Origin of the sequence: Bradyrhizobium zhanjiangense, assembly GCF_004114935.1 — a bacterium.
GTDB lineage: Bacteria > Pseudomonadota > Alphaproteobacteria > Rhizobiales > Xanthobacteraceae > Bradyrhizobium > Bradyrhizobium zhanjiangense.
On the sequence record NZ_CP022221.1, the window covers coordinates 792,400 to 907,742 of the forward strand.

96 protein-coding genes and 1 other RNA gene (2 of these 97 only partly in view) are annotated in these 115,343 nt (G+C 64.9%); 39 read left to right on the top strand and 58 right to left on the bottom strand.

The genetic code is table 11. The features are described from left to right. Positions 1 to 15, top strand: the 3' end of a protein-coding gene (locus XH85_RS03765; protein WP_128930801.1) for an FmdB family zinc ribbon protein. 348 nt of this gene lie to the left of the window's left edge; only the last 15 of its 363 coding nucleotides appear in the window; its start codon lies beyond the left edge, outside the window; it ends in the stop codon at positions 13 to 15. Positions 16 to 55: 40 nt separating this feature from the next. After that, positions 56 to 1,096 carry an aliphatic amidase gene (locus XH85_RS03770; RefSeq protein ID WP_128930802.1) on the top strand — a complete coding sequence of 347 codons (1,041 nt, stop codon included), beginning with the start codon at positions 56 to 58 and terminating at the stop codon, positions 1,094 to 1,096. Here XH85_RS03770 and XH85_RS44690 read toward each other — a convergent pair. From XH85_RS44690 to XH85_RS03795, 5 genes are all read right to left on the bottom strand, one after another. Beyond that, the gene (locus XH85_RS44690; protein ID WP_164940169.1) at positions 1,093 to 1,422 is read right to left on the bottom strand and encodes a hypothetical protein; all 330 of its coding nucleotides are present in this window, start codon (positions 1,420 to 1,422) and stop codon (positions 1,093 to 1,095) included. The genes XH85_RS03770 and XH85_RS44690 overlap by 4 nt on opposite strands. Before the next feature lie 285 nt (positions 1,423 to 1,707). Further along, complete coding sequence (locus XH85_RS03780) at positions 1,708 to 2,526, bottom strand: MlaD family protein (protein ID WP_128930803.1); 819 nt, start codon at positions 2,524 to 2,526, stop codon at positions 1,708 to 1,710. Positions 2,527 to 2,677: 151 nt separating this feature from the next. Beyond that, the gene (locus XH85_RS03785; RefSeq protein ID WP_128930804.1) at positions 2,678 to 4,897 is read right to left on the bottom strand and encodes an acetate--CoA ligase family protein; all 2,220 of its coding nucleotides are present in this window, start codon (positions 4,895 to 4,897) and stop codon (positions 2,678 to 2,680) included. A gap of 114 nt (positions 4,898 to 5,011) precedes the next feature. Then, positions 5,012 to 5,581, bottom strand: a complete 570-nt coding sequence (locus tag XH85_RS03790; protein WP_128930805.1) for a class GN sortase — start codon at positions 5,579 to 5,581, stop codon at positions 5,012 to 5,014. Between the two features lie 216 nt (positions 5,582 to 5,797). Continuing rightward, entirely contained in the window at positions 5,798 to 8,059 is a 2,262-nt protein-coding gene (locus XH85_RS03795) for a marine proteobacterial sortase target protein (protein WP_128930806.1), read from the bottom strand. A 170-nt stretch (positions 8,060 to 8,229) separates the two neighbouring features. Here XH85_RS03795 and XH85_RS03800 point away from each other — a divergent pair, with 170 nt between their 5' ends. Beyond that, positions 8,230 to 8,991 carry a helix-turn-helix transcriptional regulator gene (locus XH85_RS03800; protein ID WP_164940170.1) on the top strand — a complete coding sequence of 254 codons (762 nt, stop codon included), beginning with the start codon at positions 8,230 to 8,232 and terminating at the stop codon, positions 8,989 to 8,991. Between the two features lie 82 nt (positions 8,992 to 9,073). On the opposite strand, the gene XH85_RS03805 is transcribed toward XH85_RS03800, so the two are convergent. Together XH85_RS03805 and XH85_RS03810 are read right to left on the bottom strand one after the other, a co-directional pair. Next, positions 9,074 to 10,297, bottom strand: coding sequence for an ABC transporter substrate-binding protein (locus tag XH85_RS03805; RefSeq protein WP_128930808.1), 1,224 nt, complete (start codon positions 10,295 to 10,297; stop codon positions 9,074 to 9,076). A gap of 75 nt (positions 10,298 to 10,372) precedes the next feature. After that, complete coding sequence (locus tag XH85_RS03810; RefSeq protein WP_128930809.1) at positions 10,373 to 11,923, bottom strand: acyl-CoA synthetase; 1,551 nt, start codon at positions 11,921 to 11,923, stop codon at positions 10,373 to 10,375. Positions 11,924 to 12,188: 265 nt separating this feature from the next. Between XH85_RS03810 and XH85_RS03815 the strand changes: the two genes are divergently transcribed. The 7 genes from XH85_RS03815 (at position 12,189) to XH85_RS03845 (ending at position 21,148) form a co-directional block, all read left to right on the top strand. Further along, positions 12,189 to 13,325 carry an acyl-CoA dehydrogenase family protein gene (locus XH85_RS03815; protein WP_128930810.1) on the top strand — a complete coding sequence of 379 codons (1,137 nt, stop codon included), beginning with the start codon at positions 12,189 to 12,191 and terminating at the stop codon, positions 13,323 to 13,325. Positions 13,326 to 13,458: 133 nt separating this feature from the next. Further along, positions 13,459 to 14,625, top strand: coding sequence for an acyl-CoA dehydrogenase family protein (locus XH85_RS03820; protein ID WP_128930811.1), 1,167 nt, complete (start codon positions 13,459 to 13,461; stop codon positions 14,623 to 14,625). Continuing rightward, the gene (locus XH85_RS03825; RefSeq protein ID WP_128930812.1) at positions 14,625 to 15,281 is read left to right on the top strand and encodes a glutathione S-transferase family protein; all 657 of its coding nucleotides are present in this window, start codon (positions 14,625 to 14,627) and stop codon (positions 15,279 to 15,281) included. The genes XH85_RS03820 and XH85_RS03825 overlap by 1 nt, the downstream gene beginning before the upstream one ends. Positions 15,282 to 15,554: 273 nt before the next feature. Continuing rightward, positions 15,555 to 16,355 (top strand): helix-turn-helix domain-containing protein, encoded by an 801-nt coding sequence (locus XH85_RS03830; protein ID WP_128930813.1) that lies wholly within the window; start codon positions 15,555 to 15,557, stop codon positions 16,353 to 16,355. Between the two features lie 223 nt (positions 16,356 to 16,578). Next, positions 16,579 to 17,445: a beta-keto acid cleavage family enzyme gene (locus tag XH85_RS03835; protein ID WP_128930814.1), complete on the top strand. Its 867-nt coding sequence runs from the start codon at positions 16,579 to 16,581 to the stop codon at positions 17,443 to 17,445. Between the two features lie 113 nt (positions 17,446 to 17,558). Continuing rightward, complete coding sequence (locus tag XH85_RS03840; protein WP_128930815.1) at positions 17,559 to 19,175, top strand: acyl-CoA carboxylase subunit beta; 1,617 nt, start codon at positions 17,559 to 17,561, stop codon at positions 19,173 to 19,175. Then, positions 19,172 to 21,148: an acetyl/propionyl/methylcrotonyl-CoA carboxylase subunit alpha gene (locus tag XH85_RS03845; protein WP_128930816.1), complete on the top strand. Its 1,977-nt coding sequence runs from the start codon at positions 19,172 to 19,174 to the stop codon at positions 21,146 to 21,148. Before XH85_RS03840 ends, XH85_RS03845 begins: the two co-directional genes overlap by 4 nt. Positions 21,149 to 21,278: 130 nt before the next feature. Here the strand turns inward: XH85_RS03845 and XH85_RS03850 are convergent, their stop codons facing one another. The 7 genes from XH85_RS03850 to XH85_RS03880 form a co-directional block, all read right to left on the bottom strand. Further along, positions 21,279 to 22,265, bottom strand: a complete 987-nt coding sequence (locus tag XH85_RS03850; RefSeq protein WP_128930817.1) for an ABC transporter ATP-binding protein — start codon at positions 22,263 to 22,265, stop codon at positions 21,279 to 21,281. Further along, on the bottom strand, positions 22,262 to 23,269 hold the full coding sequence (locus XH85_RS03855; RefSeq protein ID WP_128930818.1) for an ABC transporter ATP-binding protein: 1,008 nt from the start codon (positions 23,267 to 23,269) through the stop codon (positions 22,262 to 22,264). The genes XH85_RS03850 and XH85_RS03855 overlap by 4 nt, the downstream gene beginning before the upstream one ends. Next, positions 23,269 to 24,162, bottom strand: a complete 894-nt coding sequence (locus XH85_RS03860) for an ABC transporter permease (RefSeq protein WP_128930819.1) — start codon at positions 24,160 to 24,162, stop codon at positions 23,269 to 23,271. Before XH85_RS03860 ends, XH85_RS03855 begins: the two co-directional genes overlap by 1 nt. Before the next feature lie 9 nt (positions 24,163 to 24,171). Next, entirely contained in the window at positions 24,172 to 25,119 is a 948-nt protein-coding gene (locus tag XH85_RS03865; protein WP_128930820.1) for an ABC transporter permease, read from the bottom strand. Positions 25,120 to 25,154: 35 nt separating this feature from the next. Beyond that, a complete protein-coding gene (locus tag XH85_RS03870; RefSeq protein ID WP_128930821.1) occupies positions 25,155 to 26,753 on the bottom strand; it encodes an ABC transporter substrate-binding protein in 1,599 nt (532 codons plus the stop codon). 387 nt (positions 26,754 to 27,140) lie between these two features. After that, positions 27,141 to 28,691 carry an AMP-binding protein gene (locus XH85_RS03875; RefSeq protein ID WP_128930822.1) on the bottom strand — a complete coding sequence of 517 codons (1,551 nt, stop codon included), beginning with the start codon at positions 28,689 to 28,691 and terminating at the stop codon, positions 27,141 to 27,143. Between the two features lie 19 nt (positions 28,692 to 28,710). Further along, positions 28,711 to 29,865 carry an iron-containing alcohol dehydrogenase gene (locus tag XH85_RS03880; RefSeq protein ID WP_128930823.1) on the bottom strand — a complete coding sequence of 385 codons (1,155 nt, stop codon included), beginning with the start codon at positions 29,863 to 29,865 and terminating at the stop codon, positions 28,711 to 28,713. A gap of 523 nt (positions 29,866 to 30,388) precedes the next feature. Here XH85_RS03880 and XH85_RS03885 point away from each other — a divergent pair. The 3 genes from XH85_RS03885 (at position 30,389) to XH85_RS03895 (ending at position 36,245) form a co-directional block, all read left to right on the top strand. Beyond that, complete coding sequence (locus XH85_RS03885; protein WP_164940171.1) at positions 30,389 to 31,588, top strand: efflux RND transporter periplasmic adaptor subunit; 1,200 nt, start codon at positions 30,389 to 30,391, stop codon at positions 31,586 to 31,588. Then, positions 31,585 to 34,743 carry an efflux RND transporter permease subunit gene (locus XH85_RS03890; RefSeq protein WP_128930825.1) on the top strand — a complete coding sequence of 1,053 codons (3,159 nt, stop codon included), beginning with the start codon at positions 31,585 to 31,587 and terminating at the stop codon, positions 34,741 to 34,743. The genes XH85_RS03885 and XH85_RS03890 overlap by 4 nt, the downstream gene beginning before the upstream one ends. Positions 34,744 to 35,054: 311 nt before the next feature. Beyond that, a complete protein-coding gene (locus XH85_RS03895; RefSeq protein WP_128930826.1) occupies positions 35,055 to 36,245 on the top strand; it encodes an ABC transporter substrate-binding protein in 1,191 nt (396 codons plus the stop codon). 170 nt (positions 36,246 to 36,415) lie between these two features. Here XH85_RS03895 and XH85_RS03900 read toward each other — a convergent pair whose 3' ends face one another. Genes XH85_RS03900 through XH85_RS03915 form a run of 4 tightly spaced genes read right to left on the bottom strand, consistent with a single transcriptional unit; the run spans position 36,416 to position 41,014 of the window. Next, positions 36,416 to 36,802 (bottom strand): MAPEG family protein, encoded by a 387-nt coding sequence (locus XH85_RS03900; protein ID WP_128930827.1) that lies wholly within the window; start codon positions 36,800 to 36,802, stop codon positions 36,416 to 36,418. A gap of 27 nt (positions 36,803 to 36,829) precedes the next feature. After that, on the bottom strand, positions 36,830 to 37,912 hold the full coding sequence (locus tag XH85_RS03905) for a lipocalin-like domain-containing protein (RefSeq protein WP_128930828.1): 1,083 nt from the start codon (positions 37,910 to 37,912) through the stop codon (positions 36,830 to 36,832). After that, on the bottom strand, positions 37,902 to 40,364 hold the full coding sequence (locus tag XH85_RS03910) for an ABC transporter permease (protein ID WP_128930829.1): 2,463 nt from the start codon (positions 40,362 to 40,364) through the stop codon (positions 37,902 to 37,904). Before XH85_RS03910 ends, XH85_RS03905 begins: the two co-directional genes overlap by 11 nt. Beyond that, complete coding sequence (locus tag XH85_RS03915; RefSeq protein WP_128930830.1) at positions 40,361 to 41,014, bottom strand: ABC transporter ATP-binding protein; 654 nt, start codon at positions 41,012 to 41,014, stop codon at positions 40,361 to 40,363. The genes XH85_RS03910 and XH85_RS03915 overlap by 4 nt, the downstream gene beginning before the upstream one ends. Positions 41,015 to 41,160: 146 nt before the next feature. Here XH85_RS03915 and XH85_RS03920 point away from each other — a divergent pair, with 146 nt between their 5' ends. Beyond that, entirely contained in the window at positions 41,161 to 42,483 is a 1,323-nt protein-coding gene (locus XH85_RS03920) for an MFS transporter (RefSeq protein ID WP_128930831.1), read from the top strand. 212 nt (positions 42,484 to 42,695) lie between these two features. Here XH85_RS03920 and XH85_RS03925 read toward each other — a convergent pair whose 3' ends face one another. The 11 genes from XH85_RS03925 to soxX form a co-directional block, all read right to left on the bottom strand. Further along, complete coding sequence (locus XH85_RS03925) at positions 42,696 to 44,414, bottom strand: N-acyl-D-amino-acid deacylase family protein (RefSeq protein ID WP_128930832.1); 1,719 nt, start codon at positions 44,412 to 44,414, stop codon at positions 42,696 to 42,698. A gap of 206 nt (positions 44,415 to 44,620) precedes the next feature. After that, entirely contained in the window at positions 44,621 to 45,829 is a 1,209-nt protein-coding gene (locus XH85_RS03930) for an MFS transporter (RefSeq protein WP_128930833.1), read from the bottom strand. A gap of 336 nt (positions 45,830 to 46,165) precedes the next feature. Further along, the gene (locus XH85_RS03935; RefSeq protein WP_164934867.1) at positions 46,166 to 46,336 is read right to left on the bottom strand and encodes a hypothetical protein; all 171 of its coding nucleotides are present in this window, start codon (positions 46,334 to 46,336) and stop codon (positions 46,166 to 46,168) included. 83 nt (positions 46,337 to 46,419) lie between these two features. Next, a complete protein-coding gene (locus XH85_RS03940) occupies positions 46,420 to 47,457 on the bottom strand; it encodes an MBL fold metallo-hydrolase (RefSeq protein WP_128930835.1) in 1,038 nt (345 codons plus the stop codon). 273 nt (positions 47,458 to 47,730) lie between these two features. Continuing rightward, positions 47,731 to 48,189 (bottom strand): DsrE family protein, encoded by a 459-nt coding sequence (locus XH85_RS03945; protein ID WP_128930836.1) that lies wholly within the window; start codon positions 48,187 to 48,189, stop codon positions 47,731 to 47,733. After that, positions 48,186 to 49,937: a thiosulfohydrolase SoxB gene (gene soxB, locus XH85_RS03950; protein WP_128930837.1), complete on the bottom strand. Its 1,752-nt coding sequence runs from the start codon at positions 49,935 to 49,937 to the stop codon at positions 48,186 to 48,188. Before soxB ends, XH85_RS03945 begins: the two co-directional genes overlap by 4 nt. 140 nt (positions 49,938 to 50,077) lie before the next feature. Next, positions 50,078 to 50,386, bottom strand: coding sequence for a hypothetical protein (locus XH85_RS03955; RefSeq protein WP_128930838.1), 309 nt, complete (start codon positions 50,384 to 50,386; stop codon positions 50,078 to 50,080). Beyond that, positions 50,383 to 51,246: a sulfur oxidation c-type cytochrome SoxA gene (gene soxA, locus XH85_RS03960; protein ID WP_164934866.1), complete on the bottom strand. Its 864-nt coding sequence runs from the start codon at positions 51,244 to 51,246 to the stop codon at positions 50,383 to 50,385. Before soxA ends, XH85_RS03955 begins: the two co-directional genes overlap by 4 nt. Then, positions 51,246 to 51,557 (bottom strand): thiosulfate oxidation carrier complex protein SoxZ, encoded by a 312-nt coding sequence (gene soxZ, locus XH85_RS03965; protein ID WP_128930839.1) that lies wholly within the window; start codon positions 51,555 to 51,557, stop codon positions 51,246 to 51,248. Before soxZ ends, soxA begins: the two co-directional genes overlap by 1 nt. Positions 51,558 to 51,568: 11 nt before the next feature. Continuing rightward, on the bottom strand, positions 51,569 to 52,060 hold the full coding sequence (gene soxY, locus XH85_RS03970) for a thiosulfate oxidation carrier protein SoxY (RefSeq protein ID WP_128930840.1): 492 nt from the start codon (positions 52,058 to 52,060) through the stop codon (positions 51,569 to 51,571). A 22-nt stretch (positions 52,061 to 52,082) separates the two neighbouring features. Beyond that, positions 52,083 to 52,436 (bottom strand): sulfur oxidation c-type cytochrome SoxX, encoded by a 354-nt coding sequence (gene soxX, locus XH85_RS03975; protein ID WP_128930841.1) that lies wholly within the window; start codon positions 52,434 to 52,436, stop codon positions 52,083 to 52,085. A gap of 260 nt (positions 52,437 to 52,696) precedes the next feature. On the opposite strand from soxX, the gene XH85_RS03980 reads away from it, so the two are divergent. Further along, positions 52,697 to 53,371 carry a DUF938 domain-containing protein gene (locus XH85_RS03980; protein WP_128930842.1) on the top strand — a complete coding sequence of 225 codons (675 nt, stop codon included), beginning with the start codon at positions 52,697 to 52,699 and terminating at the stop codon, positions 53,369 to 53,371. A gap of 11 nt (positions 53,372 to 53,382) precedes the next feature. Here XH85_RS03980 and XH85_RS03985 read toward each other — a convergent pair whose 3' ends face one another. Beyond that, positions 53,383 to 55,452 (bottom strand): prolyl oligopeptidase family serine peptidase, encoded by a 2,070-nt coding sequence (locus XH85_RS03985; protein WP_128930843.1) that lies wholly within the window; start codon positions 55,450 to 55,452, stop codon positions 53,383 to 53,385. Positions 55,453 to 55,649: 197 nt separating this feature from the next. On the opposite strand from XH85_RS03985, the gene XH85_RS03990 reads away from it, so the two are divergent. After that, positions 55,650 to 56,897, top strand: a complete 1,248-nt coding sequence (locus XH85_RS03990) for an MFS transporter (RefSeq protein ID WP_128930844.1) — start codon at positions 55,650 to 55,652, stop codon at positions 56,895 to 56,897. Between the two features lie 144 nt (positions 56,898 to 57,041). Beyond that, positions 57,042 to 58,268, top strand: coding sequence for an MFS transporter (locus XH85_RS03995; RefSeq protein ID WP_128930845.1), 1,227 nt, complete (start codon positions 57,042 to 57,044; stop codon positions 58,266 to 58,268). Between the two features lie 274 nt (positions 58,269 to 58,542). Here the strand turns inward: XH85_RS03995 and XH85_RS04000 are convergent, their stop codons facing one another. Beyond that, positions 58,543 to 59,037: a VOC family protein gene (locus XH85_RS04000; RefSeq protein WP_128930846.1), complete on the bottom strand. Its 495-nt coding sequence runs from the start codon at positions 59,035 to 59,037 to the stop codon at positions 58,543 to 58,545. A gap of 90 nt (positions 59,038 to 59,127) precedes the next feature. Beyond that, a complete protein-coding gene (locus tag XH85_RS04005) occupies positions 59,128 to 59,673 on the bottom strand; it encodes a carboxymuconolactone decarboxylase family protein (protein WP_128930847.1) in 546 nt (181 codons plus the stop codon). A gap of 135 nt (positions 59,674 to 59,808) precedes the next feature. Between XH85_RS04005 and XH85_RS04010 the strand changes: the two genes are divergently transcribed. Then, complete coding sequence (locus XH85_RS04010; RefSeq protein ID WP_164934865.1) at positions 59,809 to 61,008, top strand: acyl-CoA dehydrogenase family protein; 1,200 nt, start codon at positions 59,809 to 59,811, stop codon at positions 61,006 to 61,008. Positions 61,009 to 61,184: 176 nt separating this feature from the next. After that, positions 61,185 to 62,324 (top strand): acyl-CoA dehydrogenase family protein, encoded by a 1,140-nt coding sequence (locus XH85_RS04015; protein WP_128930849.1) that lies wholly within the window; start codon positions 61,185 to 61,187, stop codon positions 62,322 to 62,324. 262 nt (positions 62,325 to 62,586) lie between these two features. Here the strand turns inward: XH85_RS04015 and XH85_RS04020 are convergent, their stop codons facing one another. The 10 genes from XH85_RS04020 to XH85_RS04070 form a co-directional block, all read right to left on the bottom strand. After that, the gene (locus XH85_RS04020) at positions 62,587 to 63,624 is read right to left on the bottom strand and encodes an amino acid ABC transporter substrate-binding protein (RefSeq protein WP_128937084.1); all 1,038 of its coding nucleotides are present in this window, start codon (positions 63,622 to 63,624) and stop codon (positions 62,587 to 62,589) included. A 54-nt stretch (positions 63,625 to 63,678) separates the two neighbouring features. Next, positions 63,679 to 64,272 carry a L,D-transpeptidase gene (locus tag XH85_RS04025; RefSeq protein WP_128930850.1) on the bottom strand — a complete coding sequence of 198 codons (594 nt, stop codon included), beginning with the start codon at positions 64,270 to 64,272 and terminating at the stop codon, positions 63,679 to 63,681. 317 nt (positions 64,273 to 64,589) lie between these two features. Further along, positions 64,590 to 65,564: a hypothetical protein gene (locus XH85_RS04030; protein WP_128930851.1), complete on the bottom strand. Its 975-nt coding sequence runs from the start codon at positions 65,562 to 65,564 to the stop codon at positions 64,590 to 64,592. 102 nt (positions 65,565 to 65,666) lie between these two features. After that, positions 65,667 to 66,230, bottom strand: a complete 564-nt coding sequence (locus XH85_RS04035) for a thioredoxin family protein (RefSeq protein WP_128930852.1) — start codon at positions 66,228 to 66,230, stop codon at positions 65,667 to 65,669. 31 nt (positions 66,231 to 66,261) lie between these two features. Continuing rightward, positions 66,262 to 66,960, bottom strand: a complete 699-nt coding sequence (locus tag XH85_RS04040; RefSeq protein WP_128930853.1) for a cytochrome c biogenesis CcdA family protein — start codon at positions 66,958 to 66,960, stop codon at positions 66,262 to 66,264. 489 nt (positions 66,961 to 67,449) lie between these two features. Further along, on the bottom strand, positions 67,450 to 68,061 hold the full coding sequence (locus tag XH85_RS04050) for a sigma-70 family RNA polymerase sigma factor (protein ID WP_128930855.1): 612 nt from the start codon (positions 68,059 to 68,061) through the stop codon (positions 67,450 to 67,452). A 494-nt stretch (positions 68,062 to 68,555) separates the two neighbouring features. Further along, the gene (locus tag XH85_RS04055) at positions 68,556 to 69,290 is read right to left on the bottom strand and encodes a response regulator (protein ID WP_128930856.1); all 735 of its coding nucleotides are present in this window, start codon (positions 69,288 to 69,290) and stop codon (positions 68,556 to 68,558) included. A gap of 10 nt (positions 69,291 to 69,300) precedes the next feature. Then, on the bottom strand, positions 69,301 to 71,046 hold the full coding sequence (locus XH85_RS04060) for an ATP-binding response regulator (protein ID WP_128930857.1): 1,746 nt from the start codon (positions 71,044 to 71,046) through the stop codon (positions 69,301 to 69,303). Next, entirely contained in the window at positions 71,016 to 73,091 is a 2,076-nt protein-coding gene (locus XH85_RS04065; RefSeq protein WP_245473418.1) for a sensor histidine kinase, read from the bottom strand. The genes XH85_RS04060 and XH85_RS04065 overlap by 31 nt, the downstream gene beginning before the upstream one ends. 6 nt (positions 73,092 to 73,097) lie before the next feature. Beyond that, positions 73,098 to 74,093: a TRAP transporter substrate-binding protein gene (locus XH85_RS04070; protein ID WP_128930858.1), complete on the bottom strand. Its 996-nt coding sequence runs from the start codon at positions 74,091 to 74,093 to the stop codon at positions 73,098 to 73,100. A 204-nt stretch (positions 74,094 to 74,297) separates the two neighbouring features. Here XH85_RS04070 and ugpB point away from each other — a divergent pair, with 204 nt between their 5' ends. From ugpB to XH85_RS04120, 10 genes are all read left to right on the top strand, one after another. After that, positions 74,298 to 75,620, top strand: a complete 1,323-nt coding sequence (gene ugpB, locus XH85_RS04075) for a sn-glycerol-3-phosphate ABC transporter substrate-binding protein UgpB (protein WP_420837927.1) — start codon at positions 74,298 to 74,300, stop codon at positions 75,618 to 75,620. 228 nt (positions 75,621 to 75,848) lie between these two features. Further along, positions 75,849 to 76,808: an aminoglycoside phosphotransferase family protein gene (locus XH85_RS04080; RefSeq protein WP_128937086.1), complete on the top strand. Its 960-nt coding sequence runs from the start codon at positions 75,849 to 75,851 to the stop codon at positions 76,806 to 76,808. A 391-nt stretch (positions 76,809 to 77,199) separates the two neighbouring features. Continuing rightward, positions 77,200 to 78,822 carry an ABC transporter substrate-binding protein gene (locus XH85_RS04085; RefSeq protein ID WP_128930860.1) on the top strand — a complete coding sequence of 541 codons (1,623 nt, stop codon included), beginning with the start codon at positions 77,200 to 77,202 and terminating at the stop codon, positions 78,820 to 78,822. 215 nt (positions 78,823 to 79,037) lie between these two features. Then, entirely contained in the window at positions 79,038 to 80,051 is a 1,014-nt protein-coding gene (locus tag XH85_RS04090; RefSeq protein ID WP_128930861.1) for an ABC transporter permease, read from the top strand. A 214-nt stretch (positions 80,052 to 80,265) separates the two neighbouring features. Then, on the top strand, positions 80,266 to 81,165 hold the full coding sequence (locus XH85_RS04095; RefSeq protein WP_128930862.1) for an ABC transporter permease: 900 nt from the start codon (positions 80,266 to 80,268) through the stop codon (positions 81,163 to 81,165). 103 nt (positions 81,166 to 81,268) lie between these two features. Continuing rightward, the gene (locus XH85_RS04100; protein ID WP_128937087.1) at positions 81,269 to 83,107 is read left to right on the top strand and encodes a dipeptide ABC transporter ATP-binding protein; all 1,839 of its coding nucleotides are present in this window, start codon (positions 81,269 to 81,271) and stop codon (positions 83,105 to 83,107) included. A 26-nt stretch (positions 83,108 to 83,133) separates the two neighbouring features. Beyond that, complete coding sequence (locus tag XH85_RS04105) at positions 83,134 to 83,313, top strand: DUF4089 domain-containing protein (protein ID WP_128930863.1); 180 nt, start codon at positions 83,134 to 83,136, stop codon at positions 83,311 to 83,313. Positions 83,314 to 83,320: 7 nt separating this feature from the next. Continuing rightward, entirely contained in the window at positions 83,321 to 84,715 is a 1,395-nt protein-coding gene (locus XH85_RS04110; protein ID WP_164939126.1) for an AtzE family amidohydrolase, read from the top strand. A gap of 12 nt (positions 84,716 to 84,727) precedes the next feature. Beyond that, complete coding sequence (gene hpxZ / locus XH85_RS04115) at positions 84,728 to 85,123, top strand: oxalurate catabolism protein HpxZ (RefSeq protein WP_128930864.1); 396 nt, start codon at positions 84,728 to 84,730, stop codon at positions 85,121 to 85,123. After that, positions 85,120 to 85,842, top strand: a complete 723-nt coding sequence (locus XH85_RS04120) for a GntR family transcriptional regulator (protein ID WP_128930865.1) — start codon at positions 85,120 to 85,122, stop codon at positions 85,840 to 85,842. Before hpxZ ends, XH85_RS04120 begins: the two co-directional genes overlap by 4 nt. Before the next feature lie 28 nt (positions 85,843 to 85,870). Here XH85_RS04120 and XH85_RS04125 read toward each other — a convergent pair whose 3' ends face one another. The 3 genes from XH85_RS04125 to XH85_RS04135 form a co-directional block, all read right to left on the bottom strand. Further along, on the bottom strand, positions 85,871 to 86,824 hold the full coding sequence (locus XH85_RS04125) for an IS110 family RNA-guided transposase (protein ID WP_128930866.1): 954 nt from the start codon (positions 86,822 to 86,824) through the stop codon (positions 85,871 to 85,873). A gap of 297 nt (positions 86,825 to 87,121) precedes the next feature. Beyond that, on the bottom strand, positions 87,122 to 88,927 hold the full coding sequence (atzF, locus tag XH85_RS04130) for an allophanate hydrolase (protein WP_128930867.1): 1,806 nt from the start codon (positions 88,925 to 88,927) through the stop codon (positions 87,122 to 87,124). 180 nt (positions 88,928 to 89,107) lie between these two features. Beyond that, complete coding sequence (locus XH85_RS04135; protein ID WP_128930868.1) at positions 89,108 to 89,602, bottom strand: MarR family winged helix-turn-helix transcriptional regulator; 495 nt, start codon at positions 89,600 to 89,602, stop codon at positions 89,108 to 89,110. A 151-nt stretch (positions 89,603 to 89,753) separates the two neighbouring features. Between XH85_RS04135 and XH85_RS04140 the strand changes: the two genes are divergently transcribed. Further along, positions 89,754 to 91,607 (top strand): feruloyl-CoA synthase, encoded by a 1,854-nt coding sequence (locus tag XH85_RS04140; RefSeq protein ID WP_164939775.1) that lies wholly within the window; start codon positions 89,754 to 89,756, stop codon positions 91,605 to 91,607. A 13-nt stretch (positions 91,608 to 91,620) separates the two neighbouring features. Here the strand turns inward: XH85_RS04140 and XH85_RS04145 are convergent, their stop codons facing one another. The 3 genes from XH85_RS04145 to XH85_RS04155 all read right to left on the bottom strand — a co-directional run bounded on the left by XH85_RS04145 (position 91,621) and on the right by XH85_RS04155 (position 96,888). Next, on the bottom strand, positions 91,621 to 92,256 hold the full coding sequence (locus XH85_RS04145) for a LysE family translocator (protein ID WP_128930870.1): 636 nt from the start codon (positions 92,254 to 92,256) through the stop codon (positions 91,621 to 91,623). Positions 92,257 to 92,531: 275 nt separating this feature from the next. Continuing rightward, complete coding sequence (gene polA, locus XH85_RS04150; RefSeq protein ID WP_128930871.1) at positions 92,532 to 95,627, bottom strand: DNA polymerase I; 3,096 nt, start codon at positions 95,625 to 95,627, stop codon at positions 92,532 to 92,534. A 193-nt stretch (positions 95,628 to 95,820) separates the two neighbouring features. Beyond that, positions 95,821 to 96,888 (bottom strand): acyltransferase family protein, encoded by a 1,068-nt coding sequence (locus XH85_RS04155; RefSeq protein WP_128930872.1) that lies wholly within the window; start codon positions 96,886 to 96,888, stop codon positions 95,821 to 95,823. A 194-nt stretch (positions 96,889 to 97,082) separates the two neighbouring features. Between XH85_RS04155 and XH85_RS04160 the strand changes: the two genes are divergently transcribed. From XH85_RS04160 to XH85_RS04175, 4 genes are all read left to right on the top strand, one after another. Next, positions 97,083 to 98,399: a UDP-glucose dehydrogenase family protein gene (locus tag XH85_RS04160; protein WP_128930873.1), complete on the top strand. Its 1,317-nt coding sequence runs from the start codon at positions 97,083 to 97,085 to the stop codon at positions 98,397 to 98,399. Positions 98,400 to 98,540: 141 nt separating this feature from the next. Continuing rightward, positions 98,541 to 101,015 (top strand): ATP-dependent helicase HrpB, encoded by a 2,475-nt coding sequence (gene hrpB, locus XH85_RS04165; RefSeq protein WP_164939774.1) that lies wholly within the window; start codon positions 98,541 to 98,543, stop codon positions 101,013 to 101,015. 154 nt (positions 101,016 to 101,169) lie between these two features. Next, a complete protein-coding gene (locus XH85_RS04170) occupies positions 101,170 to 101,682 on the top strand; it encodes a TIGR02281 family clan AA aspartic protease (RefSeq protein ID WP_164934860.1) in 513 nt (170 codons plus the stop codon). Between the two features lie 192 nt (positions 101,683 to 101,874). After that, on the top strand, positions 101,875 to 103,374 hold the full coding sequence (locus XH85_RS04175) for a phosphomannomutase/phosphoglucomutase (RefSeq protein WP_091887264.1): 1,500 nt from the start codon (positions 101,875 to 101,877) through the stop codon (positions 103,372 to 103,374). A 153-nt stretch (positions 103,375 to 103,527) separates the two neighbouring features. Here the strand turns inward: XH85_RS04175 and XH85_RS04185 are convergent, their stop codons facing one another. The 9 genes from XH85_RS04185 to XH85_RS04225 all read right to left on the bottom strand — a co-directional run bounded on the left by XH85_RS04185 (position 103,528) and on the right by XH85_RS04225 (position 111,081). Next, on the bottom strand, positions 103,528 to 104,037 hold the full coding sequence (locus tag XH85_RS04185; protein WP_008542650.1) for an Lrp/AsnC family transcriptional regulator: 510 nt from the start codon (positions 104,035 to 104,037) through the stop codon (positions 103,528 to 103,530). Positions 104,038 to 104,104: 67 nt separating this feature from the next. After that, positions 104,105 to 105,058, bottom strand: a complete 954-nt coding sequence (locus XH85_RS04190; RefSeq protein WP_128930875.1) for a PfkB family carbohydrate kinase — start codon at positions 105,056 to 105,058, stop codon at positions 104,105 to 104,107. 13 nt (positions 105,059 to 105,071) lie between these two features. Continuing rightward, on the bottom strand, positions 105,072 to 106,016 hold the full coding sequence (gene nudC, locus XH85_RS04195; RefSeq protein ID WP_128930876.1) for an NAD(+) diphosphatase: 945 nt from the start codon (positions 106,014 to 106,016) through the stop codon (positions 105,072 to 105,074). A 10-nt stretch (positions 106,017 to 106,026) separates the two neighbouring features. Further along, complete coding sequence (locus XH85_RS04200) at positions 106,027 to 106,446, bottom strand: HIT domain-containing protein (RefSeq protein ID WP_164939773.1); 420 nt, start codon at positions 106,444 to 106,446, stop codon at positions 106,027 to 106,029. Between the two features lie 249 nt (positions 106,447 to 106,695). Continuing rightward, positions 106,696 to 107,823, bottom strand: coding sequence for a muconate cycloisomerase family protein (locus tag XH85_RS04205; protein ID WP_128930877.1), 1,128 nt, complete (start codon positions 107,821 to 107,823; stop codon positions 106,696 to 106,698). Then, positions 107,820 to 108,575, bottom strand: a complete 756-nt coding sequence (locus tag XH85_RS04210; protein WP_128930878.1) for an SDR family NAD(P)-dependent oxidoreductase — start codon at positions 108,573 to 108,575, stop codon at positions 107,820 to 107,822. The genes XH85_RS04205 and XH85_RS04210 overlap by 4 nt, the downstream gene beginning before the upstream one ends. Further along, complete coding sequence (locus XH85_RS04215) at positions 108,575 to 109,381, bottom strand: amino acid ABC transporter ATP-binding protein (RefSeq protein WP_128930879.1); 807 nt, start codon at positions 109,379 to 109,381, stop codon at positions 108,575 to 108,577. Before XH85_RS04215 ends, XH85_RS04210 begins: the two co-directional genes overlap by 1 nt. Continuing rightward, positions 109,378 to 110,040: an amino acid ABC transporter permease gene (locus XH85_RS04220; protein ID WP_091887276.1), complete on the bottom strand. Its 663-nt coding sequence runs from the start codon at positions 110,038 to 110,040 to the stop codon at positions 109,378 to 109,380. The genes XH85_RS04215 and XH85_RS04220 overlap by 4 nt, the downstream gene beginning before the upstream one ends. 186 nt (positions 110,041 to 110,226) lie before the next feature. Continuing rightward, positions 110,227 to 111,081, bottom strand: a complete 855-nt coding sequence (locus XH85_RS04225; protein ID WP_128930880.1) for a transporter substrate-binding domain-containing protein — start codon at positions 111,079 to 111,081, stop codon at positions 110,227 to 110,229. Between the two features lie 184 nt (positions 111,082 to 111,265). On the opposite strand from XH85_RS04225, the gene ffs reads away from it, so the two are divergent. From ffs to XH85_RS04250, 5 genes are all read left to right on the top strand, one after another. Next, positions 111,266 to 111,362, top strand: an RNA gene (gene ffs, locus XH85_RS04230) — signal recognition particle sRNA small type. Between the two features lie 93 nt (positions 111,363 to 111,455). Beyond that, positions 111,456 to 113,297 carry a DNA polymerase III subunit gamma/tau gene (locus XH85_RS04235; RefSeq protein ID WP_128930881.1) on the top strand — a complete coding sequence of 614 codons (1,842 nt, stop codon included), beginning with the start codon at positions 111,456 to 111,458 and terminating at the stop codon, positions 113,295 to 113,297. 133 nt (positions 113,298 to 113,430) lie between these two features. Next, positions 113,431 to 113,751: a YbaB/EbfC family nucleoid-associated protein gene (locus XH85_RS04240; protein WP_128930882.1), complete on the top strand. Its 321-nt coding sequence runs from the start codon at positions 113,431 to 113,433 to the stop codon at positions 113,749 to 113,751. Between the two features lies 1 nt (position 113,752). Beyond that, positions 113,753 to 114,355: a recombination mediator RecR gene (gene recR, locus XH85_RS04245; protein WP_091887285.1), complete on the top strand. Its 603-nt coding sequence runs from the start codon at positions 113,753 to 113,755 to the stop codon at positions 114,353 to 114,355. A gap of 27 nt (positions 114,356 to 114,382) precedes the next feature. Continuing rightward, entirely contained in the window at positions 114,383 to 114,817 is a 435-nt protein-coding gene (locus XH85_RS04250; protein ID WP_128930883.1) for a hypothetical protein, read from the top strand. A 163-nt stretch (positions 114,818 to 114,980) separates the two neighbouring features. Here XH85_RS04250 and XH85_RS04255 read toward each other — a convergent pair whose 3' ends face one another. Continuing rightward, on the bottom strand, positions 114,981 to 115,343 hold the end of the coding sequence (locus tag XH85_RS04255; RefSeq protein ID WP_128930884.1) for an AmpG family muropeptide MFS transporter. It continues 996 nt past the right edge of the window; 363 of the gene's 1,359 nt are visible here — the last part of the coding sequence; the start codon falls outside the window, past its right edge; the stop codon is at positions 114,981 to 114,983.

Here is a 115,343-nt window from a genome sequence, read left to right on the forward strand (position 1 = left end):
ATGATCAGCCACTAACTCACGCGCCAATCTCCAACAGAGCAGAGGACCAATTCAAATGCTTCACGGTGACATTTCCAGCAGCAACGACACCGTCGGCGTCGCAGTGGTCAACTACAAGATGCCCCGCCTGCACACCAAGGCGGAGGTGCTCGACAACGCCCGCAAGATCGCCGACATGATCGTCGGCATGAAGCTCGGTCTGCCCGGCATGGATCTGGTGATCTTCCCCGAATACTCCACCCAGGGCATCATGTACGACTCCAAGGAGATGTACGAGACCGCCTCGGTCGTGCCCGGCGAAGAGACCGCGATCTTCGCCGAGGCCTGCCGCAAGGCGAAAGTGTGGGGCGTATTCTCGCTCACAGGCGAACGCCACGAGGAGCATCCGCACAAGGCGCCCTACAACACCTTGATCCTGATGAACGACAAGGGCGAGATCGTGCAGAAATATCGCAAGATCATGCCGTGGGTGCCGATCGAGGGCTGGTATCCCGGCAATTGCACCTATGTCTCCGACGGCCCGAAGGGCCTGAAGGTCAGCCTGATCATCTGCGATGACGGCAACTATCCGGAGATCTGGCGCGACTGCGCCATGAAGGGCGCCGAACTGATCGTGCGTTGCCAGGGCTACATGTATCCGGCCAAGGAGCAGCAGGTCATGATCTCCAAAGCGATGGCCTGGGCCAACAATGTCTATGTCGCGGTCGCCAACGCGGCCGGCTTCGACGGTGTCTATTCCTATTTCGGTCATTCCGCGATCATCGGCTTCGACGGACGTACACTCGGCGAGTGCGGCGAGGAGGAATACGGCATCCAGTATGCCCAGCTCTCGAAACATCTGATCCGCGATGCGCGCCGCAACGGTCAGTCGCAGAATCATCTCTACAAGTTGGTCCACCGCGGCTACACCGGCATGATCAATTCCGGCGAGAGCCCGCGCGGCGTTGCGGCCTGTCCTTATGATTTTTACAAGAACTGGATCGCCGATCCCGAAGGCACGCGCGACATGGTCGAGGCGATGACACGCTCGACGCCGGGGACCGAGGAGTGCCCGATCGACGGCATCCCGAATGAAGCTGCGGCGTCCAACTACTAGCCATTGGCGGCAGAACAGGTTGAGCGGAGCTTGATGCCGGGATGACCAGCCATCGATGTGAATGGCGATCCATAGGCGTCGACGTTCTGACATGTCTGCGCATGCGCGGAATGGGAATAGCGCCCGGCAAAATCGTGGCGCGGTTGCCACATGGACCGTTGAATCTGTCCAAGTTGCGGTCCCGTTGGCGGATTCTCGATGCCCCGTAGCGCCCAGCAATTCTTCAACGGATCGCAGACCACGCCGAACGGTGCCGTCAATGGCGGCGGCGGCGTCTGGGACGCAACCACCACCAATTGGACGGACTCGTCCGGTTCGATCAGCACCGCTTACGATCCGTCGTCATCGTCTGGCACTGTGTTCGGCAGCGGCGGTCCCTCGACGCCGGCAAGGGCGTCGTCCGTTACGCGTGGTAGGCGCTGCCTATAGGGCCACGGTGGGACTGCCATCCTCCCCTGGAGGGGGAGGATCGGTTCGCATGTAGCGGAGCGCAATGCGAACCGAGGTGGGGTGACAGTCTCTCCGTATTTTTCACTGCCCGTGTGGAGAGATCACCCCACCCCGCTCGCGCTGCGCGCGATCGGCCCTCCCCCTCCAGGAGAGGGTAGGCATCACCGCTGCTGCTCTGGCCTGCGCGGCGGTCGCGGCGCCACGGGCGTTCCCGCCATCTTGTTGGCGGTCTCGCTGATATCGAGCAGCGAGCGGCGGATGTCCTCGAGGTACCCCGCCGATTTCTTCTTCATGGTGTCGGCGAGCTCGTGCAGCCCCTGTATCTTCTCGAACAGCTCGTCGGCCTTGCCATTGACGAAGCCGGGCACCACACCCTCGATCTTCGTGACCGCCCTGTCGAAGCCCGCGAAGGCGCTGTCGACCTTGGCCATGACCGAGTCGATTTCGCCGCCCTTGCTCCTGAGATCGGCAGTATGGTTCTCGAATGTGCGCAGGCCCTCCTTGATCGCAGGGGCGTTGCTCACGATCGTACGGTCGACGCTGTGCAGGGTCTCCACGATGGACTCCGCGTCGCTGAGATCGGCGGTCAGTACGGGAATGCCGTCCGAGTCCAGCGGCACCGGCGGCGCGGAGGGGGCGCCCCCGATCAGCGAGATCGCGGCAACGCCAGTCAGACCCTGGAACTCGATGCCAGCGACGGTGTCCTTGCGGATCGGTGCGGTGTTGTCGAGCATCACGAGCGCCACGATCCTGCGGGGACTGTCCAGCTTGATCGACAGGATCTGGCCCGCAGGCACGCCGTCGAAATTGACCGGCCCGCCGCGACGCAGTCCGCTGGCGGAGCCGCCTTCGAACACCACGCGCAACTGGCTGCGGCTTTGGATGGTGCGCCATTTCTGCACGCCCAGCAGGCCGCCGAATGCCACGGCGATCACCGCCAGCGTCGCCGTTCCGATCACAAGATTGCTCGCGCGTGCCATGCAGGGCGATTTTACGGCCAAAGCGGGGAAGTTGGAAGAAGCCGGGATGGGCCTTGGCCGCTATACTAGGACAGGCGGGTTAACGACTTGTCTGCCGTGGCACGAAGTGCGAAGCGGAAGCATAACCCGCCACTTACGCATTTGCCTCATCTCAATGCCCGGCCGCGCGCTTTGCCGCAGCATTATTCAGGACAATGAGGGCGTCGACGGCCACGCCTGTCTTGGTGTTGATCAGAAACGGGTTGATGTCGATCGAGGCGATCCGGTCGCCGGCATCTGCGATCAGGCTGGAGAGGCCGACGAGCGCCTTCACTGCGGAGGTCTCGTGCAGTGCCGGCTTGCCGCGATAGCCACGCACCTTGATCCCGGCCTTGGTGCGGCCGATCAGCAGCCGCGCCTCGGCCTCATCAAGCGGCGCGCCGGCGAGTGCGACGTCCTTCATCAGCTCGATATCGATGCCGCCGGTGCCGAACAGCACGACCGGTCCCATCTCGGCATCGAGCGAGGCGCCGACCACGAGCTCGAGCTCGGCCTTGACCTGTTGCGCGATCAGGATGCCGTCGAGCCTCGGCTTGCCCTTCAGCTTCGCCACCCGCGAGGTGATGTCGGCGAACGCCTTCTTCACCTCGGCGGCATTGTTGAGGTTCAGCACCACGCCGCCGATGTCGGATTTGTGCAAGATCTCGGCGCTGACGACTTTCGCGACAACCGGGAAACCGATCTGCTTGGCGATCTTCGCGGCTTCCGCCGCCGTCTGCGCAATTGCTTCCTTCGAGATCGGGATGCCGTATGCCTTCAGGAGTTTCTTGGAAGCAACCTCGTCGAGCGCCGCGCCGTTCGCCGATTTCAGCGTCTTCTCCAGCACGGCACGCGCGGCCGGCTTCGAGCGTGAGGCGATGTCCGGCACTTCCTTGCGCAGCTTCGCATAGTCGAGCAGCGACTTGATCGCGGTCACCGCGCGGTCCATACCCTGCATGACTGCCAGATGCGGCAGCGACTTGCGCAGGGCCTTGGTGAATTCGGTGAAGCCGATCGACATCGCGCTGATATAGATCACGGGCTTTGCAGCCCTGCTCGCCATCTCGTTGACGATGCGCAAATTGCGCTCGCGCAGCTCGTGCGGCGCCTTCGGCAGCTCGGCGTCGATGATGACGACGTCGATATCGGGATCGTCGATCATCAGCTTGATCGACTTCATATAGACCGAGGGATCCACCACGGCGGCAAAGCCTGCGTCGAGCGGATTGCCGACGATCGATCCGGGGCCGAGCATCTTTGCCAGCTCCGAGCTGACATGCGGGCTCAGCGGTGCGAAGTTCAGGCCCGCGGCATAGAAAGCGTCGATCAGCATGCCGCGCTTGCCGCCGGAGAGCGTAACTGCGGCGAGCCGGTCGCCTCTGGGTGCCACGGCGTGGACGAAGCACTCGGTGGTCTCGATCAGCTCGTCAAGCCCACCGACCCGAATGACGCCTTCGCGCGTTGCAACGGCGTCGAACGTCTCGATCGATCCGGCGAGCGCGCCGGTATGCGCCATCGCCGCAGCGCGGCCGCCCTCGGACGAGCCGAGCTTGAGCGCGATTACGGGCTTGCTCGCGGCGCGCGCCGCCTTGCAGGCATCGCGGAAGGCTTTGGCGTTGCGCACGCCTTCGAGATAGACGACGATCACCTTGATGCTCGGGTCCTCGGCGAAATAGCGCATCAGATCCGGCGTCTCCAGCCCGGCTTCGTTGCCGGTCGTCACCATGTAGCCGACGCCGACGCCCCGATCTTCCAGCGCCTGGCGAATCGCCATCACGATGGCGCCGGATTGTCCGGCAATCGCCACCGCCCCCTGTTCCATGGTGACGACACGGTCGTCGATATTGGTGAAGAGCTTCTCGCCGGCGCTCAGATTGCCGAGACAGTTTGGTCCTGTGACCGCAAGTCCGGTCTCGCGCACGGCGGCCTGCAATTCGGCGGCGAGCTTCTGGCTCTCCTCATCCTGCAACTCGCTGAAGCCCGAGGTGACGATGGTGGCCGAACGTGCGCCGGCCGCAGCGGCATCGCGGATCACCTGCACCGCAGAGCGCGCCGGCACCAGCACCAGGACGTGATCGGGCCTTTCGGGGAGGCTGGCAAAGTCCTTGTGGCAGGGGACGCCCCAGATGGTGTCGCGCCTGGCGTTGACGGGATAGAGTCCGCCCTCGTAGCCGTACTTGATCAGATTGTTCCAGATGCGCTCGGCATAATTGCCGGGCTTGTCGGTCGCGCCCACCAGCACGATGTTGCGCGGGTGCAGCATGGCATGGATGCCCTTGACCACGTCGCTGGCGTCATGTGACGGAGACCATGGGCGCGGAGAGAGGGATGCAGCAGATACGCGAGCTTCCATGGCGTGACCTCACCTGTTGTTCTTCTTGGTGGCGCGTCACTCTGTTCTATGGCGAGTTCTCCGCAGTAGCAACCACATGGTATGCCGCGTGATGGAATGAGCGATGCATCGCCGTCATTCATCAGCTCCAATCAGGACGCCATGCAGGACATAACGCTCGGGACCGGACGTGACAGCGTCGAACGGCCAGCAGGTCGCGAGCACCAGCTCGAAATCCTCTGTCGCGGGATCGATGCCCGATGCGTCGAAACGGACGACGGCCGAAGAATCCGCGCGATAGCGGAAATGCTTGCCGTCGCGGCGGGTGATTTCGATCACGTCTCCGATGGCAATATTCCGCAAGAAGCGGAAATGCGTATCGCGATGGGCGGCATAGACGGCAACGCCGCGTTCACCGGCATCGACCGTCCGCTCGACATGGCCGGGTCCGAAAGCGAGCGCTTGGCCGCTCGTGCCGTCTAGCACGATCGCGCTGGCGCCGATCCGTTTCACCTCGATCCGTGCGACCGGCCAGGTGTCGGCCCAAGACCATGGCTTGACCAGCTCTCCCGTCGCCACGCTTCGGTCGAATGCACGCTCCAGCAGCACCTGGGCGAGCCAGGCCTTGGCGTGGATATAGGCACCGTCGCCAAACAGGATGAGGCCGATCAGCGCCAGGACCAAGGGAGAGATGAAGCGGGGCATTGTGTTTCATTTCCCGTCATTGCGAGCCGCCGGGTCCGCGCGAAGCGTGGCCCGATGACAGGCTCCGCGAAGCAATCCAGACCGTCTTCGGAGCGGCAGTCTGGATTGCTTCGTCGCTTCTTCTCCTCGCAATGACCATCCAAAAAGGCGCGCGCGGCCATTGGTATGGGACGGGCAGCCGCGCGCGCTAACAGAGGAGTTCGGGGGGCTCCTCTCTCAAGCGGCGTCAGTGAGCAAAGGCTGACGCCGGTTGAACACGAACAGGATCAGGGCGAGCACGATCAGGATCAGGCCCGCGATCATCTTCAGCTCGGCCGAGGTTGCGGTCTTGGGCAGACGGATCGCATCAGGTGCAGCAGGTGTCGGCCGCCTCGCCGCCGACTGATTGCGCGCGTCGGCATGGCGCTCATGCAGCTGTGCCGGCAATTGCTGTCGTTCGCCAAACACCTTCTCGAAATCCCAGCCGGCCGGCAGGTTGATCGGCAATTCGCTGAGCTTGAGCGGCTCGCCTTCGGGGCGGCTCGGCGTCTTGTCGACCGCGACCAGGCTGGTCAGCCGCGTGACGATCTGATGGTCGAGCGCCAGCGCCAGGATCGCCTTGTCGGATTCTTCTGGCGTCATCTCGCGCAGGGTGCGCGCAACTTCAGCATCGCCGATCTTGCGCCTGGCCCAGAGTTTTGACAGGCCCTTGCCTTCGGCGGCATTTTGTAGTGGCAGCGTCACCGACCACGGGCGATCGCCGACGCGGCCCTTGATCTCGAGCGAGCCCGCGAGCTTGTCGAGTTTTGCCGCCAGCACCAAGGGCTCGTCGCGGTAGACGTCGGGAATGATCGCCGGGGTGACATCGGCCTTGGCCTCCGAGAATTTTGCGCTGAGACCGGTCACGGCCGGATTTTCCAGCTTGGCGAACAGGCCGCGCATGCGCTCCTCCACCTGCTCGACGGAGCCGATATGGGTGAAGGCGCCGCGGCCGAGCTCGGAAGCGCGGGTCATCAGATAGGTGTTGGGCGCGGACCCGATGCCGACCATGAACACGCGCGAGCGCCCGCGCATCGCCGTGATGGTTTCGAACAATTGCTGCTCATTGCCGATCGCGCCGTCGGTCAGGAAGACGACCTGGCGAACCATGCTGGTGTCGCCGAGCGTGTCGGTCAGCGCCGCGCGCATCGCCGGAACCATCTCGGTGCCGCCGCGCGCCTGCAAGGCGCTGACGAAGGAGGTGGCTTCACCGACATGCGCGGCATCCGCCGGCACGGAAGCCGCAAACAGCACGTCCATGGTGTCGTCGAAGCGGATCACGTTGAATCGGTCGTTCGGCTGAAGACGAGAGAGCGCATAAGTCAGGCTGGCCTTGGCCTGAACGATCGACGTGCCGCCCATCGATCCCGAATTGTCGATCACGAACACGACCTCGCGTGGCAGCGGTTTCTGCATCGCCTGCTCGGCGGTCGCCGGGGTGACGAAGGCGAGCAGGTAATCGGCATCGCCGACATGCTCTCGGAACAGGCCGACCGATGGCGCCTTCGCTGCGGCCGGCTTCCAGGTCAACTCGAAATCGCGATCGGCCGGTACGGCGCCCTCGGTGAGCGTGACGACGCGCGTCGCGTCGTCCGGGCTCTCGACCTTGACGTTGTGGTGGTGGCTCTTGACCTCGCCGAGCGCAAAGCCGGACTTCAGGCGCACCGTGATGCTGGTTGGATTGACCGGCGCATTCTTGGCGGGATCCAGCACGGGAGGCGAGATACGGTCACGGTCCGGAACCGGGTCCGAATGAGTCGCGCCCCAACCCGAGCCGTCGTTGCGGAAGTCGACACTCTGCACGATCGGCGCCGGACTGTAGCGCGGTGCCACCACCAGCGGCAGGCGCAGCGAATATTCGTTGCCGGATTGATGCACCGGCTCCTGGTATTCGATCTGCACCAGCACGGTTTCGCCGGGACCGATGTTGGCAACCGAGTTGGTGAAGATGTTCGGCCGCTCCTGCTCGGTGAGCGCGGCCTTCTGCCCGGCGCGGCGCGCCTGTTCGTAGATCACGCGGGCCTGCTGCCGCACCTTGATGTCGCCGACGATGACGCGGTCGCCGACCACCATCTTCAGCGTATCCACGGCGCCGTCGGTCGCGAGCGGATAGACATAGGTTGCCTCGACCCAGTCCTTGGTCGGGTTGCGGAAGACCTGAGTGACCCGGGCGCGCAGCGTGGGGCCGGACACTGTGACGTCGATGTCGATGCCGAGGCGGATTGCTTCGGTGTAGGCGCCGTCCTGCTTCAGGAGCAGAGTGCCGGACCTGGCATCGCCGGGCTGGAGCAGGCTGGCCTGTTCGGTCGTTGCCGACCAACTCGTCCCGAAGCTCACCAGCAGGGCCAGGAAGGCGACCAGCATCACTGCAATGCTCTGCGCGAGAAGGAACAGTCCGACCTTGATGAGCCGGCTCAACAGGGGGTGCTCGTCGCTGTCGGCGGTGTCGTAGGTGTCCATTTGGCTTGCTCCCGAAGCGTGTTTGCTGGCTCTCAACATCCGCCGGCAGGGCACCTTTTCGCGAGCACCGCCGCGGCCGGCCCGGACTTGCTTCCACCGGGGCGGCCATGTGCGGTTTTGTGCTGGTTTGTCCGCCCTGCTAGGATGGGACTCTCAGGGCAGGGTTGACGATGCAGACGCAGGCCGACAAGCAGCTTTCAGACGAGCAGAGCCGCGAGATCGCGGAGACAATTCGCGAGGAGCTCGCCAGACGCCGGATCTCCCGCCAGGCGCTGGCCGAGCTGGCCAAGCTCAGCCTGTCGACGCTGGAGAAGGTGCTCGGCGGCCGGCGGCCGTTCACGCTGGCGACGACGGTCCGGCTGGAGCAGGCACTGGGCGTCTCCTTGCGCAGAAGTGCCGTCGTGGTGACGCCGCCGGCCACAAACGATGTCGCGCCCGACAGCCTCGGCTCTTATGCGCATCGTGCGGTGACCTGGCTCGAGGACGTCTACGTCACCCTGCGGCCGTCGTTCGGCGACAAGGACGCGATCTTCGCCTACCGCACCGAGATCGTCTGGGAGCCGAAAGTCTCTTCGCTGGTCTTCCGTGAGGGCGATCGCACCGACGCCGCCTATGAACATACCGGCGAGGTCGCCGTTCCCCATCAGTCCGGCTTCATCTACCTCGTCATCATCAAGCACGGCCAGCACCGCGTGATCACGGTGTCGCGGCCGACCGTCGCCGGTGAGATGTACGGCATCATCTCGACGCTCCGCGCCGGCCCTGGCTCGCAGCTCACGCCGATCGCGGCGCCAATCGCCTACGTGCCGCTCAAAAACGTTCCGAAGCCGTCTTTGGGGCGGGTCGGGCCCGATGACGCCAGCCATGCTTTGTATCGAAAGCATCTGCGCCGAACGGTGGAGGAGCCTTTCGCGCTCTTCCTGCCCGGATAGCCGCGCTTTGACCTCGTTCAAGCAAATAAGATAGCGGCCTTTTCAGCCGCTATCTTGCTTGGGCGTGTTCAGCTGATGCGGGCTAGCCGCCCGTTTCCGCGCTGATGATGTCGCCGAACAGTTCCCACTGACCGGCCTTGAAGCGGATCATCTTGAGCTGCTCGATCGGTGCGAAATCGTTGGCGCCGGTGTTGATCTTGATGCCGGGGATCAGCGTATCCGGCGCAAAGTCCTTCAGGCTGGCAGCCTGCTTCATCACGTTCTCGCGCGTCAGCACGTCCCCGCACTGCTTCAGCGCCTGGACCAGGGTCTGTGCGGCGGCGTAGCCGTAGACGAGGTTGGTGTCGGAGATGTTGGCGCCGGGCATGTACTTGTCGATGAAGGCCAAAAACTTCTTCATGCCCTCGTCGTCCTTCCATTGCGGGTCGGACGCGTCCTTCAGATAGGTTGCCGACAGCACGCCTTCCGAAGCATCGAGCCCGGCGGGCTTCATCACCGCGCCGATCGAGATCGACACATCGGTCATCACATGCATCGGTTTCCATTCGAGCTCGGCGATCTTCTTGATCGCCTGCGCCGCGAATTTCGGCGTCGAGATGTTGACGAGGACGTTGGCGCCGGTGCCCTTCAGCTTGACGATGTGGGAATCGATCGACGGCTCGGTGGTCTCGTAGCTCTCCTCCGCGACGATCAGCGAGGACGCCTTGTCGCCAAAAATCTCCTTGATGCCGGCGACGTAGTCTTTGCCGAAATCGTCATTGGCATAGAAGATCGCGACCTTGGCATCGGGCTTCGCCTGCAAGATATACTTGGCGAAGATCCGCGCCTCGACGCGGTAGCTCGGCTGGAAGCCCATGGTCCAGGGAAAACCCTTCGGGTCGTTCCACTTGCTGGCACCGGTGGCGAGGAAGAGCTGCGGCACCTTCTTGGAATTGTGATATTTCTGCACGGCGGTCTGGGTCGGCGTGCCCAGCGCGTTGAAGACCAGGAACACCTCGTCGCTCTCGATCAGCTTGCGCACCTGCTCCACGGTCTTGGGCGGCGAATAGCCGTCATCATAGGAGATCCAGTTGATCTTGCGGCCGTTGATGCCGCCCTGGTCGTTGATCATCTTGAAATAGGCTTCCTCGGTCTTGCCGATGATGCCGTAGGCGGAAGCCGGCCCGGAATAGGCCTCGACATTGCCGATCTTGATCTCGGTGTCGCTGGCGCCCGTGTCGTATTTCTTTTGCGCGTAGGCGCCTTGTACTGAGAGCAATGTCAGCGCCGTTGCCGCGGCGAGCAGGGCGAGTTTCTTGTTCTTCATGGCAATTTCCTTGGGGTTTCTTGTGGGTTGGAGCAGGCACTTCGAAAAGAAAAAGCGCCCGCGAGGGCGCCTCGGTCAGGCATTGGCGACTTTGTTGTCGACTTCGGAAGCCACCGAGAACTCCTTGCGCAAGGTCGGCTTGTGGATCTTGCCGGTGGCGTTGCGCGGTAGCGCATCGACGAAGCGGATCTGGCGCGGGCATTTGAAGCGCGCGAGGTTAGCCGCGCAATGCGCGAACACATCAGCCTCGGTCAGGTTCTGGCCAGGCTTGACCGCGACGATGGCAAGGCCCACCTCGCCCCATTGCGGATCGGGGATGCCGATCACGGCAGCTTCCGCGATGGCGTTGAGCTGATGCAGGACGTTCTCGACCTCGGCTGGATAGACGTTCTCGCCGCCGGAAATGTACATGTCCTTCCAACGGTCGACGATGTAGTAAAAACCTTCTTCGTCGACGCGCGTGGCATCGCCCGTATGCAGCCAGCCGTCGGTGAATGAGGTCTTGTTGGCCTCGGGCCTGTTCCAGTAGCCCGGCGTGATGTTCGGCCCCTTGACCCAGAGCTCGCCGAGCTCGCCGACATCGGCATCGCTGCCGTCGGGCCGCACGATGCGCACCTCCGTATGCAGCACCGGCTTGCCGGCGGAACCAGCCTTGCGCGCAGCGTCCTCGCGGTCGAGCACCAGCACGGCCGGTGAGGTCTCGGTCATGCCATAGCCCTGCTGAAGCTCGACGCCGCGCGCTTCCCACACTTTCAGCAGCGGCACCGGCATCGGTGCGCCTCCGACACCGCCGACGATCAGCCGGCTGAGATCGGTGGTCGCGAAAGCCGGGTGCTGCGCCATGAATTGATAGATCGCGGGCACACCGAAGAACACGTTGATGCCCTGCGCGGGGTCATTGATCAGGCCGAGCGCCGTGCCGGGATCGAAGGCGCGCATGATCATCACGGTGCCACCGGCATGCAGCACCGGATTGGTGTAGCAATTCAGCCCGCCGGTGTGGAACAGCGGCAGCACGGTGAGCAGCACCGAAGACGGCCCGATGCAGGCGGGGCCGCCGAGATTGACGCAATTCCAGAACGTCATGCCATGGGTGATGGTCGCGCCCTTGGGATGTCCCGTCGTGCCCGACGTGTACATGATGGTCGAGACGTCATCGAGCGTGACTTCTTCGGCGCGGTCGAGCGGTTTGGCGGCGGCGATGCCGGCCTCATAGGACCCGCCGGGTCCGAGCAGCAGGCTGGTCGCGACCCCGCAAAGCTTCGCCACGCTCAGCGCCGTCTCGGCCAGGTCGGCGTCGTGGATCATCACCTTCGGCGCGCAATCGCCGGTGATGAACTGGAGTTCGGGAACGGTGAGGCGGGTGTTCAGCGGCACGAAGATGGCACCTAACCGCCCGCAGGCGAACTGCACCTCCAGCGTATCGGTGGTGTTCAGCGCCAGCACCGCGACGCGGTCGCCGCGCGAGACGTTGAGCGTGTGGCGCAGGAATGAGGCGAGGCGCGAGACGCGGGCATCGAGCTGCGAATAGGTGAAGCGGCGCTCGCTTGCGAGGTCGATGACCGCAACCTTGCCAGGCGTGCGCCGGCCATGATGAGCGATCCAGTCGTAGTAACGAACGGCCAAAAATCCCTCCCTCGGCGGTCTTGCGCCGCTGTATTATTTATTGCCATGCACCAGGCCGGCGTGGCCTTGGTGGGCCAGCCGGAGTTTTGTGCACCATCTTTTTGATCCGGAGTTGGCCTGCGAGGAGCGAAAATCGTCTTGCGTTCAGTTGCTGGCCCTGCGGCTTCACGCGAACTGACCCATCCGGCCAGCCACTTGGCGCAAGTGAAACCAACAAAGTTCCGTCCATGGTGGCCGAGACGAATCCGTACCAGGCGAGAGTGCTATGAAGAGCCCGTTCTATACCGCCGAGCACGATGCCTTCCGCGAAATGATGCGCCGCTTTGTCGAGAAGGAGATTACGCCCTTCGCTCATGAGTGGGACGAGGCCGGTGAATTCCCGCGCGCGCTCTATCGCAAGGCGGCCGCTATCGGCCTGTTGGGGCTGGGATTCCCCGAGGAATATGGCGGCATCGCCGCCGACCAGTTCATGAAGATCGTGGCGAGCCAGGAGCTCGCACAGGCCGGCGCCGGCGGTGTCAGCGCCAGCCTGATGAGCCACACCATCGGCTCGCCGCCGATCGCCCGGGCGGCTCGCCCCGAGGTGAGGGCACGCGTGCTGCCGCAGGTGCTATCAGGCGAAAAGATTTCCGCCCTCGCGATCACCGAGCCGGGCGGCGGCTCCGATGTCGCGAACCTGCGCACCCGAGCGCGGCGCGACGCCGATCACTACGTCGTGAGCGGCGAGAAGACCTTCATCACCTCTGGCGTGCGAGCCGATTATCTGACCGTTGCGGTGCGTACCGGCGGCGAGGGCGCCGGTGGTGTCAGCCTGCTCCTGATCGAAGGCAACACGCCCGGCCTGTCGCGCACCAAGCTGAAGAAGATGGGCTGGTGGGCCTCCGATACCGCGACGCTACATTTCGACGCCTGCCGCGTGCCCGCCGAGAATCTGATCGGCGAGGAAGGTCAGGGCTTCAAGATCATCATGCAGAACTTCAACAGCGAGCGCATGGGCATGGCCGCGAGCTGCACCGCCTTCGCCCGCGTCTGTCTCGATGAGGCGATCGCCTACGCCAAGGAGCGCAAGACGTTCGGCAAGCCGCTGGCCCAGCATCAGGTGATCCGCCACAAGATCGTCGACATGGCGCAGAAGGTCGCGGCTTCGCAAGCGATGCTGGAGATGCTGGCCTGGCGGCTGGAGCAGGGCGAAAGCCCGGTCGCTGAAATCTGCATGATGAAGAATCAGGCGACGCAGACCATGGCGTTCTGCGCCTCGGAAGCCGTGCAAATCTTCGGCGGCGCCGGCTTCATGCGTGGCATCAAGGCCGAGCGCATCTACCGCGAGGTCAAGGTCAACGCCATCGGCGGCGGCACCGAGGAGATCATGAAGGATCTGGCTTCGAGGCAGATGGGGTTGTGAAAGTCTCCGCCGTCATGCCCGGGCTTGTCCCGGGCATCCACGATCTTGCTGCCGGGTGACGAAGGCGTGGATGGCTGGGACAAGCCCGGCCATGACGAGCACATCAGAGATACCGAGAGCTGAGCTGACAAAGATGCTTTTCACCGCCGACCACGACGACATCCGCCGGTCCTTACAAAAATTCATCGCCAATGAGATCAATCCTCATGTCGATGAATGGGAGAAGGCCGACATCTTCCCGGCGCACGAGCTGTTCAAGAAGATGGGCAGCCTCGGCTTCCTCGGCCTGAACAAGCCCGTGGAGTTCGGCGGCTCCGGCCTCGATTATTCCTATGCGCTGATGATGGCGGAGGAGCTCGGCGCCATCACCTGCGGCGGCGTTCCGATGGCGATCGGCGTGCAGACCGACATGGCGACGCCGGCGCTGGCGCGGTTCGGCTCGGACGAAGTGCGGCGCGAGTTTCTGGCGCCGTCGATCGCCGGCGACTATGTCGCCTGCATCGGCGTCTCCGAACCCGGCGCGGGCTCTGACGTCGCCTCGATCAAGACCAATGCGCGTTCCGACGGCGACGATTACGTCATCAATGGCGGCAAGATGTGGATCACCAACGGCACCCAGGCCGACTGGATCTGCCTGCTCGCCAACACGGGCGAGGGGCCCGTCCACCGCAACAAGTCGCTGATCTGCGTGCCCATGAAGAGCAAGGGTGTCACCGTCGCGCGCAAACTCGACAAGATGGGCATGCGTTCGTCCGACACGGCACAGATCTTCTTCGACAATGTCCGCGTGCCCAAGCGCAACCGGATCGGCGAGGAGGGCAAAGGCTTTACCTACCAGATGATCCAGTTCCAGGAGGAGCGGCTCTGGGGCGCGGCCGCCTGCCTGAAGGCGCATGAATACATCATCGATCAGACCATCGAATACACCCGCAACCGAAAGGCATTCGGGAAGTCAATCCTCGACAATCAGGTCGTGCACTTCAAGCTCGCGGAGATGCAGACCGAGGTCGAGCTCTTGCGCGCGCTGATCTATCGGGCCGCGGAGCAACTGGTCGCCGGCGAGGACGTGACGCGGCTTGCGACCATGGCCAAGCTGAAGGCCGGGCGACTCGGCCGTGAGCTCACCGACGCCTGCTTGCAATATTGGGGTGGAATGGGCTTTACCAACGAAACGCCGGTCAGCCGCGCCTATCGCGACAGCCGCCTGACCTCGATCGGCGGCGGCGCCGACGAGGTCATGCTGATGGTCCTGTGCAAGATGATGGGCACGCTGCCCGGCAGCGCCAAAGGAAACGCTTGATGATCACGCTCTACCACTGCGACGCCGCGCGCTCATTCCGTCCGCTCTGGATGCTGGAGGAGATGGGGCTGCCGTACGAATTGAAGATGCTGCCATTCCCGCCGCGGGTGTTCGCCAAGGATTATCTCGGGATCAATCCGCTCGGCACCATCCCCTTTTTGATTGATGGCGAGACGCGGATGACGGAGTCCTCCGGCATCTGCCACTATCTCGGCATCAAATATGGTCCGACCCCGCTGATGGTGGGACCTGAGGATCCTGCCTATGGCGCGTTCCTGAACTGGATGTATTTCAGCGATGCCACGTTAACCTTCCCACAGACGCTGGTGCTCAGATACACCCAGCTCGAGCCGGAGGAGCGCCGCAATCCGCAGGTCGCCGGCGACTATGCGAAATGGTTCTTGGGACGCTTGCGCGCCGTCGAGGCAGCCACCGCAAATGCCGAAACCTTGTGCGCCGGCCGCTTCACAGCCGCTGACATTGTCATCGGTTATGCGCTCCGCCTCGCCGACAACATTGGGCTGGCCAAGGATTTTGGGCCAAATGTCGCAGCCTATTGGGCGCGCTTGCAGCAGCGCGACGGCTTCAAGCGCGCCGTTGCTGCGGAGCAAAAGGCCGGGATCGAGCAGAAAGTCGCTCCAAGGGTGCGGGCGTAGTTGTCGTCCCGGCGAAGGCCGGGACCCATACTCCCCGAAACATGTTTTGCGAAGATTGGTCGCTCGGGATTGATATCGCCCACATCGATAGACTTCCCGATATGGGTCCCGGCCTCCGCCGGGACGACGAAGAGTTCCGGGTTTTTCTTTGCCCTTCCGTAGCGCCTGTCTTTTGCGCCTCATGACAGCGCTATCCCACCGTGACAGCGCCCAAATTTCCGCTAAGGTGACCTCCGTCCGCAGTGGCCAGAGAGCCGCGCGAGGAGGATCCCCATGGAAGACAAAGGTCGCGAATCCGACCATTTGATGCTGATCACGCCGGAGCGGGTGTTCTATGCCGGCCTGCTCGGCCGCCCCCGCAAACGGACCCCCGGCTGCTGCCACGTCTATGTGGCGGTGAAGGGCAATCTGCATCTGACGATCGACGATGTCTTCGCCACCGGCGAGCTGTTCGTCACCCTGCCGAACCAGCGGCATTCCATCGCCAGCGACTACCGCACCGCAATCAGCGTGACGCTCGAACCCGAGAGCATGCCGGACGGCGTGCTGGAGGCCTTGGCCCAGCGGCTGACCGGACCGGACAGTGCCGTTTACGCCCGCAAGATCCTCGCCGCCTACGCGCTGCTGCGCCAGCGCCGCTACGGTGACATCACCACCGCCGAGTTCGACGAGATGTGTTTTGGCGAGGCGCTGCCGCGCCGCGTGCTCGACCCGCGGGTGACGCGCGCGGTCGCCCGCATCGAGCGCTTCTCCGGCGAGCCGGTCACGGCCGATACCTGTGCAGCCGAAGCGGGATTGTCCGCCTCGCGCTTCCTGCATTTGTTCAAAGAGGAGACCGGCATCTCCTTCCGCTCCTTCCGTGCCTGGAAGCGCGCGCGGCATTTGCTGCACTTCGCTAACCAGGACCTCAATCTCGCCCATTTGGCGCAGGACATCGGCTATCCCGATTCCACTCACTTCAGCCACTCGATCCGCCGCTTCTACGGCCTGAAGCCGCGGGCGATCTTCGTCGGCTCGCGCGATCTTGCGATCTATCGCAGCACCGAGACAGTACGGCTGGCGGAGGCTTCGTAGGGTGGGTTAGCGCCGCTCTCGTAGGGTGGGCAAAGCGAAGCGTGCCCACCATCGTCACCAAGCACCGAGATGTGGTGGGCACGGCGCAAAGTGCCTTTGCCCATCCTACCGGTTTCTCGCTCTTTTCCAGCTTCTCCGCGCAAGAAGCCGCATGCCGCCCATCACATGATCGCAAGTGTTGAATTCCCAACATGCGAGACATCCAAGTCATGAGCGTCAAGGCATGAGCGACAAGGCCGTCATCACCTGCGCGCTGAACGGCGTGCTCACCGATCCGAAGCAGCACAACGTGCCTGTGACGCCCGAAGAGATGGCGCGCGAGGCCAAGGCTGCGTTCGATGCCGGCGCGTCCATCATGCACATCCATCTGCGCCAGCAGGCGCCGAACAAGGGGCATCTGCCGTCCTGGGAGGTCAGCGTCAGCAAGGAGATCCAGCAGGCGATCCGCGAGGCCTGTCCGGGCGTCATCATCAACCACACCTCGGGCGTGTCAGGGCCGAACTACTCAGGCGCGCTCGACTGCATCCGTGAGACGAAGCCGGAGATCGCGGCCTGCAATGCCGGCTCGCTGAACTATCTGAAGGTCAAGGCTGACAACACCTGGGCCTGGCCGCCGATGATGTTCGACAACGCGGTCGAGAAGGTGAAGGACTATCTCGACGTCATGAACGCGGTCGGCACCATCCCCGAGTTCGAATGCTTCGACGTCGGCATCGTCCGCTGCGTCGGCATGTATCACCAGGTCGGCATGTACAAGGGCCCGCTCGAATATAACCTCGTGATGGGCGTCGCCTCGGGCATGCCTGCTGATCCCGAGCTGCTGCCGATCCTGATCAAGCTGAAGCGGCCCGAAGCGCATTTTCAGGTCACCGCGATCGGCCGCGAAGAGATCTGGCCGCTGCACCAGCGCTGCGCCGAGCTCGGCGGTCATCTGCGCACCGGCCTCGAAGACACCTTCTATCTTGCCGACGGCAAGAAGGTGACGTCGAACGGCCAGCTGATCGAAGCCGTCGCCGCCTGCGCCCGCCGCGCCGGCCGCGAGATCGCAAGCCCCGCCGAGGCGCGGAAGATCTTTGGGACGAATCGCTGAACGTAGCCCCAGCCGTCATTGCGAGCGAAGCGAAGCAATCCAGAGTGCATCCGCGGAAACAGACTGGATTGCTTCGTCGCTTCGCTCCTCGCAATGACGGGTAGGATAGATTTATGTCCATTCTCGAAAACACTATCTCGCCCGGCAGCACCAGCTACCACGCCAACCGCGACGGCATGCTTGCGCTGATCGACCGCATGCGCGCGCTGGAAGAGCGCACGCGGGCAGCGTCCGCCGCAGCAAAGGACCGCTTCCACAAGCGCGGCCAGCTGCTGCCGCGCGAGCGCGTCGCGCTGGTGCTTGATCCAGGCGCGCCCTTCATTGAGCTGTCGACGCTCGCCGGCTACATGTTCGACGTTCCGGATCCGAACAAGAGCGTGCCCGGCGGCGGCGTCATTGCCGGCATCGGCTTTGTCTCGGGCGTGCGCTGCATGGTTAGCGCCAGCGATGCCGGCATCGATGCCGGTGCGCTGCAGCCCTACGGCCTCGACAAGACGCTGCGGGTGCAAGAGCTCGCGCTGGAGAACAAGCTGCCTTACGTCCAGCTCGTCGAAAGCGCCGGCGCCAATCTGTTGCGTTACCGCGTCGAGGATTTTGTCCGCGGCGGCAACATCTTTCGCAATCTCGCGCGGCTCTCGGCCGCGGGATTGCCCGTCGTCACCGTGACGCATGGCTCGTCCACCGCCGGCGGTGCCTACCAGACGGGTCTCTCCGACTACATCGTCATGGTCCGCGGCCGCACGCGCGCTTTCCTTGCCGGGCCGCCGCTATTGAAAGCCGCGACCGGTGAGATCGCGACCGAGGAAGAGCTCGGCGGCGCCGAGATGCATACGCAGGTGTCCGGTCTCGGCGACTATCTCGCCGAGGACGATCGCGACGCACTTCGCATCGCGCGCGATATCATGGCGGCGCTGCAATGGGAGCGGCCGGGCAGGGTAGCTGCGCAGTTCAAGCCGCCGCGCTACGACCAGGACGAGCTGCTCGGCATCATGCCGATGGACCACAAGCGCCCGGTGGACATGAAACAGGTGATTGCGCGCATCGTCGACGATTCCGACTTCACCGAGATGGCGCCGAACTACGGCCCCGCCACCGTCTGCGGCCATGCCCGCATCGAGGGCCAGGCGATCGGCATCATCACCAATAACGGTCCGCTCGATCCCGCCGGTGCCAACAAGGCGACGCATTTCATCCAGGCCTGCTGCCAGACCCGCACGCCGTTGCTCTATCTGAACAACACCACCGGCTACATGGTCGGCAAGGCCTATGAAGAAGCCGGCATGATCAAGCACGGCTCGAAGATGATCCAGGCGGTGACCTCGGCGACGGTGCCGCAGATCACCATCTATTGCGGTGCCTCGTTCGGCGCCGGCAATTACGGCATGTGCGGGCGCGGCTTCCATCCGCGTTTCTGCTTCTCCTGGCCGAACGCCAAGACCGCCGTGATGGGCGGCGAGCAGGCTGCAGAAACCATGGCGATCGTGACCGAGGCCGCCGCCGCGCGCCGCGGCAAACCGGTCGAGAAGGACAAGCTCGAGGCCATGAAGGCGCAGATCATTGGCGTGTTCGACGGCCAGATGGACGTGTTTTCGACCAGCGCGCGCGTGCTCGACGACGGCGTGATCGATCCGCGCGACACCCGCGCTGTGCTATCCGAGGTGCTCGCGATCTGCCGCGAGGGCGATGCACGCACACCCCAGCGCATGCAGTTCTCGGTGGCCCGCCCATGAGGAACGGATCAGTGCAGCACCGGCCGTTCTTCAAGGTCCTGATTGCCAATCGCGGCGAGATCGCGCTCCGCGTGATGCGCAGCGCGCGGCAACTCGGCCTCGGCGTCGTCGCGGTCTATTCGGATGCCGATCGCGATGCGCTCCACGTGCGGCAGGCGGATCAGGCCGTGCGCGTCGGCGAAGCGCTGCCGGCGCACTCCTATCTCAACATCCCCGCGATCATCGCCGCAGCCAGGGCGAGCGGCGCGGACGCCGTGCATCCCGGCTATGGCTTCCTTGCCGAGAATGAGGAGTTCGCGAGAGCTTGCAAGGATGCCGGTCTCGTCTTCATCGGCCCATCGCCGCAGGCGATCGAAGCTATGGGCAACAAGGCCGGCGCCAAGGAGATCATGAAGAAGGCCGGCGTGCCCATCGTGCCCGGCTATCAGGGCACTGACCAGGGCGACGAGGTCATGCTCGCCGAAGCCAAAAAGATCGGCTTCCCCGTGATGATCAAGGCGGTGGCCGGCGGCGGCGGACGAGGCATGCGGCTCGTCGCCGACGCGGCCTCTTTTCCCGATGCCCTGCGCAGCGCGCGGTCGGAGGCGAAGGCCGCGTTCGGCGATCCCACGGTCATCCTCGAACGGGCCATCCTGAACCCGCGCCATATCGAGATCCAGGTGTTCGGCGACAGCCACGGCAACGCGATCCATCTCGGCGAGCGTGATTGCTCGGTGCAGCGGCGGCACCAGAAGCTGATCGAGGAGGCGCCGTCGCCTGCGGTGACGCCGGAGCTGCGCGCGAAAATGGGCGAGGTGGCCGTCGCGGCCGTGAAGGCGCTGCGCTATGAGGGCGCCGGCACGCTGGAATTTTTGCTCGATGCGAGCGGCGAGTTCTACTTCATGGAGATGAACACGCGCCTTCAGGTCGAGCATCCCGTGACCGAGGCGATCACCGGGCTCGATCTCGTCGAGCTGCAGCTGCGCGTTGCGCGCGGCGAGCAATTGCCGGTGAAGCAGCAGGATATCCGCTTCGAAGGCCACGCCATCGAGGTGCGACTGTGCTCGGAAGATGCCGCGCACGATTTCATGCCGCAGTCCGGCCGCATGGCGCGCTGGCAGGTGCCGGAAGGATTGCGCATCGAGCATGCGCTACAGTCGGATACCGAGATCCCGCCGTTCTACGATTCCATGATTGCCAAGGTGATCAGCCATGGCGCCACGCGCGAGGAGGCGAGGGGGCGGTTGATCGTCGGCCTGGAGCAGCTCACGGCTTTTGGCGTGACCACCAACCAGGCGTTCCTGATGTCGTGCCTGCGTCATTCCGGCTTTGCCAGGGGCGAGGCGACGACGGCGTTCATTGGCGCGCATCGCGACGAGCTGATGGCACCGCGCGCCAACAGCGCATTCAGCGTCGCACTCGCGGGCCTTCTGCTTTACGTCACCAGCCCGCAAGCGCCGTCATGGCGAAGTGGACGGAGCCTCGCGGCAACGTTCCCGCTGCCGGCGAAAGTCGAGATCGCAGGCCACGCGCATGAGCTCGAAGTCACCCGCGAGCGCGACGGCAGCTACACAATCGCTACCGACGGCCGGGAAGCCAAGTTCGAAATCGATGAGCTTGATCCCGACGCCATCCGCTTCCGCCATGACGGCGTAATGGACAGCGCAAGATTCCTGCGCGATGGCAACCAACTCTACCTCCAGCATCGCGGTATCCCGCTCGCGGTGAATGATCTCACGCTGGCCGCGCCGAAGGCTGCCGCGACCAACGGCGGTGACGGCAAGGTCCGCGCTGCCCTGAACGGCCGCGTCGTCGCCGTCCTGGTCAAGCCGGGCGATCGCGTCACTGCCGGTCAACCGGTGATGACGTTGGAAGCGATGAAGATGGAGCACGTCCACAAGGCCGGCATTGACGGCGTGGTGGAGACGATCGAAGTTGCCGAGGGCGAGCAGGTGACCACGGGCAGGATCGTGGTGGAGATCGGGGTGGGTTAGGGCGGCGAGCGCAGTATCGTGGCGCGGGCCAAGGCGCATAGCGCCGTGCCCACCGTCGTGCGGCGGTTGCGTCTGGGATGGTGGGCATGCATCGCTTTGCCCGCCCCTACGGATCTTCGCCGGGACGACATTAGAGAGGTCGCCCCGTCCCCTCATTGAGCAAACACGCCACCCGATGTCCGCCAGCCGCCTCCACCAGCGCCGGCCGCTCCGTCTTGCACCGTTCCATCGCAAACCGGCAGCGGGTATGAAACGCGCAGCCCGAGGGCGGATTGACCGGGCTCGGCACGTCGCCATCGACCAGAGGCGCAAGTTTTTTCGCGAGCGGATTGGCGATCGGCACCGACGCAAGCAAAGCCTGCGTGTAGGGATGCCTGGGATTGCGGAACAGCTCGTCCTTGTCGGCGATCTCGACGATGCGGCCGAGATACATCACGGCGACGCGGTGGCTGATATGGGCGACCACGGCGAGGTCGTGCGCGATGAAGAGATAGGAGAAGCCGTGCCGGCGTTGCAGGTCGATCAAGAGATTGATCACTTGCGCCTGGATCGAGACGTCGAGCGCGGAGACCGGCTCGTCGCAGACGATCAACCGCGGCTCCAGTGCCAGCGCTCGCGCGATGCAGATGCGCTGACGCTGGCCGCCGGAGAATTGATGCGGGAAGTTGCGCATCTGATCGGGTCTTAGGCCCACCTGCTCGAACAGTCTCGCGACACGCGCCTCCAGCGCCTTGCCGGTGGCGAGCCCATGCACGGCCAGCGGCTCGCCGACGATGTCGCCCGCGGTCATGCGCGGATTGAGCGAGGCGAACGGATCCTGGAACACGATCTGCATCGAGCGGCGGTGCGGCCGCAGCGCCGTCTTCGAGAGATGGGTGATGTCCTCGCCTTCCAGGCGGATCTGGCCCGAGGTCGGCTCGACGAGCCGCAGCACGCTGCGCGCCACGGTCGACTTGCCGCAGCCGGATTCGCCGACGAGGCCAAGCGTTTCGCCAACACCAAGCGCGAACGAGACACCATCGACCGCGTGCACGGTGCCGACCTGCCGGCGCAGCACGCCCGCACGCACGGGATAGTGCTTGATCAAGTCCGTGACCTCGAGCAGCGCCTCGCTCATGCCACCTCCGCCACTTCCTCCGCGCGCCAGCAGGCCGCGAGATGGCCGCCGCCCCAATCGGCGAGCGGCGGATATTCGTCCTGGCAGCGCTTGATCGCGAGTGGGCACCGCGGCGCGAAGGCGCAGCCTTTCGGCAGCCGCACCAGCGACGGCACCGTGCCCGGAATTTCGTTCAGCCGCGGCGGCGCGGCGACGCCGGACGCCGGCACGGCCGGAATCGAAGCCATCAGCCCCCGCGTATAGGGATGCTTTGGCGATGCAAACAGCGCTTCGACGCTGGCTTCCTCGACCTTGCGGCCCGCATACATCACGATCACGCGCTGCGCGGTCTGCGCGACCACGCCGAGATCATGCGTGATCAGCACGAGCCCAGTGCCGAGCTCCTTCTGAAGGTCGAGGATCAGCGCCAAGATCTGCGCCTGGATCGTGACGTCGAGCGCAGTGGTCGGCTCGTCCGCGATCAGCAGCGCCGGACGGCACGCCAGCGCCATCGCGATCATCGCGCGCTGGCGCATGCCGCCGGAGAGCTGGTGCGGATATTCGCGTGCGCGCCGCGCCGGCTCGGGGATGCGCACCAGCCGCAGCATCTCGACTGCGATATCCCCGGCCTCCTTGGCCGACAAGTTCCGGTGCAGCCGCACCGCCTCGACGATCTGGTCGCCGATCCGCATCACGGGATTGAGCGATGTCATCGGCTCCTGAAAGATCATGGAGATGCGGTTGCCCCTGACAGCACGCATCTTCGCTTCATCCAGCGCCAGCAGATCGGTGCCTTCGAGCGTGACGGAGCCGCCGACAATACGGCCCGGCGGATCAGGCACCAGCCGCATCAGCGACAGCGCCGTGACGCTCTTGCCGCAACCGGATTCGCCGACGATCGCCAGCGTCTCGCCGCGCTTCACGGTGAATGAAACGTCGTCAACCGCCTTGAAGAGTCCCGAATTGGTGAAGAACACCGTCTTCAGGTTCTTCACGTCGAGCACGAGGTCGGATTTGTCAGCCATCAGCCGCGCTGCCGGGGATCGAGGATATCACGCAGGGCGTCGCCGAACAGGTTGGCACCGAACACGGCGAGGCTGATGGCGATGCCCGGGAAGATCACCAGCCACGGCGCGGTGCGGACATATTCGGCGGCGGATTCCGAGAGCATACGCCCCCACGACGGATAAGGTTCGGGAATGCCGAGGCCGAGGAAGGACAGCGAAGCCTCGGTCAGGATGGTCGAGCCGAGCTGGGCGGTCGCCAGCACGATCAGCGGCGCCAGCGTGTTCGGCAGCACGTGGCGCAGCGCGATCCGCATCTCGCTCATACCGATCGATTTTGCCGCCTCCACGAAGGGCTGTTCGCGCAGTGCCAGCGTGTTGGCGCGGATGACGCGCGCGACCGTCGGGATCAGCGGAATGGCGATAGCGATGATCACGTTCGGCAGTGATGGGCCGAGCGCCGCCGTCATCACCAGCGCCAGCACCAAGAGCGGCAGCGCCTGGAGAACGTCGGAGACGCGCTGGAACACGAGATCGACCCAGCCCGAGAGATAACCGGAGGTGAGGCCGACGATCACGCCGATCGAGCCGCCGAGCGCCGTGGAGCCAAGCCCGACCGCGAGCGAGATCCGTGCACCGTGGATGATACGGCTGAACACGTCGCGGCCGAAGGAATCGGTGCCCATCCAGTGCGCCAGGCTCGGGCGCGCCAGCGCGCGGGCGGAGTCGACCGTCAGCGGATCGTAGCGCGCGATGAAGTCGGCGAAGATTGCGGTGAGCACGAACACCGCCATGATGACGAGCCCGGCCGCGCCAAGCACGTGCCGCTGGGCCATGAACAGCACGCGCCGCCAGCCACCGGTCGCATGCGCCCCGGCCCGCCTCAGTTCAACGTCGAAGTCGATCGCAGCCAAGGTGATCTCCTAATCCGTGTACCTGATGCGCGGGTCGAACACCGCGTAGAGCATGTCGACGGTGAAATTCGCGAACACGACCACGACCGCGATGAACATCACGAGGTTCTGCACGATCGGATAGTCGCGCCAGCGGATTGCCTCGACCAGGAAGCGGGCGACGCCGGGGATGTTGAACACGGTCTCGGTCACGATCAGACCGCCGATCAGGAATGCCGCCTCGATGCCGATCACGGTGATCACCGGCAAGATCGCGTTCTTCAGCGCGTGGTGATAGTTCACGGCGGCGTCGGATGCGCCCTTGGCGCGGGCGGTGCGGATATAATCCTGCCGCAGCACCTCCAGCATCGAGGAGCGGGTGATGCGCATGGTCAGCGCGGCGCTGCGGAAGCCGACGGCGGCCGCCGGCACGGCATAGGTGGCAAATGCCTCGAGCCAGGTTTGCGGATTGGGATTGAAGATCGGCATCTGGCCGAACATCGCCACCGACGCGGTGAGGATCAAAAGGCCGAGCCAGAACGAGGGCAGGGACAATCCGCTGAGGCTGACGACACGCAGCGCATAGTCGAGCCGGGTGCCTTGCTTCACGGCGCTGATGACGCCGAGCGGGATGCCGATGGACGCTGAGAACAATAGCGCGAGGCCAGCAAGCCGCGCCGTGATCGGAATCCGCGGCAGGATCTCCTGAAGCGCCGGCTTCTCCGACACGTAGGAATAACCAAAGTCGCCGCGCAGAAGACCGCTGATCCAGTGCCAATATTGCACGATCAGCGGCTCATCGATGCCGAGCTCCTTCTCCAGATTGGCCTTGTCGGCGGGATCGACATAGCCGGCCGCGGCGAACAGGATGTCGACGATGTTGCCGGGGACGACGCGCAGCAGGAAGAAGATGACGATCGAGATCCCGAACAGGGTCACGAGCATCAGGAACAGGCGTCGTACCAGATAGGCAAACATGCACCGCCTCCTGTCGAACGCCTCAGCCGCCCGCGTTACTTGTCGAGCCAGACGTCCTCATAGCGAAAGCCGTTATAAGAGCTGTTCGACATGATCGTGATCCCCTTGACATAGGGCTGCCAGCAGGTGCCGGCCCGCGCGTGGAAGATGATCGGACGGGCAACATCCTCCTGCAGCTTCTTGTCGATGTCCCAGACCAGTTGCTTGCGCTTGCCAACATCGATCTCCTGCGACTGCACGTCGAACAGCTTCTCGATCTCCTTGTTGCAATAATTGGTGTAGTTCCGCTCCGAGCCGCAAGAGTAGTTCTCGTAGAAGGACTGGTCGGGATCGTCGACGGAATTTCCGGTCAGGTTCAGGCCGAGCATGTAATCCTTGCGTGCGACCTTCGGGAACCAGTTTGCAGTCTCCACGACGTCGAGTTCGCCGTCGATATAGATGCTCTTGAGCTGGTCGATCAGGATCACCGCGGGATCGCGATATTCCGCGAGATTGCGTGTCGAGACCTTCACGGCGAGGTGCTTGTCGGGGCCGTAGCCGGCCTTCTGCATCAGCTTTCTGGCCTCCTCCCGGCTCGCGTTCACGTTCGGGCCATAGCCTGGGATGGTCTCCAGCTTGTCCTTGGGCATGCCCCAGATGCCCTGCGGCGGCGGCAGCATGGTGCCGCCGATATCGGCTTGGCCCTCGAACAGGATGTCGACGAAGGCTTTGCGGTCGAGCGCCATCGCCATCGCCCGGCGGATGTCGATGTTGTCGAACGGCGCGGAAGTCGAATTGACGATGATGTTGGTCGAAACGTTGGTCGGCTCGACTGCGCAGATCGCGTTTGGCGCCTGTGACTTGATATCCTTGAGGAGCGGGATCGTGATGTGCGTCGGGAAGGTCATGTCGAACTTGCCGGCGACGAAGGCGAGGATCGCGGTCGAGCGGTTCGTGATGATCGTGTACTCGATGCCGTCGAGATAGGGCAGGCCCTTCTTCCAGTAGTCCGGGTTTCGCGTCAGCTTGATCGATTCATTGGCCTTGAACTCGACGAACTTGAACGGGCCGGTTCCGACCGGATGGGTGCGCATGTCGGCCGGCGAGACGTGACAGGGGTAGATCGGCGTATAACCGGATGCGAGCATTGCCAGCAGCGATGGTTGCGGCCGCTTCAGGTCGAAGGAGACCTCGAAATCGCCGTTCGGCGTGACGTCGTTGACCTCATTGTACCAGGCCTTGCGCGGATTCTGCCGCAGCTTCTGCTGCGATTTGCCCATCAGGAGATCGAAAGTGCATTTGACGTCGGCCGACGTGAACGGCTTGCCGTCATGCCATTTGACGCCCTGGTGCAGTTTGAAGGTCAGCTTCTTGTTGTCGCCGCTCCAGGACCAGCTCTCGGCCAGCTCTGGCCTCAGGGTATCAGGGCTGTTCTGCGCGACGTGCTGGTCATAGATGACCAGATTGTTGAACACCCCCATGAAGGGCACGTTGATCGAATAGGTCGCGCCCTCGAGGATGGACGCATTGGCCGGGCTATCGCGATGATACATCCGCAGGATCCCGCCCTGCTTGGGCTCGCCGGCAAGCGCAATGGTCGAAAACGCCAGCAAAGATAGCGCCGCCGTCGCGGCGAGCGCCCGCACGCTCCGCATCCTCGTCCTCCCTGGACATCGGCCTTTTGGCCTGTTTGAGGGGACGATAGCGATGGGCGTGGAGGGAGGCAACCGGCAAGGCCGCCCACGCTCTCGACAATTCGGATGACGGAAGGCCGCAGGGCTTCATTCTCTCACGATGCGAGAGTGCAGGTGCGAAGGGACGGTTCCTGTATCGATGTTGGGGCGCAAGCCACATCAACAAACTCCGGTGTCGTCCCGGACAAGCGCGCCCCAAGCGCGCGCCGATCCGGGACCCATAGCCAGAGGGAGTGGTTTGGCGAAGACTCGGAGTTGCCTGCTCGCGCGACGATTGTTCCCTTTGGCTATGGGTCCCCGGTTCGCGACCTCGTCGCGCCCGGGACGATGGCTGAGTGTGGCTGCGCCTCACACGATCCGCGATGCCTTGTTCCCCCAGTACCTATCCCGCAGCAGCCGCTTGTACAGCTTCCCCGTCGGCAGCCGCGGCAATTCCTTTTCGAAATCGACCGAGCGCGGCACCTTCTGCCGCGACAGCGATTTTGCGCAGAACGCGATCAGCTCTTCCGCCAGCGCAGGGCCCGGCACCACGCCCGGCATCGGTTGCACCACTGCCTTCACCTCTTCGCCGAGATCGGCATTGGGCACGCCGAACACCGCGGCGTCGGCGACCTTTGGGTGGGTGATCAGCAGATTTTCGCACTCCTGCGGGTAGATGTTCACGCCACCGGAGATGATCATGAAGGTCGCGCGATCGGTGAGGTAGAGGAAGCGGTCCTTGTCGACATAGCCGACGTCGCCGACTGTGCTCATGCTGCCGTCCGCCGAGCGCGCCTCCCGGGTCTTCTCCGGGTCGTTGAAATATTCGAACGGCGAGGCGGTCTTGAACCAGACCTGGCCCGGCGTGCCGGTCGGGCATTCCCTCATGTTCTCGTCGAGGATGTGGAGATCGCCGAGCAGAACCTTGCCGACGGTGCCGCGATGGGCGAGCCACTCCTCGCTGTTGCAGGCGGTGAAGCCGAGGCCCTCGGTGGCGCCGTAATATTCATGGATGATCGGGCCCCACCATTTGATCATGTCGTCCTTGACGAGGGCCGGGCAGGGCGCCGCGGCGTGGATCGCGATCTCCAGCGACGACAGATCGTAGCGGCTGCGCACCTCCTCCGGCAACTTCAGCATGCGCGAGAACATCGTCGGCACCAGCTGGGTGTGGGTGATGCCCCATTGCTCGACGAGCTCAAGGTAACGCTCCGGATCGAAGCTCTCCATGATGATCACGGTGCCGCCCATGCGGATCGTGAGATTGACCGCCGCCTGCGGCGCCGAGTGATAGAGCGGCGCCGGCGACAAATAGACCATGCCCTCGCGGTAGTGCCAAAGTTTCGTCAGGAAATCGAACAGCGGCAGATTGTGCTTTGGCGGCTCCTCCGGCAGCGGCCGCAGGATGCCCTTGGGCCGTCCGGTCGTGCCCGACGAATACAGCATCGCGGTGCCGAGCCACTCGTCTGCGATCGGCGTCGTCGGCAGATCGGCGGTCACCTCCGCAAGACCGACGATGCGGTCGCTCTCGCCCGGGCCATCGGCGACGATGCAGAGCTTGACGTCGGGGCAGGCCTGGATCGCCTCGCGCGCGATGTTGAGCTTCGCCACCGACGTGATCAGGATCTTGGATTGGCTGTTGACGAGGAGATAGGCGAGCTCGCCCGGTGTCAGGAAGGAGTTGATGCAGGTGTAGTAGAGGCCGGAGCGCTCGCCTGCGCCGCAGGCCTCGAGATAGCGCGAATTGTTCTCCATGAAGATCGAATAATGATCGAGCCGCTTCAGGCCGTGCCTGCGAAACAGATGCGCGAGGCGGTTGCTGCGTGCCTCCAGCTCGCGATAGGTAACGGTCTCGCCCGTCGCCGCCATGATGAAGGCAGGCTGGAGCGGACGTAGGCGGGCATGCTGACCTGGGTACATCAGTCCTCCGGCTTTTGGATCATGCGGCAAGAAGCAGGATTTCACGCACTTGCGCCGGGCTGTCGATCCTGCGCGGATTGTGCGGGATCCAATTCGTGCGCATCGCCTGTGCGGCGATGGCGTCGAAATGCTCCGGCGACACACGCACCTCGGCGAGGCTGCGCGGCATGCCGAGCGAGCGAATGAAGGCATCGAGCACGTCGGCGGCATCTCGGCCAGGAAAGCCCATGGCGGCCGCGACGATCATCTGGCGCTCGGCATTGTCGGGCGCATTCCAGCGCATCACCGCCGGCAGCATGACGCAGGAGGTGTAACCGTGCGGCACGTCGAAGGCCGCACCCAGCGCGTAGCCGATGCCGTGGCTCGCACCCATCGGCACGCCCGCTGCGAGTGCGCCCATCGACAGCCAGGTACCGATCTGCGCATCCATCCGCGCGTCGAGATCTGCAGGATCGGCCTTCACCCGCGGCAGCGCGTCGGCGAGCATGGCGAGGCCCTTCATCGATTGCGCGTCGGCATAAGGGTGCGTCTCGCGCGAGCAGATCGCTTCCACGCAATGGTCGACGGCGCGGACGCCGGTGGAGAGAAACAGCCATTCCGGCGTGTGCACGGTGATCGCGGGATCGAGGATGGTCGCGCGCGGCACCATGAGCGGATGCCGCAGCATCTGCTTCACATTCGTGCTGCGGTCGGTCACGCCCGCGATCGCGCTGAACTCGCCGCCGGCGATCGTGGTCGGCACGCTGATCTGGCGCACTGTCGGCGCGGTCATCTCGGGTGCGACGCCCTTGTGCACGCGGATGCGCTCGATGCCGCCGACATCGTCGATACCGTTGGCGAGGCAAAGCTGCACCGCCTTGGCGCCGTCGGTGATGGAGCCGCCACCGACGGTGACGATCAGATCGGCGTTCACCTCGCGCGCCGCATGGGTGGCGGCGATCACCGCCTCGCGCGGCGTATGCGCCGGCATGGCGTCGAACAGGCCGGCGCAGCGCTCGCCGAGCGCCTCCCTGATCTTCGTGATCTCGTCGGTCTGCCGGTTGAGCGTGTCCGAGACCATCAGGAAGGCGCGGCGCGTTCCCAGCCGGTCCATCTGCGCGACGATGGCTTCGGCTGCGGGATGGCCGAACACGACCTCCTCGATCGCGCCATAAACGACACGTCCCTGGTGCACGCTTGTCCTCCCCGGACAATTCGTCTTGTTTTTGTAGGGGTAGTCTAGACGAGCAGTTGCGGCCCGTCATGCGCGAAGACGCTGGGCCTCTTCTTAACCCTCCCCCTCCAGGGCAGGGCTATCGCATATGGCGTGAATAATGCTTCGGCATCGGCAGTGGGCTCCCTCTCCCGCTTGCGGGGGAGGGCGGGCGTGGGGTGCCTCCGCGTCGGGATTGTCGGGAATTGCGGAGGCGATCCCAGTGCGGTGAGAGCCCTCACCCGCCGCGCTCGGGACGATGCTTCGCATCGCCCGGGACGCGTCGGCCTCTCCCGCAAGCGGGAGAGGCGGAGCAAACTCGCGGGTGGTCCCCGCGAAATGCATATCGGCTAATCCCCCTGTCAACCCGCCATCCGGTCAGGGCATGCGGCCGGGCATTGCGCGTGCATTGGTCTTGAAGAGTTCATCATTGCCGCCCATGTTGTGTCCCCCGCGAGTGGGCGCCTATCCCGCATTTTCCGCGGCTTTTATGCGAGGACCTGGGATGACTGGACCGGACGGAAGCGAGCAGATTGTCAAAAAGCACGATTTCGTTCAGCACAGCGCAATTGCCGGGCTTCTCGCCGCGGCATTCGCCCTGTCCGGCTGCGACAAGCCGGCGTCGCAGGCCGCTGCCCCGCCGCCGGTGCCGGTGACGGTCGCCCAACCGGTCAAGCGCACTGTCACTGATTGGGACGAGTTCACCGGTCGCTTCGAGGCGGTCGAGGAGGTGCAGGTGCGCCCCCGCGTCGGCGGCTTCGTCAACTCGGTCGAGTTCCAGGACGGCGCCATCGTGCGTCAGGGCGATCTGCTCTACGTGATCGATTCCCGTCCGTTCGAGGCGGTGGCTGCGCAGGCAGAGGGTCAGCTGTCGGACGCGCGGGCCAAAGTGGAGCTTGCCAAGCGCGAGCTCGACCGCGGTCTCAACCTGGTGCAGACCAGCGCGGTCTCGGAGCAGGTCGTCGATCAGCGCCGCCAGGCCTTGCAGGCCGCACATGCGGCCGAGACGCAGGCCGAGGGCGCGCTGAAGGCCGCCAAGCTCAACATCGAGTTCACGCATGTGACGGCGCCGCTGACCGGTCGCGTCAGCCGCCACCTCGTCAGTCCCGGCAATCTCGTGCAGGGCAGCGACAACGGCGCTTCGACGCTGCTGACCTCGATCGTCACGCTGGATCCGATCTACATCTATTTCGACATGGATGAGGCGACCTTCATCAAATACAGCAAATTATGGTTCGAGGGGCGGCGCCCAAGTTCGCGCGACACCGCGAACCCGGTGCAGGTGACGCTGGCCGGTGAAACCAAGCCGTCGCATGAGGGCACCGTGAACTTCCTCGACAACCGCCTCGATGTCTCGACCGGCACGCTGCGCAGCCGCGCGGTGGTCAAGAACACCGACCTGTCGATCCTGCCCGGCCAGTTCGGGCGTGTCCGCCTGATCGGCAGCGCGCCCTATGAGGCGCTGCTGATTCCGGACGTCGCTATCGCGACCGACCAGTCCCGCAAGATCGTGTTCGTGGTGAAGCCCGATGACACGGTCGAGGCGCGTCCCGTGGTGCTCGGGCCGCTCGATGACGGCCTGCGCGTGATCCGCGAAGGGTTGAAGGCGGAGGACCGCGTCATCGTCAATGGCATCCAGCGCGCCCGCGTCGGCGCCAAGGTCACCCCGCAGACCGCGCAAGCCCCGGCCGGTGGCAAGTCATGAATCTTGGCCGCCTCTCCATCAACCAGCCCATCCTGGCGATGGTGCTGTCGATCGTGCTGCTGATCGTCGGCGCGATCGCCTACACCACGCTGCCGGTCTCCGAATATCCGCAAGTGGTGCCGCCCACCGTGGTCGTCACCACGCAATATCCCGGCGCCTCCGCGCAGACTGTGTCCGACACGGTCGCAGCTCCCATCGAGCAGGAGATCAACGGCGTCGAGGACATGCTGTATCTCTACAGCCAGGCGACCTCGAACGGCCAGCTCACCATCACCGTCACCTTCAAGCTCGGCACCGATCTCGACAAGGCCCAGGTGCTGGTGCAGAACCGCGTCGCCATCGCGCAGCCGCGCCTGCCGGAGGAAGTGCAGCGCAACGGCGTCACCACGCGCAAGAACTCGCCCGACATCCTGATGGTCGTGTTCATGCTGTCGCCGGACGACACGTTCGACCAGCTCTACATCTCGAACTACGCGCTGCTCCAGGTCCGCGACCAGCTGCTGCGTCTCGACGGCGTTGGCGACATCCAGATCTTTGGCGCACGCGACTATTCGATGCGACTGTGGCTCGATCCTGACCGGATCGCCAATCTCGGCCTGACCTCGGCCGAGGTGCTCGCGGCGATCCGCGCCCAGAACCTGCAGATCGCCGGCGGCCAGATCGCCGAGCCGCCGATCGCCGACCGCGCCTTCCAGCCGAATCTGACCTTCACGGGACGCCTGAAGGACCAGAAGCAGTTCGAGGACATCCTGATCAAGGCCGGCTCCGACGGCCGGGTCGTTCGTCTGCGCGACGTTGCCCGCATCGAGCTAGGGGCATTGGCGTATTCCACCAACAGCTTCCTGCTGCGCAAATCGGCGGTGGCCATGCTGGTGACCCAGCGGCCCGGATCAAACGCGCTCGCGACGGCGAAAAACATCTCCGACACGATGACGAAGCTCAAGGCGAGCTTCCCTCGCGGTCTCGACTACAATATCGGCTACAATCCGACCGAATTCATCGCGCAGTCGGTCCACGAGTTGATCAAGACCATCTACGAGGCCATGCTGCTCGTGGTCGTCGTGGTGCTGGTGTTCCTGCAAGGATGGCGGCCCGCGATCATTCCGATCATCGCGATACCGGTGTCGCTGGTCGGCACCTTCGCGGTAATGGCGGCGCTGGGCTTCTCCATCAACAATCTCACGCTGTTCGGCCTCGTGCTCGCCGTCGGCATCGTGGTCGACGACGCCATCGTCGTGGTCGAGAATGTCGAGCGGCATCTCGAGCACGGCATGAGCCGGCGCGATGCGGCGCTGAAGACGATGGAAGAGGTTGGCGGCGCGCTGGTCTCGATCGCGCTGGTGCTGTGCGCGGTGTTTGTTCCGACCGCGTTCCTGGGCGGCATTTCCGGCCAGTTCTTCCAGCAATTCGCCGTCACCATCGCGGTCGCGACTGCGATTTCCTGCTTCTGCTCGCTGACGCTGTCGCCGGCGCTGGCCTCGCAGATCCTGGTGCCGCACGAGGAGAAGAAGCCGCCGGCTGCCTGGAATGTCATTGCGCGGGGCTGGGATGCCTTCACTGGCGTGTTCAACCGCGTGTTTGAGCGGCTGGCGCATGGTTATGCCGGTCTTGCCAATTTCGTGATCCGCCACTCCGTTGCGATGCTCCTGATCTACGTCGTGCTCATCGGCAGCGCCGGCTGGCTGATCGTGACCACGCCGCAGGGCTTCATTCCGGCGCAGGATCGCGGCTACGTCATCGTATCCGTGCAATTGCCGGGTGCGGCGTCACTGGCACGTACCACCGAGGTCGTGCGCGAGATCGAGCGGATCTCGCTGGATACGCCGGGCATCGTCCGCGTTGCGGCCTTCGCCGGCTTCTCCGGCGCCACCCGCACCCAGGCCGGCAATGCGGCGGCGCTGTTTCCAGTGTTCGACGAACCCGAGGCGCGGCTCAAGAAGGGACTGTCCGCCAACGCCATCACGGCCGAGCTGCGCAAGCGCCTGTCCGCGATCCAGGGCGCGTTCATCATCGTGATTCCGCCACCGGCTGTGCCGGGCATCGGCACCGGCGGCGGCTTCACCATCCGCATCCAGGACCGCCAGGGTCGCGGGCCCGAAATGCTCGCCGCCGCGACCGACGAGCTGGTCGCCGCCGCGCGCAAGGCACCAAGTCTCACCTCGGTGTTCTCGCCGTTCACGGCCAATACGCCGCAGCTCTTCGTCGACATCGACCGCACCAAGGCGCAGAAGCTCGGTGTTCCCATCTCCAACATCAACGACACGATCCAGACCTATTTCGGATCGACCTATGTCAACGACTTCAATCTGTTCGGCCGCACCTACCACGTCACCGCGCAGGCCGATTTCCCCTACCGCAAGGAGCCCAGCGATCTCGCACGCCTGCGCACGCGCAACGCCTCCGGCGACATGGTGATGCTCGGCAGTGTTGTCGAGTTTAGGGATGTCTCGGGTCCCGACCGCGTCGCGCGCTATAATCTTTACGCCGCGTCCGAATTGCAGGGCGAGCCGGCGCCGGGCACCAGCTCGACCACCGCACTCAACACCATCAAGAAGCTCGCGGACGACACGCTGCCGAGTGGCTTCAGCTTCGAATGGACCGACCTGTCCTATCAGCAGGTCACCGGCGGCAATGCCGGTCTCTACGTGTTTCCGATCTGCGTGCTGTTCGTTTATCTCGTGCTCGCCGCCCAATATGGCAGCTGGACGCTGCCGTTCGCGGTGATCCTGATCGTGCCGATGTGCCTGCTCGCTGCCACCATCGGCGTGCGCATCATGGGGCAGGACGTCAACATCCTCACCCAGATCGGCTTCGTGGTGCTGGTGGGATTGGCGGCAAAGAACGCGATCCTGATCGTCGAGTTTGCACGCGATATCGAGAACGAAGGCAAGCCGCGGCTCGAGGCTGTCATTGAGGCCTGCCGGCTGCGCTTGCGGCCGATCCTGATGACGTCCTTCGCCTTCATCCTCGGTGTCTTGCCGCTGGTGATCTCGAGCGGCTCCGGCTCGGAGATGCGGCAGGCCGTCGGCGTCGCCGTGTTCTTCGGCATGATCGGCGTCACCCTGTTCGGACTTCTGTTCACGCCGATCTTCTACGTGGTGGTGAGGAACCTGGCGGAGGGGCGGCGGGATAAGAAGGCGGAGGTCGCGGGCTGACCATCGTCGGGAGTCCATCAGCGTAGCCACAATCACGCTGTCGTCCCGGACAAGCGCAAGCGCAGATCCGGGACCCATAGCCACAGGATCGAGTTTGGCGAAGACTCGCGGTGAACAGCTGCGCGCGATAACTGCTCCCTGGGGTTATGGGTCCCGGCCCCCGTGCGCAATTGCGCGCTAGGCCGGGACGACGCCATTCTTGTGGAGCGCGCGCCCATACTAACGGCCTACGCCGAAACGGATGGGCACGCGCGGGGTTCTTCACTACTATCCGCGCGATTTCACAACAGAAGACTGTCGGGAGATAACATATGAAATCAGCATTTTTGGCGGCCGCTGCGTCTGCCGTATTGTTGGCGGTGCCTGCCTCGGCGCAGGGCGTCAAGATCGGCATCCTCAACGACCAGTCCGGCGTCTATGCCGACTACGGCGGCAAATGGTCGGTCGAGGCCGCCAAGATGGCGATCGAGGATTTTGGCGGCGAGGTGCTCGGCCACAAGATTGAGCTCGTCACCGCCGACCACCAGAACAAGCCGGATCTCGCCAGCTCGATCGCGCGGCGCTGGTACGACGTCGAGAACGTCGACATGATCACGGAGCTGACGACCTCCTCGGTCGCGCTCGCGATCCATGAGCTCTCCAAAGAAAAGAAGAAGATCGACATCGTCGTCGGCGCCGCGACCTCGCGCCTGACCGGCGATGCCTGCCAGCCCTATGGCTTCCACTGGGCCTACGACACCCGCGCGCTCGGCGTCGGCACCGGCGGTGCGCTGACCAAGGCCGGCGGCGACACCTGGTTCTTCCTCACCGCGGACTATGCCTTCGGCTACGCGCTGGAAAAGGACACCAGCGAGATCGTCACCGCCAATGGCGGCAAGGTGGTCGGCTCGGTGCGCGTGCCGCTCAACTCGTCGGACTTCTCCTCCTTCCTGCTCCAGGCGCAGAGCTCCAAGGCGAAGATCGTCGGCCTCGCCAATGCCGGCCTCGATACCACCAACTCGATCAAGCAGGCGTCTGAGTTCGGCATCGTCGCCAGTGGCCAGAAGCTCGCGGGCCTGCTGATGACGCTCGCCGAGGTGAACGGCCTCGGGCTTCAGGCCGCGCAAGGCCTGGTGCTGACCGAGGGCTATTACTGGGATCTCAACGATAAGACCCGCAATCTCGGCGAACGCTTCTTCAAGCGCACCGGGCGGATGCCAAGCATGATCCACGCCGGCACCTATTCGGCGACGCTGAGCTATCTCAAGGCGGTCAAGGCTGCCGGTACCAAGGATCCGGACGCGGTCGCCAAGAAGCTGAAGGAGCTGCCGGTCAACGACGACTTCGCGCAAGGCGGCAAGGTGCTCGAGAACGGCCGCATGATCCACGACATGTATCTGTTCGAGGTCAAGAAGCCCTCGGAATCGAAGAAGCCCTGGGACTATTACAAGCTGCTCGCCACCGTCCCCGGCGACAAGGCTTTCTTCACCGCGAAGGAAAGCGGCTGCCCGCTGACGAAGTGAGGCGGAGGTTCAACAAGCACAATGTCGTCCTGGCGAAAGCCAGGACCCATTACCCCGGCTCCTAAATGTTCAAACAAGCTGTGGCCACATCGTGCCCATAACCACGTCCTGTGGTTATGGGTCCTGGCCTTCGCCAGGACGACACCGAGTGTGTGGTGTCGCCCTCGGCTTCACGTCATCCGCAACACCACGGCCCCCAGCGCCGCCGCCCACAGCGCCATGGCGGCGAGGGCTTGGATCGCGAAGCCCGGGCTGCGCTTTGCCGCCGCCTTGGAATAGCCGATGAAGTAGACGATGCGGCCGATGATCCAGACCACGCCGATGCCGGCTGCGATAGCGTCGCTGATATAGGTCGCGAACAGCCACAGCGCCGGCAGGAAGATCGGCATCCATTCCAGCGTGTTCATCTGGATGCGGAAGGCGCGTTCGAAATCCGGATGGCCCGACATCGCCGGCACCTTGACGCCGGTCTTGTCGCGCGACCGCGCGACGTTGATACAGGTGAAGAAATAAAATGCGATCGCCAGAAGCGTGACGAGGGCGGTGAGATGATACATCGTTAGTTCCTTCGCAGAGATCGCGCTTCAATAGCCGGTCAGCTCGAGATAGCCAACGCCGTCATGCGTGCCGGAAAAGCTGATCGGTCCCTCCCAATAGGAGAAGCCGGTCCCCATCCAAGCCCTTGGATTGAGTGGCTTGCACAGGATCGAGAACGATCGCGAGGGGATTGCGATCTGCCATTCCACCGGCAGCTTGCGTCCCGCAACGTCCGCGGTTGCCTTCGGAATCATCTGGATCTCGCCCCCTGCAATCATCTGCGTCTCGCCGGCGGCGCTGATCCAATTGCCGAACGGATAGTTTTGGCCGTCCTTCTGCCGCAACCGGTACAGCATCAGCTTGTCGCCGGATGCGAGATGCAGCGACAGCCAGTCCCAGCCGGTCTGGTCGGCATCGAGCGGCTGGCTGCTCCATTCCCGGTCCATCCAGGCCTGGCCCGACACCTCGACCTGCTTGTTATCGATGGTGAGCGTGCCGCGCGCGCGATAGAACGGCTGGCTGTAATAGTAGGACGCCTGCCCGCGCTCCGACTTGCGGCTGTAGCCGCCGTCGCCCTGCAACGCCACCGGACGGTCGGCCTCCAGCGTCAGTGCGTAGCTGAAGTCGATGCCGGACGCCTTCAGCGTCAGCGGCGCCAGCGTGCGATCGTCGGTGCGCTCAAGACCCTTCATCTCCCAATCGTCGATCCAGGCATCGAAAGGCTTGGCCGTGACGCCGGCCTGCCCAACGCCACCGCGTGAAAACGTCTCGTTGAAGCGATGGGTGTCGGCGCGCGTCACCGCCGCATGTCCCATCCACACCTGCTGATTGCCCCAGCCCTCGGCTTGCGGGCCGGGCTGCGCCGCCTGGCGGAAAAGCGTCCATTGCAGGCCGCAAGCCGCGCCGCTGCTATCGACGAGGTTCGCCGTGAGATACCACCACTCGATGCGAAATTCCGGATGCGGCCCGTGATCGCTCGGAAAGGTGAAGACCTTCCCCGGCGTCACCTTGGCAAAGCCATCAGCGGTTTCGCCGAGCCCGGCATAGCCTTGCGCGCGTGCGCGGCGTGCGAGCGCCAGCGCGGCAACGCCGCCGGCGAAGGCGCGCCGTGAGATCCGATCAGCGCTCATTGGCGAACACCTTGACGAGGTTCGCCGGCTGCATCCGCGCCAGCCGTAGCATCGGCAGCAGTGCGGCAATCAGCGAGGCGAGCAGCGCGACCGCGACCAGCTCGACCAGTTGCAGCGGAAACACATGGAACGGCAGCCGCCAGCCGAACGCCTTTACGTTCACGATCGCGATCAGGCACCAAGCCACCAACAGGCCGAGCGGCACCGCCAGCAGCGACGTGAACAGCGCCACCGACAGTGTCTTGGTCAGCTCGATCGCGGCAAGACGCGGCCGGGTGAGCCCGATCGCCCACAGCGGCGCGAGCTGAGGCAGGCGGGAGTTCGCCAGCGTCAGCAGGCTCGTGAGCAGAGCGATGCCGGCGACGCCGAGGGTGAAGGCATTCAGCGCGGAGGTCACCGCAAAAGTGCGGTTGAAGATGCGGATCGATTCCGCCTTCACCGTGGCCTGGTCGGCGACGCTGCGATCGTCGAGCGCAAACTGCGTCTGCAGGGCCGCGATCAGGCCGGAGATATTCTCCTTCGCGACGATGAGCCCGATCCGCGTCTGCGGCGTCTGCGGAAAATGCCGGATCAGCGCCGCGACGTTGACCGCGAGCTGCCCCTTGGGGTTGCCGTAATCGGCATAGATGCCGACGATGTCGAGCTCCCAGGTGCCGCCCGGTGCCGGTACCTCTAAGACGTCGCCGACGCGGACGTTGAGGCGGCGGCTCAGCTGCTCGCTGATGAAGGCGGCATTGCCCGGCACCAGCCGGGTCCAGGCACGCGGCGCGGCTTCCAAGAGCGGCCAGCGCTCGCGATAGAGCGCGTGATCGGGCAGGCCAAGCAATTCCACCGATTGCCCCTGAACTTGCGCCTCCGCACGTCCGCCCGAGAGGATCGCCTGGACATCGCTACGCTCGCGCAGCCAGTTGCGGATCGCAACACCTTGCGCATTGTCGGACGCGCTGATGTAGACGTCGGCCGCCAGCCGTCCATTGAGCCAGCCGATGAAGGTCCGGCTGAACGTCTCCACCATGGTGGACACCCCGACATTGACGGCGAGCGCGAGCAGCAGCGCCATCAGCGCCAGCGATAATCCGGAGAGTTGCTGCCGGCTGTCGGCCCAGAACCACAGTGCGAGCGGCCTTCGTGCGAGGCGCTGGCCGAGGAGCAGGATGATCTCGAGAAATGCCGGCAGGATCAGCGCCGCGCCGAACATCAGCGCCGCCAGCACGCCAAAGCCGGCGATCAGCGATTGCCCATAGTGAAGCAGCAGCAGCGCGACCGCGAACACCATGCACGCCGCAGCACTTTGCAGGATCAGCCAGCGGCGTTGCCGCTGCTGCCAGGCGCGCGGCTGCGCCGTTGCCAGCACCGGCATCCTGATCGCCTTGATCAGGCTGGTTGCCGCCGCCACCAGCGCGCCGGCAACGCTGATGCCGATACCGGCCAGCCACCATTCGGGACGCAGCGTCAGCTGCCCCGGGATCTGCGCGCCATAGAGCCCGCGCAGCGACGCCGCGACGTCGGGCAACAGCGCTGCCGCGATGAAATAGCCGCAGACGAGCCCGATCAGCCCGGCGACCAGCGCCAATACGACCAACTCGACCACCAGCACCGTGTTGACCAGCCGCGCCGAGGCGCCGCAGGCGCGCAACGTGCGCAGCATCGGCAGCCGCTGCTCGAAGGCGAGGCCGACGGCTGAGTTGACGATGAAGAGCCCGACGAAGAACGACAGCAGACCGAAGGCGGTGAGATTGAGGTGAAAACTGTCGGTGAGGCGCTCCAGCTCCGTCTCCGCATTCGGCTCGACCCGCTGCAATTGATCGCCGACGACGCTTTGCAGTGGCGCGGGCTTGCCCTTCGCCTTGCCGAGCAGGAGCCGCGACACCTGGGCCGGCTTGTTGAGCAGCTGCTGCGCCACGCCGATATCGACCACGAGCACGTCGGGCACGAGCTGCGGCAGCACGCGCAGTGGCGGCAACTTCGCGCCGCTGCTGATCGCCGGCGCCGCGCCTTCCGGCTCCTGCAAATCGGTCAGCGTCTCCCGCGCCACCAGCGTCTGGCCTGGCGGCGCAACAAAGCTGCTCAAATCAGATGCACCAAGGCGCGGTGCATTGCCGACGTCGGCCGGCAGCGTCACCGGCTCGATGCCGAGCAGCCGCATTGTGTGTCCATTGATCTGGACCCTTCCCTCCAGCACCGGGGAGACCGGCCAGCCCGCGCGGCGGAGTCTTATGAACAGCTCCTGGGAAAAGGTCGCGGTACCAGGCGCCACCAGCATCGCTGTGCGCGCGCCGCCGAATGTCGCGGCGGCGCGGTCATAGGCGCTGCGGGCCTGCTGGTTGATCGCCTGCACGCCGCTCCACAGCGCGGTCGCCGCGATCAGCCCGATCAGCAGCGTTGCGAACTGCATCCTGTGGCGTCGCCAGTGGCTCAGCAGTACGGCGAGGACCCACAGTACGCGCCTCATGCGATGCGCCCCCCATGCAAAGTGAGGTGGCGGTCGAGCGTCGCTGCCAGATGCAGGCTGTGCGTCACCATCAGGAAGCCGCAGCCGGTGCGCGCCACGAGATCGCGCGTCAGCGCCAGCACGTCCTCGGCGGTGGTTTCGTCCAGATTGCCGGTCGGCTCGTCCGCCAGCAGCAGCGAGGGCTTTGTCGCCAAGGCCCGGCCGATCGCGACCCGCTGCTGCTGTCCGCCTGATAATTGCTCTGGATAACGCTTGAGCAGGCTGCCAAGTCCGAGCCGTTCGATCAGCTCTTTCGTCCACGCTGCATCATGCCGGCCCGCGATCCGGGCCTGGAAGGCGAGATTGTCCGCGACCGACAGGCTCGGGATCAGGTTGAACTGCTGGAACACCAGGCCTATCCGGTCGCGTCGCAGCTCCGCGCGTCCCGCATCCGACAGCTTGGTGACCTCGATATCCGCCAGCCGGATCGAACCGCCATCGGCAGCATCGAGCCCGGCGATCAGGTGCAGCAGCGTGCTCTTGCCGCTGCCTGATTCTCCCGTCAACGCGACGCGCTCGCCGGCCCGGAGGTCGAGATCGACGCCACGCAGCACGTGGACCGGCTCGCCGGCCGAGAAGAAGGTCTTGGATAGATTTTTGATGCTCAGCACGATGAATGGCGCCGGACGGAATTAACGGAAATGCTGCGTAGCACACTTGCTGCGGAAATGCCGGGTTGCGTTGGTCTCGAACCCGTTGTTAGCTCCCAAGACGGCCAAATCAAAAAACTGCCGAAAAGACATAAACGGGGAGATTCATGAGCGCTCAGGGAACGCCGTCCGCGGCGAGCAAGCCGACCGGGACGCCGAAGGGCGCCTGGACCATCACTTTTCTCCTGTTCCTGTTCATGCTGGTGAACTTCGCCGACAAGATCGTCGTCGGCCTCGCCGGCGTACCGATCATGGCGGACCTCAAGCTCACGCCGGAGCAATTCGGCCTGCTCGGCTCCTCGTTCTTCTTCCTGTTCTCGATCTCGGCCATCGTGGTCGGCTTCATCGTCAACAAGGTGCCGACGCGCTGGGTGCTGTTGGCGCTCGCGGTGGTCTGGGCGTTGGCGCAGTTTCCGATGGTCGGCACCGTCTCCTTCACCACGCTCCTGATCTGCCGCATCGTGCTGGGCGCCGGCGAAGGCCCGGCCTTCTCGGTCGCCGCGCACGCCATCTACAAATGGTTCCCCGACGAGAAGCGCACGCTGCCGACCGCGATCCTGTCGCAAGGCTCGGCCTTCGGCGTGATCATCGCGGTGCCGACGCTGAACTGGATCATCGTCAACCATTCCTGGCACTATGCCTTCGGCGCGCTCGGCGTCATCGGCCTGATCTGGGTCTGTGCCTGGCTCGCGCTCGGCAAGGAAGGCCCGCTGGAGGACACGCAGACCCTCGCCGCCACCGAAACGAAGATTCCCTACATTCAGCTTCTCACCTCGCGCACCTTCCTCGGCTGCGTCGCCGCCACCTTCGGCGCCTATTGGGCGCTGTCGCTCGGGCTGACCTGGTTCACACCGTTCATCATCAAGGGCCTCGGCTTCTCGCAGAGCCAGGCTGGCTGGATCTCGACCCTGCCCTGGATCTTCGGCGCCACCATCGTGATCCTGACCGGCTGGATCTCGCAGCTGATGATGGCCCGCGGCTCGACCACGCGCGTCGCCCGCGGCGTGCTCGGCTCCGTGCCGCTGGTCGTCGGCGGCCTGATCCTGGCATCGATGCCGCATGTCCAGGGCGCCGGCCTTCAGCTCGCGCTGCTCGTGATGGGAACGGGCCTGTGCGGCGCGATCTATGTCGTCTGCCCGCCCATGCTCGGCGAGTTCACGCCGACCTCGCAGCGCGGCGCCATCCTCGCGATCTACGGCGCGCTCTATACGCTCTCGGGCATCATCGCACCCGCCGTGATGGGCACCGTGATCCAGCATGCCGGCAGCATGCTCGACGGCTACATGACCGGCTTCACCATCAACGCCGCGATCATGGTCGGCTCCGGCCTGCTCGGTCTGCTCCTGTTGTGGCCGAACACCGAACGCGCCAGGCTGACCGGTGGAGCCCCGCAGGCGGGCGCGCTGAAGAGCGCGGTGTCGCCGACGTAAGGGGTACGCTGCCTGTCAACCAAGGCTGTCGTCCTGGACAAGCGAGCGTAGCGAGCGCTGATCCAGGACCCATTACCCCAGGAAGCAGTTTTGCGAAGAATTGTGGTCACCAGCTTCGTGCCACAACTTCTTCTTGGGGTAATGGGTCCTGGCTTTCGCCAGGACGACACGGAGATTGAGGCGCGGTCTTCGCGTCTCAGATGCAGTCTCCGCTAACTCACCACCCCCTGCGCGCCCCGAATCAGCTTCCCCGGCCGGCGCCCGGTCGCCTCGCCCTGCCGCCGCGTCACCACGCCGGACACGATCGTCGCCTCATAGCCGTCGACATCCTGCAACAAGCGTCGGCCGCCGACCGGCAGGTCGTAATGCACCTTCGGCGGATGCAGATGCAGGCGGTCGTAGTCGATCACATTGACGTCGGCCTTGTAGCCGGGCGCAATCAATCCGCGATCGGTGAGGCCGACCGAGAGCGCGGTCTTGCGCGACTGCGCCGCGACCACGAACGGGATCGACAGTTTCTCGCCGCGCTTGCGGTCCCGCGTCCAGTGCGTCAGCAGATAGGTCGGGAAGCTGGCATCGCAGATGATGCCGCAATGCGCGCCGCCGTCGGACAGGCCGGGCACCGATTGCGGATCGATCAGCATCTCGCGCGTCGCATCCAAGTTGCCGTCGGAATAGTTGAGGAAGGGCACGTAGAGCATGCCGCGGCCCTCGTCCGACAGCATCGCATCGTAAGCGAGCTCCTCCGGCTGCCGGCCCTGCCTGCGCGCCTGCGGCCCAAGCGCGTTCTCCGGCGGCTGCTCGTAGTCGGGGGGATCGCCGAGCAAGAACATCTTGTCGTAGTTGGGCCGGAAGAACAGCGGATCGTCGGTCGCGGTCGCCGTCTCGCTCAGGATCGCCTTGCGCACATCGGACTGATGCAGCCGCGCGAGGCGCTCCTGCAGCGGCAGATGCGCGATCGCCTTGTAGCTCGGATGGGTCTGGAACGGGTTGCGCGACAGCTCGAGCCCGAGCAACAGGCCCACCGGGCGCGCCGCGATCTGCGCGGTGATGGAGAGGCCGCGCTGTGCGGCCGCATTGATCTCGTCCAGCGTCTGGCGCCAGCGCTGCGGCGCCTTGTCGTTCTGGGTGATCGAGAACGAGATCGGGCATTTGGTGGCATCCGCCACCCGCAGCATCATCGGCAGGTCCTCGTGGATGGTGGAGAGATCGAGCACGAATTGCAGCACGCTGCGGCCCTGCCGATGCATCGCGCCGGCGATCGCGGTGAGCTCGTCCTCGCCCGCCTTCAGGGTCGGCGTGAAATCGCCGGTCGAGGTGCGATGATTGAGCGTGCGCGAGGTCGAGAAGCCGAGCGCGCCGGAGCGCACGGCCTCGCCCGCGAGCCTCGCCATCGCCGCGTTGTCCTCGGCGGTCGAGGGATCGCGGCGCGCGCCGCGCTCGCCCATGACATAGACGCGCAGCGCCGCATGCGGCAGTTGCGCGCCGACGTCGATGTCGAAATCGCGCTTGGAGAGCCAGTCCATGTAGTCCGGAAAGCTCTCCCAGGCCCAGGGAATCCCGGCGCTCAGCACGGGCTCGGGAATGTCTTCGACACCTTCCATCAGCTGGATCAGGCGGGTGTGGTCGGCAGGCCTGCACGGCGCAAAACCGACGCCGCAATTGCCCATGATCGCGGTGGTGACGCCGTTCTGCGAGGATGGCGTGATGTCCTGGCTCCAGGTCACCTGCCCGTCGTAATGGGTGTGCACGTCGACGAAACCCGGCGTCACCAGTTTGCCGCGCGCGTCGATCTCCTCCTTGCCCTTGGCCGAAACCTTTCCGACCTCGCTGATCCTGCCGCCGGTGATGGCAACGTCGGCCTCGAACAATTCGCCCCCGCGCCCATCCGCAACGGTGCCGCCGCGGATCACGAGATCAGGATTGGTCATGCGTTTCTTCCCGTCTGTTTTGTTGTTGTTTGCGCAATTCTCTCTACTCGTCGTCCCGGACAAGCGCGCATCAAGCGCGCGCAGATCCGGGACCCATAACCACCGAATTGTGTTTGGCGAAGACTCGGAGTGACCAGTCTCGCGCGACGACTCCTTCCTGGGGTAATGGGTCCTGGCGTTCGCCAGGACGACAGATGAATTCGTGGCTACACCGCGGCTTGCCGCTTCCGCTCCGTGAACGGTGACAGCACCACCGTCGCCACCATGAAGATCACGGAGGCGCCGAACACCCAATGCGGCGCGCTCTGGTCCATGATCCAGCCGAACAGCAGCGGGCTGACGATGCCGCCGAGATTGAATCCGGTGGAGACGATGCCGAAGGCGCGGCCGGCAGCGCCCGGAGGTGCGGCATTGCGGACCAGCATGTCACGCGAGGGTGCGATCACGCCGCTGAGGAAGCCGGCGGCCGTCATGGCAGTGGTGAGAGCCCAGCCGGGCAGCGTGGCGAGTGCGATCAGCAGCACGATCGCCGCATTCGCGGCAAAGCAGGCCGCGGCGGCCTGGCCGTGGCGCTCAGTCCGGTCGGCGAGGAAGCCGCCCGCGAGCACGCCGATGGCGCTGGCGCCGAGGAACGCCGTCAGCGCGACATTGGCGGCGGAGTAGGAGGCGCCGTAGCCGCTCATCAGCGCTACCACGCCGAAATTGTTGATGCCGGCGACCGACAGGCTCAGCAGCATGAACAGCGCGGTCAGCGTGATCAGCGCCGGCGTGATGACGGCCTGTTTTGGCGCGTTCGCGCTGCCCGGCTTCTTCTTATGCGCGCCGGCGTCGGGAATGTTCATGGCGATCAGCAGCAGCGCCACCGCGACACCGATCGCGCCCGAGGCGATCAGCGCCCCAGTGCCGCCGGACAAGGTGACGAGCGCCGCCACGATGGCCGGTGCGACGGCGCCGCCGAGAAAGCCGGCAAAGGTATGGATCGAAAAGGCGCGGCCCATCCGCGCCTCGTCCATGTGCTCGGCCAGGATCGCGTAATCGGCCGGATGATAGACGCTGTTGGCGAGGCCCAGCAGCACGGCGCAGGCGATCAGCGAGGCGTAGCTGAGGTGCAGGCCAAGCAAGATCAGCGCGACGCCGCCGAGCGCGAGTCCGGCCAGCAGAATTCGCCGCGCGCCAAAATGATCGACGAGATAGCCGGTCGGCGCCTGCGTCAATCCCGATACCACCGCAAACACGGTGAGGGCGAAGCCGAGCTCGATATAGCCGACGCCGAGCTGGCTCTTGAGGAACGGGAACAGCATCGGCAGCACCAGCAGGTGGAAATGGCTGACCCAATGCGCGATCGAAATCCCCGTCAGCGTGCGCAGCGCGCTGTCCGCCTTGCCTTGCTGCGCTGCGGCGAGAACGTCGACCATTACAGTTCCGTCTTGCGTCCGAAAGGGAGGCGCAAACTATCGGGCACAGCGGTTATTTGTCCATGAACGCAGGCGCATGGCAGGTAGCGCGGGCGGTGGACGTGAGAACGCCTCCTACGTCGTCCTGGACAAGCGCAGCCCCAGACAACGCGCAGCGTTGTCTGGAGCGGAGCGCCGATCCAGGACCCATTACCCCAGGGAGCAGTTTGGCGAAGATTCGGAGTTGCTTCCTCGCCCCACCATTCCGCGCTGGGGTAATGGGTCCTGGCTTTCGCCAGGACGACGGCGGAGGGTGAGGCGCCAATGCGCGCTCAAACTCAGCCCGCCGGCACCGCCTCACAACGGCTCGTCGTCCGGCCCGTAGCGGTCGCGCTTCGGCGTTGCGATGTCGCCGTCTTCATAGTCGTCGTCGATCTCGCGCGGCGGCAGGGGCTTTTTTGCCTTGTCGCTCGGCGCTCTGTTGTCCGCGATTTTGGGCGGCTGGCTCGGCTTGCCGGTCTTGGCCATGGCTGGTTCCGGATGGTGATGCTGCACCCGATCCTATCCGGACAATATGTGCGGTACCTGACCTATCGCAAGAAGGGGGCCGTTCAGTGCATCACCGGGCCGCCCGCCTTCTTCCAGGCATCCAGGCCGCCGGCGATATGGGCGGTGTTGGAAAGGCCGGCCTCCTTGGCGGCGGCCACCGCCATCGCCGAGCGTTCGCCGAAGGCGCAGAAAAACACGACGCGGCGGCCGGTGGCGGCCGCGACTTCGCGCAGCATGCCGCCGGGCTTGAGGCTCTCCTCCACGGATTGATAGGGCGTGTGCAGCGCGCCTTCGAGCATGCCGTGCTTCATCCGCTCGTTGCTCTCGCGCAGATCGACCAGCAGGACGTCGGGACGGCCAAGGATGCGGATCGCTTCGATCGCGCTGAGCGCGCGGCCCTCTTTCTCGAGCTCCTCCTGATGCAGGCCGACATGCATGTTGGCGGGGACCGCCACATCCATCATCTTCGGATTGGGCAGCTTCAGATTGGCCATCAGCTCGATATATTCATCGACCGACCGCACCTGGAGCCGCGGATTGTAGCGCTTCTCCTCGCCGATGGTGGAGACGGTATCGCCCTTGTAGTCGTGCGCCGGGAACACCATCGTCTCGTCCGGCAGCTTGAGCAGGCGATTGAAGATCGACTCGTATTGCGCGCGCGAAGAACCGTTCTGGAAATCGGTGCGGCCGGTGCCGCGGATCAGAAGCGTGTCGCCGGTGAAAACGCGGTCGCCCATCAGATAGGAGTAGGAATCGTCGGTGTGGCCGGGCGTGTACATCACGTCGAGCGACAGGCCCTCGATCGTCACCTTGTCGCCGTCGGCGACCCGCATCGCCACGACGTCGGCCTTGGTCTGGTCGCCCATCACGGTCATGCAATGGGTGCGGTCGCGCAGCTCGCCGAGACCGGTGACGTGGTCAGCGTGCAGATGGGTGTCGACCGCCTTGACCAGCTTGAGGTCGAGCTCGCGCAGCAGCTGGCAGTAGCGATCGACCTTCTCCAGCACGGGATCGAGGATCAGCGCCTCGCCGCCTGGACGGCTCGCAACGAGATAGCTGTAGGTGCCCGAAACGCTGTCGAAGAGCTGGCGGAAGATCATGGCAGGACCCGGCGTGGAACTGATTTCGAGGATTCTACTACGTCGGGGACCAGGAAGAGAAGCAATTCACTGTGTAGAGAAGAAAATTTGGAAGATTTTTATTGCGGGTGCGGGCAACCCTACGCTCGCTGTCATCGCCCGCGAAGGCGGGCGATCCAGTACTCCGAGACGGCGAAGGGTACGGAGGGGCCGCGGCATACTGGATTCCCCGCCTGCGCAGGGAATGACAGCGAGGGCGCGCGGCGGCGTGCCACAAACTCCGGACAGCCGCCCCTACGGCCGCACCACCGTGTACCCGTTCTCCGCCAAAAACAGGATCTGCCCGACTCCGACCTGCACCGGCGTGGCAGCTTGGATGAACTCCGGCCGCTTGCCGGTCTCCCGCTCGAGCGTGTCGACAGTGTTGAGGCAGATGTCGAAGCGCACGCCCTGTGCGATCAGGCTCTCGACCTGCCTGCGGCGCTCGCTGCCGGATAGCAGCAAATCGATGCCGGGACCGAACGCCACCACCTCGATCGCGATCTTGTCGGGATCGTAAGCCTTCAGCAAGTTATTGGCGACGCTCAAGACCAGCGCCTGCTTCCTCGCATCGCCGTCGGAGAGCTGGAGCACGACCTTGTGCTCGGCGAACGGCTTGTCCTGCAGCGGCACCTGCTGGGCAGAAGCCTGTGGGATCGCTGCCCAGACGAGCACTGCCAGCAGCATCGCGGATAAGTGTTGCGACCGCATCATCCCTTTGCTGCAATGCCTGGATTGCCCTCGACCCCTTTCAGCGCGACGCCGGAGCCGAGCCGCTCCTGAAACATCCGGCCCGAGCGCAGATATTTGCCGACGACGTCCCACACCGGCGCACCCTGCTGGCCGTTGATCGAGGCCCAGCCTGCGACCTTGTAGCGATGGCTGGCGCTGAGCGCCGCGCCGCTACTGAGCTTCAGCTCGGAGATCCGGCTGCCGATCGCGGCGTCCGGCGTGCAGGTGTAGCTGAGCCCGCCGGCGCGCACCATGTCGCCACCCTGCTGGTAATAGGGATCGGCGTTGAAGAGGTTGTCGCAGATGTCCTCCAGCACGTCCTTGATCTGTGCGCCGGTCATCTCCTGCACATAGGTCTCGGGATAGCTGATCGCGGTTTCCGCGAGCAGATCCTCCATGGTCAGCGCCTGGCCTGACAGCGCGGTGACGCCCCAGCGGAAGCCCGGCGACAGCGCGATCTCGGCATCGAGCTCAGTGCGCAGCGCCGTGCAGATCAGCTCGTCGACGGGCCCGGAGAAATTGCCGCGGCGGTAGAGCAGGCGATCCGGCGTTGCAATCTTCTCCGACCAGTCGGTCACGTGCGGCGCGCGCAGCCGGCCGATCAGCTCGGCCATCCCAGGATCCGGCTTCAGCAGCTCGGAGAAGACCGGCAGCAGGTGATAATGAACGTCGCTGACCTTGCCCTTGCCGATCGCGAGATCGAGCACGGCCAGAAATTTTCCGTTGGAGCCGGCATTGGTGACGAGCGTGGTGCCACCGGCGTTCTTCACGGGAATCGGCTGCGGCACCGCGTCATGGGTATGGCCGCCGAGGATGACATCGATGCCGGTGACGCGGCTTGCGAGCTTGAGGTCGACGTCCATGCCGTTGTGCGACAGCAGGATGACGGCATCGACCTTGTCGGTGCCGCGCAAGGCATCGACATGCTTCTGCAACTCCTCCTCGCGGATGCCAAAGGTCCAGTCCGGCGTGAACCGCTTGGGATGCGCGATCGGCACATAGGGGAAAGCCTGGCCGACGATTGCGACGCGATGGCCACCGAGCTCTTTGATGATCGACGGCTTGAACACGCGCCCGCTGGCCTTGTCGAAGGCGGGGGCGTCGTTGAACGCGGCCTCTTCGCTCAGGAACACGTTCTGCGCCAGAAACTCGCCCTTGAAGCGCTCGAGATTGTCGCGCAGCGCCTGCTCGCCATAGGTGAATTCCCAATGCCCGGTCATCGCCTCGATGCCGAGCAGATTGGCGACCTCGACCATGTCGCGGCCCTGCATGACGTTGGCGAGCCCCGTGCCTTGCCAGAGGTCGCCGCCGTCGACGAGCACCGAATGCTTTTCCCCGGCGTCGGCGCGCAAGCGGTCGACCAGCGTCTTCAGATAGGCAAAGCCGCCGAGCTTGCCGAAGCGGCCCGCGGATTTCTCAAACTCGAAGCAGGTGAAGGCATAGGCATCCGCACTGTCGGACCGAATGCCGAAGCGCTCCAGGAAGGCGCGCCCGACCAGATGCGGCGGCCGCCCCGCCATCTCGCCGATGCCGATATTGACGCTGGGCTCGCGAAAAAAGACTGGGTTGAGCTGCGCATGCGTGTCGGTGATGTGCAGAATGCGCGCATTGCCGAAGCGCTCGATGTCATAGATGCTCGCGGTGTCGGCGCCGCGCGCGAGCCGCGGCAGTCCAACAGATGCGACGGCAAGACCTGCGCTCTTCAGGAAATCGCGGCGCCGGATAGCCATCTCAAATTCTCCGCGCCCCCGACGCTGTCGACTGTTCCACAAGCATGATCCGCTTTAGCGCAAAGTGTGGTGCGGCTTTCCGACAAGATCGTGCTCAAAGAATGATCTGGAGCACGATGTTCTCGCGCGCCAGGCCCAGTCTAGCGGATTTCCATCGCCTTCCAGGCTTCTTTTTCGGAATTTGCCTGAAAGATCGACGCCTTGGCCAGCGCCTCGGCCTCTTTCGCTGCGGCGAATGCGCGGTCGTAATCGCCGCCCTCAGCCGCCTTCTTCGCCGCCGCCAGGGTCGAGACCGTCGTGGTCCATTGGTGACGCAGGCTGGCCGCCTCCTTGGCTGCGGCTTCCGCGGCGGCATAGGCGGCCTTGTAGTCCGCTTCCGTTGCCGCGTGCGCCGAGGGCAGCGCGATGGTTAACGCAAGCAATATGGCGAGGAGACCTGTCCGCTTCATGGCCGCGCTCCCGGCCCCGAGATCGGCAGGCCGTTGGCGACGTAGGAGAGAAAATATTCGACGTCGCGATATTCGTCCGATTGCGGCTCCAGCGGAACCGCGCGGGTCTGGCTGTTGCAAGTGACGAAGCGGCGGCTGGTCGTGCCCATGCCGCTCCATTCGGACCGGTAGATCGGCATCGCGTTGAGGATGCCGAGCGCCGGCGCCAGGGTCTCGGCACGGATGCGCTCGCCCGGGCTCTGCACGTGGCAGCTCGCACAGGAGAAGTTCATCTGGCCGCGGCGGGTGTAGAAGTAGCGCTTGCCGTTCTCGAACGCGGCGAGCGCGCGGGGGTCGTCGGGGATCTTGATGTCCATCGGCTTGCCGCGCGAGGTGAAGGCCATGTAGGCCGTCAGCGAAGCCATCTCGTCCTTGACGTAGGAATAGGGCGCCTCGCCATTGGCCTCGCGGCAGCGGTTGAGCGCGAGCTCCAGCGTGACGACCTTGCCTTCCTTCGTGTCGAAATAGGGATAGTTCTGACGGATGCCGATGCCGCCATTCGGGAAGCAATCGGCATAGGTCTTGCCGTTCTTGAACGGGGTGGCGAACATTTCCTTGCCGGCGTCGAGCGCGAACTCATAAGGAGGAAATTCCTCCTTCTCCTGCCACTGCCGCTTCATGTCCTCGTTCATGGAATAAGGACCGTTGACGAAGTCCTCGTGCTTCACGTTCGGAAACTTCTGGAAGAAGAAGTTCTGGAACGCCTTGGCATCGGCGACGGGATCGACCTTGTCGGCCGCGACGACGCGCGGAGAGGTGAGGGCGAACGCAACGAGCGCGGCGCTGAGCGAGCCAAGCAGGAGGGCAGATCGGGTCTTCATCACGAAATCTTCGCGGTGGTCGTATCCGACGCACCCTTGTTGTCGCTCCAGGAGATCTTGAGCTCGTCGCCCTTCTTGGCGCCCTTGAAGCTGAATTTGACGTAAGGGTCCTTGGAGACCGCAGTGCCCCAATTGGCGACGAAGACGTCCTTGCCGTTACATTCGAACTTCAGCTCCTGGATGAAGTGCGCCGGGATCAGCTCACCCTTGGAATCCTTGACCAGGCCGGTATCCATGGGGTGCTGAATCAGCGCCTGCACCTCGGTGATGTCGCCGTTGGCGGTGGCGCGTACGCGAATGCTGGATGCCATCTCAGTTCTCCTTAGCCGCCGCAGCCACCGACGGTGACCTTCACTTCCTTGGTCGCGCTGTAGAGCTTGCCGTCGGCCTCGACGATGGCGACCAATTTGGTGGTCTTGGCCATCTTCAGCCGGTTGGCGACGCCTGGAATCGTGCCATCGGCGATCTTGTAGGACGCTGCGAGCGCAAACGGGTTCTCGGCCACGAAGAACGAGATCGAGGTGACCTTATCGAGCGTCGTCGTCACCGAGACCGGCACCACGCCGCCGTTCTCGGCGATCTCCGGCGCATCCAGCTTGACCTTGTCGGACGGCTCGGCCGCCTTGCCGTAGAGCGCCTTGATCGCGTCGGCCTCGCTCTTCTGCTTGAAGGCCTCTTCCGGATATTTGTCGTTCGCCGCCGCGCGCGCAGGGCTGGCTGCGAACGGCAGGTTGCCAAGCCCGATCAGCGCGACAGAGGCCGCGCCCTGAAGGATCAGGCGCCGCGTCGGGTGAGGGCCGGTGCTCGTGGTCATCTCAGGTTCTCCTGGCCGGCCATTACAGCGTTTGCAGGAAATCAACGATCGCGTTGATTTCCTGTTCGGTCAAAATCCGGTTCCGGCCGAACGGCGGCATCATGGTCTGCGGATTGCGCTTGGTCTCGTCGAAGATGATCGCGGCCAGCTCGTTGCGGTCGGGGTACTTTGCCTTGATGTCCTTCAGCTCCGGCCCGATCGTTCCCGGCAGGTCGCCGCCCTGGATGACGTGGCAGGTCAGACAATTGCCCTTGCCGCGCTCGAAGGCGAGCTTCCGGCCCTCGGCCACGGCGGACTGCGCCCGCGCCGGGCTGGCGAGGCCGGCGGCAATGGCCAGCAGGAGGAACAGGACGGACGTCCGGGACAAGGCAGTCAAGGCGGTATTCCGAGGCGTTATGGCGATGATCTGATCGCAGAAATAAAGGCGTTCCAAAGCATAAAGGGCATCGCCTGACAATCGAGACTATGCACCGAGCAAAATGGAGTTAATATCTTCCGCATTGTAATTAAAGAGATTATTGGTTCGGCCGATTTGGCCCCAACAATTGGGACAATGGGCGCGGGCCGGCTTTTTCCAGGGCGCTTTGGTGCCCATCCTGTTTTCAACGCGTTCTCGTGTTTTCAAGGGGACCTCACTTGACCGAATATCTCGTCGAATTTGGCAGGGACGGCGGACGGGTCGAACCGGATGGCCGGCTCGATGCGCCGGCGTTCCATCGCAATCACGAGCCGATCTGGGCGGCATTGGAAAAACATCTCGCCGGCTTGACTGGGAACGTGGTCGAGCTCGGCAGCGGAACCGGGCAGCACGTGGTTCATTTCGCCCGTCACACGCCCGGCCTGATCTGGTGGCCGAGCGACCTCAACCAGCGCCATCTTAAGAGTATCGAGGCCTGGCGCGTTCATTCGGGGCTCGCAAACATCCGCTCGCCCTTACGGATCGATCTGACCGATCCCGATTGGTGTCCGGAGATGAAAAGCGGGCAGGGGCCGACCAGCCTCGCCGCCGTGTTCTGCGCCAACGTGATTCACATCGCGCCATGGAGCGTGGCCGAGGGCCTGTTCGCCGGCGCCGGCCGCTATCTGCGGGCCGACGGCAAGCTGTTCCTCTACGGTCCGTTCAAGCGCCACGGCAAGCACACCGCGCTCAGCAACGCCGTGTTTGACACGTCCTTGCGCGAGGGCAATCCCGAATGGGGTGTGCGCGACATCGGCGACGTCGAGGTGCTGGCGCAAGGCGCAGGCCTCCGCCTCGTCGATACCATCGATATGCCCGCGAACAATCTCACGCTGGTGTTTTCGCGGGACTGAGCGCGAGGCCGTCAGGCCTCGCCATCTTTCCACCCGATCTTCTCCTTCAAGAACCGGAAACCCAGCACCTCGAAGCCGGCGCGCTCCTTGTTGTCCTTGCCGTAGCCGTGGCCGCCCGCCGCGGGCTCGTACAACCAGGCCTCATAGCCCATCGCCTGGAGCTTGGCGGCCATCTTGCGCGCGTGGCCGGGATGGACGCGGTCGTCGCGCCGCGTGGTGGCGATCAGGATCGGCGGATAGGTCTGGCTGGCCCTCACATTGTGATAGGCCGAATAGGTCTTCAGCCACGCCCATTCGTCCGGCTTGTCGGGGTCGCCATATTCCGCGATCCAGCTCGCGCCCGCGAGCAACTTCGTGTAGCGGCGCATGTCGATCAGCGGGATGGTGCAGAACAGCGCGCCGAAACGCTCGGGGTAGCGCACCAGCATGTTGGTGATGAGGATGCCGCCGTTCGATCCACCCTGTGCGGCGATGCGCTTGGCCGTCGTCACGCCGCGCCGGACGAGATCGGCGGCAACGGCTGCGAAATCGTCATGCGACAGCTTCTTGCCGGCGAGCCGGCCGGCATCGTGCCAGCGCGTGCCGAACTCGCCGCCACCGCGCAAATTGGCCTGCACCGTCGTGCCGCCGCGCTCCAGCCACAGCTTGCCGAGCGGGGGGTTGTAATACGGCTTCACCGAGTGTCCGAAGCCGCCATAGGCGCTCATATAGACCGGCGCATCGCCGGCCTCCGCCGCGGGGCCGGTCTGGACATAGGGAATGCGCTCGCCGTCGATCGAGATGGCCTCGTGCTGCGTCACCACGAGACCATCGGCGGTGAACGTCCTCGGCGCTTGCTTCAGCACGGTCGGGCTGGTGACGCCGCGTGCGATCAGCAGCAGCGACGGCGGCGTCAGCGGATCCTGCACATTGGCGAGCAGGTCGCCATTGCTTTCGGACGGATGGCGATCGAGCGGCCAGACGTCGACGACGCCGATCTGCGGCAGGCCGGGAAGTGTGTCGCGGCTCCAGCCGGCAGCGGACGGCGTGCAGATCTCGAAGCGCGGGCGCAGCTCGTCGAGGATTGACAGCACGAGCTTGCCCGCCGCCCAGAACAGACCTTGCAACGCGCGCCGCGGCGCCGGTTCGAACAGCACCGAAAAATCGCGGCTGCCGGCGAGGAACGCCGACAGCGGGATGCCGAGCACCGTGTCAGCGGTGTAGGTCCGGCCTTCGATGGACCAGTCCTTGCGCAGCTTGATCGCGAACCAGTCGCCATGCGCCTGCATCCAGATGCCGGTCGGCAGGTCGAGCTTCGTCGTCGTGCCGGCGGCATCGCGCAGCCAGATGGCGTGATTGAAGAAGTCGATCTGATCGACGAGCCAGGCCCGCGGCTCCTCTCCGGTGTCATCGGCGCTGCCATAGATCATCATGTGATCGGCGGCGGTCTCGATGATTGTTTGCGCCTGATCGACAGGCTGCCCGCGCCGCCACAGCCGCACGGTCCTCGCATATCCCGAGCTCGTGGCCATGCCCTCGCCATGGACGCTCGACAGCAGCAGCGTGTCCGTATCGAGCCAATCCACGCCGCCCTTCGCTTCCGGCAGCGTGAACCCGTCGGCGACGAAGCTCTTGGTGTCCATGTCGAACTCGCGCAACGTCACGGCATCGCTGCCGCCGCGCGACAGGCTCAGAATCGCCCGCGAGCGTCCCGGCATCGTGACGATCTGGCTCAGCAGCCAGTCCTCGCCTTCGCTCGCCGCAAGCTGGTCGATATCCAGCATGGTCTCCCACGCTGGGTTCGCTTTGCGAAACTCCGCCAGCGTCGTCCGTCGCCACAGGCCGCGCGGATTGGTGGCGTCCTTCCAGAGATTGTGCAGATCGCTGCCGCGCCGGCTGACATAGGGAATGTTGTCCGGCCGATCGTAGATCGCCGCGAGGATGTCGCGATCGTGCTCGAAGGCTTTGCCGCCGAACGCGTTGAGCGTCAGCTGATTCTGCCGTTCGACGAAATCGAGCGCCTGCGTGCCCTCGATCTCCTCCAGCCACAGCCAGGGGTCGTCGTCGGGAGCGCTGAGCGTAGGCCTGTCGTCGACGGTCATGAGCAAAACTCCAGAAAGATCGCGGCGGATAGGATTTGATCGAGCGCAAGCCGTCAAGGGCGCGGCCCGCTATCATCCGTCCGATTGCGTCACGGGCATGGCCCGCGTCCGTTTGCGCCGGTTGCCCGCCCATCAGCGCCCCTCCATAGTGCCGGGAATCAACAGAGCGCCTTGAGCCTTTTGGGGCGGAAATACCGATGTTAGATGTGACCGCAACCGCCGAAATCGCCGACGACACGCGCGCGCGTGCCAATGTGGTGCGCCTTGCTGCCGCGCAGGCGCTGACCGGCGCCAATTCGGCGGTGATCTTCGCCACCGGCTCGATCGTCGGCGCCACGCTCGCACCCGACATGTCGCTCGCGACCGTGCCGCTGTCGATGTACGTGCTGGGGCTCGCCGCCGGCACGCTGCCCACCGGCGCGATCTCGCGCCGCTTCGGCCGCCGCGCCGCCTTCGTCATCGGCACGGGCCTCGGCACGCTCACCGGCCTGCTCGGCTCCTTCGCGATCCTGCACGCCTCCTTCGCGCTGTTCTGCATTGCGACCTTCCTCGGCGGCCTCTATGGCGCGGTGGCGCAATCCTATCGCTTCGCCGCCGCAGATGGCGCCAGCGCGGCGTATCGGCCCAAGGCGGTGTCCTGGGTGATGGCGGGCGGCGTGTTCGCCGGCGTGCTCGGTCCGCAGCTCGTGCAGTGGAGCATGGACGTCTGGCAGCCTTATCTGTTCGCCTTCAGCTTCCTGGTGCAGGCGGCGGTGGCGCTGGTCGCGATGGGCATCGTCGCCGGTGTCGACATGCCCAAGCCCGCGGCGGCCGATCTGCATGGCGGACGGCCGCTGCTCGACATCGTGACCCAGCCGCGCTTCATCGCGGCCGCTTTGTGCGGCGTCATCGCCTATCCCATGATGAACCTGGTGATGACCTCGGCGCCGCTCGCCATGAAGCTGTGCGGCCTCAGCGTGTCCGATTCCAATTTCGGCATTCAATGGCACATCGTCGCCATGTACGGACCGAGCTTCTTCACGGGTGCGCTGATCGCGCGCTTCGGTGCTCCGAAGGTCGTTGCGGCCGGCCTGCTGCTCGAGGCAGGCGCCGCCGGCATCGGCCTTTCCGGAATCACCGCGATGCATTTCTGGGCGACGCTCATCGTGCTCGGCGTCGGCTGGAATTTCTCCTTCATCGGCGCCTCCGCGCTGGTGCTGGAGACGCACCGTCCGCAGGAGCGCAACAAGGTGCAGGCGTTCAACGATTTCCTGGTGTTCGGCATGATGGCGATCGGCTCGTTCTCCTCCGGCCAGCTGCTCGCCAATTACGGCTGGTCCGCGGTGAACATGGTGGTGTTCCCGCCGGTGGTGCTCGGCCTCGCCGTGTTGTCGCTGGCGTCCTGGGCGCGCCGCCGCAAGGCGCGCCTGGACGCTGCGATGGGCGAGTTCCCGGACGCGATCTGACTTGGCAGGAGGCTGTCAGCAGCGTTGATGTTTCGATCGCCGTCGAAGTGATTTTCGGAGCCAGTATCGTTACATGATGCTCGTCATCGATTGGACGAGCGTAGCCAGGCAAGCGCTCGCGGGGGAAACCAAGGAGAAGCGCGAATGCTCGACAACCCCCGTCACACCGCTCCCGTCGACGAATCCACCCTCCGCTACGAAGGCTGGCGTATCGTCGCGGTCTGCTTCCTGCTCGCGACCTTCGGCTGGGGGCTCGGCTTCTACGGCCAGAGCGTCTATGTCGCCGAGCTCCAACGCGCGCACGGCTGGTCGGCTTCACTGATCTCGTCGGGCACGACCTTCTTCTACCTGTTCGGCGCGCTGCTGGTCGTCTTCGTCGGAGAAGCCGTCCACAAATACGGCCCGCGGCTCTGCCTGATTGCGGGCACGCTGGCGATGGCAGCGGCCGCAGTCGCGATCGGCGCGGTGCGCGAGCCCTGGCAGCTCTACCTCGCCAATGCGGTGCTCGCCTTCGGCTGGGCCGGCACCAGTCTCGCCATGATCACCAACACGATCAGCCTGTGGTTCGATGCCAAGCGCGGCATGGCGATCAGCCTCGCGCTGAACGGTGCCAGTTTTGGCGGCATCGTCGGCGTGCCGCTGCTGGTAGCGTTGATCGGCCATGTCGGCTTCGCCAGCGCGATGTACGCCGCCGCCGGCGCCATGCTGGTGCTGCTCCTGCCGGTCATCCTCATTCTCGTCGGCCGGCCGCCCGATCTTCACGGCTGGCATGCGGCGGCGAAGCCGAAGCTGCAATCGTCGACGCAGATCCGCGCGCAGGCGCTGCGTGACGTCGGCTTCCTCTCGGTGACGATCGCCTTCGCGCTGGTGCTGTTCGCGCAGGTCGGCTTCATCGTGCACCTGATCTCGTTCCTCGATCCCGTGATCGGCCGCGAGCGCGCGGCGGTCGCCGTCGCCGTGCTGACCGCGATGGCCGTGGTCGGCCGCGTGCTGTTCTCGCTGGTGATCGACCGCCTCAACCAGCGGCTGGCCTCGGCACTGTCGTTCCTCAGCCAGGCCGCGGCGTTGTGTGTCGTCATCAACCTGCACAACGACTATGTGCTGATCGCGGCCTGCGCGGTGTTCGGCTTCTCCGTCGGCAACCTCATCACGCTGCCGTCGCTGATCGTGCAGCAGGAGTTCGATTCCGCCTCGTTCGGCGTGCTGATCAGCCTCAACACCGCAATCAATCAGGTGACCTATGCGTTCGGCCCGGGCGTCGTCGGTTTTTTGCGCGACCTCTCCGGCGGCTACGCGCTGCCGTTCTATCTCTGCATCGCGCTGGAGGTGGCGGCAGCAGCGCTGATCATGGTGCGTGGGAGAACCTCGTAGGGTGGGCAAAGGCGCATAGCGCCGTGCCCACCATCTGTCTCTCCACGCGTGCCGCAAGAATCGGTGGGCACGCTTCCGCTTTGCCCACCCTACGGGACCTATGTCCCAATAACGCGACGCCGCTTCAACATACTCCGTCATTGCGAGGAGCTCGCGACAAAATTGCGGAGCAATTTTGCGCTGATGCGGCGAAGCAATCCAGACTGCCGCCGCGGTGACAGTCTGGATTGCTTCGCTGCGCTCGCAATGACGGTGTTTGAGGATGCAGCGGAGCTCACGCCTCCCGCTGCTTCAGCAAATCATCCACGTCCAGCCGCTTCGTGAACATCGCGAGCTTCCCGTCCGGCCCGAACGGCCATTGCTCCCTCGGCTTGTCCCAATACAGCTCGACGCCATTCTGGTCGGGGTCGCGCAAGTACAGCGCCTCGCTGACGCCGTGGTCGCTGGCGCCGTCCAGCGCGATGCCGGCCGTGAGCACCCGGTGCAGCGCATCCGCCAGTGCCGGCCGCGTCGGATACAGGATCGCGGTGTGATAGAGCCCAGTCGTGCCGGGCGGCGGCGGCGAGCCGCCCTTGCTCTCCCAGGTGTTGAGCCCGATGTGGTGGTGATAGCCGCCGGCCGAGATGAAGGCCGCGCCGGAGCCCATGCGCTGCATCAGCTCGAAGCCGAGCACGCCGCAATAGAAGCCGAGCGCGCGATCGAGATCGGCGACCTTGAGGTGAACGTGGCCGATCCTGGTGCCGGCGGCGACGGCTGGGCTTTGCGACATCTGAATGCTCCGTTGTCGAACTCCACATAAGCCGGGTCCCGGGACAGTGCTATTGGCCGATCTCGAAACCTATCGTTTCCGAATGGGAAACTAAGCCAGCTCCGACACCTCGCCCTCCGGCAGGCCAAACTCGAACGTGTTCAGCGTCATCGACACCAGCGTGTAATAGCCGCACAGCCCGATGACCTCGACCACGCCGCGTTCGCTAAGCACCTTCACCGCCTCGTCATACAAACCCTTCTCGACGCCGTGTCCCTCATGCAGCGACTTTGCGACGTCGTAGATCATCTTTCCCTTGGGATCATCGAACCCAGGCGTGCGGCGGTCGCGGATCGCCTCGATGATCTTGAGTTTCATGCCGCCCGCAAGCGCCAGGCGCTTATGCGCATACCATTCGTAATGCGCGGTCCAGTGCCGCGCCGTCACCAGGATCGCGATCTCCGAGAGCTTTGCGGGAAAGATCGTGTCGAAGCGCAGGACCTCGCCGAGCCGCGTGGCGTGGCGCGCCATCTCCGGGCTGTTGAGCCAGGCCATCATCGGCGCCGGCGGCTTGCCGCGCTTGCCGGCAATCGACTCGTCATAGGTCTGGCGCTGGCTCTCATTCATTTCGCCAGGCGAAAGAAGCTTTAGGCGCATTGTCGTTTCCTCTTTGTTTTCAAGCTCGCCGTAAGGGCACTATAGCCGAATGCGGGCTGCGGAAGTGGTTGAATTCCACGGAGCGATGGCTCAGAGTCGGCGGCAACAAGTCGATTTTGATTGATGGAAACGACCATGAGCGACATTGAGACTGCCGATCTCGAAACATTCCGCAACGAGACGCGCGCCTGGCTGGAAGCCAATTGCCCGCCGGAGATGCGCAAGCCCGCGACGTCGGACGCCGATGTGTTCTGGGGTGGGCGCAACGCAAAATTCTCGTCCGAGCCGCAGCGCATCTGGTTCGAACGCATGCGCGACAAGGGCTGGACGGTGCCTGATTGGCCGAAGGAGTATGGCGGCGGTGGCCTCAGTGCCGCCGAGCACAAGGTGCTGCGCGCGGAGATGGCCAGAATCGGCGCGCGTCCGCCGCTGTCGAGCTTCGGCATCTGGATGCTCGGGCCGGCGCTGCTGAAATACGGCAACGAGGCGCAGAAGAAGGAGCATCTGCCGAAGATCGCCGCGGGCGAGATCCGCTGGTGCCAGGGTTATTCGGAGCCGAACGCCGGCTCCGATCTCGCCTCGCTGCAGACCCGCGCCGAAAGCGACGGCGATGACTTCATCATTACCGGCCAGAAGATCTGGACGTCCTACGCCAACTATGCCGACTGGATCTTCTGCCTGGTCCGCACCGATCCCGCGGCCAAGAAGCACGACGGCATCAGCTTCATCCTGTTCGACATGACCTCGAAGGGCGTCTCGACCAAGCCGATTCTGTTGATCTCCGGCTATTCGCCGTTCTGCGAAACCTTCTTCGACAATGTCCGCGTGCCGAAGTCGCACGTGGTCGGCACCGTCAACCGCGGCTGGGACGTCGCAAAATATCTGCTCCAGCACGAGCGCGCGATGATCTCGGGCATGGGCGAGCGCGGCGTCGGCCGTCCGCTCGGCCAGATAGCGGCCGACTCCGTCGGCACCGACGCGCTGGGGCGGCTCGACGATGCCATGCTGCGCGGCCAGATCGCGCGCTTCGACGTGGATGAGGCCGCGCTTGCGGCCTGTGCCGAGCGCGCAGTCGATCTCGCCAAGGCGGGGCAAGCGCATCCGGCGTTCTCCTCCGCGATGAAATATTACGGCACCGAGCTCAACAAGCGCCGCTACGAGATCTTGATGTCGGCCGGCGGCGTCGATGCGCTGGAATGGGAGAGCGAGCGGTCCAAGCAGGGCGCCCGCCCGCGCGCCTGGTTGCGCACCAAGGCCAACTCGATCGAGGGCGGCACGTCCGAGGTCATGCTCGGCATCGTCGCCAAGCGCATCCTGGATCTGCCGGGGGCGTGAGGCACATTGTCACCACGCGTCATTCCGGGGCGCGCAACGCGCGAGCTACGATGGGCAATTGCGCATCTGAGAATCCATCTCACGGCATACGTGCGGCCTGATGGATTCCGGGCCTGGCCCTTCGGGCAATCCCGGAATGACGAACATAGATAGACTTCGAATTCGGAAACAACACCATGGCCCTCGTCCTCACCGAAGAACAATCGATGCTCCGCGACAGCGCGCGCGGGCTGATCAGCGACAAGGCGCCAGTGTCGCACCTGCGGCACTTGCGCGACAGCAAGGATCCCGCCGGCTTCTCCAAGGAATTTTGGCATTCCTTCGCCGAGATGGGGTTTGCCGGCCTCTTGGTGCCTGAAGAGTTCGGCGGCTCTGGCCTCGGCTATGTCGAAGCCGGAATCGTCATGGAGGAGATCGGCCGGACGCTGATGCCCTCGCCCTTCCTCGCCACCAGCGTGGTCGGGGCCTCTGCGCTGAACCGTTGCGGTAACGCCGCGCAGAAATCGGAATATCTGCCGAAGATCGCGAGCGGCTCGCTGCTTGCGACGCTCGCGATCGACGAGGGCGCGAAACATCGCCCGCTGCAGACCAGTCTCCAGGCCGTGCGCGCCGGTAACGGCTTCAAGCTTTCCGGCGCCAAGGCGCTGGTCATCGACGGCCACATTGCTGATCTGCTCATCGTCGCCGCGCGCACCGCGGGTGCTGCCGGCGAGCGTGAGGGCCTGACGCTGTTCCTGGTCGACCCCAAGGCGAAGGGCGTCGCGGTCGAGCGCACCATCATGGTCGACGCGCATAACGCGGCGCGGATCGAATTCGCCAATGTCGAGCTCACTGCCGACAGCGTGCTCGGCGAGGTCGATCAGGCCGCAAGCCAGCTCGACGGCGTGCTCGATATCGGCCGCGGCGCGGTGGCTGCCGAGATGGTCGGCCTCAGCGACGAGGTGTTCAATCGCACCGTCGAGTACCTGAAGAGCCGCAAGCAATTCGGCAAGCTGATCGGCGAATTCCAGGCGCTGCAGCACCGCGCCGCCGAGCTCTATGTCGACATCGAGATCACCCGCGCCGCCGTGATGAAGGCGCTCCAGGCCCTGGATGCTGATGTCGCCAAGGCTGCATCAAGCGTCGCCGTGGCAAAAGCCCGCGCCGGCACCACCGCCACGCGCGCGGTGCAGGAGGGCGTGCAGATGCACGGCGGCATGGGCATGACCGACCAGTTCGACATCGGCTTTTTCATGAAGCGCGCGCGCGTGTGCGAGGAATTGTTCGGCGACGCCAACTATCACACCGAGCAGCTGGCGCGGGCGCGGGGGTATTGAGACGGGGCAGCCGCCTCGTTCTCCGCTGTCATCGCCCGCGAAGGAGGGCGATCCAGTACGCCGCGGCTTCTCCGCATACGATTGGCGTCTCGGAATACTGGATCGCCCGGTCAAGCCGGGCGAAGACAGTTGAGAGGGTGGACGGCGCTTGCCCCAAGCTCGTCATTGCGAGGAGCTCTTGCGACGAAGCAATCCAGACTGCCGCCGTGGAAAGATTCTGGATTGCTTCGCTTCGCTCGCAATGACGCGGCGAGACCGCCGCCTACCGCATCGGCGGTGCGTACTGCACACCACCCGCGTTCCACAGCTGGTTCATGCCGCGCGGGATCTTCAGCTTCGACTTCTCGCCGATATTGCGCTCGTACATCTCGCCGTAATTGCCGACGTGTCGGATGATGCGGACGGCCCAGTCCTTGGTGAGGCCGAGCTGTTCGCCGTAATTGCCCTCGGTGCCGACGAGGCGCATCACTTCCGGCTTCTTCGACTTCAGGGCCTCATCGATGTTCTCCGAGGTGACGCCGAGCTCCTCGGCGTTGATCATCGCATACAGCGTCCACTTCACGATCATCATCCAGTCGTCGTCGCGCTGGCGCACGACCGGGGCGAGCGGCTCCTTGGAGATCATGTCCGGCAGGATCATTTGGTCGCCGGGTTTTGCGAGGTTCAGCCGCAGCGCATAGAGCTGGGAAACGTCGGCGCTCAGCGTGTCGCACTTGCCGGTGTCGTAGGCCTTCACGACGTCGTCGAGCTTGTCGAACTTCACCTCGTCATACTTCATGTTGTTGGCACGGAAGTAATCGGCGACGTTGAGTGCCGTCGTAGTGCCGGACTGGACGCAGACCTTGCTGCCGGTCAGGTCCAGCGAGGTCTCCTTGTTGCGCGAACGCGGCAGCATGAAACCTGCGCCGTCATAATAGGCGACGGCCGGGAAATAGAGGTCGTAGTCGAGCTCGCGCGCCATGCTCCAGGTCGAGTTGCGCGAGAGGATGTCGACCTTCCGGCTCTGCAATTCCTTGAAGCGCTCGCTGGCGTCGAGTGCGACGAACTTCGCCTTGGCCGGATCGTTGAAGATCGCCGCGGCCACCGCGCGGCAGAAATCGACGTCGAAGCCGGTCCAGTTGCCCTTGTCGTCGGGGATCGAGAAGCCGGGCAGGCCCTTGTTGACGCCGCACAGCACCTCGCCGCGGCGCACGGTGCGCTTCAGCGTGCGGGTGTCGTAGAATTCATAGACAATGGCCAGAACGGCGACCAGCACGGCGACCGCGAGCCCGATCAGCAGGCCGCCTCGAAAAGTGCGCATCATGTTGCTCTCTCGAAAAATCGGGAAATGGAATATTCGCGAAGGCGAGGAAGATTAGAGCTCGGGCTTCTGCCGGATGACGACCTTGGTCCCGACCGGGACCCGATCGTAGAGATCGGCGACGTCGTTGTTGACAAGACGGAAGCAGCCCGAGGACACCTTGGTGCCGATCGTATCAGGACGGTTGGTGCCGTGGATGCGGTAGACGGTGGTGCCGAGATACATGGCGCGGGCCCCTAACGGATTGCCGGGGCCGCCGGCCATGAAGCGCGGCAGATAGGGCTGGCGCTGGATCATCTCCGGCGGCGGCGTCCAGTCCGGCCACTCCTTCTTGTTGGTGATGTTCACCAGCCCCTGCCACTGAAAACCATCGCGGCCGACGCCGATGCCGTAGCGGATCGCGCGCCCGCCGGGCTGCACCAGGTAAAGATGACGTTCGGCGGTCGAGATGATGATGGTGCCGGGCGCCTCGGTGGTGCGGAAGTACACCACCTGCTTCTGCCATTCCGGATCGAGCTGGTAGGCATCGTCGGCGATCAGGCCCGGCTCGTCGCCGCGATCAGGCTGCTGGGCGAAGGCTTGGGGCGCCCAAAGGATCAGACCGATCGCAGCCACAAGCATCCCGGTCAGACGACGAAAATCCGTCATGTAAAGCTCTCCCCGCTGCCACAGCGCAAATCATTCAGAACCATCAAACCTGAGGGGCAAGTTCATGGCAAGTTGATGGCGCGCCGCCCTAGTATGTCACGACAATGCTTTGGTTTTTTGACGCGCCGCGCAATGCCACAAACAGGGGATGGCGCGAAAAGCAGTGATCGTGGCGCCCCGGCTCGGTGCGCTCCCTCCCCCGCTTGCGGGGGAGGGCCGGGGAGAGGGTGTCGCCGCGGTGGGATTCCCCAAGAGGAGAGAGCCCTCACCCGAACTCGCTGGTGAGATCAACTTCGACAACTGGCGCTAGACGCCAATCAGATCCGGTTGCTCTCCGCCGCGATTCCAAGCCGCCGAACGATCTCGGTCGCCACGGCGCGGGCCTCGAGCCGCGATCCGATGCGGGGGCTGCGAAAGCGCCGTCCGGAGTGCAGCCGGATCACCACGATGCAATGCTCGTCCTCGGACCGGCCGCGGCGCTCGACCGTGATCGTCTTCACGTCGTGCCCCTCGATATGGTCGGCGCGCGGCGTGCCGTCGCCCCACAGGCGTTCGACGCGAATGTCCCCTTGCCGGATGATCCAGAAGGCACCGGTCACGAGATTGGCATATCTGTGCACGGCGAACGCGGCGATCGCGCCAACCGGCAGCAGCATGATGTCGATCGGGCCGGGCGGCAGACCGCGCCAGAGCTTGTAGGCGTAGGGAACGGCGCACAGTGCGACGGCGATCAATGCAACGATGCGGATGTCGCGCGCGGGAAACGGCTCGAGAGGTTCGCCGAGATGCATCTCGGAATTGCTGGCATCGAGTGGATTGCTGGGTGCCTCGACATTGGGAACGCCGAATTGCGCGGCGATCCGGGCGACGGTGTCGCGCACATGCGTGACGTCGGAGATCGGCGGAGACGTCAAGCGTTCCCCGGAGGCCAGCGTGAAGGCCAGCTGGAAACGGGCTTTCGCCCGCTTGCTGCCGGGAACCTGCAATTCCCTGATGTCGTCCTTGGCGACGACCCGCGTACGAAGCTTTCCGAAGGGACGCTGTTGCCCGATCAGGATCTCGTTCGGGGTGATGATCCACACTACCGCCGGCGCCAGCATGATGCCGCAGACGAATGCCGCACCCAGGAGGAGAGCGGCTACCGAGATGATCACTTCCAGCGTGTCGTGCGTGAACAGGCCGGGCGTAAAGCACAGCGCCACCGCGGCCGCAGAGCCGGCCATGATCAGCCGCTGCGCGATCGAGGAGCCTTCACGAAGGCGGATGTCGTTGCTGGTGGTCGCGTCGTCCATCACGGGCGGCTGATTTCGTCGATGCGAAACTCCACGGACAGGTCCGTGGAGTCAAGCAACAAGGACGACAGATGAATCCGGCCGCGCGATGTCGGCGCGGCATCAGCTGTTCACGTTCAGGAGCCGCGCCACCGTTCCGTCGATCTGGTCGTAGCTGCCTTCGCCTTCGTGCCGGAACACGATCTTGCCGGTCTGGTCGATGATGTACTGCGCCGGCCAATATCGGTTGCGGTAGGCGTTCCAGGTTTTGGAATCATTGTCCTGCGCCACGGGATAGGTGATGCCGTGGCGTTTCAGCGCAGCCTGCACGTTAGAGGCGGAACGCTCGAACGGGAATTCCGGCGTGTGCACGCCGACCACGACGAAGCCCTTGTCCTTGTACTTGGCGTAGAGGTCAGTGACGTGCGGCAGTGTGTTGACGCAGTTGACGCAGCCATAGGTCCAGAAGTCGACCAGCACGACCTTGCCGCGCAGGTCGGCCATGCTCAGAGGTTTCGAGTTGAACCAGTTGCTGATGCCGGTGAAGTCGGGCGCGGTCTGCTGGCTCGCGGCGGCGGTGACGATGGGTGCAGCGCGCGCCGCCTCGTCGCAGATGCCGGGGATGACGGCGCCTGATCCGGCCATGCCGATCAGGGCGGCGGCCACGGTGAGCAGTTTGAAAGTCATGAACGAGTCCTCCGGTTGCGATGCGCGATGATCACAGGCCGATCTGGCCGGTGGGATAGAAGCCGGTGAGCCACGCCACGAGCAGCGTGTCGTATTGGAAATAGGCGGCGACCGCGAACGCGATCACGACAATGCCAAAACCCTGCTGCAGCCGCGGCGAGATGCGGGCGAGGCCGCGCACCCGCGTGGTCGCGGCCTGGCCGCCATAGGCGATCGCCAGCATCGGAATTGCCGCACCGATGGCGTAGGCGACCAGCAGCGTCCCGGCCCAGCCTAAGTTCTTCGAGCTCGCAACCAGCGTCAGGATCGAGCCGAGCACGGGACCGGCGCAGGGCGTCCAGACCAGGCCGAGCGTGGTGCCGAGCACGAGCCCACCCAGCGCGCCCTCGCGCTGGGTGGCGCTGGAATTGCCAAGATCGAGCCAGCCATTGAGCCGGATCGACAGCCATTCGAACGGCGCCGGCCACAGCATCAACAGGCCGAAGCCGAGCAGCAGGATGGATGCCGCTTCGCGCAGCACGTTCGGATCGAAGTCGAACAGCCGCGTGATCGCACCGAGCAGCAGCGCGGTCGCCGAGAACGAGATAATGAAGCCGAGCGCGATCATCGCCGGCCGTAAGTGCCCCGCGCGCCCGATCGAAGCGCCGAGCAGGATCGGCAGCATCGGCAGCGTGCACGGCGCGGCGATGGTGAGGATGCCGGCAAGGACGGCGAAGAGAAGTTCGAGCATAGGGCACTCGTGGAGAGGGGTACGAGGCCAGTTCGCGAGGAGGCGCGAGGTCGTTACGCAGCGTCACGCGTTCGTGACGGGCGAGCTGCGTGCCACGGCAGCGGTGTGCCCCCCCCCCCGCTTGCGGGGGAGGGTTGGGGAGAGGGTGCCTCCGCAATGGGGACACCCCCAAGAGGAAAGAACCCTCACCCGCCGCGCGCGGGACGATGCTTCGCATCGCCCGAGGCGCGTCGGCCTCTCCCGCAAGCGGGAGAGGCGGGAGCCTGCCGCCGCACCTTCCGCCAAACACAAAACGACCCGGAGGGGGGCATCCCGTCCGGGTCGTTGGAGGTCCTTGGGAGGTTTAACCAAAACCGTATGCGAACTTTATAGGAGGGAAGTTTTTCCGCCTGATGTTGTGCTTTGTTTCAATTGTTTCGTCGGCGGTAACACTTCCGTGTCCGGGGACAGGGCCAAAGGCGCGGCCCTATCCCATTGAATCCGTTGGGTTTACGCGGCGAAGCGATCGATGCCGGCGCCCTTAAGCAAATCGGCCAGCTGCTTGCGGGCGTAAAACATCCGCGTTTTCACCGTGCTCTGGGGGATGCCGATGATCTGCCCGACCTCCTCGACCGACTTCTCGTGATAGTAGACGAGGTTGATGATCTCGCGATGCGCAGGCGACAGCTTCTGCACGCAGGCGCGCAGGATGGCGCTGGTGTCGCTGCGGTCGAGCGAGGTCTCCGGCGTGTCGGAATCGTCGGGGATCTGACGCACATCCTCCTGGTCGATGTCCTCGAAACGGCGCTGGCGCATCGCGGTCAGCGCCTTGAAGCGGGCGATCGAGAGCAGCCAGGTCGAGACCTGCGAGCGGCCCTGGAATTGGCCGGCGGTCCGCCACACGTCCAAAAACACCTGGCTGACGAGGTCTTCCGCCGTGGTGGCATCGCGCACGATGCGCAAGATGAAGCGGTAAACCCGCACATTGTGCCGGCAATAGAGGATGTGCATGGCCGTCCGGTTGCCGCCGGCAATGCTTTCGAGAAGCATGTCGTCCGAAGTCGCCTGAACGGCAATGATGCTTTGGCTGGCCTGGGCGTTGATGGCAATGACGTTCGGCATGAAATTAGCTCCCCGTAGCGCCGCGACCGAGCGGCGTTTCCTTGAGGGAAAGTGTTAATCAGCCAACGTTTCGGGACGTCTGCACGAAAAGCGGAAAATGGTTTCATGCGCCGCCAAATTGTTTCGTCGAAAGGGGGGCGACGAAACATTCGGAGCAAAAAAGCGTGGAATTTCAATGTACGGGAAATACGGGGTGGGGATTGGCGGAGTGAGGAACGAATTTGGGGGTGTTGCGTTCGCTGCCGCCTCAAGCGTCGTCCTGGCGAAAGCCAGGACCCATAGCCACAGGATTGGGTTTGGCGAAGACTCGTGGTTACCAGTTCGGTCGCGCCAAACACACTGCCGCCGTCGGCGCTCCGCTTACCCGGACGATCATCATCGTAGGGTGGGCAAAGGCGCGAAGCGCCGTGCCCACCCTCTTTCTGCAAGCGCTGTGAGAATGGTGGGCACGCTTCGCTTTGCCCACCCTACGGCACCTAGCTCTTCCGCGCTGCCTACGCCTTCTCGCCGGCCGGCGAGAACAGATAGCCGCCGCCGCGGATGGTGCGGATCACGGCGGGCTTGGCGGGGTCGGGCTCGATCTTGCGGCGGATGCGCATGATGCGGAGGTCGACGGCGCGATCGAAGGCTTCGGCGTCGCGCGCATTGGCGAGCTCCAGCAGGCGCTCGCGCGACAGCACGCGCTTCGGATTGGCCGCGAACACCTTGAGCAGACCGAACTCGGACGCGGTCAGCGGATGCTCGTTGCCCTCGTCGTCGCGCAACGCCTGCGCTTCGAGATCGAGCCATTTGGTGCCGAAGCGCACCAATTGATCCTTGTCGGACTTCGCGGCGGCGTCCGGCGCGGCAGCCTTGGCCGGCCCGCTCCGCCGCAGCACCGAACGGATGCGCGCCATCAGCTCGCGCAGCTCGCAGGGTTTTGCCACGTAATCATCGGCGCCGAGCTCGAGCCCGACGACGCGGTCGATCGGGCTCGCGGTCGCCGTCAGCATGATCACGGGCACGTTGATGCGGCTCTTGAGGTCGCGGATGATCGAGAGCCCATCTTCCTCGGGCATGTTGAGATCGAGCACGACGAGGTCGGGCATGCTGCCCTGGATCGCGGCGCGCAAGGACTTGCCGCCGTCGCACAGCGTCACGGTGAAGCCGTGCATCTTGAGATAATCGCCGACCATCTCCCGGGCCGGAGCCTCATCGTCGACGATCATGATGTGCTGGCTTTGGGTCATGGTCCTGAGATCACGGCATTTCAGTCGCGGGAAGCGTGATGGTGAAGGTCGAGCCCGTGCCGGGCCCGTCGCTGTCGGCCGTCACCTCGCCGCCATGCATGTCGATAATACGCTTCACGATGGATAACCCAAGCCCTGTCGAGCTCTCGCCGGCGGTCGGCTTTGCCGACAGCCGCTGGAACCGGCCGAACAGGCGGCCGAGATCCTCCGGCGACAGGCCGGCCCCCTCGTCGCTGACGCGGACGATGGTTTCGCTGCCCTCATGGGTCACGGCCACGGCGATCTTGCCGCCGATCGGAGAGTATTTGATGGCGTTGCTGATGAGGTTGTCGATCGCCTCGCGGATGCGGTCGGTGTCGCACATGGTGACGATGTTGGGCGGCGCGGTGACGCTGATCGTCTGCTGCTTGTTGACGGCGAGCGGCTGGTTGGCTTCGGCGACCTCCTTGACCAGGCCCGCGACGTCGACCGGTTCGCGGCGGATGGTGATGTCGAAGGCATCGGCCATCGCGTCCGAGATCAAATGATCGACCATCGTGGTCAGCCGCTTGGTGGCGTCGCGGATGTGGTCGACCTGGGCGATCACGCCGCCCATCGATGCGCCGGTCGAGATCAGCTCCTTCAGCATCTCGGTGCGGCCGAGGATGACGCCGAGCGGATTCTTCAGATCGTGCGCGACGGTGCCCAAAATCTCGTTCTTGAAGCCGTTGGCGCGCTGCAGCCGCAGCCATTGCGCGGAGAGGCGGCGGTTGGCCTGCATCAGCGCGCGGGTGCGCTGGGCGACGCGGTCTTCCAGCTGCGTGTTGGCGTCCTGGAGCTGCTGGTAGAGGATGACATTGTCGAAGGCGATCGAGAGCCGGCTGGAGAAGATCTCGACCAGCGAGCGGTCGGTCTCCGACAGCTCGCGCTCGGCCTGCAGCAGCACCACCACCTCACGCCCGCTTCCGGTGCGCAAATAGATCACGCTGCGGTGGTCGGCGAATTCGTTCTTGCGGCGCTGGAACGCGGCCTCCACCATCTCGCGCAATTCGGGGTCGAGTGCCTTCGACGAGGTGGTGCCGATGAAGCGGCTGTAGCAGCCGCTGCCGGCGAGCACCGAGAGCTCGGGGTCGACCCCGCCATTGTCGCGCAGGACCAGGATGCCGGCGCAGTCGACATTGAGCAGCGAGGCGAGCTGGGTCAGCACGCCCTCGGCGAGCCGCTGCATCGACTTGAAGTCGTAAAGCGTCGAGGCGGCGTCGATGATGATCTCGAGCCCGCGGCGTGTCTGCACCATGCGCTCGAGCTGCTGATAGGAGCGCAGCGCGGCGGTCAGCGAGGTGAACAGCTTGTCGGCGGTGAGCTCGGTCTTGGCCTTGTAGTCGTTGATGTCGTACTGCACGATCACGCGCCGCTCCGGCGCCTGGCCGGGCTGACCGGTGCGCAGGATGATGCGGACGGTCTCGTTCTTGATCTCGTTGCGGATGAATTCGACGAGCTCGAGGCCGGCGACGTCGGTCTCCATGATGACGTCGAGCAGCACGGCGGCGATGTCGCCGTGCTCGGCCATCAGCTTGCGACCTTCCGCCGCCGAATAGGCCGACAGGATCTCCAGGCTCTGGCCGTTGAGGCTGTAGTCGGACAGCGCGAAACGGGTGCCGTCATGCACGGCCGGATCGTCGTCGATGACGGCGATCTTCCATTTCCGGGCGTTGGCATCCTCCGACGCGGTACCGGTGTCGTCGATCAGGTGGAGGACATCGTCCTGTTCGGCCATTGAGAAGTCCCGTCACTTTCTGTGCTTTGCGCGCCCTTGGCGATGCGGGGCATGATAATGCGAAAAGTAGTGCCTTGTCCCAGCTTGGATTCCAGCATCATGCGGCCGCCGAGCTGCTGGGTGACGAGGTTATAGACGATATGCAGGCCAAGTCCCGTGCCACCTTCATTGCGCCGGGTGGTAAAGAAAGGGTCAAAGGCCTGGCGCTGCACGTCCGGGGTCATGCCGGCCCCGTCATCGGCGAAGCTGATCTCGATGTCGTCGGCCCCGCGCGGCCGGGCCGAGATCGCGATCGTGCCTGCGCGGCCGTCGGCGAAGGCGTGGTTGGCGGCGTTGAGGAAGAGGTTGGTCAGGATCTGGCCGTAGGAGCCGGGATAGCCGTCGAGCAGCAGCCCTTCGGGCACGTCGACCTGAAGCGTGATCGGCGAGCGCTTCAGCACCGGGCGCAGGCTGGCGATGATCTGGTCGGTGGCTTCACTGAGCGAGAACTGCCGCCGCTCGGCATGGGAGCGATCGACCGCGACCTGCTTGAACGACTGGATCAACTCGCCGGCGCGCTGCAGGTTGGCGACGAGCTGCTGCGAGGCGTCGCGCGAGGACTGCACGAATTCCTCGAGCTGCGAACGGCGCAAGCCCCCGTCGCCCTTGAGCTGAGCCTCGAAGATCTCGCTGCGCCGGGCAAAGCTCGATGCAACGGTCAGGCTGATGCCGATCGGGTTGTTGACCTCGTGGGCGACGCCGGCAACGAGGCCGCCGAGCGCGGCGAGCCGTTCGGCGTCGATCAGATTCTGCTGCGCGGTATTGAGCTCGAGCAGCGCGCTCTCGGCCTTCTCCTTCGACGCGCGCAGCTCGTCCTCGGTCTGGCGCTTGGCGATCGCGTTCTCGCGGAACACTTCCACGGCGCGCGCCATGGCGCCGACCTCGTCGCGTGCCTTGGTGCCCTGCACCTCGCGGTCGAGATCGCCGAGCGTGATCGCGCGCATCGCCGCCATGAGCTGCTGGAGCGGCAGGCGGATCGACAGTGCGATCATCACGCCGGCGGTGAGGATGACGCCGAGGAAGATCACCGCGATCGACAGCACGCGGCGGGAAATATCGGCCAGCGTGCGATCAAAAGTCGCCTGCGCCTTCTGCTCGCGCTGGCGCATCTTGGTCGAGAGGTCGTCGATGGCGCCGATCGCTTCGGCCTGACTGGCGTCGATGGTGTTGCGCAACAGATCGGTGCGGCTCGCCAGCTGCTCGGAGAGCTTTGCAAAGCCCTCGCGCAACGACGCGGTGCGGTCCGCGAGCCGCCGCAAGGCCATGCGCTGGAGGTCGTTGTCGGCGAGATCGATCATGACCGGGATGGTCTTCTCGATCGTCTCGGTGTTGCGGCGTGCGTCGTCGGCGGCGCCCGGTGACAGCGACAGATAGTAGGAATTGGCCGCGACCAGCATCGCGGTGAAGGCTTCGCGGGACTTTCCAAGCGAAGGCCAGATCAGCGCGTCGCGATGGCCGGTGGCGCCTTCGATGATGGAATAGAGGCCCGCCATGTCCTTGGCCGGGCCCTGCACCTGCTCCTCGTAGGTCTTGGCGATGGTGGCCTGCACGCTGCGCAGCTCGCCAAAGCCGTTGAGGAAGCGGTCGGTGGTGCGCTCGAGCTCCTCCACCGAGCCTGACAGCATCGGATCCTTGGTGGCGCGGTTGGTCAGCGTGCCCAGCACCGCCTCGCGCAGCAGCAGGATCTCGGCGAACAGGTCCGGGCTCGGCTGGTTGATGTAGCGGTGGATCAGGTTTTGCAGACGCCCGGTCTCGCTTTCGAGCAGCGCCAGGATCCGGTCGGACTCGCGCACCTGGCGCACGTCGTCCCAGGCCGAGCCCAGCACCTGCGCGCCGTTCCAGATCATCGCCACCAGCACCACGACGACGGCGGAGTTCAGCGCTGCGATCGACAGGATGCGCCAGCGGATCGGCACCGCCCGCAGCGCGCCGACGAGGCGCGCGCGCAGGCGCCCGATCGGGCCGGGCGGCCTCTCTGTGGTCTCGCTGTGTCCAAGCCCGGCCAAGAGGCTCTACTCCACCTTGCGAATGCGTTCGATCAGCGCGGCCGCGGCCGGATCGCGCCCGGCCTTGGCATAGATTGGAGCCATCGCCTCCTCGAACGGCTTGCGGTCGATGTCCTTGATGATGGTGACGCCGGCTTCCTGGGCCTTGCGCTGCGACTGCTCCTCGAGGTCGCGCCATTTCTCGCGCATGAACAGGCTGGAGCGCTGTGCGGCCTCCTTGAAGATCGTCTGCTCCTCCGCCGAGAGGCTTTTCCAGGCCTTCAGCGAGATCACCAGCACTTCCGGGCTCATCGTGTGCTCGGTGAGCGCGTAGTGGCCGGCAAGTTTGTAATGGTCTGTCGTCACGAAGGATGGCCAGTTGTTTTCGGCGCCGTCGATCAGGTGATTGGCAAGCCCGGTGAGCACTTGTCCGTAAGGTAGCTCGACCGGTTCGGCGCCGAGCGCGCGCATCATCTGGCTCATCAACTCCGACTGCTGCACCCGGATCCGCAATCCCCTGAGATCCGCGACACTCCTCACGGGCCGGACGCTGTTGTAGATCGACCTCGCGCCGGAATCGTAGAAGGCGAGCCCGACGAAGCCATAGGGCTCGAAGCTGTTCAAGATCTCGCTGCCGATCGGCCCGTCAAGCACCTTCTGCATGTGCTCGATGGACCGGAACAGGAACGGCATCGCCAGCACGTTCATCGCCGGGACGAAATTGCCGATCAGGGCGACGTTGGTCCGGTTGAGGTCGATGGCGCCGGCCCGGGTCTGCTCGATCGTCTCCTTCTCCTCACCGAGCTGGCGGGAGTGGAACACCTTGATCTCGTGCCGGCCGCCGGTGCGCTCGGCGATCAAGGCGCCCATGTAGCGCAGCGCCTGGACGGTCGGGTAATCCTCGGTCTGGGTGTCGGCGGCGCGAAATTCGCGTGCAACCGCGTCCGTCGTACAGACGGCAAGCAGAAGCGCGACGAAGATCACCCCGGTCCGCGAGAGTTCGGCACGGCTCAACACTGGCACACTCAACCCCTCAGTGGTGGAGTCTATGGCGGAAGGAAAAGGTTCAACGCAATCTAGCAAATGGTAAAGGGAAGGCCATCCCGCTCCGGGCGTCGGGTCGATTGTGCGGCGCGGCCGCCGCGCATTCCCGGTTGAAACTGCCAATGCCGCGCCTTAAGCAAGGCAGCCGCCCTTTAGTCGTGCGACACGGGAAGAGCTATCGTGATTTCAGCATTGCGCTTTTTGCAGGCCGTCGCCGTCCTTGCGGCTGTCACCATGGCCACACCAGTGCGTGCCGCCACCGACATCGCGCTGTGGCACGCCATGTCCGGCGAGCTCGGCCGGCAGCTCGACAAGCTCGCTGCCGACTTCAACGCCTCGCAGTCCGACTACCGCATCGTGCCCAGCTACAAGGGCAACTACACCGAGACGGTGACGGCGGCGATCTTCGCCTTCCGCTCTCGCAGCCAGCCTGCCATCGTCCAGGTCAACGAGGTCGCCACCGCCACCATGACCGCGGCCAAGGGCGCTATCTATCCGGTGTTCAGCCTGATGCGGGACCAGGGCGAGCCATTTTCGCTGGGCGATTACCTTCCCGCCGTCTCCGGCTACTACACCGATGCGGCCGGCAACCTGTTGTCGTTCCCGTTCAATTCCTCGACGCCGATCCTGTACTACAACAAGACCATGTTCCGCGATGCCGGCCTCGATCCGGAGACGCCGCCGAAGACCTGGCCGGCATTGGGGCTAGCGGCCAAGCGCCTGCGCGAACGCGGTGCGGTCTGCGGCTTCACCACCTCCTGGCCGTCCTGGATCCACGTCGAGAATTTCTCCGCCTTCCACAATTTAGTCCTGGCGACGCGGGCGAACGGCTTTGCCGGGCTGGACGCGGAATTGACCATCAACAATCCGGTTCTCGTCAAACACATCGCTCAGCTCAGCGAGTGGCAAAAGACAAAACTGTTCGACTATAGCGGCCGCGGACAAGCGGCCGAGCCGCGTTTCCAGAAAGGCGAATGCGGCATCTTCATCGGCTCCTCGGCGACGCGGGCCGACATCAAGGCGAACTCGAAATTCGAGATCGGCTACGGCATGATGCCGTATTGGCCCGACGTGAAGGGCGCGCCGCAGAATTCGATCATCGGCGGCGCCACGCTGTGGGTACTGCGCGACCGGCCGCGCGAGGAGTACAAGGGCGTGGCGCGGTTCTTCGCCTATCTGTCGCAGCCGGGCGTGCAGGCTGCCTGGCACCAGAACACCGGCTATCTGCCTGTTACCCGCGCCGCCTTTGAGCTGACACGGTCGCAGGGATTCTACGAGCGCAATCCTGGTTCGGCGATCTCGTTCGAGGAGATCACGCTGCATCCGCCGACGGAGAACTCCAAGGGCGTCCGGCTCGGCTCTTTCGTGCTGATTCGCGGCGCGATCGAGGACGAGTTGGAGCAGGCCTTCGCCGGCCACAAAAGCGCGCAAGCAGCGCTGGATTCCGCCGTCGAGCGCGGCAACAAGCTGCTGCGCCAGTTCGAGCGCGCCAGTCCCGAGCGGTAGAATGTCGCGATTAGACATCGCTGCGACCGCGCGTGAGGTGCGCTCACTCCCCCGCGTGCGGGGGAGTGTCGGGGAGAGGGTGTCTCCGCATCGGGACAATCACCTAGAGGAGAAAGCCCTCACCCGGCACTATGTGCCGACCTCTCCCGCAAGCGGGAGAGGTGCATCGCCTCTTTGGCTTGCACAGAACCAACCAAAGCTGACCCTGCTTTCGATACGCGAATGCAGATGACCATCACGCCGTCGCAACGACTGCCTCACTTCGCCGACGCTAAAAGCTTTCGCGCTTGGCGCGCCGACCCGGCGCAATGGCTGGGAATCGCGCTCGACATCGCGCGCGGCCACGGTCTCGATGTCAGCGCGCTGCACGTGTTCGCGACCGGCACCAATCTCGTCGTGGGGTTCGGCGACAAGCTGATCCTGAAAATCTTCCCGCCGCTGCTGCGTACGCAATTCGTGTCCGAGCGTGGGTCGCTGGCGCAACTGAAAGGCCATCTCGATCTACCGATTCCCGAGATCGTCGCCGAAGGGGAGCGCAACGGCTGGCCTTATCTGATCATCACCCGCCTTGCCGGCATGCTCGGCTCGGAGGTGTGGCCGCAATTGGCGGAAGACCAGAAGGAGCGCGTGCTGCGCCAGATCGGCGAGACCATCGCGGCCGTGCAGCGCGCGCCGCTCGGAGAGCGCGCGCACATCGAGCCGCGCTGGGACGGCTTCATGCGCCAGCAGATGCAGGGCTGCAAGGCGCGGCACGCGCGTCTCGGCCTTGCGCCGAAATTCCTCAAAGGCCTCGATGATCTCCTGCGCGACGCCGCAAAGCTCATTCCGATGGATGCGCCGCCGGTGATCCTGATCGGCGAATACATTCCGGAAAACTTCCTGCTCGCCTGCCGGAACGATCAATGGTCGCTCGCCGGCCTGTTCGATTTCGGCGACGTGCTGGCGGGATGGCGCGACTACGATCTGCTCGGCCCCAGCGCCTTCATGGCGGCGGGCCGGCCGGGCCGGGTGCACAGCCTGCTCGAAGGCTTCGGCTATGCAAAGCTGGATTTCGAGCTGAAGCGCCGCCTGATGGCCCTGATGCTGCTGCACCGCGCCAGCGACCTCAACGGCCACATCTGCATCGAGGGCTGGCAGGACATGGCGGGCGATCTGGTCGAGTTGCAGGAGCTGATCTGGCCGGGGTGATCGCCGGTCGTCCACCACTGGTGTCGTCCTGGACAAGCGCAGCGCCGATCCAGGACCCATTACCCCAGGGAGAAGTTTGACGAAGACTCGTTGTTACCAGCTTCGCGCTGCAACTCCTCCCTGGGGTAATGGGTCCTGGCTTTCGCCAGGACGACAGCGGAGAGGGAGGCGTGCCCGCCAAATGAGCCGCTATATCGAATAGCCTACATAATAAGCAAATGCCACGCTTTGTATGCAATGACAATGATTTGGGCTGTCGTCCTTCAGGCCGCAAATCGGACCTTTCGCCCGCGATTTCAGCGGATTAGCGCGCTGGGCGACGCTCCACTAACCCTTGGCACGAACCTTGCGAATCCGGTTCCAACCAAAAACTTTGTGTTGGAGCGATTTCATGAAGCGCCGCGATTTCCTTAAGTCCGTTTCCGGATTGGCCGCTGGCGCGGCGCTTCCGGCCGTGCCGTCCGTGATCTCCTCCGCTTATGCCGATGCCCGCTCGGAGACACTGCTGATCGTCTCGGAAGGCGGCCCCAATAATCTCGACATCCACGGCGTCGGCACCAACGTGCCCGGCTATGAGGTGTCCTGGAATTGCTACGACCGCCTGATCAGCCACGAGATGAAGAGCGGCCCCGGCGGCGTGCCCTATTACGACCGCGACAAGTTCAAGGGCGAGCTCGCCGAGGACTTCAGGATCGACGACATGTCGGTCACCTTCAAGCTGCGCAAGAACGCCAAATTCCACGATGGCACGCCGGTCACTGCGAAGGACGTGAAATGGTCGCTCGACCGCGCCGTCAGCGTCGGCGGCTTCCCGACCTTCCAGATGAGTGCGGGCTCACTGACCAAGCCCGAGCAGTTCGTCGTGATCGACGATTACACCGTGCGCGTCGATTTCCTGAAGAAGGACAGGCTGACGATTCCCGATCTCGCGGTCATCGTGCCCTGCATCGTCAATTCCGAACTGGTGAAGAAGAACGCCAGCGAGAAGGACCCCTGGGGTCTCGAATTCACCAAGCAGCAGACCGCCGGCTCCGGTGCCTACAAGGTGACGAAGTGGACCGCCGGCACCGAAGTGGTGATGGAGCGCAACGAGGATTGGGTCGGCGGTCCCCTGCCCAAGATCAAGCGCGTGATCTGGCGCATGGTGCCGCAGGCCGGCAACCGCCGCGCGCTCTTGGAACGCGGCGATGCCGACATCTCCTATGAGCTGCCGTTCAGGGATTTCCAGGAGATGAAGGCGAATGGCAAGCTCAACGTGGTGTCGCTGCCGTTCTCCAACGGCATCCAGTATATCGGCATGAACGTGACCAAGCCGCCGTTCGACAATCCGAAGGTGCGGCAGGCCATCGCCTACGCGATGCCGTACCAAAAGATCATGGACGCCGTGCTGTTCGGCCTCGGCAATCCCATGTTCGGCGCTGCCAAAGACAAGCCGACCGAAGTCGCCTGGCCGCAGCCGCACAAATACAACACCGACATGGACAAGGCGAAGGCGCTGCTCACTGAAGCCGGCTATGCCAACGGCTTCGAGACCACGATCTCGTTCGACCTCAACTTTGCCGGCGTCAACGAGCCGCTCTGTGTGCTGGTGCAGGAGAGCCTCGCGCAGCTCGGCATCAAGACCACCATCAACAAGGTACCCGGCGCCAACTGGCGCACCGAGCTCAACAAGAAGGAGATGCCGCTCTTCACCAACGTGTTCTCGGGCTGGCTCGATTACCCCGAGTACTTCTTCTACTGGTGCTATCACGGCAACAATTCCGTCTTCAACACCATGAGCTACAAGTCGGCGGAGATGGACAAGCTCATCGACGGCGCGCGCAATGCTGCGGCTGTTGGCGACAAAGCAGCTTACGATGCCGACGTGAAGGGCTTCGTCGATCTCGCCTACGCCGATATCCCGCGCATCCCGCTGTACCAGCCCTTCGTCAACGTCGCGATGCAGAAGAACATCAGCGGCTACCAATACTGGTTCCACCGCCGCCTGGATTATCGCGCGATGGCGAAGGGGTGAGAGGGCATGCTGGTCGTCAGCGACGCATCGGCATCGGCACTGGGCTCCCTCTCCCGCTTGCGGGAGAGGGTTGGGGAGAGGGTGTCTCCGCTTTGGGATTGGCAGGGATTGCGGAGGGTGTCCCCGCGCGGCCAGAGCCCTCACCCGCCGCGCTCTGCGAGCGCGTCGGCCTCTCCCGCAAGCGGGAGAGGCGAAGCAAGCCCGCGGAGCACCCCATGCTGACCATGATCGGCAAGCGCCTGATGTTCGCGATTCCCTCGATGATCGGCGTCGTCATCGTCACCTTCCTGCTGACGCGCGCGCTGCCCGGGGACCCCGCGGCCTACTTCGCCGGTCCCGCCGCAACCAAGGAAGCCGTCGAGCAGATCCGGAAAAAACTTGGCCTCGACCGGCCGCTGATCGAGCAGTTCTTCCGCTATACCAACGACCTCGCCCATGGCGATTTCGGCAACTCGCTCACCACGGGCCAGCCGGTCGCAACCGAGATCCGCAACCGCCTGCCGGCCTCCGCCGAGCTGACGCTGCTCGGCCTCATCGTCTCGATCGTGATCGCTATCCCGCTCGGCGTGCTGGCGGCGACGCGGCCGGGCTCATGGGTCGACCATCTCTGCCGGGTCACGACCACGGCCGGCGTGTCGCTGCCGGTGTTCTTCACCGGCCTCGTGCTGGTCTATGTCTTCTATTTCCGGCTCGGCTGGTCGCCGGCGCCGCTCGGCCGCCTTGACGTGTTCTACAGCGCGCCGCCAACGGTGACGGGCTTCTATCTCATCGACACTTTGCTGGCCCGCGATGTCGAGGCGTTCCGTTCGGCGCTGAGCCAGCTCATCCTGCCGGCGACGACGCTCGCGATCTTCTCGCTGGCGCCGATCGCGCGCATGACGCGCGCCTCGATGCTGGCGGTGCTCGCCTCGGAGTTCGTCCGCACCGCGCGCGCCAGCGGCCTGTCGCCGTCGACGGTCATCGTCACCTACGCCTTCCGCAACGCCATGCTGCCCGTCATCACCACGCTCAGCATGGTGTTCTCGTTCCTCTTGGGCGCCAACGTGCTGGTCGAAAAAGTGTTCGCATGGCCCGGCATCGGCTCCTATGCGGTGGAAGCGCTGATCTCGTCCGACTTCGCGCCGGTGCAGGGCTTCGTGCTGACCATGGCTGTCATGTACGTGCTGCTCAATCTCGTGATCGATATCCTCTATGGCGTGATCGATCCGCGTGTGCGGTTGGAGGGCTGAACCATGATGAGGTTTCGTCCTATGCAAACTCCGACGAAGGTCCGCCCCCTCTCCCGCTTGCGGGGGAGGGTTGGGGGGGGGGTATCTCCGCGGGCGAGAGCCCCGATGTGGAGAGAGCCCCCACCCGGCGCGTTGCGCCGACCTCCCCCGCAAGCGGGAGAGGTAAGGCGCCCCGCGGCTTGCTGGTTTGGTCAAACAACACCCGGGTGATCTCATGAGCTCCGTTGCGCCTGCTGTTGAACCGGTCGGTCCCGCGCGTACCTCGGGGCTATCGGCAATCCTCGAACAGACGCGCTATGTCCTCAGCGAAAACAAGGTCACGGGCTTTGCCTTTGCGCTGCTGATCCTGATCCTGGCCGCCGCGATCTTCGGTCCCTATGTGGTGCCCTACGATCCACTGGCCTCCGACACCGCGGCGACGTTGCAGCCGCCGTCGGCGGCGCACTGGTTCGGCACCGATCAGTTGGGACGCGACATTTTCAGCCGGGTCATCGTCGCGACCCGGCTCGACACCTTCATCGCGATCGCCTCCGTCGCGCTGGTGTTTTTGATGGGCGGCCTCGCCGGCATCGCGGCCGGCTATTTCGGCGGCTGGACCGACCGCATCGTCGGTCGCATCGCCGACACCATCATGGCGTTCCCGCTGTTCGTGCTGGCGATGGGCATCGTCGCCGCGCTCGGCAACACCGTGCAGAACATCATCCTGGCCACGGCCATCGTGAACTTCCCGCTCTATGCCCGCGTCGCGCGCGCCGAGGCCAATGTCCGCCGCAACGCCGGCTTCGTGCAGGCCGCGCGGCTATCAGGCAACGGCGAATCCCGCATCCTCTTGGTGCATATCCTCCCCAACATCATGCCGATCATGATCGTGCAGATGTCGCTGACCATGGGCTACGCCATCCTCAATGCTGCGGGCCTCTCCTTCATCGGTCTCGGCGTCCGCCCGCCCACGGCCGAATGGGGCATCATGGTCGCGGAAGGCGCGGGCTTCATGGTCTCAGGCGAATGGTGGATCGCGCTATTCCCCGGCCTCGCGCTGATGATCGCCGTGTTCTGCTTCAACCTCCTCGGCGACGGCCTGCGCGACATCGTCGATCCCCAGCGGAGGACGTGATGGCTAGCGTAGGTCCAAATTTGCCGCAGAAATTCCCCAATGAAATCAATCCCGTTCTACTGTGCATGGGGTTGTTTTTGCCATTTTTGTTTGGGAGGCACCCCTGACCGCCCAGCCCCTGCTCGACATCCAGGACCTCACCGTCGAATTCACGACCCGCCGCGGCATCGTGAAGGCGGTGCAGCACGTCGACATCACCGTCGCCAAGGGCGAGACGCTGGCGATCGTCGGCGAGTCCGGCTCCGGCAAATCGGTGACTTCCTATGCGGTGATGCGCATCCTCGATCGCGCGGGACGGATCGCCGAGGGCTCGGTGATGTTCTCGGGCATCGACGTCAAAGCCGCGACCGAGGACCAGATGCGCGATCTGCGCGGCCGCGAAGTCTCGATGATCTTCCAGAACCCGCGCGCAGCGCTCAATCCCATCCGCAAGGTCGGCGACCAGATCGAGGACGTCTTGCGCACCCATGTGCAGCAGGCCCAGGTCGCCGATCACGGCGAGAAGGCGATCGAGGCGCTGGAGCAGGTCAAGATCGCCCGCCCGCGCGAGCGCTACCACGCCTATCCGTTCGAGCTATCAGGCGGCATGTGCCAGCGCGTCGTCATCGCGCTGGCGCTCGCCTGCAATCCGCAACTGCTGATCGCGGACGAGCCGACGACCGGCCTGGACGTCACCACGCAGAAGGCGGTGATGGATCTGATCGTCGAGCTGACCAAGCGCCGCGCGATGTCGACCATCCTGATCACCCACGACCTCGGCTTGGCCGCCGCCTATTGCGATCGCGTCGTGGTGATGGAGAAGGGAAGGGTGGTCGAGACCGCGAAAGCTGCCGACATCTTCGCAAGCCCCCAGCACCCCTACACCAAGAAGCTGATGCGCGCGACGCCGCGGCTCGGCGTGAGCTTGCGGGATCTGTTGCCGGAAGAGGATGGCGCGGCGGCGGCGTCCTTCGCCTCTCCCCGCGTGCGGGGAGAGGCCGACACGCTCGGCAGCGCAATTGCGCGCCAGAGCGTGGCGGGTGAGGGGGACTCTCCCAGCACCGTGCTCGCGGATACAGCCCCTCACCCCGACCCTCTCCCCGTGAAGAACGAGGAGAGGGAGAAGAAGCCCCTCCTCCTCGTCGACAGGCTCGTCAAGGAATACCCCCGCCAGGGCGCGACCGCCCTGCTCGGAAAACTGTTCGGCCGCAAGCCGCCCGTGGAGCCGGACGTGTTCCGCGCCGTCGATGGCATCAGCTTCTCGATTGGCGTCGGCGAGAGCGTTGGCCTCGTCGGCGAGTCCGGTTGCGGCAAATCGACGACGTCGATGATGGTGATGCGCCTCCTGGACCAAACCTCGGGCCTGATCCAGTTCGACGGCGAGAACATCGGCGGCATCGCGCCTGCCAGCTTCGCCCGGCTGCCGCAGCGCAGCCGGATCCAGATGGTGTTCCAGGACCCGACCGACAGCCTCAACCCGCGCTTCACCGCCGCGCGCGCCATCGCCGATCCCATTCTGCAGCTCGGCGACATCAGGGGCCGCGACGCGCTCCGCGCCCGCTGCGAGGAGCTGGCCACCATGGTCGGCCTGCCGCACAACCTGCTCGACCGCTTCCCGCATCAATTGTCCGGCGGCCAGAAAGCCCGAATCGGCATCGCCCGCGCCATCGCGCTGCATCCCAAGCTCGTCATCCTCGACGAGCCGACGGCGGCGCTGGACGTCTCGGTGCAGGCCGTCGTGCTGAACCTGCTTCAGGACCTCAAGGCGCGACTAGGTATGAGCTATCTGTTCGTCTCGCATGATTTGAATGTGGTGCGCTTGTTGTGCGATCGTGTCATTGTGATGCGGACGGGTCGGATCGTCGAAGAGGGCTCTTCCGAGAATGTCTTGAGCGATCCGCAGGACGACTACACCAAAGAGCTGCTGACGGCGATCCCGCATCCGCCGTTGCAGATACACTAAGAGTGCACTGATTGTTCGAGAGAGCGATGGCCGAACCGCTGGACGACTATATCGACGCCGTATCGAAAGCGCTGGCACTGCCGGTTGAGGAGGCCTGGAGGCCGGCGGTGCGCGCCAACCTCGAAGTTTCGCTGCGGCTTGGCCGCCTCGTCGACGAATTCGCGCTGCCGGACGAGACCGAGCCGGCGCCGATTTTCACGGCCTGACGTCGCCATGACCATCAAGCCAGAGATGACGGCCTCGGGAATCGCGAGCGCGGTTGCGGGCGGCAGGATGTCGGCGCTCGCTGCCACGGAAGCAGCTCTCGCGCGCATCAAGCAGCACGACACCATCCTCAATTCCTTCACCGACGTCACCGCCGATCGCGCCTGTGCCAAGGCGCGCGCGATCGATGCCGACATCGCCGCGGGCAAGAAAGTCGGCCCGCTCGCCGGCGTGCCCTTCGCGGTGAAGAACTTGTTCGATGTCGCGGGCGTCGTCACGCGCGCCGGCTCGAAGATCAACCGCGACCTCGCGCCCGCCAGGCGCGACGCCACGCTGATCGAGCGGATGGAAGCGGCCGGCGCCGTGCTGGTCGGCGCCCTCAACATGGGCGAATACGCCTATGACTTCACCGGCGAAAACATCCATGACGGTCCCTCGCGCAATCCACATGACACCACGCGGATGACCGGCGGCTCGTCGGGCGGCTCCGGCAGCGCCGTCGGCGGCGCGCTGGTGCCGATCGCGCTCGGCTCGGACACCAATGGGTCGATCCGCGTGCCGTCCTCGTTCTGCGGCATCTTTGGCTTGAAGCCGACCTATGGTCGGCTGTCGCGGGCGCGCTCGTTCCCGTTCGTGGCGAGTCTCGATCATCTCGGTCCACTCGCACGCTCGGTCACCGACCTCGCACTCGCCTATGACGTCATGCAGGGCCCGGATGCCGATGATGGCGCCTGCACCACCCGTGGTGTCGAACAGGTGGCGCCGCTGCTCGGCGAGTCCATCTCAGGCTTGCGCGTCGCGATCGCCGGCGGTCACTTCCAGAAGAACGTGTTTCCGGAAGCGGTCGAAGCCGTCAGCCGCGTTGCCAAGGCGCTCGGCGCGACTGAGGTCGTCGACATCCCCGAAGCCTCGCGCGCCCGCGCGGCCGCCTATGTCATCACCACCGCCGAGGGCGCCTCGCTGCATCTCGACCGCCTGCGCAAGCGCCCGAACGATTTCGATCCGGCCGTGCGCGACCGCTTGATCGCCGGCGCCATGGTGCCGGCGCCGCTGATCGACCGCGCGCAAAAATTCCGCCGCTGGTATCGCGCTCAGCTGGCCGAAATCTTCAAGTCGGTCGACGTACTGCTTGCGCCGGCAACGCCGTGCACCGCGCCGAAGCTTGGTCAGGTGAATTTCACGCTCGACGGCGTCGAGCTGCCGGTGCGGGCCAATATCGGCATCCACACCCAGCCGATCTCCTTCATCGGCCTGCCGGTCGTCGCCGTGCCGGTGCCCCTCGAGCCGCTGCCGATCGGCGTGCAGATCATCGCCGCGCCTTGGCGCGAGGACATCGCGTTGCGCGTCGCGCACGCATTGGAGAAGATGGGCGTGGTATCCGCGCCGTCGCCGAGGGGACTTTAAGAGGAATTTGAGATGGAGATCGATCTCCCCGACGTGATCGCGGAAGTCAAAGCCGCATTCGAGCGCTATGAGCAGGCCCTCGTCAGCAACGACGTCGCCGTGCTCGGCGAGCTCTTCCGCAATGATTCCCGCACGCTGCGCTACGGCATCGGCGAGAATCTCTATGGCTATGAGGCGATCTCCGGCTTCCGCGCCGGCCGCTCGCCGGTCGGCCTGAACCGGCGCACCGCGAAGACCGTGATTACGAGCTATGGCCGCGAGGCGGCCGTGGCCTCCACCTTGTTCTATCGCGACACGGCGCCCGGCAAGGTCGGCCGGCAGATGCAGACGTGGATTCGTTTCCCCGAGGGCTGGCGCGTCGTCGCCGCCCATGTCAGCATCATCGACGAGCCGAAAGAGACCGTATGACGCTTGACGACTTTCCGCAGGGCACGCTGCCGGCCGAGCCGGTGGTGCCGCGCGTCGACCGTCCTTCGCCGTCGGTGCACAAGGTCACGCGCGCCGAGGAACTGCGCCTTCAGCTCGCCGATGAGATCGTGCGCGGAACCCTGGCTCCCGGTGCACCGTTGGACGAAACCGACATTGCGCGGCGGTTCAGCGTCTCGCGCACGCCGGTGCGCGAGGCGTTGCGCCAGCTGGTCGCGAGCGGTCTCGTCGAGGCGCGCGCCCATCGTGGCGCGGTGGTGGCGCAGCCCTCGATCGAGCGTCTCAAGAGCATGTTCGAGGCGATGGCTGAGCTCGAGGCGCTGTGCGCGGGCCTTGCCGCCGAGCGCATGTCCGCCGCCGAGCGGCATGGATTGGAGTCCATTCACGAAGAGCTGCGGGTGCTGAGCTATGCCGGCAATCCCGAGCGTTTCCACGAGGTCAATGAGCGCTTCCACAATGCGATCTATGCGGGATCGCAGAATGGCTACATCGCCGAGATCACGCTCGCCACCCGCGTCCGCGTGCAGCCGTTCCGCCGCGCCCAGTTCCGCAATCTCGGTCGCCTCGCCAAATCGCAAGCCGAGCACGACCGCGTCGTCGTCGCCATCATGCGCGGCGACAAGCAAGGCGCCGCCGCTGCCATGCGCGCACACATCGAGTTGGTGCGCGGCGAGTATGAGATCTACGCGGTGTCGGTGTAGGGCGGCGCGCGCGGTGCCGTAGCAACCATTAAACGCCGAGGAGTTTTTCAGTCCACGGCGTTCCGCGTTGCACGACGGTGTTGGCATAGATGAGCAGCTTGCGCGCGCATGCGATGAGAGCGGCATTGTGAGCCTTTCCGGCCGCAGTCAGGCGGGCATAGAGGGCCATGACGGCCTTATTCCAGCGGAAGGCCGCAGGCAGGGCTGCCGCAAACAGAGAGCGACGCAGGCGAGCGCGGCCGCCGGCGATACGGCGTTGGCCCTTGTACTGCCCGCTATCGTTGTCGAAGGGAGCCAGCCCGGCAAGGGCTGCGACTTCCTCCCGGCTGACACGGCCGAGTTCAGGCATGCGGACCAGGAGGGCCAGTGCCGTGCGCTCACCGATCCCGGGAATGCTCATCACGAGGTCAAGGCGGACAGCGAGATCGTGGTGAGCGCGTAGTTGCTTGGCGATGTGACGGATTTGGGAGAGCCGCCTTGCCTTCAACCGGGCAATGTCATCCAGCACGATGCGGCGTAGCCCAGGCTTATCGAGATGCTCGAGCCGGGTCTTGAAGCGCTTGATGTCGTCCTCGATCTGCTCGAGGAAGGTGAGCTGCTCGGCGAGCTCCGCCAAGCGCGGATCCGGCGCACTCCTCACCTCTTCGAGCGATGCCGCGCAGGCAGCAATCAGCGCGGCATCCAGCGTATCGTTCTTGGCGCGACGCAATCGGGAGCGGCCGAACGCCTTGACCTGGATCGGCTGCAGCACCAGCACGATGACGCCGGCCGCACGCAAATGCTCCACTACCCCACGCTCGTAACCGCCGGTCGCTTCGATCCCGACTCGCTTGACGCCAGCTTTGGTCAGCAGTTGCACCAGCTTCCGCCAACCGGGAAGGTCGTTGGCGACCTCCCAACCCTCGTCTCGACCATGAACTACAATGTCGAGCTTCGCCTTGGACGTATCGATTCCCGCTGTCGTCGTGCTAGTCTGTGCCATCTTCGTCGACCCTGCCTTGTGAAGCGAACCTGATTGTTCCGGCAACCATCCGGGTCCGATGAAGGTGCTGGCGCGATCCTGCTACGGGGCAGCCACAAACTGCTCAGGGTGGGCGCGATCCGATCGCCAGCGGCCTGCCGCGGGTTGCAGCCGCGGCAGGCCATTCCTCACGGAACACGCCGACAATATCTGATTGCGCTATTACAAGGGTGGGCAAAGGCGCAAAGCGCCGTGCCCACCGTCTTTCCTATTTGATGTTGATGGTGGGCACGCTTCGCTTTGCCCACCCTACGGCACCTAAGCCGTCGCGGCTTCCTTCATATACTTCCGCCAGCCACCATACGCCGTGATATCGCGCGCCTCGCCCAGCACCTCAGGCTCGACGAGAAAGCCCTTCACGCTGCGGCCATCAGCGAGCCGGATCGTGCCGATCGCCATCGGCGCGGGAATCGCATTGACGAACTTGCCGAAGGCGGACGACGACAGCGACCAGATCTCCAGCTCGATCGCGGCGCCCTTGCCGGCTTCGACGCGCAGCATGCCCGGCTTCGGCGGTGTGGTCTTGAGCGCGTAGAGCTTGTAGTCGGGCGCTGTCTTGGTCGCCTCGACCAGCTTCCCGTTCAGGGCCTTCAATTCGCGGTTCAGCGCCATGCCAGACAGATGGGCGCCGACGACGGCGATCGGAATCTCGTCGCCGCTGCTTGCGAGAAGCGGCGCGAGCGGTGCTTGCGCCACGCGCTGCGCGCCGAGACTCAGCTTCGTATCCGCATGGAACACACGGCCGATGCTCGCGAGCAGCGCGTCGCATCCTGCGGGGGCGAGCAGCGTGATGCCGAATGGAATGCCGTCCGCGCGCATCGAAGCCGGCACGGCGAGGCCACAGAGATCGAGCAGATTGACAAAATTGGTGTAGGTGCCGAGCCGACTGTTGAGCTCGATCGGATTGGCCAGCACTTGCGCGGTCGTATAAGCGGTCGGCGCCGTCGGCAGCACCAGGGCGTCGATATGCGCGAAAGTGCGCTCGGCGGCCTTGCGCAGGCCCTGGAGGCGGTAGAGCGCGGAGAAGGTCTCCGCCGCCGTCAGCCGCGCGCCGGCCGCCGTGATCTCGCGCGTCACCGGATGGATCGCATCGGGTGCGGACGCGAGCAGATTCTTGATCACGAGGTAACGCTCGGCGACCCACGGACCCTCATAGAGCAGCCGCGCCGTCTCGTAGAACGGCTCGAGGTCGAACTCAGTCAGTGTCGCGCCAAGGGCGGTCCAGCGCTTCAGCGCATCGCTGTAAGCGGCTTCCACTTTCTTGTCGCCGAAGAAGATCAGCTGTCCGTTGCGCGGCACGCCGAGGCGCAAATTCGCCGGCAACGGCGTGATCGGCTGAAGCGGCCGGTCGCGCGAGAACGGATCGGCCTGATCCGGCCCCGCCATCACGGAGAGCGCCAGCGCGGTGTCGTCGACCGTCAAGGCGAATACCGAGATGCAGTCGAGCGTGCGGCAGGCGGGCACCAGGCCCGCGGTCGAGATCATGCCGAGGCTCGGCTTCAGCCCGACGATGTTGTTGAGCATCGCCGGCACGCGGCCGCTGCCGGCGGTGTCGGTGCCGAGCGACAGCGGCACCAGCCCGGCGCCGACGGCGACCGCCGATCCCGAACTCGATCCGCCGGGAATGAGATCGTCGCGGATCGAATTCTTGGGAATGCCGTAGGGCGAGCGCACGCCGACGAGGCCGGTCGCGAACTGGTCGAGATTGGTCTTGCCGATGATGATGGCGCCGGCGGCGCGCAGGCGCTCGACCGCGGTGGAGTCGCGTGTCGGCGTATAGGAGAAGGCGGGGCAGGCCGCCGTGGTCGGAAATCCCAGCGCGTCGATATTGTCCTTGACCGCAACCGGCACGCCATAGAGCGGCAGGCTCGCGGCATCCTTCGTGGCAAGTCTCTCGGCTTCCGCGACTGCGTCCTTTTCGTCGCGCAGGCTGATGAACACGGCGGGATCGTTATGGTCGCGGATGCGCTGATAGGTCCGTGCGACCGTCTGCGCCGGCGTCAGGGTGCCCGCGCGATGCGCGGCCACAATCGCGGCGATCGTTTCAGGCTGCTCAGCCCCCATGGCGACAAAACTCCGGCAACTGGTTTCCCCGGCTTGAAGCAAGCGATGTGCCATTGTGTACAGTATCGGGGCCAGGCAGGTGCCGCGGATATTGTCGTGAGATCAGTAGCTTGCGGAGTTCTGGTGGTCGAGCGCAATTGCTCGGTTGCAGGCATCTGCTTAAACTGTGGGCAGCCGAGATCAGGTAAAGTCGGCGAGGATCCGGAGCAGGTGCTGCCGGTTCTCCCTGCCGAGCTTCGCCTCGACATGCCGCTCGTGTTCGGCCGCGAGGCGCTTGAACTTGGCCAGCGCCGCCGCGCCCGGCGCGGTGAGGTGTAGCGCGTGCGAGCGCCGGTCCGTCTTCGACTTGATCCGCTTCACGTATCTGCGCTGTTCGAGGCTGTCGAGCAGATGCACCAGCCGGGCGCGCTCGATGCCGAGGCGCTTGGCCACCGCCATCTGCGACAGGCCCGGATTGGCGCCGATCACCGTCAGCACCGAATATTGCGTCGGCCGGATATCGACCTCGCCGAGCGTCTTGATGAAGTCCTGGAAGATCCAGATCTGGAAGCGCCGCACCGCATAACCGGCGTGGCCGACCAGCGCGTCCAGGCCGACCTCGTCGGCGTCGTTCCGCTGCACGGCGCCGTTGCCGGCGCGTTGGCGTGGGGACGTCTGGGCTGCGCTGGTTGTCACATCGTGTCTCCCTCTGCCGAACCTTAGCGCTTCGACGCTCGGGGTGAAAGATTGTTGTTGACGACAACAATTGTCGTGCCCAACATTGTGGCCAAGGCAGCCCGGAACGAGGCTGCGGCCGATCCCGGATCCGGGGCGAGGAGGAAACCCGATGACAGCCGCCTCACGCGGTGATGCTGCGAGCCTGTTCGCAACACCCAGAACCGTTGCCGAGCATCGCGCCGACGGCAGCATCGTGCTGCGCTCGCCCGAGCCGCTTGGCGAAAGCGCGCGCTGCACCGGCGACTGGCTGGAGCAGTGGGCGCGGCAAACGCCCGATACGATCTTCCTCGCCGAGCGCGGCAGCGCCGAACGGCCCTGGACCACCGTCACCTACGCGCAGGCGCTGCGGCAGGTACGGGCGGCCGCGTCCTGGATCCTGGCGCAGGGCCTCAGTGCCGAGCGCCCGCTCGCCATCCTCTCCGACAACAGCATTGATCATGCGCTGCTCGCGCTCGCCGCGCAGCATGTCGGCGTGCCCTCGGCGGCGATCTCGCCTGCCTATTCGCTGATGTCGAAAGATTTCGACAAGCTCAGGAGCATGATCGCGCTGCTCGAGCCAGGCGCGATCTATGTCTCCGCGATGAAGCCATTTGCGGCGGCGCTAGATGCGATCGGGCCGCTGCACACGGCGCAGATCATCAGCGGCAATGCCGACGATGTCGACGCGCTGTCGTTCCGCACCATCGCGGCGACGCCCGAAACGTCCGACGTCGCAAAAGCCTTCGCCGCGGTGACGCCAGACACGATCGCAAAATTGCTGTTCACCTCGGGCTCGACCGGTACGCCCAAGGCGGTCATCAACACCCAGCGCATGCTGACATCGAGCCAGCAGGCCAAGGCGCAGACATGGACATTCCTCGAACCGGGCTGCGGCGATCTCGTGATTCTCGATTGGCTGCCCTGGAGCCACACCTTCGGCGCCAATCACAATTTCAACCTCGTGCTGCGCAACGGCGGCTCGCTCTACATCGACGGCGGCAAACCGGCTCCGGGCCTGTTTGCGATCTCGCTCGCCAATCTAAGAAGCGTGATTCCGACGGTCTATTTCAACGTGCCACGCGGCTTCGACATGCTGATCGCGGCGCTCCGCGGCGATGAGGAGCTGCGCCGCCGCTTCTTCGGCGAGGTGAAGTTCGCGTTCTATGCTGGCGCCGCGCTGCCGCAGAATCTCTGGGATGCGCTGGAGCAGCTTTCCATCGAGACCGTCGGTCGTGCGTTGCCGATGGTCTCGGCCTGGGGCTCGACCGAAACTTCCCCGCTCGCGACCGATTGCCATTTCCTCGCAGAACGCTCGGGCAATATCGGCGTGCCCATTCCCGGCACCGAGCTCAAGCTCGTCGCCTCCGGCGATAAGCTGGAGGTGCGCGTACGCGGTCCCAACGTCACGCCGGGCTATTGGAAGGCGCCCGAGCTGACGAAGCAGGCGTTCGACGAAGAGGGCTTCTATCTCATTGGCGACGCCGTGAAGTTTGCCGATGCGAAGCGGCCTGAGCGCGGCCTGTTCTTCGATGGTCGCGTCGCGGAAGATTTCAAGCTCAATTCCGGCACCTGGGTCAGCGTCGGCACGCTGCGCGTCGCCGGCATCGCCGCATTGGCGCCGCTCGCGCAGGACATCGTCGTCACCGGCCATGGCGGCGACGAGGTGCGCTTCCTGGTGTTCCCGAATATCGCTGCCTGCCGCGCCCATGCCGGGCTGGGCGAGACGGCAACTGTGAACGACGTGCTGGCGCATGACAAGGTCAGGACCGCGATCGCGCAAGGTCTGGCACGGCTGAAACAGCAGAGCGGCAACTCCTCCGGCCATGCCACGCGCGCGTTGCTGCTCGCCGAGCCGCCGTCGGTCGACGGCGGCGAGATCACCGACAAGGGCTACATCAACCAGCGCGCCGTGCTGACGCGCCGCGCGGATGCGGTGGCGCGGTTGAATGATGATGCGTCGGCGGAGTGGATTGGCTGTGCTTGACCGGGCGCTCTCCTCACACCTTCTTCGCTTCCACCGCCATTCGCACCGCGAGCCCGGCCAGCACCGTGCCCATCAGCCAGCGCTGCAACAGCATCCAGCTCGGCCGGCTCGCCAGGAACAGCGCGATCGATCCGGCCGCGAGCGCGATCATCGCATTGACGCTGACGCTGATCGCGATCTGGATCGCCCCTAACACCACCGACTGTGTCAGCACGCTGCCGGCGGTCGGATCGATGAACTGCGGCAGCAGCGCCAGATACAGCATCGCGATCTTCGGGTTGAGCAGGTTGGTGACGAAGCCCATCGCGAACAATTTGCGCGGGCTGTCGATCGCGAGCTTCCTGACCTGGAACGGCGAGCGCCCGCCCGGCTTCACCGCCTGCCAGGCGAGCCACAGCAGATAGCCGGCGCCAGCGAAGCGCAGCGCGTCATAGGCGAAGGGAATGGCGAGCAGCAGCGCCGTGATGCCGAACGCCGCGCACAGCATGTAGAACACGAAGCCCAGCGCCACGCCGCCGAGCGAGACGATGCCCGCCGCCGGCCCCTGCGTGATCGAGCGCGAGATCAGGTAGATCATGTTCGGCCCGGGCGTGAGCACGAGGCCGAGGCAGACGAGGGCAAAGCCGAGCAGGGCAGGAGTGTGGGGCATGGGTGAACCGGTGCGGAGGACGCGATGGTTCTAATATGCGCGGCGAAGTGGGGCCATCGCGCAATTGCACGGAGGACAATTGAGTTTCTGGGCGCGCGCTCGCTGCGCTCCCTCGCCCCGTTCTTACGGGGAGAGGGTTGGGATGAGGGGCTTCTCTCCACGGATGAGATCGCCGAGAGGCCTGTACCCTCACCCGGATCGCGCCGGACGATGCTCCGCATCGCCGGCGGCGATCCGACCTCTCCCCGCAAGCGGGAAGAAGCGAAGAGACAGCTTCAATGCGCCTCGTCCCAGTTCGTCGCGGCACGCGCATCGACATGCAGCGGCACCGACAGCAGCACGGCCGGGAACGGGGCGTCCTGCATCACGTGCTGCACCACGGGCAGCGTCGCCTCGACTTCGGCGTCCGGCACCTCGAAGATCAATTCGTCATGCACCTGGAGCAGCATCTGCGCCGACAGCTTCTTCTTGACCAGCGCATCTTCCACGCGCGTCATGGCGCGCCGGATGATATCGGCGGCGGTGCCCTGGAGACGGGCGTTGATCGCGGCGCGCTCGTTGAAAGCGCGCACCGAGGCGTTGGAGGCCTTGATATCGGGGTAGTGGCATTTGCGGCCGAACAGCGTGGTGACGTAGCCGTAGCTGCGGCAGAAGTCGCGCGTCTCGTCCATATAGGCGCGGATGCCGGGGAAGCGCTCGAAGTATTTCTTGATGTAGGCCGAGGCCTCCTCGCGCGCGATGCCGAGCTGGTTGGCGAGTCCGAACGCCGAGATGCCGTAGATGATGCCGAAATTGATCGCTTTGGCGCGGCGGCGGATTTCGCTGGGCATGCCCTTGATCGGGACGCCGAACATTTCCGACGCGGTCATGGCGTGAATGTCGAGCCCGTCGCGGAACGCCTGCTTCAGCACAGGAATGTCGGCGATCTCCGCCAGCAGCCGCAGCTCGATCTGCGAATAGTCGGCGGAGACCAGCTTGTGCCCGGGCGTCGCGACGAAGGCCCGGCGGATCTTGCGGCCGTCCTCGGTGCGCACCGGGATGTTCTGCAAGTTCGGCTCGTTCGACGACAGCCGGCCGGTCGTGGTCGCGGCCAGCGCGTAAGTGGTGTGTACGCGGTGGGTCTGCGGATTGACGTAAGTCGGCAGCGCGTCGGTATAGGTCGATTTCAGCTTCGAGACCTGGCGCCACTCCAAAATCTTCTTCGGGAAGTCGTGGCCCTGCTCGGCGAGCTCATCGAGCACCTGGGCGGTGGTCGACCATGCGCCGGTTTTTGTCTTGCTGCCCCCCGGCAATCCCATCTTGCCGAACAGGATGTCGCCGATCTGCTTGGGGCTGCCGACATTGACCGGCTCGCCTGCGATCTCCTGGATCTCGGCTTCGACCCGCGCCGCGGTCTGGGCGAATTCGCCCGACAACCGCGACAGCACCTGACGGTCGATCGAGATGCCGCGCCGCTCCATGCGTGCCAGCACGGATACCAGCGGCCGTTCCAGCGTCTCGTAGATGGTGGTCATGTGCTCGGCGACGAGGCGCGGCATCAGCACGCGCCAGACGCGCAGGGCAATGTCGGCGCCTTCCGCCGATAAGGGGGCGGCCTTGTCGATCGGCACCTGGTCGAAGGTGATCCTGCCCTTGCCGCTGCCGAGCAGCCCGTTCTCCTTCAGCATGGCATGGCCGAACCAGCGCTCGGACAGCGATTCGATCGCATGCGAGCCGCGGCCGGCATCGAGCACGTAGGAGATCAGTTGCGCGTCGTCGATGTTGCGCAAGGTGATGCCGTGCTGTGCCAGCATCACCGCGGTGAACTTGACGTCGAAGCCGATCTTGAGGATGCCTGACGATTCCAGCACCGGCCGCAGCGCTTGGATCGCGTCGTCGTGCTTGACCTGGTCGGGTGCCAGGCCCGCGTCGAACAGGCCGGCGCCGCCGCCGGATTGCTTGTGCGCCAGCGGCACATAGCAGGCCTCGTTTGGCGCCACCGCCAGTGCGATGCCGCAGAGATCGGCCTGCATGGGATTGATCGAATTCGCTCTCGTCTCGATCGCGACATGGCCGGCATCATGGATGAGCGCAATGAAAGCGTTGAGCTCTTTGAGCGTCTTGATCGCCTGATACTTGCCGCGCTCGACTGGAAGCTTGCGCAGCGCCTCTTCGCGCGCGGCGGCGAGCGAAATCGGCGCACCCTTCGGGCTCGCGGCCTTGTCCTCCTTGCTTGCCGATTTGTTGCGCTCGCGCGGAGCAGCTTGCGCCGGCGTGCCGGTTCCCGGCGCGGGCACCACATCCGAGGGCGGCAGCGGCGAGAATACGCTGGCGCCCTTGGCATAGCCGGGATCGGCATCGACGTTGGCGGGATCGATCTGCGAATAGTCGGCGACGCGCCGCGTCAGCGTCGTGAATTCCATCGCCTTCAAGAAGGCGATCAGCTTGCGTGCATCCGGCTCGTGGACGGCGAGGTCGTCGAGAGGCACCTCGAGCTCGACCTTGTCATCGAGCAGCACGAGCTGCCGCGAGATCCGCGCCTTCTCCGCGTTCTCGAGCAGCGCCTCGCGCCGCTTCGGCTGTTTGATCTCGCCGGCACGGAACAACAATTGATCGAGGTCGCCGTATTCGGTGATCAGCTGCGCCGCGGTCTTGACGCCGATACCGGGCACCCCAGGCACGTTGTCGGTGGAATCGCCGGCGAGCGCCTGCACCTCCGCCACCTTCTCCGGCGGCACGCCGAATTTCTCGATCACCTCGGGGATGCCGATGCGGCGGTCCTTCATGGTGTCGTACATGGTGACGCAATCGGTGACGAGCTGCATCAGGTCCTTGTCGGAGGACACGATGGTCGCGCTCGCGCCGCGCTCGCAGGCCTGCCGCACATAGGTCGCGATCAGATCGTCCGCCTCGAACCCGACCTGTTCCAGGCAGGGCAGGTCGAAGGCGCGCACGGCCTCGCGGATCAGCGCGAATTGCGGGATCAGATCGTCAGGCGCCGGTGGCCGGTGCGCCTTGTAGTCGGGATAGATCTTGTTGCGGAAAGTGATTTCCGACTTGTCGAAGATGATCGCCAGATGCGTCGGCCGGTTGTCCTCGGGCATGTCGCGCAACAGCTTCCACAGCATGTTGCAGAAGCCGAGCACGGCGTTGACCTGGAGGCCGTCGGACTTGCGGTTCAGCGGCGGCAGCGCGTGATAGGCGCGGAAGATGTAGGAGGAACCGTCGACCAGGAAGACATGGTCGCCCTTGCCGGCCGCCTTCGCCGCGACCGGCTTGGCAGTAGCTTTGGCAGCAGCGGATTTGCTCTCGGCGGCCGCCTTGGGCGCGGCAGCCTTGGTTTCAGCTTTGGCGGTGGTCTTCGGGGACGTTTTGGGTGCGGTTTTGGGCATGGCCGCAATGTATGAATTTTTGCGGGCTTTGACAGCCTTGGAAGGCGGATTTTTGGCTCGCTGGCGCCACTATCCCCACTGTCATTCCCCGCGAATGCGGGGAATCCAGTAACGCCGCGGCCTATCGGTCGATGACGACTGTCTCTGGGATACTGGGTCGCCCGGTCAAGCCGGGCGACGACAGCGATCTCGGTCACTCCGCCGCCTGCAACACCGCCCCCGCCTTCTTCGGCGCGATCCAGAACGCGTCCGGCCGCTCGAACAGGAAGCTGGCGTTGAGCCGCAGCGCGACCTGCCAGATCGCGAGCGCTCCGAGCACGCCGAGAACCGTGACGACCAGCGACACCGTGCCGATATCGGCGATGACGCCCGTGCGTAGCAGCAGCGTCCGCGTCGCCGCCATCGGCAGGAAGAAGGCGAGGTAGATCACGATCGAATGCTCGCCGCAGAAGCGGAGGAAATTCAGCCATTGCGCGCGCGCGAGCAGCGTGCCCATCGTGATGATGGCGCAGGCACCGGCGAAGCCCAGCACGAGCGAGACGATCTTCCATTCGCTGGCGCCGAATGTGACCAGTCCGGCATTGACCAATACCCAGGTCGCGAGCGCTGCAAGCGCAAAGGCCGGATGCTTCCGTGCGCGATCCGACAGGGCGAACACGTAAGGCGCGAACAGATAGCCTGAATAGAAATAAACGAAACGCGCGCAGAACTCGTCGATGACGGTCCAGCCCGTCGTGACGCGCGCCGTCTCCAGCGCGGCGGCGACGAGCCAGATCGCGAGCGGCGGGATTTTGCGTGTCAGTTTTGTGACGACGAAGAAGATCGGCAGCAGATAGATGAACCACAGCGTGCCGAACGGCTCGATGAAGGATTCGAGGTACAACAGCCCAACGTCGCGCCAGCTCGTTTCCGCCGCGAAGGCCGGCGCCTTGAAGCCGAATTGGATTGTCACCCAGACGACATAGAAATAGGCGAAATGCACCACCTTGCGGTCGAGATAGGTTCGCCAGTCTCGGTCGATCACCAGGGACAGGAACAGGCCCGAAATCAGGAAGAAATCCGGCATCCGGAATGGCTTTGCGAAGGCCACGGCGACGTGCATGAAGCCGGTCTGTCCGGCGGCGAGTTCGACCCCGAGGACCGAATGCATCATCACGACCATGACGATGCAGATGCCCTTGGCGTAGTCGACCCAGTCGACACGCACGGCAGAAGGGGCCTTGGAACGCCCGCCCGCAGCGATTGTGCCTGATCGTGCCATGATGTCCCTTCTTGAGGCGTGTTCCGCCAGTCCCTGTCCGTCAGCGGGGCAGTGTGGCGCCTTGCGGTTTCAGACTTCTTTACCGGTTCAATTTCCGTACCGCTTTTTTGTATGCGCCACTGTTCCCTCCCCTCAGGAAAATGCTAAACCGCCTCACGTCGGGGTTTCTTAACCAATCTAAAACAGGGATTTTCATGCGCATCGCGATGATCGGCACGGGCTATGTGGGACTGGTGTCCGGGGCCTGCTTTGCGGATTTCGGTCACGACGTCACCTGCGTCGACAAGGACGAGAAGAAGATCGCTGGCCTTCATCGCGGCGAAATCCCGATCTACGAGCCCGGGCTGGACGAGCTGGTCGCGAACAATGTGAAAGCCAAGCGGCTGGACTTCACCACCGACCTGTCCAAGCCGGTCGCGGAGGCCGATGCCGTCTTCATCGCGGTCGGCACGCCCTCGCGCCGCGGCGATGGTCACGCCGACCTCTCCTATGTCTACGCGGCCGCCCGTGAGATCGCGCAATCGCTCACCGGCTTCACCGTCGTGGTGACGAAGTCGACCGTGCCGGTCGGCACCGGCGACGAGGTCGAGCGCATCATCCGCGAGACCAATCCGTCGGCCGACGTCGTCGTCGCCTCCAACCCCGAATTCCTGCGCGAAGGCGCCGCGATCCGCGACTTCAAATTCCCCGACCGCATCGTGGTCGGCACCTCCGACGAGCGCGGCCGCAAGGTGATGGGCGACATCTATCGTCCGTTGTCGCTGAACCAGGCGCCGTTGATGTTCACGGCGCGCCGCACCGCCGAGATGATCAAGTACGCCGCCAACGCGTTCCTGGCGACCAAGATTACCTTCATCAACGAGATCGCCGATCTCTCGGAAAAAGCCGGCGCCAACGTCCAGGAAGTCGCGCGGGGCATTGGCCTCGACAACCGCATCGGCACCAAATTCCTGCACGCGGGTCCCGGCTTCGGCGGCTCGTGCTTCCCGAAGGACACCAAGGCGCTGATCAAGATCGCGCAGGACTACGACGTCTCCTTGCGCATCGTCGAATCCGTGCTCGCCGTCAACGAGAACCGCAAGCGCGCGATGGCGCGCAAAGTGAGCCAGGCGCTCGGCGGCTCGCTGCGCGGCAAGACCATCGCGGTGCTCGGCCTCACCTTCAAGCCCGACACCGACGACATGCGCGATGCGCCGTCGATCCCGCTGGTGACCGGCCTGATCGACATGGGCGCAAATGTGAAGGCGTTCGATCCCGTCGGCATGGAGCAGGCCAGGAGCGAGCTGCCCAACATCACCTATTGCGAGGATGCCTATACCTGCGCGCAAGGTGCCGACGCGCTCGTCATCGTCACCGAATGGGTGCAGTTCCGTGCGCTCGATCTCGACCGGCTGAAGGCGACCATGGCAAAGCCCGTCGTCGTCGACCTCCGCAACATCTACCGCCCCGAGGACATGGAAGCCGCCGGCTTCGTCTACGAGAGCATCGGCCGCCCGTCGGTGCAGGGCTGATAGCTACACATGATTGTCAGACCCCGCGAAGGCGGGGTATCCAGTAGCCCGTGACCTTCGTAATAACTGGGATCCGAGTTACTGGATCGCCGGCCCCAGTGCGCAATTGCGTACAGGGCAGACGATGACGGACCGAGACTTTTGCCCCGCAGCTTCGACACGCCCCTCCCGATCGATGCCGTGCTCGACGATTTGTCGCGCACGCTGGAGGCGCACAACGCGGCCGTGCTGGTGGCGCCGCCGGGTGCGGGCAAGACCACGCGGGTGCCGCTGGCGCTGCTGGATGCGCCCTGGGCCAAGGGTAAGAAGATCATCGTGCTGGAGCCGCGCCGCATCGCGGCGCGCGCCAGTGCCGATCGCATGGCAAAATCGCTCGGCGAGCGTACTGGCGAGACCGTCGGCTATCGCGTCCGCTTCGGTTCCAAGATCTCGCGCGCGACGCGCATCGAAGTGGTGACCGAAGGTATTTTCACCCGCCAGATCCTCGACGATCCCGAACTCTCCGGCATCGCCGCCGTTCTGTTCGACGAATTCCACGAGCGCTCGCTCGATGCCGACATGGGGTTGGCGCTGGCGCGCGACGCGCAAACCGGCCTGCGCGAGGATCTCCGCATCCTCGTGATGTCGGCCACGCTCGATGGCGCGCGCGTGGCAAGATTGCTCGGCGAGGCGCCCGTCGTCGAGAGCGAGGGCCGCGCCTATCCGGTCGAGACGCGTTATCTCGGCCGCAAGGCAGACGCGCCGGTGGAGCGGCAGATGGCCGACGCCATCGCATCCGCGCTGCGCGCCGAGAGCGGCTCGGTGCTGGCGTTCCTCCCCGGCGCCGCCGAGATCCGCCGTACCGAGAACTTCCTGGGCGAACGCGTCCAGGACGCTTCCATCGAGATCGTGCCGCTGTTCGGCGCGCTCGATGCCGCCGTGCAGGACCGCGCCATCGCGCCGGCGCCCAAGGGCACACGCAAGGTGGTGCTGGCAACATCGATCGCCGAGACCTCGCTCACCATCGAAGGCGTGCGTATCGTCGTCGATTCCGGTCTTGCCCGCGTGCCGCGCTACGAGCCTGACATCGGGCTGACCCGGCTCGAGACCGTGCGCGCCTCGCGCGCGGCGGTGGACCAGCGCCGCGGCCGCGCCGGCCGCACCGAGCCTGGTGTCTGCTATAGGCTCTGGGACGAGCCACAGACGGCTTCGCTCGCGCCTTACACCCAGCCGGAAATCCTCAGCGCCGATTTATCGTCGCTGGTGCTCGATCTTGCGCAATGGGGCGTCGCCGAGCCCACTGCGCTGTCGTTCCTCGATCCGCCGCCGCAGCCGGCCTGGAAGGAAGCCAAGAGCCTGCTTGCCGAGCTCAACGCCCTCGATGGCGACGGCCGCATCACCGCGGAGGGCAAGAGCCTGCGCGCGCTGGCGCTGCCGCCGCGGCTGGCGCGCATGATCGTGGATTCGCATCGTGCAGGCGGCGGCGAGGCTGCGGCCGAGATCGCGGCGATCATCACCGAGCGTGGGCTCGGCGGCGACAGCGTCGATCTCGAACACAGGCGCGACCAGTTCCGCCGTGATCGCTCGCCGCGCGCGGCGAGCGCGCGTGACCTGGCGCGGCGCTGGGCCTCGCAGGTCGCGGCCTCGGAGACGGCGGGGCAGCAGGAGGATCTCTCCACCGGCCTGATGCTCGCCTATGCCTTTCCGGACCGTGTCGCGCGCAACCGCGGCAATGGCAGCTTCGTGCTGGCCAATGGCCGCGGTGCTTCCGTCGAGCAGACCTCCTCGCTCGCCCGCGCGCCCTACATCGCGATCGGCGAAATGACGGGAACGGCGGCGAGCGGACGCATCCTGCTCGCCGCGCAAATCACGCAGGACGAGATCGAGCGGCATTTCGCCGAGCATATCGAGAGTGCCGACGAGATCTCGTTCGATCGAGGCGCGATGGCGTTGCGGGCGCGGCGCAAGCGCGCGCTGCATGCGATCACGCTCGCCGAGGCGACACTTGCCGTGTCGCCCTCGGAGGATACGGCGCGCATCTTCGCGGATGGCCTGATCGCCGCGGGCCTTGACCGGCTGCCCTGGTCGAAGGCCGCCAAGCAATGGCGCGACCGCGTGATGTTCCTGCGCAAGGCCGAAGGCGACAGCTGGCCCGATCTCTCCGACAACGGACTGATCGCGCGCCGCGACGACTGGCTGGTCCCCGCGCTCTACGACAAGATCGCGCTCAAGGACATCTCCGCCGGCGATCTCTCCGATGCGCTGATGGCGCTGCTGCCGTGGGAGATGCGTGCGCGCCTCGACCGCGAGGCGCCGACGCATTTCGAGGCGCCGACCGGAAGCATGCTCGCGATCGACTACGAAGCCGAGCAGGGGCCGACTATCGCGGTGCGGCTGCAGGAGTTGTTCGGCCTCAACACCCATCCCTCGATCGCCGCCGGCAAGGTGCCGCTGGTGCTGGAATTGCTGTCGCCGGCCCAGCGCCCGGTGCAGGTGACGCGCGATCTGCCCGGCTTCTGGCGCGGCAGCTACAGCGCGGTACGCTCCGATCTGCGCGGCCGCTATCCGCGCCATCCCTGGCCCGACGATCCCGCCAGCGCGCTGCCGACCCGGCGAGCGAAGCCGCGGGGGACGTGAATCCCTCGCCCCGCTCTTGCGGGGAGAAGTTCAAGCGACCGCATTAACCATCCGCTCATCCTTTTCGTCAAAATGACACGCGCCCCGGCGTGCCTTCGCTCGCGGACGGGCGCGCCGCGTGGTGAAATCGAGCTTTCGGCTCGGAAGTGGTGTGATGCGTAACATAGTGATCTTCGCGGCCGTCATGATCGGCCTCGGCACCTTCATGGCCCAGATGGCGGACAAGATGAGCTCCGCCTCCGCCACCTCGGTGCCGCGCACGACGGTGGCAGTCGCCTCCACCGCGCCTGCCGGCGGCCGCAGCCTGGCCATTTCCCGCGACGGTCGCGGTCATTTCCAGGCTGAGGGCCGGATCGAGGGCCAGCGTATCGGCTTCATGGTCGATACCGGCGCCTCCGTGGTCGCGCTGAACGAGACCTCGGCCGCACGCTTTGGCCTGCGTCCCTCGCGCAGCGAGTACACTGCCACCGTCTCGACCGCCAACGGCACCATCAAGGCCGCGCGCACCCGCATCGCCATGTTAGAGGTCGGCGGCCTTATCGTGCGTGACGTCGATGCCATGGTGCTGCCGGACGCAGCGCTGTCGGAGAACCTGCTCGGCCTCTCCTTCCTGTCCCGTCTGAAGCGCTTCGAATACGCCAACGGCCAGATGGTGCTCGAGCAGTAGGCGCAGTCCGCGCGATCACGCGGCCGTCCATTTCAAGAAAATCTCTTTGCTTTCACCGCCCTCGCGGTAACGTTTCTTCGTTACCAAACTGCCGCAATTATCGGCCACAAGCCTTCATTCCCGCCTTCCGCTGCGGCCCGGCATTCGCTAAGGCTGCAGCAAATCCTGCCCCCTTTTCACGAGACCGTCTCAATGTTCCCGAAGCCGAAATCCGTATTGTTGCCCAACACCTATGCCTTCGAATCCGAGCCGATGGTGAAGCCGACGGGCTTTCGCGAGTACGACGCGCGCTGGTTGTTCCAGAAGGAAATCAACCTGATGGGTGTGCAGGCGCTCGGCATGGGGCTGGGCGCGTTGATCGCCGAGCTCGGTGTCAAGCAGGAGATCGTCACCGGCCACGATTTCCGCGGCTATTCGGCCTCGATCAAATACGCGCTGATCTCCGGCCTGATGGCGGCAGGTTGCAAGGTGCACGACATCGGGCTTGCGGTGACGCCGATGGCCTATTTCGCGCAGTTCGATCTCGACGTGCCCTGCGTCGCCATGGTGACAGCCTCGCACAACGACAATGGCTGGACCGGCGTGAAGATGGGCGCCAATCGCCCGCTGACCTTCGGTCCCGACGAGATGACGCGGCTGAAAGAGATCGTGCTCAATGCCGAGTTCAAGAACAAGGCCGGCGGCTCCTATCAATTCCACGAGAATTATCCGGCGCGCTATATCGCCGACCTCACCTCTCGTCCGAAGCTGACGCGCAAGCTGAAGGTCGTCGCAGCCTGCGGCAACGGCACCGCCGGCGCGTTCGCGCCGCAGGTGCTGGAGGCGATCGGCTGCGAGGTGATCCCGCTCGACACCGAGCTCGACCACACCTTCCCGAAATACAATCCGAACCCTGAGGACATGGAGATGCTGCACGCGATCCGCGACGCGGTGCTGCATCACAAGGCCGATGTCGGCCTCGGCTTCGACGGCGACGGTGACCGCTGCGGCGTTGTCGACAACACCGGCGAGGAGATCTTCGCCGACAAGGTCGGCGTGATGCTGGCGCGCGACATGTCGGCGATCCACAAGGAGGCGCAGTTCGTCGTCGACGTGAAGTCGACCGGCCTGTTCGTCACCGATCCCGTGCTGCAGAAGCAGGGCGCGAAGGTCGCCTATTGGAAGACCGGTCATTCCTACATGAAGCGTCGCACCAACGAGATGGGCGCGCTGGCGGGCTTCGAGAAGTCGGGCCACTTCTTCTTCAACAAGCCGTTCGGCCGCGGCTATGACGACGGCCTGGTCTCGGCGATCGCGATCTGCGACATGCTCGACCGCGCGCCGGGCAAGTCGATGGCGGACCTGAAGAACGCGCTGCCGAAGACCTGGTCGTCGCCGACCATGTCGCCGCATTGTGCCGACGAGGTCAAATACGGCGTCATCGACAAGGTGGTGAAGCACTTCGAAGGCTTGCAGGCGAAGGGCGCCAAGATCGGCGGCCAGTCGATTCGCGATCTCGTCACCGTCAACGGCGTGCGCGTCACGGTCGAGGACGGCAGCTGGGGCCTGATGCGCGCCTCTTCCAACAAGCCCGAGCTCGTCGTCGTGGTCGAGAGCCCGGTCTCCGAGCAGCGCATGCACGACATGTTTGAGATGGTGAACAGCGTGCTGCGCACCCATCCCGAAGTCGGCGAGTACAATCAGAAGATTTGAGGCGTAGCTGCAAGTCGCCACACGCACCGCTGTCATGCCCCGCGCAGGCGGGGCATCCAGTACGCCGCAGCTTCTCGATTCGATCGCAGGCGTCACGGAATACTGGATCGCCCGGTCAAGCCGGGCGATGATAGCCGTCGTGTGGTGAAAGCCCTAAGCCGCCACCACCGCCGGGATCGGCAGCGCGGTGACCGACTTGATCTTCTCCATCGCGAAGCGCGAGGTGACGTTCTTCAGCGGCACGGCGCTGATCAGCTTCTTGTAGAACACGTCATAGGCCTGCATGTCCGCCACCACGACGCGCAGCATGTAGTCGACGTCGCCGGCCATGCGATAGAACTCCATCACCTCCGGCATGGCGCTGACGGCTTCGGCGAACCGCTTCAGCCAGGCGTCGGAATGGTCGGAGCTCTCCACCGAGACGAACACGGAGATGCCGAGCCCGATCTTGTTCTGGTCGACGAGGGCGACGCGCTTGATGATCACGCCGTCGGCCTCCAGCCGCTGGATGCGCTTCCAGCAGGGGGTCGAGGACAGGCCGACGCGATCGCCGATCTCGGCGACGGAGAGGGAGGCATCCTCCTGGAGGACCATCAGGATCTTGCGGTCGATGGCATCGAGGCGGCGGCTGGTCTCGGGGATCTGGACGGCAAGGTCGGTCATTTGAAGAACTTTGTTCCATTTCAGGGGCGGATTTCCCTGATATAGAGAAAATCATTCTATAGCAAGTCTATAATGTTGGCGGCCGGCCGGGCATCGCCGCCGGCTGCTCGCTCAAAAACTCTTCAACTTCAACGCGTTGTGGGGCGGCTAGGCCACCACCATGACGGCCGCATTTCAGCGCTGCGGCGGCCGCGGCGAATCGCAGCGCCTGCCGCGCCCCCTTGCCCTCGGCGAGGCGAAGCGCGAAGGCGCCATGGAAGACGTCGCCGGCGCCGAGCGTATCGACCGCCTGGATCGGGAAGGCTGGCGTCTGCTCCAGCTCGCCTACCTCGTTCAGCCAGATCGTGCCGAGGGGGCCGCGGGTGGCGGCGAGGAAGGCCGGCGTCAACCCGGTCAGGCGCTTCAAGGCCTCGCCGTCGTCGGCAATGCCGGCGGTCTCCTGCGCCTGTTCGCTGGCGAACAGCAGATGCGAGGCTGTCGTGAGCAGGCCGTCCTGCAACGACATCGCGCGGTCGACGCCGACGATGACGGCAATGCCGCGCCGGCGCGCCTCAGTGCAGAGCGAGTTCGCGAACGAAGCGCAGCGGCTTTCGACGAGGACCGCGCGGCAATCGGCGAGCAATTCGTCCGCGTCCGCCAGCTTCACGGTCCACAAAGCGGGATCACGATAGATCGTGAGGGTCCGCTCGCCGGAGGGCTCGATCATGATCGCCGAGACCGGCGTGGCCAGGCCCGGCATGCGCACGATGTGCGTGGTCTCGATGCCCTCCTGCGCCATCCGTTCGAGGATGAAGCCGCTCGACGTCTCGCCGGCATCGCCCATCGGTCCGGCGAACGCGACGCGGCCGCCGAGACGGGCGATGGCGATCGCGGCATTGAGCGCGTTGCCGCCGCAGATCTCCGCAAGCTGGCTCGCGTTCGCCTTGCTGCCGCGTTCGGGCACGGCCTCGACGCGAAAGGTGAGGTCGCGCACGGGAATGCCGATGCAGAGGATGCGCGGCGCGAGTCCCGTTGCGGTCATCGGCGCTCTCAGCTCAAGCGCCGCTCTTGTCGTGCACCCAGCGGCCGAGCAGATGATGGGCGATCGCGAACGGATGCGGGCCGGCGAGCCCGTCCGGATGCGTCCGCGTCAACATCAGAGCGGCCTCCTCGCGCGTGAACCAGCGCGCGTCTTCCAGCTCCATGCGATCGACGACGATGTCCTCGTTCAGCGCCCGCGCGCTGCAGCCGATCATCAGCGACGACGGATAGGGCCAGGGCTGGGTCATGTAATACTGCACGTCGGTGCAGCGGATCCCGGACTCCTCCAGGATTTCGCGGTGCACCGCGTCCTCGATGGTCTCGGCTGCCTCGACGAAGCCGGCGAGGCACGAATACATGCCGGGCGGAAACTGCTTCTGACGGCCGAGCAGGCATTTGCCACCGGAGGCGACCAGCATGATCACGACGGGATCCGTGCGCGGAAAATGCTCGGCCTTGCAGGCGGGGCAGTCGCGTTTCCAGCCGCCTTCCTTCATGCTGGTGCGTGCGCCGCAATTGGCGCAATAGCCGTGGCGCTGATGCCAGCCCACCATCGACTTCGCCATCGCGATCGCCGACAACTCCTGTGGCGGCAGCGCGCCCTGCATCGCCATGCCGCGCAGCTCGGTCACGGTGTAGTCGTCGCGGCCGACCAGCTTCTCGGCCGCCGCCTGCGACATTCCCATGCCGAACATCGCCGCGCCATCGCGCAGCCCCAAGAAGACCGTGCCGGGATTGGCGCCGCATTTCAGCGCCTCGTCGATTCCCAGCAGCGCCCGAACCTTGTCGCCCTCGCGCTTCACCAGGAGCGAGTCGCGATAGACGACATAGGCGCGCGATGACGGCTTCTGCTCCATCGCGAACAGCTTCTCGTCGTCGCGGCGCAGATGCGCGGCGCGGTCGAGGACGTTGGTGACGAAGGCCGGCTGTCCCAGCGGAAACGCGTCGAATGCTGACATTATGATTCTTTCAACCCAACCAGATCTTGCGGCGGAGCGCGCTGATGAAATTCTGCACTTCAGTGGCGTCGTGCGCCAGCGGCGGCATCACGCCCCACACCGGCCGCGGCCAGGCCGCGTCACTGGTCCGGCGCGCGATGACGTGAACGTGAAGCTGCGGCACGAGATTGCCGAGCGCGGCGATGTTGAGCTTGTCGCATTTGGTGATCTCCTTCAGCGCGCGCGAGACGCGGGAGATCTCGGTCATCAGCTGTGCCTGTTGCACCTCGTCGAGATCGATGATCTCGACCGCGTCAGGCCGCCGCGGCACCAGCAGCAGCCAGGGATAATGCGCGTCCTTGATGACCAGCACCTTCGACAGCGGCAAATCGCCGATGTCGATAGTGTCCTCTTTCAGGCGGGAGTGCAGCGACCAGGCGGGTTCGGGCATGTGTCTTTCCGGATAGCCGGGGGGCGGGCGTGTTGGGGCCGACCATACGATACCGATTCCGATAGGGGAAGGATTGGGCCCCGCTGTCACCGCATACACGGTCGTCGTCCTGGACAAGCGAGCGGAGCGAGCGCTGATCCAGGACCCATTACCCCAGGAAGTAGTTTGGCGAAGATTTGTGGTGACCAGCTCGGACCACAACTGCTCCCTGGGGTAATGGGTCCTGGCTTTCGCCAGGACGACAGCGAGTTACGCCTCCGCCAGCACCCGCGCATTGGCACGGATCGATGCCTCGCTCACACGAATCCCGAGGCCGGGGCCGTCGGGCACCACGACATGGCCGCCGCGGTTGGCGATGCGTTCTTCCAGCACGTCCTCGGTGAGCACGTGATGCGGCATGTAGAACTCGCAGCCGAGCGAGATGCCCGGCGTCGCCGCGATCAGCTGCGTTCCGGCGGCGAGCCCAATGCCGCCCTCCCACAGCGTGCCGCCATAGCCGGGCAGGCCGGCGATGTCGGCGATCGCCATGATCGCCTGCGCCTCGAACAGGCCGCCGGCCTTCATCAGCTTGATCGAGACGGCATCGGCTGCCTCGCGGCGCACCACCTCCATCATGTCGCGGCGATCGAAACAGCTTTCGTCGGCGAGCACGGGCGTTTCCAGCGCCGCGGTGAGCTGTGCCATCACGTCGAGAAACTTGCGCGGCACCGGCTGCTCGATGAAGGTTGGCGCAAACTCTTCGACATCGCGCAAAATCTTGATGGCGCCGAACGGCGCCAGGGCCTGGTTGTAGTCGACGCGCAAATCGACCTTGTCGCCGAATTCTTTGCGGATCGCCGCGAGGTGGTCGAGATCCTCGCGATGCGGCTTCACGCCGGTCTTGACCTTGTAGATGACATTGCCGTCCGGCACCATCTTTCGCATGCGGTCGAGATCGGCGGCGAAATCCGGATCGGCGATCGAGAAGGAGAGGGGAATCGTGTCGCGCACCCGGCCGCCGAGGAGGTCGGCGACCGACAAGCCGGACGACTTGCCGACGATGTCGAGCAGCGCCATCTCGATGGCGACCTTGGCCTCGGCATGTCCGACCAGCGCACGGTCGAGCTCTGCCATCAGCGCGCGGATACGGCGCACCGGCTTGCCGAGCACGATCGGCCTTAAGTAAATGTCGAGCGCTGAGAACGCCGCTTCCGGCGTTCCCGTGAACACCTCCCACGGCGCTGCCTCGCCCCAGCCGATCACGCCGTCGCTCGCGGTGAGCTCGATCAGCACGCGCTTCACCGTGCCCTTGACGTTGCCTACGCCCTGCAGGCGCGCCATCTTGATCGGGCTCTCGATCAGGAACAGCCTGAGACGTTCGATGGTCGCTTCGGTCATGTCAGGCCTCCATTGACGTGCCAGATCTGGCCGGTGACGTAAGATGCTTTTGGGGATGCCAGGAAGGCGATGATCTCGGCGACCTCCTCCGGCCGTCCGCGCCGGCGCATCGGGATCAGCGCTTCGGTCGCAGCGATCTGCTCGGGCGACAGCCGGCTCTCGCTCGGCTTGTCCTTGACGATCAGGCCCGGCGCAACTGCGTTGACGGTGATACCGTCTTTCGCAAGCTCGATCGCGGTCAGCCGCACCAAGGCTTCGAGTGCGGAGCGGCTCGCGGCGGTCGCGGCGAACGGCGCGAATTCGGGCCGGATCGCATGCGCAACGAAGGACGATACCGCGACGATCCGCGCATCGCGCCCAGCACGGAGTTGCGGAAGCGCAAGCTTCACGAAACGCGTGAAGGCGAGAGCGGATTCGTCCATCGCCTGCATGAATTGATCGGCCGGCGTGCCGATCGCGCTGCCGCGGCGGGCGTGGCCTCCAATCAGGATCAATCCGTCAAGCCGGCCGAAATCGAGATGCGCAGTCGCGCATGCCAGCGTCAGGGCGACTTCATTGGCGAGATCACCGAGGCATGTTGCAACGGCCGCACCGCGGGCTTGCGCCTCCGCCGCGGTAACCTTGAGTCCGTCCTCGTTCGATCGCGTGTGCAGCACGAGCCCGATGCCGGGCGCTGCGAGCAGCTTTGCGGTGGCGCGGCCGATGCCGCTGGCAGCGCCGGTGACGAGATACACGCGTTCAATATCGGACATCACGATGCCGTTGTGGCCGGCGGCAGCGCGCCGGTGCGGTGGAAATGGCTGAGGAAGGCGCGCGTCGCGGCCTCCTGCGGATTGTCGATCACCTGCCGCGCCGGGCCTTCCTCGATCACGATTCCGTCGCGCATGAACATGACACGCTCGGCGACCTCGCGGGCAAACGCGATCTCGTGGGTCACGATCACCATGGTCATGCCCTCGGACGCCAGCTGCTGCATCACGCTCAAGACCTCGCCGACCAATTCAGGGTCGAGCGCCGAGGTGGCCTCGTCGAACAGCATCACATCAGGCTCCATCGCGAGCGCGCGCGCGATCGCGACGCGCTGCTTCTGGCCGCCGGAGAGTGTCGCCGGATATTGGTCGGCCTTCTCGGCTAGGCCCACCTTGGCGAGCTGCGCACGGGCGAGCTTCTCGGCGTCAGCCTTGGTCATCCGCCGCACCGTGACCGGCCCCTCCATCACGTTCTGGAGCGTCGTCATGTGCGGGAACAGATTAAAGTGCTGGAAGACCATGCCGGTGGTGGCGCGGAATCTTGCCAGCGTCTTCACGTCGGGGAGCTTCGAACCGTCGCCAAATGAAAAGCGCGTGTCGCCGACGCGCACGCTGCCGCCGTCGGGCACGACCAGGAGATTGATGCAGCGGAGCAGCGTCGATTTGCCCGAGCCGGACGGGCCAATCAGCGCGACCACGCCGCCCTTGGCGACGTCAAGATTGATGTTCTTCAGGACCTCGTTGCTGCCAAAGCTCTTGCGCAGGCCGCGGATTTCGATTTTTGAGGTGTTATTGGACGTCTCGCTCATTCACTCACCGCCAATCGCTTCTCGCCGCGCCGGACGATGATGGTGAGCGGAATCAGGATCGCCGCATAGGCGACCGCGACGGCGGTGTAGGTTTCCAGCGGCCGGTAGCTGTCATGGGCGGCGACCTGGCTCTGATAGACGAGGTCGGGCACCGCCAGCACCGAAACCAGCGAGGTGTTCTTGAACTGGATGATGGACTGGTTCATCAGCGCCGGGATCATGCGCTTGATCGCCTGCGGCAGCACGATGCGGCGCATGGTCTGGATCGGCGTCATGCCGAGCGCGGCGCCGGCTTCGGACTGGCCGCTGTCGATCGAGACGATGCCGCCGCGGATGATCTCCGAATAGAACGAGCCGCCATAGAGCGAGAGCGCCAGCGCCGAGGCGGTGATCGGCGTCATCTCGACGCCGGCGAGGATCGGCAGCGCGTAATAGAACCAGATCAGCTGCACCAGGATCGGCGTGCAGCGGAACGCCTCGATGAAGGCGAGCGCAGCAAGGCGCAGCGCCCTGAAGCGCGACAGGCTGCCGAACGCACCAAGCAGGCCGAACAGCAGCCCGCACACGACGATGACCACGGTGAAGCCGACGGTGACGCCGAGCCCGTTGAGAAAGAGCCAGCGATAGCCCCAGAGGATGCCGAAGTCCCACTGATACATGCGTGCTTTCTTGCTTCACCTCTCCCGCTTGCGGGAGAGGTCGTGCCGCATCGAAGATGCGGCACGGGTGAGGGTTCTTTCCTCTGGGGGAGTCTTGCCAGCTGAGCCACCCTCTCCCCAACCCTCTCCCGCAAGCGGGAGAGGGGGCGCAGCGAGATTGCCGATGCAGCGGCGCCCAATCATACGCTACAGCGACACGCCCGGCGGAATGTCCGCCTCGGTCACGCCCACCAGCTCCATGTTGGTGATGATTGCATTGCGGATGAAGCCGAGGCCCTTGTTGAAGTCGATCCAGGTGTTGACGTAATCGCGCCAGGTCTTGTCGGTCTCGCGGCGGAAGCCGGCATTGGAGGTGGTGGCGAAGATCGGCGTCGGCAGCACGAGCTGGCAGAGCGAGGGATTCTTCTTCAGCACGGTCAGCGACAGCATGGTGATCAGGCACTGCGCGTCGACGCGGCCGGTCTGGAGTGCGGCGGTGGCATCGTCCGCGGTCTTCAGCCGCGTGATCTGCGCCTTCGGCGTCAGGCGGCTGACGACCTGGTCGTGCGAGGAGCCCTGGTCGACCGCGATCTTGATGTCGGGCGAGTTCAGCTCGGCCCAGCTCTTCGGCTTGAAGTCCTTCTTGCAGAGGATGGCGAAGGCGTTGTTGAAAACCGGCACCGAGAAGTCCACGACCAGCGCGCGTTTCGGCGTCGGGTTGAGGCCGAAGAAGATGTCGATCTTGTTGGCCTGCAGATCGAGCACCGAATTGCCCCAGGTGGTTTCGGTGATCTCAAGCTCGGCCTCCATGTCGTCGGCGAGCCCCTTGGCGATGTCGATGTAAAAACCCTTCCACTGGCCGGATGCGAGATCCTTCATGTAGTAGGGCGCGCCGCCGCCGACCGCGCCGATCCGCATCTTCTTGGTCCGGCGGATGCGGGCGAAGGTCGATTCGTTCGGATCGGCCGCCTGCGCCACGGCCGGGGAGGCCAGCGCCCCCGCGGCCGCTGCACCAATGGCACCAAGTCCGACAATCGATGCAACATCACGACGTGTAACCATTGGGATCAATCGCTTTTCTGGTTGGATGGAGTTCCGCCAATCGTTCTTAGCAAGGTGGTCCCAGCAGCGAAAGCACAGCCTATCGGCTGGGCAGATCTGGAATTGCCCGGATGCTGGGCAAACTCAACCGGTTCAAGCCGATACCCGCTTGCTTTCCGCTCCCTTTGGCCCCAAATAGGGACCGGGAGATTGGCGGTGGACGAGCCACTCGCCAACCGGGTCAGGTCCGGAAGGAAGCAGCCCTAACGAGGTCTGGATCGGGTCGCTCGTCAGTCTCCTACCTGTTTTTCCGAGCGAATTGCGCCGGCGGCCTCCCGCTGGCGCGCTCCTTTCCGCAAAAGCCGGCCGAGAGAGATTTCATTGCGGATCGACCGATGACCGACGCTGGCGCCCCTCCCAATTCCGACAGCGCCAGCCAGGCTGGCTTCGCACTCGGCGCCGAGCCGGGCACGCCCTACCGGGTGCTGGCGCGCAAATACCGTCCTTCCTCTTTCGATGATCTGATCGGCCAGGAGGCCGTGGTCCGCACCGTCTCCAACGCGTTCGAGACAGGGCGCATTCCGCAGGCCTGGATTCTCACCGGCGTCCGCGGGGTCGGCAAGACCACCACTGCGCGTATTCTGGCCCGTGCGCTCAACTATGAGATGCCGGATGGTTCGGTGAAGGGCCCGACCATCCACATGCCGACGTTAGGGGTGCACTGCCAGGCGATCATGGAAAGCCGGCACATGGACGTGCTGGAGATGGACGCCGCGTCGCATACCGGCGTCGACGACGTCCGCCAGATCAATGACAGCGTGCGTTATGCCCCCGCCAGCGCCCGCTACAAGGTCTACATCATCGACGAAGTCCACATGCTGTCGACGGCGGCGTTCAACGCCTTCCTGAAGACGCTGGAGGAGCCGCCGGAGCACGCCAAGTTCGTGTTCGCCACGACGGAGATTCGTAAGGTTCCAGTCACGGTGCTGTCGCGCTGCCAGCGCTTTGACCTGCGCCGGGTCGAGGCCGACGTGCTGATGAAGCACCTCGCCAACATCGCGGCCAAGGAAAGCGTCGAGATCGAGCCGGAGGCGCTCGGCATCATCGCGCGTGCCGCCGAAGGCTCGGTGCGCGATTCGCTGTCGCTGCTCGACCAGGCGATCGCGCATGCGGCGGGGCAGGTGCAGGCCGATGCCGTCAGGCAGATGCTGGGCCTCGCCGATCGCACCCGTGTCATCGATCTCTTCGATTCGCTGACGCGCGGCGACATCGCGGCCGCCTTTAAGGAGTTCCGCGACCAGTACGACGTCGGCGCCGATCCCATCGTCGTGCTTTCGGACCTCGCCGAATTCGTCAATTTCGTCACCCGCGTGAAGATAGTGCCGGCAACCGCCGACAACGTCGCCTATGGCGAGACCGAGCGGGTGCGCGCGAAGGATTTCGCTTCGAAGATCTCGATGCGCGTGCTGTCGCGGATGTGGCAGATGCTGCTCAAGGGCATCACCGAGGTGCAGGCCGCGACGCGTCCCGCCGCGGCCGCCGAAATGGTGCTGGTGCGCATTGCCTATGTCGCCGACCTGCCGACGCCGGACGAAGCGATCCGGATGCTGGAGCAGAACGGCGGCGGCTCGCCGATCGTGAGCGGCGCCAGCGCCGCGCGCAGCGCGCCTTCGGCGCCGGTTGCTTCCACGGCCCCAGTTCGCATGCCGACATCCTCGCCGTCCTCGTTCGGCGGTGGCGCTGCCCGGCCGCAGATGGCGGCGCCCGCGCCCGATCCGCAAGGCGCAACGCCGGTGCTGCGCGTCACCAGTTTCACCCAGCTCGTTGCGCTGGCGGGGCAGAAGCGCGACCTCCTCACCAAGGGCGCGCTCGAAGGCGACATGCGCCTCGTCCGCTTCGAGGAAGGTAGGCTGGAGGTCGCGCTCGAGCCTAACGCCTCCAAGACCATGATCTCCGAGCTCGCGAAGAAGTTCGAGCTGTGGACCGGTCGCCGCTGGACCGTGATCGTCTCCAACGAGCAGGGCCAGCCGACGCTGCGCTCGGTGAACCAGGCCGCGAAGCAGGAGCATGCGCGCACCGCCGAGGCCGACCCGCGCGTGCAGGAGGTGCTGTCGCGTTTCCCCGGTGCGAAGGTCGTCGAGGTCCGCAGGCTTGCCCCCGAGACGCCGGAAACCAATATTAACTCGGACTATGGCAGTGACGATCCGCTAGAGGGTTCCGACGGCGACGATCTCTAGCGCATGATCCGGACCCGAAGGGCCGCGTAGCGAAAAGTGCGAAGCGGTTTTCCGATAAGATCATGCGCAAACAATATGCTAAGGCACGATGATGATTCATAGCGCCTTAGCCTCTTTCAAGGACACGCGAGCTATGGCTGATTTTCTCGGCATGATGAAGCAGGCGGCGCAGCTGCAATCCAAGATGCAGGAGATGCAGGACCAGCTCGCCAACGTCGAGGTTGAAGGCATCTCCGGCGGCGGCCTCGTCGCCGTGCGCATGACCGCGAAGATGGACGTCAAGGGCATCAAGATCGATCCCTCGCTGATGAAGGCGGAAGAGCGCGAGGTGCTGGAAGACCTGCTCGTCACCGCCTTCGGTGATGCCCGCCGCAAGGCGGAGACTGCGATGCAGGAGAAGATGCAGGCCCTCACCGGCGGGCTCGGCCTGCCGCCGGGGCTGTTCGGCCAGTAAGATGGGCGCTGTTGCAGGTCCTGAAATCGAGCGGCTGGTCCAGCTGCTCGCGCGGCTGCCGGGCCTCGGCCCGCGCTCGGCGCGACGTGCGGCGCTGCATCTGATCAAGAAGCGCGAGGCGCTGATGATGCCGCTGTCGTCGGCATTGCAGGTCGCGCTCGACAAGGTCGAGGTATGCAAGACCTGCGGCAACATCGACACGCAAAACCCCTGTACCGTCTGCACCGATCCAAAGCGCGATCCCTCCATCATCGTCGTCGTCGCCGACGTCGCCGACCTCTGGGCGCTGGAGCGGGCCAATGCCACCCAGGGGCGCTATCACGTGCTCGGCGCGACATTGTCGCCGCTCGACGGCGTCGGCCCGCAGGATCTCACCATCGACGCGCTGGTGGCGCGCGCGCATGATTCGCAGGTGCAGGAGATCATCCTGGCGCTGAATGCGACGGTGGACGGCCAGACCACGGCGCATTACATCACCGACCTGCTTCAGGACGCCAATGTGAAGGTGACGCGGCTCGCCCATGGTGTTCCTGTCGGCGGCGAGCTTGATTATCTCGATGAAGGTACGCTATCGGCTGCGATGCGGCAGCGCACCCTGTTCTAGCCATCCAGACTTTACGGAACGGACGACATGACGAAACTTTTCGCCACACGATTGGCTTTGGTCGCGACGATGATGGTGCTGGTGAGCCCGGCCATCTCCGCGCAGCAGGGCGACGAGACGCCGCCGCCGTCCAAGCCCGGCAAGCCGATCAACACCGGCGACGTGCTCTCCGGCGAGCTGAATGCGATGAAGGTGCGCGACGTCAAGAACGGCAAGCGCGTCGCGACTTATCAGATCACCTCCGAGCCGCGCCGCCTGCCGCCGCCGAACGGGCTATGCAATCTCGAGACCGCCCCCGAAACCTTCCAGCTCGTCACCTCCAGCGACGCGCAGGCCGCGCAGTTGAAATCGTTCGTCGGCAAGGAGATCTCGGTCAAGGTCGACGAGATCGCCTGCGCCAGCGATGCCGGCCAGATGAGCGAGGCCGTGATCACGAAGTGGAGTTTGATCAAGAAGCAGTAGGCTCGCGACGCTTTCTCCGTCATCATTGCGAGGAGCAAGCTGCCGTAGGGTGGGCAAAGGCGCAAAGCGCCGTGCCCACCATCTTTCGTCAATCGCGCTGAAGGTTGGTGGGCACGCTTTGCTTTGCCCATCCTACGGCATCGCGGGCGTGGCGCTCGCGGTATCAAACCCTCACCGGCCCCAGCGTCTCGAAATGCCCGCGCTTCTGCAGCCAGGCCAGCAGCACCAGGCTCGGGATCGCCACCAGCACGCAGATCACGAAGAACAGCGCCCAGCCGGTCGTATCAGCCACGAAGCCGGCGCCTGATGACAGATACGTTCGTCCCACCGCCGCAAGCGCGGTGAGCAGCGCGTATTGCGTCGCCGTGTGCAGCGGGTTCCTGCACAGGGCGGAGAGGTAGGCGACGAAGATCACGGTGCCGATGGCGCTGGTGAAGTTCTCGGCCGTGATGGCGAAGGCGAGCGCCCATTGGCTGGTGCCGACGAACGCCAGCCAGGAGAACGAAAGATTGGCGAGCGCCTGCAC

Coding starts and splice junctions, on each gene's coding strand:
- XH85_RS03770 (WP_128930802.1), top strand. CDS start 56: ATGCTTCACGGTGACATTTCCAGCAGCAACGACACCGTCGGCGTCGCA.
- XH85_RS03780 (WP_128930803.1), bottom strand. CDS start 2,526: ATGGCACGCGCGAGCAATCTTGTGATCGGAACGGCGACGCTGGCGGTG.
- XH85_RS03785 (WP_128930804.1), bottom strand. CDS start 4,897: ATGGAAGCTCGCGTATCTGCTGCATCCCTCTCTCCGCGCCCATGGTCT.
- XH85_RS03790 (WP_128930805.1), bottom strand. CDS start 5,581: ATGCCCCGCTTCATCTCTCCCTTGGTCCTGGCGCTGATCGGCCTCATC.
- XH85_RS03795 (WP_128930806.1), bottom strand. CDS start 8,059: ATGGACACCTACGACACCGCCGACAGCGACGAGCACCCCCTGTTGAGC.
- XH85_RS03800 (WP_164940170.1), top strand. CDS start 8,230: ATGCAGACGCAGGCCGACAAGCAGCTTTCAGACGAGCAGAGCCGCGAG.
- XH85_RS03805 (WP_128930808.1), bottom strand. CDS start 10,297: ATGAAGAACAAGAAACTCGCCCTGCTCGCCGCGGCAACGGCGCTGACA.
- XH85_RS03815 (WP_128930810.1), top strand. CDS start 12,189: ATGAAGAGCCCGTTCTATACCGCCGAGCACGATGCCTTCCGCGAAATG.
- XH85_RS03820 (WP_128930811.1), top strand. CDS start 13,459: ATGCTTTTCACCGCCGACCACGACGACATCCGCCGGTCCTTACAAAAA.
- XH85_RS03825 (WP_128930812.1), top strand. CDS start 14,625: ATGATCACGCTCTACCACTGCGACGCCGCGCGCTCATTCCGTCCGCTC.
- XH85_RS03830 (WP_128930813.1), top strand. CDS start 15,555: ATGGAAGACAAAGGTCGCGAATCCGACCATTTGATGCTGATCACGCCG.
- XH85_RS03835 (WP_128930814.1), top strand. CDS start 16,579: ATGAGCGACAAGGCCGTCATCACCTGCGCGCTGAACGGCGTGCTCACC.
- XH85_RS03840 (WP_128930815.1), top strand. CDS start 17,559: ATGTCCATTCTCGAAAACACTATCTCGCCCGGCAGCACCAGCTACCAC.
- XH85_RS03845 (WP_128930816.1), top strand. CDS start 19,172: ATGAGGAACGGATCAGTGCAGCACCGGCCGTTCTTCAAGGTCCTGATT.
- XH85_RS03850 (WP_128930817.1), bottom strand. CDS start 22,265: ATGAGCGAGGCGCTGCTCGAGGTCACGGACTTGATCAAGCACTATCCC.
- XH85_RS03855 (WP_128930818.1), bottom strand. CDS start 23,269: ATGGCTGACAAATCCGACCTCGTGCTCGACGTGAAGAACCTGAAGACG.
- XH85_RS03865 (WP_128930820.1), bottom strand. CDS start 25,119: ATGTTTGCCTATCTGGTACGACGCCTGTTCCTGATGCTCGTGACCCTG.
- XH85_RS03870 (WP_128930821.1), bottom strand. CDS start 26,753: ATGCGGAGCGTGCGGGCGCTCGCCGCGACGGCGGCGCTATCTTTGCTG.
- XH85_RS03875 (WP_128930822.1), bottom strand. CDS start 28,691: ATGTACCCAGGTCAGCATGCCCGCCTACGTCCGCTCCAGCCTGCCTTC.
- XH85_RS03885 (WP_164940171.1), top strand. CDS start 30,389: ATGACTGGACCGGACGGAAGCGAGCAGATTGTCAAAAAGCACGATTTC.
- XH85_RS03890 (WP_128930825.1), top strand. CDS start 31,585: ATGAATCTTGGCCGCCTCTCCATCAACCAGCCCATCCTGGCGATGGTG.
- XH85_RS03895 (WP_128930826.1), top strand. CDS start 35,055: ATGAAATCAGCATTTTTGGCGGCCGCTGCGTCTGCCGTATTGTTGGCG.
- XH85_RS03900 (WP_128930827.1), bottom strand. CDS start 36,802: ATGTATCATCTCACCGCCCTCGTCACGCTTCTGGCGATCGCATTTTAT.
- XH85_RS03905 (WP_128930828.1), bottom strand. CDS start 37,912: ATGAGCGCTGATCGGATCTCACGGCGCGCCTTCGCCGGCGGCGTTGCC.
- XH85_RS03910 (WP_128930829.1), bottom strand. CDS start 40,364: ATGAGGCGCGTACTGTGGGTCCTCGCCGTACTGCTGAGCCACTGGCGA.
- XH85_RS03920 (WP_128930831.1), top strand. CDS start 41,161: ATGAGCGCTCAGGGAACGCCGTCCGCGGCGAGCAAGCCGACCGGGACG.
- XH85_RS03925 (WP_128930832.1), bottom strand. CDS start 44,414: ATGACCAATCCTGATCTCGTGATCCGCGGCGGCACCGTTGCGGATGGG.
- XH85_RS03930 (WP_128930833.1), bottom strand. CDS start 45,829: ATGGTCGACGTTCTCGCCGCAGCGCAGCAAGGCAAGGCGGACAGCGCG.
- XH85_RS03935 (WP_164934867.1), bottom strand. CDS start 46,336: ATGGCCAAGACCGGCAAGCCGAGCCAGCCGCCCAAAATCGCGGACAAC.
- XH85_RS03940 (WP_128930835.1), bottom strand. CDS start 47,457: ATGATCTTCCGCCAGCTCTTCGACAGCGTTTCGGGCACCTACAGCTAT.
- XH85_RS03945 (WP_128930836.1), bottom strand. CDS start 48,189: ATGATGCGGTCGCAACACTTATCCGCGATGCTGCTGGCAGTGCTCGTC.
- soxB (WP_128930837.1), bottom strand. CDS start 49,937: ATGGCTATCCGGCGCCGCGATTTCCTGAAGAGCGCAGGTCTTGCCGTC.
- XH85_RS03955 (WP_128930838.1), bottom strand. CDS start 50,386: ATGAAGCGGACAGGTCTCCTCGCCATATTGCTTGCGTTAACCATCGCG.
- soxA (WP_164934866.1), bottom strand. CDS start 51,246: ATGAAGACCCGATCTGCCCTCCTGCTTGGCTCGCTCAGCGCCGCGCTC.
- soxZ (WP_128930839.1), bottom strand. CDS start 51,557: ATGGCATCCAGCATTCGCGTACGCGCCACCGCCAACGGCGACATCACC.
- soxY (WP_128930840.1), bottom strand. CDS start 52,060: ATGACCACGAGCACCGGCCCTCACCCGACGCGGCGCCTGATCCTTCAG.
- XH85_RS03985 (WP_128930843.1), bottom strand. CDS start 55,452: ATGACCGTCGACGACAGGCCTACGCTCAGCGCTCCCGACGACGACCCC.
- XH85_RS03990 (WP_128930844.1), top strand. CDS start 55,650: ATGTTAGATGTGACCGCAACCGCCGAAATCGCCGACGACACGCGCGCG.
- XH85_RS03995 (WP_128930845.1), top strand. CDS start 57,042: ATGCTCGACAACCCCCGTCACACCGCTCCCGTCGACGAATCCACCCTC.
- XH85_RS04000 (WP_128930846.1), bottom strand. CDS start 59,037: ATGTCGCAAAGCCCAGCCGTCGCCGCCGGCACCAGGATCGGCCACGTT.
- XH85_RS04005 (WP_128930847.1), bottom strand. CDS start 59,673: ATGCGCCTAAAGCTTCTTTCGCCTGGCGAAATGAATGAGAGCCAGCGC.
- XH85_RS04010 (WP_164934865.1), top strand. CDS start 59,809: ATGAGCGACATTGAGACTGCCGATCTCGAAACATTCCGCAACGAGACG.
- XH85_RS04015 (WP_128930849.1), top strand. CDS start 61,185: ATGGCCCTCGTCCTCACCGAAGAACAATCGATGCTCCGCGACAGCGCG.
- XH85_RS04020 (WP_128937084.1), bottom strand. CDS start 63,624: ATGCGCACTTTTCGAGGCGGCCTGCTGATCGGGCTCGCGGTCGCCGTG.
- XH85_RS04025 (WP_128930850.1), bottom strand. CDS start 64,272: ATGACGGATTTTCGTCGTCTGACCGGGATGCTTGTGGCTGCGATCGGT.
- XH85_RS04030 (WP_128930851.1), bottom strand. CDS start 65,564: ATGGACGACGCGACCACCAGCAACGACATCCGCCTTCGTGAAGGCTCC.
- XH85_RS04035 (WP_128930852.1), bottom strand. CDS start 66,230: ATGACTTTCAAACTGCTCACCGTGGCCGCCGCCCTGATCGGCATGGCC.
- XH85_RS04040 (WP_128930853.1), bottom strand. CDS start 66,960: ATGCTCGAACTTCTCTTCGCCGTCCTTGCCGGCATCCTCACCATCGCC.
- XH85_RS04050 (WP_128930855.1), bottom strand. CDS start 68,061: ATGCCGAACGTCATTGCCATCAACGCCCAGGCCAGCCAAAGCATCATT.
- XH85_RS04055 (WP_128930856.1), bottom strand. CDS start 69,290: ATGACCCAAAGCCAGCACATCATGATCGTCGACGATGAGGCTCCGGCC.
- XH85_RS04060 (WP_128930857.1), bottom strand. CDS start 71,046: ATGGCCGAACAGGACGATGTCCTCCACCTGATCGACGACACCGGTACC.
- XH85_RS04080 (WP_128937086.1), top strand. CDS start 75,849: ATGACCATCACGCCGTCGCAACGACTGCCTCACTTCGCCGACGCTAAA.
- XH85_RS04085 (WP_128930860.1), top strand. CDS start 77,200: ATGAAGCGCCGCGATTTCCTTAAGTCCGTTTCCGGATTGGCCGCTGGC.
- XH85_RS04090 (WP_128930861.1), top strand. CDS start 79,038: ATGCTGACCATGATCGGCAAGCGCCTGATGTTCGCGATTCCCTCGATG.
- XH85_RS04095 (WP_128930862.1), top strand. CDS start 80,266: ATGAGCTCCGTTGCGCCTGCTGTTGAACCGGTCGGTCCCGCGCGTACC.
- XH85_RS04105 (WP_128930863.1), top strand. CDS start 83,134: ATGGCCGAACCGCTGGACGACTATATCGACGCCGTATCGAAAGCGCTG.
- XH85_RS04110 (WP_164939126.1), top strand. CDS start 83,321: ATGACCATCAAGCCAGAGATGACGGCCTCGGGAATCGCGAGCGCGGTT.
- hpxZ (WP_128930864.1), top strand. CDS start 84,728: ATGGAGATCGATCTCCCCGACGTGATCGCGGAAGTCAAAGCCGCATTC.
- XH85_RS04120 (WP_128930865.1), top strand. CDS start 85,120: ATGACGCTTGACGACTTTCCGCAGGGCACGCTGCCGGCCGAGCCGGTG.
- XH85_RS04125 (WP_128930866.1), bottom strand. CDS start 86,824: ATGGCACAGACTAGCACGACGACAGCGGGAATCGATACGTCCAAGGCG.
- atzF (WP_128930867.1), bottom strand. CDS start 88,927: ATGGGGGCTGAGCAGCCTGAAACGATCGCCGCGATTGTGGCCGCGCAT.
- XH85_RS04140 (WP_164939775.1), top strand. CDS start 89,754: ATGACAGCCGCCTCACGCGGTGATGCTGCGAGCCTGTTCGCAACACCC.
- XH85_RS04145 (WP_128930870.1), bottom strand. CDS start 92,256: ATGCCCCACACTCCTGCCCTGCTCGGCTTTGCCCTCGTCTGCCTCGGC.
- polA (WP_128930871.1), bottom strand. CDS start 95,627: ATGCCCAAAACCGCACCCAAAACGTCCCCGAAGACCACCGCCAAAGCT.
- XH85_RS04155 (WP_128930872.1), bottom strand. CDS start 96,888: ATGGCACGATCAGGCACAATCGCTGCGGGCGGGCGTTCCAAGGCCCCT.
- XH85_RS04160 (WP_128930873.1), top strand. CDS start 97,083: ATGCGCATCGCGATGATCGGCACGGGCTATGTGGGACTGGTGTCCGGG.
- XH85_RS04170 (WP_164934860.1), top strand. CDS start 101,170: ATGCGTAACATAGTGATCTTCGCGGCCGTCATGATCGGCCTCGGCACC.
- XH85_RS04175 (WP_091887264.1), top strand. CDS start 101,875: ATGTTCCCGAAGCCGAAATCCGTATTGTTGCCCAACACCTATGCCTTC.
- XH85_RS04185 (WP_008542650.1), bottom strand. CDS start 104,037: ATGACCGACCTTGCCGTCCAGATCCCCGAGACCAGCCGCCGCCTCGAT.
- XH85_RS04190 (WP_128930875.1), bottom strand. CDS start 105,058: ATGACCGCAACGGGACTCGCGCCGCGCATCCTCTGCATCGGCATTCCC.
- nudC (WP_128930876.1), bottom strand. CDS start 106,016: ATGTCAGCATTCGACGCGTTTCCGCTGGGACAGCCGGCCTTCGTCACC.
- XH85_RS04200 (WP_164939773.1), bottom strand. CDS start 106,446: ATGCCCGAACCCGCCTGGTCGCTGCACTCCCGCCTGAAAGAGGACACT.
- XH85_RS04205 (WP_128930877.1), bottom strand. CDS start 107,823: ATGACCGAAGCGACCATCGAACGTCTCAGGCTGTTCCTGATCGAGAGC.
- XH85_RS04210 (WP_128930878.1), bottom strand. CDS start 108,575: ATGTCCGATATTGAACGCGTGTATCTCGTCACCGGCGCTGCCAGCGGC.
- XH85_RS04215 (WP_128930879.1), bottom strand. CDS start 109,381: ATGAGCGAGACGTCCAATAACACCTCAAAAATCGAAATCCGCGGCCTG.
- XH85_RS04220 (WP_091887276.1), bottom strand. CDS start 110,040: ATGTATCAGTGGGACTTCGGCATCCTCTGGGGCTATCGCTGGCTCTTT.
- XH85_RS04225 (WP_128930880.1), bottom strand. CDS start 111,081: ATGGTTACACGTCGTGATGTTGCATCGATTGTCGGACTTGGTGCCATT.
- XH85_RS04235 (WP_128930881.1), top strand. CDS start 111,456: ATGACCGACGCTGGCGCCCCTCCCAATTCCGACAGCGCCAGCCAGGCT.
- XH85_RS04240 (WP_128930882.1), top strand. CDS start 113,431: ATGGCTGATTTTCTCGGCATGATGAAGCAGGCGGCGCAGCTGCAATCC.
- recR (WP_091887285.1), top strand. CDS start 113,753: ATGGGCGCTGTTGCAGGTCCTGAAATCGAGCGGCTGGTCCAGCTGCTC.
- XH85_RS04250 (WP_128930883.1), top strand. CDS start 114,383: ATGACGAAACTTTTCGCCACACGATTGGCTTTGGTCGCGACGATGATG.